This window comes from Novosphingobium sp. 9 (genome assembly GCF_025340265.1).
Lineage (GTDB): Bacteria > Pseudomonadota > Alphaproteobacteria > Sphingomonadales > Sphingomonadaceae > Novosphingobium.
This window is the reverse complement of the sequence record NZ_CP022707.1, coordinates 2780995-2895125: the sequence shown is the minus strand read 5'-3', so window position 1 is coordinate 2895125 and position 114131 is coordinate 2780995. Positions and strand designations below refer to the sequence as shown.

Annotated in this window: 102 protein-coding genes, 1 tRNA gene and 2 pseudogenes (1 of these 105 running past the window's edge); 49 read left to right on the top strand and 56 right to left on the bottom strand. The window is 67.3% G+C overall.

Features of this window, described 5'->3' with window-relative positions; translation table 11 throughout:
- Window positions 1–86 precede the first annotated feature (86 nt).
- The 5 genes from CI805_RS14130 (at window position 87) to lptG (ending at window position 4573) form a co-directional block, all read left to right on the top strand.
- Window positions 87–1043, top strand: coding sequence for a phasin family protein (locus tag CI805_RS14130; protein ID WP_260924583.1), 957 nt, complete (start codon window positions 87–89; stop codon window positions 1041–1043).
- Between the two features lie 160 nt (window positions 1044–1203).
- Entirely contained in the window at window positions 1204–1590 is a 387-nt protein-coding gene (gene clpS, locus CI805_RS14125; RefSeq protein WP_409934905.1) for an ATP-dependent Clp protease adapter ClpS, read from the top strand.
- 142 nt (window positions 1591–1732) lie between these two features.
- The gene (locus CI805_RS14120) at window positions 1733–2158 is read left to right on the top strand and encodes an MAPEG family protein (protein ID WP_260924573.1); all 426 of its coding nucleotides are present in this window, start codon (window positions 1733–1735) and stop codon (window positions 2156–2158) included.
- Window positions 2159–2243: 85 nt separating this feature from the next.
- A complete protein-coding gene (gene lptF, locus CI805_RS14115) occupies window positions 2244–3476 on the top strand; it encodes an LPS export ABC transporter permease LptF (RefSeq protein WP_260924571.1) in 1233 nt (410 codons plus the stop codon).
- Entirely contained in the window at window positions 3476–4573 is a 1098-nt protein-coding gene (gene lptG / locus CI805_RS14110) for an LPS export ABC transporter permease LptG (RefSeq protein ID WP_260924569.1), read from the top strand. The genes lptF and lptG overlap by 1 nt, the downstream gene beginning before the upstream one ends.
- A gap of 106 nt (window positions 4574–4679) precedes the next feature.
- Here the strand turns inward: lptG and CI805_RS14105 are convergent, their stop codons facing one another.
- Window positions 4680–5801, bottom strand: a complete 1122-nt coding sequence (locus tag CI805_RS14105; RefSeq protein WP_260924565.1) for a fatty acid desaturase family protein — start codon at window positions 5799–5801, stop codon at window positions 4680–4682.
- A 141-nt stretch (window positions 5802–5942) separates the two neighbouring features.
- Here CI805_RS14105 and CI805_RS14100 point away from each other — a divergent pair.
- Window positions 5943–7108: pseudogene (locus CI805_RS14100) on the top strand (N-acetyltransferase).
- Window positions 7109–7255: 147 nt separating this feature from the next.
- Window positions 7256–7597: a hypothetical protein gene (locus CI805_RS14095; RefSeq protein ID WP_260924563.1), complete on the top strand. Its 342-nt coding sequence runs from the start codon at window positions 7256–7258 to the stop codon at window positions 7595–7597.
- Between the two features lie 144 nt (window positions 7598–7741).
- Here CI805_RS14095 and CI805_RS14090 read toward each other — a convergent pair whose 3' ends face one another.
- Together CI805_RS14090 and lipB are read right to left on the bottom strand one after the other, a co-directional pair.
- Window positions 7742–8170, bottom strand: a complete 429-nt coding sequence (locus CI805_RS14090) for a hypothetical protein (RefSeq protein ID WP_260924561.1) — start codon at window positions 8168–8170, stop codon at window positions 7742–7744.
- The gene (lipB, locus tag CI805_RS14085) at window positions 8170–8910 is read right to left on the bottom strand and encodes a lipoyl(octanoyl) transferase LipB (RefSeq protein ID WP_260924559.1); all 741 of its coding nucleotides are present in this window, start codon (window positions 8908–8910) and stop codon (window positions 8170–8172) included. The genes CI805_RS14090 and lipB overlap by 1 nt, the downstream gene beginning before the upstream one ends.
- Window positions 8911–8993: 83 nt before the next feature.
- On the opposite strand from lipB, the gene CI805_RS14080 reads away from it, so the two are divergent.
- Window positions 8994–9824, top strand: a complete 831-nt coding sequence (locus CI805_RS14080; protein ID WP_260924557.1) for a lipoyltransferase — start codon at window positions 8994–8996, stop codon at window positions 9822–9824.
- A gap of 77 nt (window positions 9825–9901) precedes the next feature.
- On the opposite strand, the gene CI805_RS14075 is transcribed toward CI805_RS14080, so the two are convergent.
- The 5 genes from CI805_RS14075 to CI805_RS14055 all read right to left on the bottom strand — a co-directional run bounded on the left by CI805_RS14075 (window position 9902) and on the right by CI805_RS14055 (window position 14670).
- The gene (locus tag CI805_RS14075) at window positions 9902–10534 is read right to left on the bottom strand and encodes a class I SAM-dependent methyltransferase (protein WP_260924551.1); all 633 of its coding nucleotides are present in this window, start codon (window positions 10532–10534) and stop codon (window positions 9902–9904) included.
- Window positions 10535–10654: 120 nt separating this feature from the next.
- Window positions 10655–10999 (bottom strand): arsenate reductase family protein, encoded by a 345-nt coding sequence (locus CI805_RS14070; protein WP_260924550.1) that lies wholly within the window; start codon window positions 10997–10999, stop codon window positions 10655–10657.
- Window positions 10996–11562: a (2Fe-2S)-binding protein gene (locus CI805_RS14065; protein ID WP_260924544.1), complete on the bottom strand. Its 567-nt coding sequence runs from the start codon at window positions 11560–11562 to the stop codon at window positions 10996–10998. Before CI805_RS14065 ends, CI805_RS14070 begins: the two co-directional genes overlap by 4 nt.
- A 246-nt stretch (window positions 11563–11808) precedes the next feature.
- Window positions 11809–13944, bottom strand: coding sequence for a TonB-dependent receptor (locus tag CI805_RS14060; RefSeq protein WP_260924542.1), 2136 nt, complete (start codon window positions 13942–13944; stop codon window positions 11809–11811).
- 30 nt (window positions 13945–13974) lie between these two features.
- Window positions 13975–14670, bottom strand: a complete 696-nt coding sequence (locus tag CI805_RS14055; RefSeq protein ID WP_260924540.1) for a fumarylacetoacetate hydrolase family protein — start codon at window positions 14668–14670, stop codon at window positions 13975–13977.
- A 124-nt stretch (window positions 14671–14794) separates the two neighbouring features.
- Between CI805_RS14055 and CI805_RS14050 the strand changes: the two genes are divergently transcribed.
- Window positions 14795–15313: a YqgE/AlgH family protein gene (locus tag CI805_RS14050; protein WP_260927993.1), complete on the top strand. Its 519-nt coding sequence runs from the start codon at window positions 14795–14797 to the stop codon at window positions 15311–15313.
- Window positions 15314–15330: 17 nt separating this feature from the next.
- On the opposite strand, the gene CI805_RS14045 is transcribed toward CI805_RS14050, so the two are convergent.
- The 4 genes from CI805_RS14045 to CI805_RS14030 form a co-directional block, all read right to left on the bottom strand.
- On the bottom strand, window positions 15331–15930 hold the full coding sequence (locus tag CI805_RS14045) for an NTP transferase domain-containing protein (RefSeq protein WP_260924538.1): 600 nt from the start codon (window positions 15928–15930) through the stop codon (window positions 15331–15333).
- 2 nt (window positions 15931–15932) lie between these two features.
- Window positions 15933–16913, bottom strand: coding sequence for an XdhC family protein (locus tag CI805_RS14040; protein ID WP_260924536.1), 981 nt, complete (start codon window positions 16911–16913; stop codon window positions 15933–15935).
- Between the two features lie 152 nt (window positions 16914–17065).
- Window positions 17066–17779, bottom strand: a complete 714-nt coding sequence (locus CI805_RS14035) for a murein L,D-transpeptidase catalytic domain family protein (RefSeq protein ID WP_260924535.1) — start codon at window positions 17777–17779, stop codon at window positions 17066–17068.
- A 121-nt stretch (window positions 17780–17900) separates the two neighbouring features.
- Window positions 17901–19145, bottom strand: a complete 1245-nt coding sequence (locus tag CI805_RS14030; protein WP_260924534.1) for a polyhydroxyalkanoate depolymerase — start codon at window positions 19143–19145, stop codon at window positions 17901–17903.
- A gap of 289 nt (window positions 19146–19434) precedes the next feature.
- Between CI805_RS14030 and CI805_RS14025 the strand changes: the two genes are divergently transcribed.
- From CI805_RS14025 to ribA, 8 genes and pseudogenes are all read left to right on the top strand, one after another.
- Window positions 19435–21342 (top strand): ABC transporter transmembrane domain-containing protein, encoded by a 1908-nt coding sequence (locus CI805_RS14025; RefSeq protein WP_409934904.1) that lies wholly within the window; start codon window positions 19435–19437, stop codon window positions 21340–21342.
- Between the two features lie 111 nt (window positions 21343–21453).
- On the top strand, window positions 21454–23631 hold the full coding sequence (locus CI805_RS14020; RefSeq protein WP_260924532.1) for a M13 family metallopeptidase: 2178 nt from the start codon (window positions 21454–21456) through the stop codon (window positions 23629–23631).
- A gap of 161 nt (window positions 23632–23792) precedes the next feature.
- Window positions 23793–24605, top strand: coding sequence for an undecaprenyl-diphosphate phosphatase (locus CI805_RS14015; protein WP_260924530.1), 813 nt, complete (start codon window positions 23793–23795; stop codon window positions 24603–24605).
- 13 nt (window positions 24606–24618) lie between these two features.
- Window positions 24619–25416: a polyphosphate kinase 2 gene (ppk2, locus tag CI805_RS14010; RefSeq protein ID WP_260924528.1), complete on the top strand. Its 798-nt coding sequence runs from the start codon at window positions 24619–24621 to the stop codon at window positions 25414–25416.
- A gap of 149 nt (window positions 25417–25565) precedes the next feature.
- On the top strand, window positions 25566–25733 hold the full coding sequence (rpmG, locus tag CI805_RS14005) for a 50S ribosomal protein L33 (RefSeq protein ID WP_008831595.1): 168 nt from the start codon (window positions 25566–25568) through the stop codon (window positions 25731–25733).
- Window positions 25734–25774: 41 nt separating this feature from the next.
- Complete coding sequence (locus CI805_RS14000) at window positions 25775–26431, top strand: LolA family protein (RefSeq protein WP_260924520.1); 657 nt, start codon at window positions 25775–25777, stop codon at window positions 26429–26431.
- Window positions 26432–26774: 343 nt separating this feature from the next.
- Window positions 26775–27562, top strand: a pseudogene (locus CI805_RS13995) (exodeoxyribonuclease III).
- A gap of 20 nt (window positions 27563–27582) precedes the next feature.
- The gene (gene ribA / locus CI805_RS13990; protein WP_260924518.1) at window positions 27583–28641 is read left to right on the top strand and encodes a GTP cyclohydrolase II; all 1059 of its coding nucleotides are present in this window, start codon (window positions 27583–27585) and stop codon (window positions 28639–28641) included.
- On the opposite strand, the gene CI805_RS13985 is transcribed toward ribA, so the two are convergent.
- The 7 genes from CI805_RS13985 to CI805_RS13955 all read right to left on the bottom strand — a co-directional run bounded on the left by CI805_RS13985 (window position 28642) and on the right by CI805_RS13955 (window position 33824).
- Window positions 28642–28941, bottom strand: coding sequence for a hypothetical protein (locus CI805_RS13985; protein WP_260924516.1), 300 nt, complete (start codon window positions 28939–28941; stop codon window positions 28642–28644).
- A gap of 69 nt (window positions 28942–29010) precedes the next feature.
- Window positions 29011–29370: a hypothetical protein gene (locus CI805_RS13980; protein ID WP_260924514.1), complete on the bottom strand. Its 360-nt coding sequence runs from the start codon at window positions 29368–29370 to the stop codon at window positions 29011–29013.
- A gap of 55 nt (window positions 29371–29425) precedes the next feature.
- The gene (locus tag CI805_RS13975) at window positions 29426–30385 is read right to left on the bottom strand and encodes a right-handed parallel beta-helix repeat-containing protein (protein ID WP_260924513.1); all 960 of its coding nucleotides are present in this window, start codon (window positions 30383–30385) and stop codon (window positions 29426–29428) included.
- A gap of 104 nt (window positions 30386–30489) precedes the next feature.
- The gene (locus tag CI805_RS13970; protein ID WP_260924511.1) at window positions 30490–31017 is read right to left on the bottom strand and encodes a hypothetical protein; all 528 of its coding nucleotides are present in this window, start codon (window positions 31015–31017) and stop codon (window positions 30490–30492) included.
- Window positions 31018–31023: 6 nt separating this feature from the next.
- Window positions 31024–31224, bottom strand: a complete 201-nt coding sequence (locus tag CI805_RS13965) for a toxin-antitoxin system HicB family antitoxin (RefSeq protein WP_260924509.1) — start codon at window positions 31222–31224, stop codon at window positions 31024–31026.
- A 20-nt stretch (window positions 31225–31244) separates the two neighbouring features.
- Window positions 31245–32171 carry an SPFH domain-containing protein gene (locus tag CI805_RS13960; RefSeq protein WP_260924507.1) on the bottom strand — a complete coding sequence of 309 codons (927 nt, stop codon included), beginning with the start codon at window positions 32169–32171 and terminating at the stop codon, window positions 31245–31247.
- A gap of 327 nt (window positions 32172–32498) precedes the next feature.
- Window positions 32499–33824 (bottom strand): DUF2254 domain-containing protein, encoded by a 1326-nt coding sequence (locus CI805_RS13955; protein WP_260924505.1) that lies wholly within the window; start codon window positions 33822–33824, stop codon window positions 32499–32501.
- 103 nt (window positions 33825–33927) lie between these two features.
- Here CI805_RS13955 and CI805_RS20910 point away from each other — a divergent pair, with 103 nt between their 5' ends.
- Both CI805_RS20910 and CI805_RS20905 read left to right on the top strand, forming a co-directional pair.
- A complete protein-coding gene (locus tag CI805_RS20910) occupies window positions 33928–34326 on the top strand; it encodes a hypothetical protein (protein ID WP_313958504.1) in 399 nt (132 codons plus the stop codon).
- Window positions 34323–34850, top strand: coding sequence for a DMT family transporter (locus CI805_RS20905; protein ID WP_313958503.1), 528 nt, complete (start codon window positions 34323–34325; stop codon window positions 34848–34850). Before CI805_RS20910 ends, CI805_RS20905 begins: the two co-directional genes overlap by 4 nt.
- A 172-nt stretch (window positions 34851–35022) precedes the next feature.
- Here CI805_RS20905 and CI805_RS13945 read toward each other — a convergent pair whose 3' ends face one another.
- The 6 genes from CI805_RS13945 to CI805_RS13920 all read right to left on the bottom strand — a co-directional run bounded on the left by CI805_RS13945 (window position 35023) and on the right by CI805_RS13920 (window position 41167).
- Entirely contained in the window at window positions 35023–35595 is a 573-nt protein-coding gene (locus tag CI805_RS13945; RefSeq protein WP_260924503.1) for a carboxymuconolactone decarboxylase family protein, read from the bottom strand.
- Window positions 35596–35724: 129 nt separating this feature from the next.
- On the bottom strand, window positions 35725–37980 hold the full coding sequence (locus CI805_RS13940) for a prolyl oligopeptidase family serine peptidase (protein WP_409934903.1): 2256 nt from the start codon (window positions 37978–37980) through the stop codon (window positions 35725–35727).
- A gap of 206 nt (window positions 37981–38186) precedes the next feature.
- Entirely contained in the window at window positions 38187–39173 is a 987-nt protein-coding gene (gene nadA / locus CI805_RS13935; protein WP_260924501.1) for a quinolinate synthase NadA, read from the bottom strand.
- Window positions 39174–39270: 97 nt separating this feature from the next.
- Entirely contained in the window at window positions 39271–40161 is an 891-nt protein-coding gene (locus tag CI805_RS13930) for an MBL fold metallo-hydrolase (protein ID WP_260924499.1), read from the bottom strand.
- 176 nt (window positions 40162–40337) lie between these two features.
- A complete protein-coding gene (locus tag CI805_RS13925; RefSeq protein ID WP_260924497.1) occupies window positions 40338–40850 on the bottom strand; it encodes a DUF1465 family protein in 513 nt (170 codons plus the stop codon).
- Between the two features lie 119 nt (window positions 40851–40969).
- The gene (locus CI805_RS13920; protein ID WP_260924495.1) at window positions 40970–41167 is read right to left on the bottom strand and encodes a YdcH family protein; all 198 of its coding nucleotides are present in this window, start codon (window positions 41165–41167) and stop codon (window positions 40970–40972) included.
- Window positions 41168–41419: 252 nt separating this feature from the next.
- On the opposite strand from CI805_RS13920, the gene CI805_RS13915 reads away from it, so the two are divergent.
- The 8 genes from CI805_RS13915 (at window position 41420) to CI805_RS13880 (ending at window position 49652) form a co-directional block, all read left to right on the top strand.
- Entirely contained in the window at window positions 41420–41575 is a 156-nt protein-coding gene (locus CI805_RS13915) for a YdcH family protein (protein WP_260924493.1), read from the top strand.
- Window positions 41576–41689: 114 nt separating this feature from the next.
- Window positions 41690–43966 (top strand): phosphoenolpyruvate--protein phosphotransferase, encoded by a 2277-nt coding sequence (gene ptsP / locus CI805_RS13910; protein WP_260924492.1) that lies wholly within the window; start codon window positions 41690–41692, stop codon window positions 43964–43966.
- Window positions 43967–44121: 155 nt separating this feature from the next.
- Window positions 44122–45198: a helix-turn-helix domain-containing protein gene (locus CI805_RS13905; protein ID WP_260924490.1), complete on the top strand. Its 1077-nt coding sequence runs from the start codon at window positions 44122–44124 to the stop codon at window positions 45196–45198.
- A 174-nt stretch (window positions 45199–45372) separates the two neighbouring features.
- Window positions 45373–46374, top strand: coding sequence for a tetratricopeptide repeat protein (locus CI805_RS13900; RefSeq protein ID WP_260924489.1), 1002 nt, complete (start codon window positions 45373–45375; stop codon window positions 46372–46374).
- Window positions 46375–46378: 4 nt separating this feature from the next.
- Entirely contained in the window at window positions 46379–47242 is an 864-nt protein-coding gene (gene tilS, locus CI805_RS13895; RefSeq protein ID WP_260924487.1) for a tRNA lysidine(34) synthetase TilS, read from the top strand.
- On the top strand, window positions 47242–47379 hold the full coding sequence (locus CI805_RS13890) for a hypothetical protein (RefSeq protein WP_260924485.1): 138 nt from the start codon (window positions 47242–47244) through the stop codon (window positions 47377–47379). The genes tilS and CI805_RS13890 overlap by 1 nt, the downstream gene beginning before the upstream one ends.
- Window positions 47380–47527: 148 nt before the next feature.
- Window positions 47528–48448: a tyrosine-type recombinase/integrase gene (locus CI805_RS13885; protein ID WP_260924483.1), complete on the top strand. Its 921-nt coding sequence runs from the start codon at window positions 47528–47530 to the stop codon at window positions 48446–48448.
- 4 nt (window positions 48449–48452) lie between these two features.
- Entirely contained in the window at window positions 48453–49652 is a 1200-nt protein-coding gene (locus CI805_RS13880; protein WP_260924481.1) for an IS91 family transposase, read from the top strand.
- Between the two features lie 462 nt (window positions 49653–50114).
- Here the strand turns inward: CI805_RS13880 and CI805_RS13875 are convergent, their stop codons facing one another.
- Window positions 50115–50783, bottom strand: a complete 669-nt coding sequence (locus tag CI805_RS13875; RefSeq protein WP_260924479.1) for a L,D-transpeptidase family protein — start codon at window positions 50781–50783, stop codon at window positions 50115–50117.
- A 175-nt stretch (window positions 50784–50958) separates the two neighbouring features.
- Between CI805_RS13875 and CI805_RS13870 the strand changes: the two genes are divergently transcribed.
- The 6 genes from CI805_RS13870 to CI805_RS13845 all read left to right on the top strand — a co-directional run bounded on the left by CI805_RS13870 (window position 50959) and on the right by CI805_RS13845 (window position 56941).
- On the top strand, window positions 50959–51423 hold the full coding sequence (locus tag CI805_RS13870) for a TolC family protein (RefSeq protein ID WP_260924477.1): 465 nt from the start codon (window positions 50959–50961) through the stop codon (window positions 51421–51423).
- Window positions 51308–52534, top strand: a complete 1227-nt coding sequence (locus CI805_RS13865; RefSeq protein WP_260924475.1) for a TolC family protein — start codon at window positions 51308–51310, stop codon at window positions 52532–52534. The genes CI805_RS13870 and CI805_RS13865 overlap by 116 nt, the downstream gene beginning before the upstream one ends.
- 38 nt (window positions 52535–52572) lie before the next feature.
- Window positions 52573–53931, top strand: a complete 1359-nt coding sequence (locus CI805_RS13860; protein ID WP_260927990.1) for an efflux RND transporter periplasmic adaptor subunit — start codon at window positions 52573–52575, stop codon at window positions 53929–53931.
- A gap of 1 nt (window position 53932) precedes the next feature.
- Window positions 53933–54712: an ABC transporter ATP-binding protein gene (locus tag CI805_RS13855; RefSeq protein WP_260924473.1), complete on the top strand. Its 780-nt coding sequence runs from the start codon at window positions 53933–53935 to the stop codon at window positions 54710–54712.
- A complete protein-coding gene (locus tag CI805_RS13850; RefSeq protein WP_260924471.1) occupies window positions 54712–55920 on the top strand; it encodes an ABC transporter permease in 1209 nt (402 codons plus the stop codon). Before CI805_RS13855 ends, CI805_RS13850 begins: the two co-directional genes overlap by 1 nt.
- 316 nt (window positions 55921–56236) lie before the next feature.
- Window positions 56237–56941: a cell wall hydrolase gene (locus CI805_RS13845; protein WP_260924469.1), complete on the top strand. Its 705-nt coding sequence runs from the start codon at window positions 56237–56239 to the stop codon at window positions 56939–56941.
- A gap of 50 nt (window positions 56942–56991) precedes the next feature.
- Here CI805_RS13845 and CI805_RS13840 read toward each other — a convergent pair whose 3' ends face one another.
- Both CI805_RS13840 and CI805_RS13835 read right to left on the bottom strand, forming a co-directional pair.
- Window positions 56992–59538: an ABC transporter permease gene (locus tag CI805_RS13840; protein ID WP_260924467.1), complete on the bottom strand. Its 2547-nt coding sequence runs from the start codon at window positions 59536–59538 to the stop codon at window positions 56992–56994.
- A gap of 10 nt (window positions 59539–59548) precedes the next feature.
- Window positions 59549–60301, bottom strand: coding sequence for an ABC transporter ATP-binding protein (locus tag CI805_RS13835; RefSeq protein WP_409934957.1), 753 nt, complete (start codon window positions 60299–60301; stop codon window positions 59549–59551).
- Between the two features lie 40 nt (window positions 60302–60341).
- Here CI805_RS13835 and CI805_RS13830 point away from each other — a divergent pair, with 40 nt between their 5' ends.
- Entirely contained in the window at window positions 60342–61097 is a 756-nt protein-coding gene (locus CI805_RS13830; RefSeq protein WP_260924462.1) for an arylesterase, read from the top strand.
- Here CI805_RS13830 and recF read toward each other — a convergent pair.
- Together recF and CI805_RS13820 are read right to left on the bottom strand one after the other, a co-directional pair.
- Window positions 61066–62172: a DNA replication/repair protein RecF gene (gene recF / locus CI805_RS13825; protein WP_260924460.1), complete on the bottom strand. Its 1107-nt coding sequence runs from the start codon at window positions 62170–62172 to the stop codon at window positions 61066–61068. The genes CI805_RS13830 and recF overlap by 32 nt on opposite strands.
- Window positions 62173–62236: 64 nt before the next feature.
- Window positions 62237–63061 (bottom strand): queuosine precursor transporter, encoded by an 825-nt coding sequence (locus tag CI805_RS13820; RefSeq protein ID WP_260924458.1) that lies wholly within the window; start codon window positions 63059–63061, stop codon window positions 62237–62239.
- 101 nt (window positions 63062–63162) lie between these two features.
- Between CI805_RS13820 and CI805_RS13815 the strand changes: the two genes are divergently transcribed.
- Window positions 63163–63239 (top strand) — tRNA-Arg (locus CI805_RS13815).
- Between the two features lie 72 nt (window positions 63240–63311).
- Here the strand turns inward: CI805_RS13815 and CI805_RS13810 are convergent.
- From CI805_RS13810 to CI805_RS13780, 7 genes are all read right to left on the bottom strand, one after another.
- A complete protein-coding gene (locus CI805_RS13810) occupies window positions 63312–63824 on the bottom strand; it encodes a GlcG/HbpS family heme-binding protein (RefSeq protein WP_260924456.1) in 513 nt (170 codons plus the stop codon).
- 11 nt (window positions 63825–63835) lie between these two features.
- A complete protein-coding gene (locus CI805_RS13805; RefSeq protein WP_260924454.1) occupies window positions 63836–64660 on the bottom strand; it encodes an MBL fold metallo-hydrolase in 825 nt (274 codons plus the stop codon).
- The gene (locus CI805_RS13800) at window positions 64630–64839 is read right to left on the bottom strand and encodes a hypothetical protein (RefSeq protein ID WP_260924452.1); all 210 of its coding nucleotides are present in this window, start codon (window positions 64837–64839) and stop codon (window positions 64630–64632) included. The genes CI805_RS13805 and CI805_RS13800 overlap by 31 nt, the downstream gene beginning before the upstream one ends.
- 135 nt (window positions 64840–64974) lie before the next feature.
- Complete coding sequence (locus tag CI805_RS13795) at window positions 64975–66396, bottom strand: sodium:solute symporter family protein (protein ID WP_260924450.1); 1422 nt, start codon at window positions 66394–66396, stop codon at window positions 64975–64977.
- A gap of 77 nt (window positions 66397–66473) precedes the next feature.
- Window positions 66474–67703: an alpha-hydroxy acid oxidase gene (locus CI805_RS13790; protein WP_260924441.1), complete on the bottom strand. Its 1230-nt coding sequence runs from the start codon at window positions 67701–67703 to the stop codon at window positions 66474–66476.
- Window positions 67703–68611 (bottom strand): thiamine pyrophosphate-dependent enzyme, encoded by a 909-nt coding sequence (locus tag CI805_RS13785; protein ID WP_260924439.1) that lies wholly within the window; start codon window positions 68609–68611, stop codon window positions 67703–67705. The genes CI805_RS13790 and CI805_RS13785 overlap by 1 nt, the downstream gene beginning before the upstream one ends.
- The gene (locus CI805_RS13780) at window positions 68506–69390 is read right to left on the bottom strand and encodes a thiamine pyrophosphate-binding protein (protein WP_260924437.1); all 885 of its coding nucleotides are present in this window, start codon (window positions 69388–69390) and stop codon (window positions 68506–68508) included. The genes CI805_RS13785 and CI805_RS13780 overlap by 106 nt, the downstream gene beginning before the upstream one ends.
- 316 nt (window positions 69391–69706) lie before the next feature.
- On the opposite strand from CI805_RS13780, the gene CI805_RS13775 reads away from it, so the two are divergent.
- Window positions 69707–72496, top strand: a complete 2790-nt coding sequence (locus CI805_RS13775; protein ID WP_260924434.1) for a M1 family metallopeptidase — start codon at window positions 69707–69709, stop codon at window positions 72494–72496.
- Between the two features lie 80 nt (window positions 72497–72576).
- On the opposite strand, the gene CI805_RS13770 is transcribed toward CI805_RS13775, so the two are convergent.
- Window positions 72577–75891 carry a glycosyltransferase gene (locus CI805_RS13770; RefSeq protein ID WP_260924432.1) on the bottom strand — a complete coding sequence of 1105 codons (3315 nt, stop codon included), beginning with the start codon at window positions 75889–75891 and terminating at the stop codon, window positions 72577–72579.
- Between the two features lie 285 nt (window positions 75892–76176).
- Window positions 76177–77847: a flotillin family protein gene (locus tag CI805_RS13765; RefSeq protein WP_260924431.1), complete on the bottom strand. Its 1671-nt coding sequence runs from the start codon at window positions 77845–77847 to the stop codon at window positions 76177–76179.
- Window positions 77848–78345: 498 nt separating this feature from the next.
- Here CI805_RS13765 and CI805_RS13760 point away from each other — a divergent pair, with 498 nt between their 5' ends.
- Window positions 78346–78708: a YciI family protein gene (locus CI805_RS13760; RefSeq protein ID WP_260924430.1), complete on the top strand. Its 363-nt coding sequence runs from the start codon at window positions 78346–78348 to the stop codon at window positions 78706–78708.
- 151 nt (window positions 78709–78859) lie between these two features.
- Here the strand turns inward: CI805_RS13760 and CI805_RS13755 are convergent, their stop codons facing one another.
- The 5 genes from CI805_RS13755 to CI805_RS13735 form a co-directional block, all read right to left on the bottom strand.
- A complete protein-coding gene (locus CI805_RS13755) occupies window positions 78860–79519 on the bottom strand; it encodes a YqiJ family protein (protein ID WP_260924429.1) in 660 nt (219 codons plus the stop codon).
- Entirely contained in the window at window positions 79512–79637 is a 126-nt protein-coding gene (locus tag CI805_RS13750; RefSeq protein ID WP_260924427.1) for a hypothetical protein, read from the bottom strand. Before CI805_RS13750 ends, CI805_RS13755 begins: the two co-directional genes overlap by 8 nt.
- Entirely contained in the window at window positions 79634–80248 is a 615-nt protein-coding gene (locus tag CI805_RS13745; protein ID WP_260924425.1) for a hypothetical protein, read from the bottom strand. The genes CI805_RS13750 and CI805_RS13745 overlap by 4 nt, the downstream gene beginning before the upstream one ends.
- A 5-nt stretch (window positions 80249–80253) precedes the next feature.
- A complete protein-coding gene (locus CI805_RS13740; protein ID WP_260924423.1) occupies window positions 80254–81471 on the bottom strand; it encodes a toxic anion resistance protein in 1218 nt (405 codons plus the stop codon).
- A gap of 189 nt (window positions 81472–81660) precedes the next feature.
- Window positions 81661–82122 (bottom strand): MarR family winged helix-turn-helix transcriptional regulator, encoded by a 462-nt coding sequence (locus CI805_RS13735; RefSeq protein WP_260924421.1) that lies wholly within the window; start codon window positions 82120–82122, stop codon window positions 81661–81663.
- A gap of 277 nt (window positions 82123–82399) precedes the next feature.
- Here CI805_RS13735 and CI805_RS13730 point away from each other — a divergent pair, with 277 nt between their 5' ends.
- Both CI805_RS13730 and CI805_RS13725 read left to right on the top strand, forming a co-directional pair.
- Complete coding sequence (locus CI805_RS13730) at window positions 82400–84052, top strand: NAD(P)/FAD-dependent oxidoreductase (protein ID WP_260924419.1); 1653 nt, start codon at window positions 82400–82402, stop codon at window positions 84050–84052.
- Entirely contained in the window at window positions 84049–85224 is a 1176-nt protein-coding gene (locus tag CI805_RS13725) for an NAD(P)/FAD-dependent oxidoreductase (protein WP_260924417.1), read from the top strand. The genes CI805_RS13730 and CI805_RS13725 overlap by 4 nt, the downstream gene beginning before the upstream one ends.
- 17 nt (window positions 85225–85241) lie before the next feature.
- Here CI805_RS13725 and msrA read toward each other — a convergent pair whose 3' ends face one another.
- The 3 genes from msrA to CI805_RS13710 all read right to left on the bottom strand — a co-directional run bounded on the left by msrA (window position 85242) and on the right by CI805_RS13710 (window position 88449).
- Window positions 85242–85895: a peptide-methionine (S)-S-oxide reductase MsrA gene (gene msrA / locus CI805_RS13720; protein WP_260924415.1), complete on the bottom strand. Its 654-nt coding sequence runs from the start codon at window positions 85893–85895 to the stop codon at window positions 85242–85244.
- Between the two features lie 75 nt (window positions 85896–85970).
- Complete coding sequence (locus CI805_RS13715) at window positions 85971–87032, bottom strand: LacI family DNA-binding transcriptional regulator (protein ID WP_260924413.1); 1062 nt, start codon at window positions 87030–87032, stop codon at window positions 85971–85973.
- Window positions 87033–87108: 76 nt separating this feature from the next.
- Window positions 87109–88449 carry an MFS transporter gene (locus CI805_RS13710; protein WP_260924411.1) on the bottom strand — a complete coding sequence of 447 codons (1341 nt, stop codon included), beginning with the start codon at window positions 88447–88449 and terminating at the stop codon, window positions 87109–87111.
- 241 nt (window positions 88450–88690) lie between these two features.
- On the opposite strand from CI805_RS13710, the gene CI805_RS13705 reads away from it, so the two are divergent.
- From CI805_RS13705 to CI805_RS13695, 3 genes are all read left to right on the top strand, one after another.
- The gene (locus CI805_RS13705; RefSeq protein WP_260924409.1) at window positions 88691–89833 is read left to right on the top strand and encodes a glycoside hydrolase family 68 protein; all 1143 of its coding nucleotides are present in this window, start codon (window positions 88691–88693) and stop codon (window positions 89831–89833) included.
- Complete coding sequence (locus CI805_RS13700; protein WP_260924407.1) at window positions 89833–90717, top strand: ROK family protein; 885 nt, start codon at window positions 89833–89835, stop codon at window positions 90715–90717. The genes CI805_RS13705 and CI805_RS13700 overlap by 1 nt, the downstream gene beginning before the upstream one ends.
- A gap of 200 nt (window positions 90718–90917) precedes the next feature.
- Window positions 90918–95705 (top strand): NAD-glutamate dehydrogenase, encoded by a 4788-nt coding sequence (locus tag CI805_RS13695; RefSeq protein WP_260924405.1) that lies wholly within the window; start codon window positions 90918–90920, stop codon window positions 95703–95705.
- A gap of 362 nt (window positions 95706–96067) precedes the next feature.
- Here CI805_RS13695 and CI805_RS13690 read toward each other — a convergent pair whose 3' ends face one another.
- The 3 genes from CI805_RS13690 to CI805_RS13680 all read right to left on the bottom strand — a co-directional run bounded on the left by CI805_RS13690 (window position 96068) and on the right by CI805_RS13680 (window position 97960).
- Complete coding sequence (locus CI805_RS13690; RefSeq protein WP_260924403.1) at window positions 96068–96892, bottom strand: AbrB family transcriptional regulator; 825 nt, start codon at window positions 96890–96892, stop codon at window positions 96068–96070.
- A 46-nt stretch (window positions 96893–96938) separates the two neighbouring features.
- Window positions 96939–97139, bottom strand: coding sequence for a hypothetical protein (locus tag CI805_RS13685; RefSeq protein WP_260924401.1), 201 nt, complete (start codon window positions 97137–97139; stop codon window positions 96939–96941).
- Window positions 97140–97498: 359 nt separating this feature from the next.
- The gene (locus tag CI805_RS13680) at window positions 97499–97960 is read right to left on the bottom strand and encodes an Lrp/AsnC family transcriptional regulator (protein ID WP_260924384.1); all 462 of its coding nucleotides are present in this window, start codon (window positions 97958–97960) and stop codon (window positions 97499–97501) included.
- Window positions 97961–98073: 113 nt separating this feature from the next.
- Between CI805_RS13680 and phhA the strand changes: the two genes are divergently transcribed.
- The 7 genes from phhA (at window position 98074) to CI805_RS13645 (ending at window position 106191) form a co-directional block, all read left to right on the top strand.
- A complete protein-coding gene (phhA, locus tag CI805_RS13675) occupies window positions 98074–98946 on the top strand; it encodes a phenylalanine 4-monooxygenase (protein ID WP_260924381.1) in 873 nt (290 codons plus the stop codon).
- Entirely contained in the window at window positions 98943–100064 is a 1122-nt protein-coding gene (gene hppD / locus CI805_RS13670; RefSeq protein ID WP_260924377.1) for a 4-hydroxyphenylpyruvate dioxygenase, read from the top strand. The genes phhA and hppD overlap by 4 nt, the downstream gene beginning before the upstream one ends.
- A gap of 146 nt (window positions 100065–100210) precedes the next feature.
- Complete coding sequence (locus CI805_RS13665) at window positions 100211–101245, top strand: 2-oxoadipate dioxygenase/decarboxylase family protein (RefSeq protein ID WP_260924374.1); 1035 nt, start codon at window positions 100211–100213, stop codon at window positions 101243–101245.
- The gene (gene astD / locus CI805_RS13660) at window positions 101242–102669 is read left to right on the top strand and encodes a succinylglutamate-semialdehyde dehydrogenase (RefSeq protein ID WP_260924369.1); all 1428 of its coding nucleotides are present in this window, start codon (window positions 101242–101244) and stop codon (window positions 102667–102669) included. The genes CI805_RS13665 and astD overlap by 4 nt, the downstream gene beginning before the upstream one ends.
- Entirely contained in the window at window positions 102666–103874 is a 1209-nt protein-coding gene (locus tag CI805_RS13655) for a hydrolase (protein WP_260924367.1), read from the top strand. The genes astD and CI805_RS13655 overlap by 4 nt, the downstream gene beginning before the upstream one ends.
- Window positions 103871–104890, top strand: coding sequence for an arginine N-succinyltransferase (locus tag CI805_RS13650; RefSeq protein ID WP_260924364.1), 1020 nt, complete (start codon window positions 103871–103873; stop codon window positions 104888–104890). The genes CI805_RS13655 and CI805_RS13650 overlap by 4 nt, the downstream gene beginning before the upstream one ends.
- 23 nt (window positions 104891–104913) lie before the next feature.
- Complete coding sequence (locus tag CI805_RS13645) at window positions 104914–106191, top strand: N-succinylarginine dihydrolase (RefSeq protein WP_260924361.1); 1278 nt, start codon at window positions 104914–104916, stop codon at window positions 106189–106191.
- Window positions 106192–106409: 218 nt separating this feature from the next.
- On the opposite strand, the gene CI805_RS13640 is transcribed toward CI805_RS13645, so the two are convergent.
- The 6 genes from CI805_RS13640 to zwf all read right to left on the bottom strand — a co-directional run.
- Window positions 106410–106757 carry a hypothetical protein gene (locus tag CI805_RS13640; RefSeq protein WP_260924358.1) on the bottom strand — a complete coding sequence of 116 codons (348 nt, stop codon included), beginning with the start codon at window positions 106755–106757 and terminating at the stop codon, window positions 106410–106412.
- On the bottom strand, window positions 106750–109557 hold the full coding sequence (locus CI805_RS13635; protein WP_260924355.1) for a phosphoenolpyruvate carboxylase: 2808 nt from the start codon (window positions 109555–109557) through the stop codon (window positions 106750–106752). The genes CI805_RS13640 and CI805_RS13635 overlap by 8 nt, the downstream gene beginning before the upstream one ends.
- Complete coding sequence (eda, locus tag CI805_RS13630) at window positions 109554–110198, bottom strand: bifunctional 4-hydroxy-2-oxoglutarate aldolase/2-dehydro-3-deoxy-phosphogluconate aldolase (RefSeq protein ID WP_260924346.1); 645 nt, start codon at window positions 110196–110198, stop codon at window positions 109554–109556. Before eda ends, CI805_RS13635 begins: the two co-directional genes overlap by 4 nt.
- Complete coding sequence (gene glk / locus CI805_RS13625; protein ID WP_260924344.1) at window positions 110195–111208, bottom strand: glucokinase; 1014 nt, start codon at window positions 111206–111208, stop codon at window positions 110195–110197. Before glk ends, eda begins: the two co-directional genes overlap by 4 nt.
- Window positions 111209–111212: 4 nt before the next feature.
- Window positions 111213–113042: a phosphogluconate dehydratase gene (gene edd, locus CI805_RS13620; RefSeq protein WP_260924342.1), complete on the bottom strand. Its 1830-nt coding sequence runs from the start codon at window positions 113040–113042 to the stop codon at window positions 111213–111215.
- Between the two features lie 185 nt (window positions 113043–113227).
- Window positions 113228–114131: the 3' portion of a glucose-6-phosphate dehydrogenase gene (zwf, locus tag CI805_RS13615; protein WP_260924340.1), read on the bottom strand. Its footprint extends 539 nt past the window's final position; the window shows 904 of its 1443 coding nt (coding positions 540–1443); the start codon falls outside the window, past its right edge; its stop codon occupies window positions 113228–113230.

The following is a 114131-nucleotide window of genomic DNA, read 5'->3' as shown; positions in this document are numbered from 1 at the left end:
GTGCCGAGTCCCCGGCCAGTTTGCCGAGGTCATGAAAGCGCATCGCTCGATACGCGTCGGCACGCAGGCTTTTTGGGAAGGTGGCAATGGCCGGACAGGACGACGCGAAAAGCAAGACGACGCCGAAGAAGGCATCTGTAGCCACCATCAAGCCCCAGCCCAAACCCAAGCCGATTGCCAAACCCGCTGCGAAGAAGGCGCCCGTCAAGACGGCTCCGCTCAAGCAGGCGGTTTCCAAGCCGACAGCTGCGAAGCCGCAAGCCGCGCCGAAAGCCTCCAAGCCACCTATACCGGCAAAGTCGGTCACGCCGACTGTGGCCAAGGCGGCCGAAGTCGCAGCCCCGCCCAAACCGGCAGCTGCTCCGGTAGCGGTGGCCGAGCCGGTTCCTGCCGCCAAGGCGGGCGAACCGGTAAAGCTGGAGCCGGCAAAGCTCGAAGTGCCGAAGACGCCCGAAGCGCCCAAGCCTGCCCCGGCAGCCAAGGCCGCTCCGGCGCCCAAGCCGACGAAAACCGAACTCGCGGTCGCCAAGACACCGATTGCAGAGACGGCATCCAAGACCGTCACACCACCCGCAGCGTTCGCAGGACTTTTTACCAACTTCATTCTCGAGGACAGCACGATGGACATGAATGTCAATATCAAGGATGCCATGAGCGACGCCCAGACCAAGGCCAAGGCGGCCTTCGAAAAGGGCACCGAGGTTCTCGGCGAAGTCAGCGACTTCACCAAGGGCAACGTCGAGGCCGTGATCGAATCGGGCAAGATCTTCGCTGAAGGCATGCAGGGCATGGGGTCTTCGCTGGTCTCGGAAAGCCGCGCTTCGTTCGAAGCCATGACCGGTGACATCAAGGAGCTTGCCGCCGCCAAGTCGCCGACCGACTTCTTCAAGCTGCAGGGCGACATGATGCGCAAAAACTTCGACAGCGCCGTCGCTACCGGCTCGAAGAACAGCGAAGCCATGCTCAAGCTGATGAGCGATGTGATGGCGCCGATTTCGGGCCGTTTCAGCCTGGCCATGGAAAAGGTCCGCACGGCGGCCTGATGGCTGGTCCGGCCGGTCATGCGGGCGGTTTTCGCTCGCGTCCGGTCGTGCTCGTGAGATAATATTGGGCGGGGCATCTTGTCGTGAGGTGTCCCGCTACGATATTCTGGGCACCATGCGATCCATGACAGTTTCCCCCCGTCCGGCCGTCTTGCGGCCTGTGAGCGCCGATCCCGCAGGACTTGCGAGGATCGCCCTCGCGCCTCGTGCTGCCGATGATGGCGGCGATCGCGATGGCGGGACCGATGCGGGAGACGAACTGGGCGTCGCCACCAAGACCCGTGCCCGGCCCAAGAAGCCGAGCCAGTTCAAGGTCTTGATGCTGAATGACGATTACACGCCGATGGAATTCGTCGTGCTGGTGCTCAAGCGCTTCTTCCACATGGATCTGGAAGCCGCGACGCGGGTGATGCTGCACGTCCACCAGCGCGGGGTCGGCGTCTGCGGGATTTTCCCTTACGAGATCGCCGAAACCAAGGTGAATCAGGTGATGGACTTCGCGCGTCAGAACCAGCACCCGCTTCAGTGCACGCTGGAAAAGGCCTGACGCAGCCCCCACATGACGGTCGCGCGATTGTAGCGACATCGGGCGCCCGGTATTTGCGCTATTGACGGGTATCGGCGCTGTTTATCTGCCGATGTCGATGGGCTTCGGGAACGCGGAAGAAGGACAGGGGGTTGTTGAGGCCATGCTGACAGGATCGTCCACCGCCATTCCCACGGAACTGCTCGTTCTCGCCTGGGGCTGCGTGCTGCTGGTGTTCAACATCCTGCTCGCGGGTCAGTTGCGCACGCGCCAGTACGGCGTGGACTGGAACATGGGACCGCGTGACGAAACCTCCGGCCTGCCCGCATTGCCGCCGCGCACCGGGCGGGTGATCCGGGCACAGGCGAACCTTCAGGAAACCTTCCCGGTGGCCGTCGCCGCGCTGCTGGGCGTGGTGCTGGCGGGGCGGACCGGCACGGTCTCGCACATCGGCGCCTGGGTCTGGCTGGCTGCGCGCGTGGCCTATCTTCCGGTCTACTGGGCAGGGATCAAGGGGCTGCGCTCGCTCCTTTACATCGTCAGCATGGTGGGCCTGCTGATGGTCCTGTGGCCGCTGCTGTGGGGTTAAGCGTGCATCCCGAACCGATAAACGGCTTTCGCCCGGCGCGCCTTGCGGTTAAGGGGTCTGGTTCAGGCATACGCGAAAAGCATCCGTGAAATTCATCACCGCCATAGATCGATACATCCTGCGCCTCACGCTGATGCCCATGTTCGGCATCTTCCTGCTGGCGGCATCGCTGCTGATGCTCGACAAGATGCTCAAGCTGTTCGACTTCGTGGCGACGGAGGGCGGGCCGGTCGGCGTGGTCTTCAAGATGCTCGCCAACCTGATGCCCGAATATGCCAGCCTCGCGATTCCGCTGGGGCTGATGATCGGCATCCTGCTGGCCTTCCGCAAGCTGGCGACCTCCAGCGAGCTGGACGTGATGCGAGCGGTGGGCCTCAGCTATACCCGCCTGCTGCGCATGCCCTACATCATCACGCTGGTGCTGGTGGGCGTGAACCTCGCCAATGTCGGCTATCTGCAGCCGCTGGCGCGCTATTACTACGAAGAGCTGAACTACGAGCTGAAGTCCGGTGCGCTGGGCGCCTCGATCAAGGTGGGCGAGTTCACCACGCTGAAGGACCGCATCGCGCTGCGGATCGAACAGAGCCAGGACGATGGCCGCAAGCTGCTGGGCATCTTCGTGCGCGTGGCCGACGCCAAGGGTCAGGTGCTGTCGATCTCGGCCAGGCAGGGGCGCTTCCTCGCCTTCCGCGGCTCGCCCGATACCATCGTGCTGCGGCTCGACAACGGGCGGATGGTGCAGGACATTCCCGGCCATAACTCGCGCGTGCTGACCTTCACGCAGCACGATCTGCCGATCGACCTTCCGGCGGTGGAGAAGTTCCGCCAGCGCGGCGGCGCCGATCGCGAATATCTGCTGCCCGAGCTGATGCACCTTGGCTGGAACAAGGACCGCCCCAAGGCCGAGCGTATCGCCAGCCAGGCGAACTTCAACTATCGCATGGTCGAAGTGGTGATGATGCTGCTGCTGCCGCTCTTGGCGGTGGCGCTGGCGATCCCGCCCAAGCGATCGACGTCTGCGCTGGGCCTGTTCGTCTCGATCGTGATGATCGTGGCCTATCACAAGATCAACGAGTACGCGAGCGACGTGGCCTCGCTCGGCAAGATCAGCCCGGTCTTCGGACTGTGGGGGCCGTTCGCGCTGTTCGCCGCGCTGATCGTGTGGATGTACTGGCGCGTGGCCTATGTGCCCGGCGGTCAGGCGATCGGCTGGCTGGAGCGGATTGCCGCGATCGTCGGCAAGCGCATCCGCTCGCTGCTGCGCCGCCGCCGCAAGAGCGGGCCTCTCCTTCCCGTGCCTGCTGCGGACAAGACCTGATGCAGTTCGATTTCTTCCCTTCGCGCACGCTCACCCTCTATCTGGCCAAGCTGTTCGCCACGCGCATTCTGGCGGTGCTGATCATGCTGGTTCTGGTGCTGCAGGTGCTCGACCTTCTGGGCGAGAGTGGCGACATTCTGGCCTATCACGGCAACGGGCAGGCGCAGTTGATGTACTACGTCACCTTGCGCGTGCCGCAGCTGATCTCGCGCTTCCTGCCCTATTCGGTGCTGCTGGCGACGATCATCACGCTGATGACGCTGAACCAGAACAGCGAGGTGATCTCGATGCGCGCGGCGGGGCTGTCCGCGCATCAGGTGCTCGCGCCGCTGCTGCTGACCTCGCTGGTGATCTCGGGGCTGAGCTTCGTGTTCAACGAGCGGGTGGTGACGCGTTCGTTTGCCACGCTCGATGCCTGGCAGGCGGTGAAGTACGGCCCGGTGCCCAAGGACACGGGGCTGCGCACCAACGTCTACCTCGCCGACGGGCGCGACATCCTTTATGCCGCGCAGGCGTCCGGCCCCGGCAACACGATGACGCTGACCAATGTCACGTTCTACGTTCGCGATGCCAATGGCGCGATCCTGAGCGAGACCCGCGCGCCCACCGCGACATATGCCAATCCCGGCTGGCGTCTGGTCAAGCCGCGCCACTTCGACGTGGCGGACACCACCAGCACCAAGCCGATCTCGGACCTCGTGGCGCCGGGGATCACGCCTGACAAGGTGCGGATGACCTCGATCGATTCGGACGGGCAGAACATCTTCGAGCTGAGCCGTTCGATCGAGGCGATGCGCGCCGCCGGGCGCCGCACCAGCGAGCTTGAGGCGGCGTGGTGGCACAAGATTTCCGGCCCGCTGGCCGCGCTGCTGATGCCGCTGCTGGGCGCGGTCGCCGCGTTCGGACTGGCCCGTTCGGGGCAGTTGCTGATCCGTGCGGTGATCGGCATGGCGCTGGGCTTTGCCTATTTCGTGCTCGACAATGCGGCGCTGGCGATGGGCAACTTCGGCGGCTATCCGCCGCTGGTCGCGGCATGGGCGCCCTTCGTGCTGTTCCTGCTGGTCGGCGAGACGGTGCTGGTGCGGACCGAGGAATAATACCGCTTCCGCCAGTTACGAGCCCAAACGAAAAGGGGCCGCGATCGCCATGATCGCGGCCCCTTTTCGTTTGGGCTGGTGAGGCCGACAACCTTCAGCGGAAACCTCAGCGGCGGCCCATCGTGCTGGCGACGAGGCGGCTCATCAGCGGCATCAGGCCGGGGTAGTTGGCCTTGGTGTAGGTCGATCCCGGCGCAAGGTTCGCGGCCAGGCGGCGGTGCGCCTCGCCCAGCGAATGGTAGGGCAGGCTGGGCAGCAGGTGGTGCAGCGCGTGGTAACGCAGGCCGACCGGCGCCCACAGGCCTGCCATCACGCCCGGCGGCGGCACGTTCACCGAATCGAGGTACTGCTCGGTCACGCTCATCTGCTCGCCCTCGTTCTCCCACAGGTGCGCGACGAGCGTGCGGACCTGATTGAGCAGGGCGACGGCAGCGACGATGGCGACGGCGATTATCAGCGGACGCCAGCCCCAGGCAAGGCTCGCGGCGATCAGCGCGATCGACCAGACCGAGACGCCCACTTCCTGCCAGAACACCATGCGCGCGAACTCGCCCTCGGGCGCCTTGCGACGGAAGCCGGGGTTGATCGAAAGCGAGGAGGCGCGCTCCCACACCAGACGGCGCACCGGCGGGATCACCGCGCCCAGCGGCACGAGGATCGCCCCGCGTACGATCAGCGCGGCAGGCAGCAGCAGCGAGGTGAGTGCGAAGACCGGCAGCGACCACGGCTTCATCAGCGCCAGCGGCAGGTACTCCGGGTCTTCGGATGTGCCGTAGCGCACGCGCGAGTGGTGCAGCGAATGCACGCCCTCATACATGTACGAGGGGATCAGCATCGGCACGCCGACCAAGAGGTTCCAGGCAAAGCGGAAGCCGGGCAGGGCATCGCGGTGGTAGTGCGTCAGTTCGTGGATGAACAGCAGCGCGCGGTAGAGCGTCAGCACCGAGACCAGCGCGCAGGCCAGCGCCACCCACGGCGAACTGGCCAGGATCGCGCCTGCCAGCGTCGCATAGCCGACGGCGGCATTGGCCAGCATGTCGGGCCAGTAGATCGCGGGGCGTGCCTTGGCGATGTCGCGCGTCAGTTCGGCGGCGGCGCGCATCATCGCCTTGTCCTCGGGGCCATTCTTGCGAATCGCCGCACGGCCGGCACGCGCGGCCTCATCCGCGGCCACATCTCTTGCGGTCGCGGGCGCATTGGGCCTGTCGAGGATATCCTGTTCGATCATCGTACTACTTCCAAAGTGAACCTTTTTCGCGTCGCCGGCCGGGTATGTTGCTGTGCAGTGTTAACCGCGCTTGACAACATGAGGCGAGTCCACGCAGGTCGCATCCATTCTTCTTCCCTACATCGGAACAAAGGCAGGATCGTGGCCAACGCCGAACTAGTCATCGCACCCGTTTCCAGCAAGGCCGATCGTGCTGCCTTCGTGGACTTCGCCTATCGCCACAATGCGCCAGATCAAAACTGGGTCGCGAACCTGCGCATGGAGGAGATCGAGAAGTTCACGCCGGGCAAGAACCCGTTCTTCGACCATGCCCGCGTCCAGCTGTTCTTAGCACGTCGCGGCGGCAAGATCGTCGGGCGTATCTCTGCCCACATCGATGAACTGGCGCTGACCCAGCCGGTCGAGCAGGGCATGGGGCCGGGCACCGGCAACTGGGGCGCGATCGAGGCCGAGGACGAAGCCGTCGCCAAGGCGCTGATCGCCACGGCCGAGGACTGGCTGCGCAAGGAAGGCATGACCCGCGTGCTGGCGCCGATGAACCTCTCGGTCTGGGAAGAGCCGGGCATTCAGGTGAAGGGCTTCGATCATCCCCGATGGTGATGATGGCGCACCACCAGCCGGCCTATCAGGGCTGGATCGAGGGTTCGGGCTATGCCGTCGCCAAGACGCTCTACACCTATGAACTGGACATCACGAAGCAGTTCCCCCCGCTGATCCAGCGCATCGTCTCTTCGGGTGAGAAGAACGCCAAGATCCGCGTGCGCAACTGCGATCCCAAGCGCTTCGACGAGGAAGCGGCGATCCTGTGCGACATTCTCAACGATGCCTGGGCGGACAACTGGGGCTTCGTGCCCTTCACGCCCGAGGAAATCGCCCATACCGGCAAGAAGCTCAAGCCGCTCGTCCATCCCGAACTGATCCAGTTCGCCGAGTACGAGGGCGAGCCGGTGGCCTTCATGATGACGCTGCCCGATCTCAACCAGATCCAGATGCGCGTGAACGGCCGCACCGGCAAGCCGAGCATTCTGGGCTGGATCAAGCTGGCGCTGTGGCTGCGCAAGCCCAAGCCTGCCGACATGCGCGTGCCGCTGATGGGCGTGCGCAAGAAGCTGCAGTCCTCGCGCCTCGCCAGCCAGCTGGCCTTCATGATGATCGAGTACATCCGCCGCGCCGCCGTAGATAAGTTCGGCGGCAAGCGCGGCGAGATCGGCTGGGTTCTGGAAGACAACCAGGGCATGGTCGCCATCGCCGACGCCATCGACAGCCACGTAAACCGCGAATACGCGATCTACGAAAAGGCGCTGTAAGGCTTTCCCTGTTCGTCCGTCATTTCCGCACCTTTTCTTTCGTCATTCCCGCGCAGGCGGGAATCCAGTCAGCGCATTGCGTTCCGCGCTGGATCCCCGCCTTCGCGGGGATGACGAAGGAGAGGGGGGACACCAAGAAGAGACACCATGGCCCGCAAACATCGCAAGAACGGCGGCTGGGACGAGCCCGAGATCGACACCGAGGAAGAGGCGCCGCCGCCCGTCCCGTGCTGGCTGTGCGGGCGTCCTACCGGCGAGACCATCGTGTGGCATCACCCGATCCCCAAGAGCCGGGGCGGGCGCGATACCGTGCCGATGCACCCGATCTGCCAGCAGATGCTGATCACCACCTTCACCAACTCCGAACTCCAGCGCAACGGCATGGACGTCGACGGCCTGCTGCTGAACCCCGACGTGCGCAAGTTCGTCGACTGGGTGGCGAAGAAGGAGCCCGACTTCAACGCCCCGATCGCGAAGAAGAAACGCTGAGGCGCTGGGAAGGGTTCATAAACGCCGCTCAGCCTGAGCTTGTCAAAGGCGGCGCGTCAGGCCTGCCTCACAAAGTAACGCTAAGGCGTCAGATAGAGCTAGGGGGCGCCCTGACCAACCCTCACCGCGCGGCCTTCGACAGGCTCAGGCTGAGCGGGTATGGGGAAGGGCGGGATAGAGAAGGTCGAGCGGAACGGCCCCCTTAATGTTACTGCCCCCGGTCGTGCTCGGAGCAGGGGCGGCGGGTACGGTGGTTTCCGTTGTCGTCGCATCGTCGTCGCCCTGGTCCTGACCGGGGGCGTCGTCCTCGTCGGGAGCGTCGGCTTCGTCCTGTGCGTCCTGTTCGACCTGCGCGTGGCTGGCGGCGCTGCGCGTGGCCGCTTCGGGATCGAGCAGGTCGGGCTGCGAGGTGACGGTGTCGTAGGGCAGCATGTCGTCGCTGGCCGAGCGAGGCAGCAGTTCGCCGCCTGCTGCGGTGGCGTTCTTGTCATCCTTCTTGGCGCTGTTGCAGCCCGAAAGCGCAATACCGAGCACCAGTGCGCCCGAAGCGAGCCAGAGCGAGGCGCGGGCCATCAGGCGGTCTCCCCCGATTTGGCAGGTGGCGGGCAGGGGCTTTCCAGCTTGGCAAGGAACGCCTCGGCATGGGCGATCAGTGCGGCATCCCATGTGTGCATGTCGACCGCCTTGCCGAGCTTTTCGAGGCTGGTGACGCCGAATTCCTCGATGCCGCAGGGCACGATGCCGGTGAAGTGCGACAGGTCCGGGCGGATGTTCACCGAGAAGCCGTGCATCGTCACCCACTTGCGGATACGCACGCCGATCGCGCCGATCTTCGCCTCGCGTCCGTCGATGTCGTTGGTCCAGATGCCGATGCGGCCTTCGGAGCGGAAGGTGTCCACGCCGAAATTGGCCAGCGTGTCGATCACCCAGCCTTCCAGAGCATGGACGAAGCCGCGCGCGTCGCGGGCGCGGCGCTTGAGGTCGAGCAGGACGTAGCCGATGCGCTGGCCGGGGCCGTGATAGGTATAGCGCCCACCGCGCCCGGCCTCGACCACCTCGAAGCGCGGGTCGAGCAGTTCGTCCGCCGCCGCGCTGGTGCCGGCGGTGTAGACCGGGGGATGTTCCAGCAGCCAGATCAGTTCGCGCGCCTCTCCCGCCGCGATCGCGGCATTGCGTGCGGCCATCTCTTCCAGCGCCTCGCGATAGGGCACCGGCTGCGTGCTCACGCGCAGTTCGATATCGCCCGGCAGAGTGTCGGGAAGAAGACCAGGAGGGGCGACGGAGTCGGCTTGCGCGAAAACAGGACTTGTCATGCCGCGTTGCGTGGCGTCATTGGCAGCGCATAGCAAGAGGGTTTAAGGGGGCTGCCCCCGGAACCCGGCCGTTGGAGCCCATGATGAAATTCGACAGTAACCGCGCCTGGCAGGACAGCGTTGCGGCGGTACGCGCCAACCGCGAGGTGCTTTTTGCCGTGGCGGGGGTGTTTTTCCTGCTGCCCTCGCTGCTCGCAGGCGTGCTGCTGACCGGCCTGGAAACGCAGATCTACACCAATTTCGAGAACAAGACGCTGGTGAACCAACTGGTGATGGACAACATCGGCACGCTGTTCGGCGTCGGCCTCGGCAGTGTGGTGATGCAGCTGATCGGCTATTTCGCGCTGGCACGGCTGCTGGCCGACCGCGCGCGTCCCACCGTCGGCACGGTGATCGCCTCGGCGATCCGCGCGCTGCCCACGCTGATCGCGACGATGGTGATCGCGCTGGCGGCGACGATGGCGGTGCTGGTGCTGCCCGCCGCGCTGTTCGCGCCGCTGGGCGGGGCCGGTGCTGCTCTGGGTGCAGTGGTGTCGTTGTTCGGGATCGCGCTGCTGATCCATGCCGCGGTGCGCGTTTCGCTGCTGGTGCCGGTGGTGGTCAATGACGGACTGCTCAACCCGGTCCATGCCCTGCGCCGTTCGTGGCAGCTGACCCGGCGCCATGCGCTGCGCCTGTTCGGCTTCTTCTGCCTGCTGATGCTGGCCTATCTGATCATCGGCATGGTGGTGAACATGGCGCTGATCACGCCGGTCCTTCTGCTGGCGGGCGAGGGCAATCTGCCGACCCTGTGGGCGGCGCTGGTCTCCGGGTTGTTCAATGCCGTGGCGAGCGTCGTGACGGTGGCCGTGCTGGTGGCGATCCACCGCCAGCTGAGCAGCGACAGCGCTGCACCGGGCCGTCCTTTCGAGTGAACGAGGAATGCATCGGATACGAAAAAGGGGGCTTGAAGGCCCCCTTTTTTATGCGTCGCGTCTGAACGAAGGGAGGATCAGTCCTCGTCCTTCCAGCACCACCACATGAAGCACGGCGGCACGTTAATCGGCTCGATCGCGTCGTCGATGCGCTTGAAGTGCGGGGTCATGAAGGTCTTCGCCTTGGGGCGGAACTGGTAGACCAGGAACGCGCCGCCCTTGCGGATCACGCGGTACGTGGCTGCCGCGATGGCGGGTGCCACGCCCTTGGGCAGGGTGGAGAACGGCAGGCCCGACAGCACGTAATCCGCCTTTTCATGACCATGCGCGCGCACGATCTCCTCGACGTCGGCTGCCGAGCCGTTGACCGCGACGAAGCGGCTGTCGGTGATGGTGCGGCGCAGATAGTCGATGAACAGCGGGTTGGTGTCGATCACCAGCAGCATGCCGTCGCGCGGCAGGCGGTCGAGCACCGGCTGGCAGAACGTGCCGACGCCGGGGCCGTATTCGACGAAGAGCTTGGTGTTTTCCCAGTCGACCTTCTCCAGCATCCGGCGGATGGTGAAGCGCGAGGAGGGAACGATCGAGCCGACCATCACCGGGTTGCGGATGAAGCCTTCGACGAAGATTCCCCAAGGTCCCAGCGTCTGCTTGATCTTGCGCTTGATCCGCTGCTGCAGGGGCTCTCGGGCAAGCTCGGTACTGGTCATGGAAGCGCGCACTCGCTGTTCTTTGAAAACTCAGGGACGGATCGCTGGCAGATTAGCCACCGTATTGCAAGACGAAGGGCGTCGTGAATGCGGTAAATGCCCGCTGTCCGCCCCCTCTGTTCACAGGATCTCGTTTACCAGTTCCTGAGGGCGGCACAGGCGCACGCCCTTGTCGGTCTCGACCAGCGGGCGCTCGATCAGGATCGGTTCGGCTTCCATCGCGGCGAGCACGGTGGCGGCGTCCGCATCGGGCAGGCCGCGCTCCTGCGCATCGGTGCCGCGCAGGCGCAGGCCCCTTTGCGGGGTGATCCCGGCATCGCGATAGAGCTGGGCGAGCTTCTCCGCGCTCGGCGGGGTCTTGAGGTATTCGATCACCGTCACCTCGACACCGGGCGTCTCTTCGAGGATCGCCAGCGTCTTGCGCGAAGTGCCGCACTTGGGGTTGTGCCAGATCGTGGCTTTCATGGGATGTTTCCTGAGGTTTGCGATTTCGTAAGCGTGCGCAGCGCCGGGACGGCGCGCGCGGCATCGGCAGGGGTGATGCCGGGGGCAGGCGCGGCGCTGATGGTTTCGAGGCGTCGCGCGACGCGGCCTGCGCGCTGGATCGCGCGGACGAGGCGCGGATAGACGCCGCAGCGGCACAAGTTGGGCACCGCGTCGAGGATCTGCGCCTCGCTGGGGTCCGGGTTGGTTTTGAGCAGCGCAGCGGCGGTCATCACGATGCCGGGGGTGCAGAACCCGCACTGGATCGCCTGCTCGGCCACCATCGCCTGCTGCACCGGGTGCGAGCGGTCCGCCGAAAGCCCCTCGATAGTGGTGACGAAGCGCCCTTCGCATTCGGAAAGGGTAATCAGGCACGAGCGCAGCGCCGCGCCATCGACCATCACCGTGCAGGCGCCGCAGTCTCCGACGCCACAGCCGTACTTGGTGCCCGTCAGGTTCGCGCCGTCGCGCAGGGCGAACAGCAGCGGGGTCTGCGGGTCCATGTCGATCTGGACGGGGTGATCGTTGATCGTAAGGCGCGCCATCGCGCCGAGGAGTAGAGCATTTTCCAATCGGGTGGAATCACCTGATGACTCGGAAAATGCGGCAAACAAAAATACCGGAGAACCCGCCCGATGCCAGTGGGCAGCGGCGGGTTCGTTGTTTACATCGTCAGCGGCACCGGCTCACGCCCCCACCCTACCACCCGCAGGATACTACCGTTGAGTGGTAGGGTGGGGGCGTGGGCCGGTGCCGCGAAATTCGCGTTTCGCGAATTTCCAAACAGGCTCTTACATCGCCAGCTTCACGCCCACCCACACGGTGCGCGGTTCGGCCAGATCGATCGAGCCGTCCTGGTTGCGGGTCACGACGTTTGCGTTGCTCAGGTTCTCGCCGCGCACGGTCAGCGAGACCGGGCCTGCGACCGGCACCTGCAGATAGGCATCGAAGGTGGTCGCGGCGGGCAGGATGTAGGTGTTGAGGTCATCCTCGTACTGGCGGCCGATGTGGCGCACGGTGCCCGCAAGGCGCCAGCCCTTGCGCGGGGTCCACGACAGGGTGCCGCTGGCCATCAGCTTGGGCACCTGCGCGGGGCGAAGGCCGTCGATGGCTGCCTGCGTGCCGCTCGCCTCGACCTTCGAATCGGTCCATGACAGCGATCCGTTGAAGCCCACCTGGCCGAAGGTCAGCGCGGCTTCCGCCTCGATGCCCTTGGCGCGGATCGCATCGACGTTCTCGCGCTTGCGCGCATTGGTGGCGATGGTGACGTTGGCGATGGCGTCATCCAGCTTGTTGTAGAACGCCGTCACCGACAGGCGCGCCCAGGTGGCGGGTGTCACGTCGAACCCGGCTTCGTAGCCGCGCAGCTTCTCCACCTTGAGGTCCGCGTTCGCCTCGGTGGTGACGGGGTAGACCACGAAGGGGCGGTACAGCTCGTTCAGCGTGGGCATGCGCATGCCGGTATAGGCAGAGCCGCGCAGCGCGATCACCGGGGCCACATGCCACATCGCGCCACCCCGGAAGTTGCCGACCCAGCCCGAGCGGTTGGCATAGCGGTTGTCGATGTTGTCCTCGGTCGCGTCGAAGGCGTCCTGCGTGTAGTAGCCGTTGCGGATCGTCCAGCGATCGGCGCGGGCGCCTGCGGTCAGCACCAGCTGGCCCAGCGTCCAGTCATCCTGCGCATAGAGGCCAAGGTCCGACTCGTCGCCGCCCGCATGGCGGATCGCCGAGCGTTCGCCGGTGGTGGTGCTGATCGGGAATTCCAGCAGGTGGCCGCCGGTCAGGCGCAGGTCGGTGCCGAAGCGCAGGACGTGATCGTCGCCCACCGGCGGGCGGATCTCCAGCTTGCCGCCGCCTGCCAGCGTGGGCGTGGCGTGCTGGTCCAGCGTTTCCTTGTAACTGGTCGAGCTCTTGACGATGTTCGAGTAATCCTGCGCCTGCACATAGGCGAGCACGTCGAACTTCCAGTCGCCATGGCCGACGAGGCGAATCGAGCCCTGCTGGCCGGAAGACGTCGAATCGGCACCCTGGAAGCGGAAAGTGCGGTGATCCTGAAAGGCCATGACACCGGCCTGCACCTCGATGTCGTCGGTCAGCGGGGCAACCGCGCGGATCGAGCCGGAAAGGCTTTCATAGCGCGCGCGGGCGCTGGCATCGACGCGCTGGTCTTCGGGCGTGGTCCAGAAGCCCTTGCCGCGATCCCACTGCACACTGGCGACGACATAGCCGCCCGAATTGCCCAGTTTGGGCGAGACGGTGGCATCCATCTGCGTCTCGCCGCGATTGTCGACGAGCGCCTCGGCATTGAGCAGGCCCAGTTGGTCCGGCCCGGCGCTGTCCATTTCGATGGTGCCCGCGACAGCGCCTGCACCGAACGCCCCGGTGCCGCCGCCGCGCGTCACGCGGATCGTGCTGAGCCGGTCGGGCGAAAGCGTGCTGAGCGGGATATAGCCGAAGAACGGGTTCGCCACCGGCACCCCGTCCAGCAGCACCAGCGAGCGGCTGGAGGCATTGCCGCCCAGCGCGCGCAGGGTGACACCCTGGTTCGACGGGTTGGTCGCGCGACTGTCCGAACGGCGATACTGTTGGAATCCCGCCACCGAGGACAGCACGTCCTCGATCCGGCCCGAGGAACTGGAGGTGATCGTGTCGCGATCGAGCACCACGCTGTCGTAGGCCGGGGTTGCCGGGCCGTCCGCCAGCCCGCGCCCGGTCACGACGATGACCGGGGTCTTGTCCTTGTGCGACTTCGCGGTGGTCGAGTTCGCTTCCGACGCGGGATCGCTCGATTGCGCCTGCGCAGCGGCAAGGGGGGCAAGCACGCCCAGCGTCGCGATCGAGGCGAGCAGGGCAGGGCGGACGGCATGACGGGAGGAGATGATCGTGTCCTTCTTCTTTTTATCGAGTCGCGCGCGCCTATACGGCAATTAACCGTTCAGTACACGCTGCGTACAGATTCACTCCGCTTCGGCGATCCGCAGTTCGATCGGCTCGCAGCCATCGACTTCGCCCACCAGCACGTCGCCGGGCTGGACCGGACCGACGCCTGCCGGGGTGCCGGTGTAGATCAGGTCGCCCGCCTGCAGGTGATAGAGCTTCGAGAGGTCGGCGATCAGTTCGGGCAGGCTCCAGATCAGCAGGTCGAGCGTCGCGTCCTGCTTCACGGTGCCGTTCTGCGTCAGGCGGATGCGTTGGCAGGACACCTCGCCGAATTGCGCCGCAGGGGTGATCGGGCCGATCACCGCGCCGTTCTCGATGTTCTTGGCGACGTCCCAGGGGTACTGCTTGCTCTTCATGCGCGATTGCAGATCGCGGCGGGTCATGTCGAGCCCGCAGGCATAGCCGGTCACGAGGTCCATCGCGTCTTCGGGCGCGACGCGGAAGCCGCCTGCGCCCAGCGCCACGACCAGTTCCATCTCGTAATGGTAGTTCTCGGTGCCCGGCGCATAGGGGATGGTCGCCGGGGTGACGCAGACGGTCGAGGCGAACTTGGAGAACCACACCGGCGCCTCGCGATCGACGGCGGCGCCCATTTCCTTCGCGTGGTCCTCGTAGTTACGTCCGACAAGGAACACGCGGCCGACCGGGAAGCGGGTGTCCGACCCGGCGATGGGCACGGTGGGGGCGGGCGGCAGATCGAACAGCAGGTTCATGGGGTTACTCCTTGGGGGTAGAAGCAGAGAGGGGACGCGCGGCGTGCTTGCGGGCTCGCCTGGACCCGGTACAGTCAAAGGCGTGACACAGGAACAGTATCTTACGGGTCGGCTGCTGCTGGCCATGCCGGGCATGGGCGATCCGCGGTTCGCCCGTTCGGTCAACGTGATGTGCGTGCATGACGATACCGGCGCGCTGGGCGTCGGCATCGGCACTTTGCGCGAGGGCGTGCGCTTTCATGCGATCCTGAAGGAACTGGGCATCGATCCCGGCACGGCGCCCGATCGCGAAATCCACCATGGCGGTCCGGTCGAGCCGGGGCGCGGTTTCGTACTGCACTCCACCGACTGGATCGGCCACGACACCGTGCTGGTCGAGCCGGTCGGCGCGCTGTCCGCCTCGATGGATGTGCTGCGCGCGATCGCCAAGGGCACCGGGCCTGCGCGCTGGCTGATGGCGCTGGGCTATGCCGGATGGGGCGCAGGCCAGCTTGAGGGAGAGTTGCGCCAGCACGGCTGGCATGCCGCGCAGGGAAGCGCCGGGGTATTGTTCGACACGCGCGCCGAAAAGCGCTGGGAAGCCGCATGGCGCGCCGAAGGCATCGATCCCGCCCTGCTGGCGAGCGAAACCGGCCGCGCCTGATATTCTTGGGCCTGATCTCATCGTTCTGTTTCCACCCTGACGAGATCCTCGCGGCTGTCGATATCGGTGAGCACGCCGGGATCGTCGCAGGGCAGGCGGAGCACATCGGGGCGTGCGCGCAGCAGGCGGCCCGCACCTGCATCCCCTTCCAGAAGCAGCGCATCCGCCATCGCCCGCGCGGACAGCAGCACGGGATGGCCGGGACGCTCCCCGACGACCGGGAGCGCGGCATAGCGCTCGCCCAGCGCGGCGGCGAGCCGAGCGGCCATGTCCCGCGGCACCAGCGGCATGTCGCCCAGAAACACGAAGGCGCCATCCACGCCGGACCCGTCAAACTCGGCCAGCCCCGCACGCAGGGTTGTGGACAGCGCGTCGCTGGCGAGAGTGATGTGGGTGACGGGCGGGGCGCCGTCCCACTGGCCGATGGCCGCACCGGGGCGCGTGACGACTACGACGCGGGACACCGGTGCCGCGCGCGCCAGCCGGATCGCATGGTGCAGCAGCGGTTCGCCTCTGAAAAGCGCGTGCATCTTGCCGCCGCCAAAGCGCGTGGCGTGGCCTGCCGCCAGCACGATCGCACCGAAGTCATGGCGCGATCCGAGGCGGTTTCCTGCCACGCTCAGGCGCGCTCGCGGGCGGGGTTGAGCGCCTGCATGATCTCGGCCAGGATGCCGGTGGCGACCTCGAACGGGGCCTTGCCCAGCCCTGCGACGCCGGGAGACATGTGCAGCGCGGCGATCTCCTCGTCGCTGGCCCCGGCGCCGCGCAGCGCGGCGATACGGGCGGGCGCGCGCGACTTGGCGCCGATCATCCCGGTCCACGCCGCCCCGCCCTTCAGCGCGGCAAGGCAGCCGCCGAGATCGTGCTCGTCCTCGTGTGTGGCGCCGAGGTACGCGGTCCAGCGATCGACACCGAGTTCGGGAAGAGCCTGCGAAGGCTCGCCGCGCAGATAGCGCGAGACCGCGAAGGGCGGCGGCTGGTGCGGGCCGTCGGGGCGCACGAGGATCGTCTCGAACCCGGTCATCATCGCCAGCTGCGCGGCGGCCAGCGCGCCCGGATCGCCGCCCGAGACGATCAGGCGGCGCGGCGGGTCGTAACGCCGGGCAAAGTGCAGCGGATCGTCGTGTGCGCTGAGCAGGGGGGCGCCGCTTTCCGCCACGCGCACGGTCTGCACCGTGCCGTCGCTCTCCCACAGGCACGACCGGCGCTGGCGGGTGTGATCGAGCAGCGCCATCGCGGCAGGGCTGTCCGCCTCCACCCGTTCGACCACGACATGCAGCGCGCCGCCGCAGCGCAGCCGCAGGTCGATCCACGGACTGCCCATGCCATAGTGCAGGCGGCGCGGCTGGCCGTCCTCCAGCACCTGCGCGGCGTGGGTGGCGACATCGCCCTCGATGCAGTCGCCCGAGAAATAGCCGCTGGCGGTGCTGCCATCGAACAGCATCTGCGCGCCGGGGCCGCGCGGCGCACTGCCCTCGACCCGCAACAGCGTCGCCAGCGCCACCGGACGGCCTGCCGCCACGGCACGCGACAGCGCGGGGCGAATGTCATCGCTCCAGCCGAAAGTGGGCCAGTCGGCATTGTCGAGGGGCAGGGTCATCGAAAGGTCTGTCGCGCGAACCGGGTGGCAAGTAAACGCCACATCGCGTGATCGAACCTATAGTTCCCGCTGATAATGCGGGCGGGACGAATTAGTGCCCCATGATGCAGGGGGTGATGCAGGCCGTGATGGGGGCATGATGCGGGCGGAAATCACGCCTCGCCGATGCGGTCCGCGAACAGCAGGCGTCCGCCCGACAGGTGCCAGAGCGCCTCGTTGAAGTTCGCCTGGCTCATCGCGAAGCAGCCCTCGCTGCGGCCGAGCTTGCCCCACTTGGCGATCATCGATTCGTCCACGTACCATGCGGGGTGGACGACGATGGCGCGTTCGAGCGCGCGCGAATTGTCGGCATCGAGGCCCTGCAGGCGGATCGAGGTGCCGTACTTGCCCTGATACCATTCGCAGGTGAGATAGGCGCCGCGCGATGTCGCTTCCGAGCCGACCTGATTGGAGAAGCTCTGCAGCCAGCCGCTGTGCGCCGGGTCCGAACCGCGCCCGTGGGCCAGCAGGAACGAGCGCACGGTGCCGTCTTCCAGATTGGCGAAATGGAAGCGCGGCTTCCACGACGGCTGCGAGAAATCGGCGATGCCGACCAGATCGGCGCGCCATATGGAGGCCCGTACCCGGCTGACCTCGCGCTGGGCAGCGGCAAGGATGCGCTGCTGATAGGCGTCGGCGCTGGCCGGGCTGGCCGGAACCGCGCCGAGCGTGGAGCCGGAGAGCAGATCAGTCGGTGCCGCGCCGGTCAGATTTGAACCACTCAGGCCCTGCGGGTCGGCGGCAAAGGCGCGGGCGGGCAGCGTCAGGCCGAGGCCCGCCAGCAATCCACCCTTCACGATATCGCGGCGACCGAGTTTTCCGTTCATGGCTGACAGTTTACGCATGTCCGACAGTTTACCAAAATCAACCTTAACGGACCAGAACCATCCTGCCTTTCCGTTCCCCGTGCCAGCGCGCACAGGGAACGGCTTGTCGTGAAAACTTGGCTTATTTCTCCGTCGCTTCCGGTTTGCGGGCGTGGCTGCGTATCCAGTCTTCGAGGACCGGGGCAACGAGATTGCGCCAGCGCTTGCCGTTGAAGATGCCGTAATGGCCCGCACCTTCGACGAGATAGTACTTCTTCGAGTCGTCGGGCAGGTCGACCGCCAGCTTGAGCGCGGCTTTGGTCTGGCCGATGCCGGAGATATCGTCCTTTTCCCCCTCGACCGCGAGCAGCGCGGTGTCGCGGATCGCGGTGGGATCGATCCGCTCGCCGCGATGCACGAACTCGCCGTTGGGCAGCGAGTGGCGCTGGAACACATGCTCGATGGTCTGGAGATAGAACTCGGCGGTCATGTCGCAGACGCTGCGATATTCATCGTAGAACGCCTTGGTCGCCGCCGCGCTTTCATCGTCGCCTTCGACCAGATGACGGAACATGCCGTAGTGGCTCATCATGTGGTTGCCCAGATTCATCGCCATGAACCCGGCCAGCTGGAGAAAGCCTGGATAGACGCGGCGGCCCGAGCCCGGATAGGCGAGCGGGACGGTGGCGATCACGTTCTGCTCGAACCACGCCAGCGGCTGCTGCATGGCGACGTCGTTGACGCTGGTGGGCGCCTCGCGCGTGTCGATCGGGCCGCCCATCATGGTCAGCGTGGCAGGGCGCGCCGGGTGCTTCTGCTGGCCCATGATCGCGGCGGCGGCAAAGGCCGGGACCGAGGGCTGGCACACCGCCAGCATGTGCGTGCCGGGGCCGATGCACGAGAGGAAATCGATCAGGTAGTCGATATAGTCGTCCAGATCGAAGCGGCCTTCCGAGGCCGGAACCAGCTTCGCGTCGGCCCAGTCGGTGATGTAGACGACGCTGCTTTCGACCATGCGGGCCACGGTGCCGCGCAGCAGCGTGGCGTAGTGTCCGCTCATCGGCGCGACGATCATCAGGCGCGGGGCATCGGCGGGAAGGCCTGCGCGCTCGAAACGCAGCAGGTTGCAGAACGGGCGTCGCTCGACGATCGATTCGGTGACGGGGTGGCGCTTGCCCTCGATCGTCACCGCTTCGATCGCGAAGGTCGGTTTTCCGCGGGGCGCGGCGGCATGCGCGAAGACTTCGAGCGCCGATGCCATCACCGGCCCCAGGCCGAACTGGCTGATCGGAAACGCCGGGTTGGTCAGCATCTCTGCACCGACCGAGGCCCAGGCCGATGCGCCGCTGAGCAGATTTCGCTGCAATTCGTAGGCGTTATAGAGCAAGTCGCGTTCTCCCGGCCGCGCCCGCAGGTCTGGCGGCTCTTACCTGACATCTCACGGTTAACGGCCCATCGACCGATTTGCTGCCTAATTTGGACCCGAACGCGTCATTGTGCAATGCGGCAAATCCCGCTTTCGTCCCGTTTCGGGGCCAGATGGCCCCCGGCAGCCGCGCGGTGACGGCGCCGTGACGGCACGGTGACGGAAGGGCGCCGGGATAGGGCATTTCGTCCCGCAAAGCCCACCGCAAGGCCCTTTTCCTGCGGCGGGCGAGGGGGTAAGGCGCGAGACCATGCCATCTCCCCGCGATCCTGCCGTTCCTGAGCCTGCCGCCCGTGATCTTGCTGTGGGGCAGCAACCGTCCGTCGATCCTGCCTTCGCCAGCCCTGAGCCGGCCAGCGGCGAAGAGGCCACATCGGCGGCTGCCGGACGGTCGCCCAAGGGGCTGCGTCCGCTGACGATGGTCTGGCGCGAGATGTTCCGGTATCCGGGGCGGGTCGCGCTGGCGGGGGCGGCGCTGCTGGTGACGGCGCTGGCGACGCTCGCCATTCCTTACGGTTTTCGTCAGATCATCGATCAGGGCTTCGCGCGCGGCGCCGATCCCACGGCGATCGAGCGCTGGTTCGTCACGCTGGTCGCGACGATCGTGGTGCTGTCGCTGGGTACGGCGACGCGGTTCTATTCGGTCTCGTGGCTGGGCGAGCGCGTGGTCGCCGATATCCGCCGCCGCGTGCAGCGCCACCTGCTGACGCTTTCGCCCAGCTTCTTCGAGGTGAACTCCCCCAAGGAGATTTCCTCGCGCATGACGGCGGACACGACGATCATCGACCAGCTGGTGGGCACCAGCGTCTCGGTCGCGCTGCGCAATGTCATCATGGCGATAGGCGGCGTCGTCTATCTGTTCATCCTCGCGCCGCAGCTGACGGTGTGGCTGCTCGTGGCGATCCCGCTGGTCGTGGTGCCGATCGCGGTGTTCGGGCGGCGCCTTCGCGGCATGTCGCGCACCAGCCAGGATCACGTCGCACAGATCGGCGCGATGACCGGCGAGGTGCTCGACGCGCTGCCCATCGTGCAGGCCTTCACGCAGGAGCCGCGCGAGGCGGAGCGCTTTGCCGCCAGCGTCGAGGATACCTTCGAGATCGCCCGCCGCCGCTTCATGATGCGCAGCGTGATGACCGCGCTGATCATGTTCCTCGTGCTCGGCGCGATCACGCTGATCCTGTGGCGGGGCGCGGTGGGCGTGGCCGAAGGGACGATCACCGGCGGCACCATCGCGGCCTTCGTGTTCACCGCCGTGCTGGTGGCGGGCGCGTTCAATTCGCTGACCGAGGTCTATGGCGATCTGGTGCGCGGCGCGGGCGCCGCCAGCCGCCTTGCCGAACTGCTCGACGAGCGCCCGCAGATCGCGCCGCCCGCCCGGCCCATGGCGCTGCCGGTGCCCGCGCGCGGCAAAATCGCCTTCGAGCGCGTGACCTTCCGCTATCCCTCGCGCCCCGAACTCGCCGCGCTGCACGATTTCTCGCTGACGGTGGAGCCGGGCGAGACGGTGGCCATCGTAGGGCCTTCGGGGGCGGGCAAGTCCACGCTGTTCCAGCTGGCCGAGCGGTTCTACGATCCGCAGGGCGGCACCATCAAGATCGACGGCGTGCCGCTTGCCTCCGCCGATCCGGTGGATGCCCGCCGCCGCATCGCGCTGGTGCCGCAGGAGGGCGTGCTGTTCGCCGCCAGCGCGCGCGACAACCTGCGCTACGGCAACTGGGACGCCGGTGACGAGGCGATCTGGCGTGCGGCCTCTGCCGCCAATGCCGAAGGGTTCCTGCGCGAGCTGCCGCAGGGGCTCGACACGTTCCTGGGCGAGGGCGGCGCGCGGCTTTCGGGCGGGCAGCGCCAGCGCATGGCGATCGCCCGCGCCCTGCTGCGCGATGCCCCGATCCTGCTGCTGGACGAGGCGACCAGCGCGCTCGACGCCGAAAGCGAGCGGCTGGTGCAGGATGCGCTCGAAACGCTGATGGCGCATCGCACCACGCTGGTCATAGCGCACCGTCTCGCCACCATACGCAAGGCGGACCGCATCGTGGTGATGGACGGCGGGCGGATTGCCGAGCAGGGCACGCATGACGAACTGGTTCGGCTGGGCGGCCTCTATGCACGCCTTGCCGCGTTGCAATTCGACAATAGTTCGAGCGATTTGTCATATTGATCGCGAATAAGGACTGGCGTTACCGCTTTTCGTAATTATCGTGCGCGCCATCGGGGCCTGTCCGGGCCCTACCGCTTGGCGTGTTCAACGATCTTTCGAAAAGGGGTATCCATGCCCGAATTGCTTTCCACCGCTCGCGCGAAACGCGTGCTGGCCGCCGGTGTTGCTGCGGCGGCACTGTCGCTGGGCCTTGCCGCCGCGCCGGTCCTTGCGGACGATGCCGCCCCCGCTTCTGCCCCTGCGGCCTCCGCCGAGGTCAAGCCCGAGACCAACTGGGGCGCATTCGGCATCCAGACCCAGTACATCGACAAGAGCGTGAAGCCGGGCGACGATTTCGATGCCTTCGTCAATAACGGTTGGGTGGCCAGCCATCCGATCCCTGACGACAAGACCCGGATCGGCTCGTTCGATACGCTGGCGGACCTGTCGCAGGCGCGTCTTCGCGGTATCCTCGATGGCCTGACCTCCACACCGCAGGCGCCGGGCAGCGACGGCGCGCGCATTGCTGCCGCCTACAAGTCGTTCATGGACGTGGACGCGATCAACAAGGCAGGTCTGGCGCCGGTGCAGCCCTACCTCCAGCGCATCTATGCCGCCAAGACGCCGGATGATCTGGTCAAGCTGTTCGCGACGCCGGGCTATGCTTCGCCGCTGGGGATCGGCGTGGGCGCCGACTCCAAGCAGAGCGACATCTATGCGCTGGGCGTCGGCCTGTCGGGCCTCGGCCTGCCGGATCGCAGCTATTACCTGGGACAGGACGATCGCGCCAAGGCGATCCGCGCCAAGTACGTCGATTACCTGACGTTCCTGCTGGGCAAGGCGGGCTATGCGGACCCTGCCGCTTCGGCGAAGGCGGTGCTCTCGCTGGAAACGCGCATGGCGCAGAACGAGTGGGACCGTGCGGCCCGCCGTGACCCTGACCTGACCTACAACAAGCTGAGCACCGCCGAATTCGAGGCGCTGGGCGAGGGCGATCTGCTCAAGACCTTCCTCGACGCTTCGGGCGCGGGCAAGGCGAGCTATGTTCTCGTCGACGAGATGCCGCCGACGGCGGACGAGTTCAAGGCTGCGCACATCGATGCCGCCAAGGCCGCTGCCGAGTTCGGCGGCGGCGTTCCGGCGACCGCGAAGCTGATCAGCGACGTGCCGGTCTCGACCTGGCAGGCGTGGCTGGCGGCGCACTTCCTGCGCTCCTATGCCTCGGTGCTGCCGACCGACATCGACGATGCCAACTTCGACTTCTACGGCAAGGTGCTCAGCGGCGCGCAGGCCCAGCGTCCGCGCTGGAAGCGCGGCATCGCCATGGTCGAGGGTGAGGCGGGCGAACTGCTCGGCAAGCTCTATGCCGAAAAGTACTATCCGCCGGCCGAGAAGGAAGCGATGACGCAGCTTGTCGCCAACTTGCGCAAGGCGATGGGCGAAAAGCTGGCGAACCTGTCGTGGATGAGCGAGGCGACCCGCAAGGAAGCGATCGCCAAGCTGGATGCCTTCACGCCGAAGATCGGCGAGCCTGCCAAGTTCAAGGAATACGAAGGGCTCAACTTCTCGCCGACCGATCCGCTCGGCAACCTGATCGCGGCAGGCGCGTGGGAGAACACGTTCGAGATGAACCGGATCGGCCAGCCGGTCGACCGCTCGGAGTGGATGATGCTGCCCGAGACGATCAACGCCTACTACAACCCGACCTATAACGAGATCGTGTTCCCGGCGGCGATCCTGCAGCCCCCGTTCTTCAACCTGTCGGCGGACCCGGCAGTGAACTACGGCGGCATCGGCGCGGTGATCGGCCACGAGATGGGCCACGGCTTTGACGATCAGGGCGCCAAGTCCGATGGGCAGGGCAACCTGCGCGACTGGTGGAAGCCGGAGGACACCGCCAAGTTCCAGAAGATACAGGACAAGCTGGCGGCGCAGTACGACAGCTTCTGCCCGTTCGACGATGGCAAGACCTGCGTGAACGGTCGCCTGACCATGGGCGAGAACATCGGCGATCTGGGTGGCCTGAGCGTCGCTTACGAGGCCTACCACCTCTCGCTCGGCGGCAAGCCCGCGCCGGTGATCGACGGTTACACCGGCGACCAGCGCTTCTTCATGGCCTGGGCGCAGGTTTGGCGTTCGCGCGTGCGTGAGGCGCAGGCCCGCCAGTTCCTGAAGACCGACCCGCACTCGCCGCCGCACTACCGCATCAACGGCATCGTTCGTAACTTCGACGAGTGGTACAAGGCGTTCGACGTGAAGCCGGGCGAGAAGCTCTATCAGGCCCCCGCCGACCGCGTGCGGACCTGGTAACAGGCAGTATTTGAAGAGCCGGCCGGTCGTTTCGCGACCGGCCGGTTTTTTCTTCCCGATTCTCAAAGTGTCGTCTTTGGAAAAGTACCTACCGCACTAATTTTTCGATGCGGCTCGCGGTGGCTTGACTTGGGGCCTGCGTGCGGCATGACCTGCGGCCGATGACCCTGACCTTCACCGCAATTCTCCTCGGCATCGTCGAGGGCCTCACCGAGTTCCTGCCCGTCTCCTCGACCGGGCACCTCATCCTTGCCACCCGCCTGTTCGGCTACGACGCGGCGCAATGGGCGACCTTCAACATCGTCATCCAGCTGGGCGCGATCCTGGCGGTGATCGTCCAGTTCTGGCGCACCTTCTGGGCGGTCGGGGCAGGGCTGCTGAAGCTCAAGCCCGTCTCGGTGCGGTTCACCCGCAACGTGCTGATCGCTTTCCTGCCGTCTGCGGTGCTGGGGCTGCTGCTCAAGCACTATATCGAGGCGCTGCTGGATGCGCCGGTGGTGGTCGCCTGGGCGCTGATCATCGGCGGTATCGCCATTCTCGGCGTCGAGAAGGTCGCCAAGCAGGGACCGCTGACGGGCGTTGCCGAACTGCCGGTGGTCAAGTGCCTCGGCGTTGGCCTCGCCCAGTGCCTTGCCATGGTGCCCGGCGTCAGCCGCTCGGGCGCGACGATCATGGGCGCGCTGGCGATGGGCGTGGAGCGCCGCACCGCTGCCGAGTTCAGCTTCTTCCTCGCTGTCCCCACGATGATCGGCGCGACCACGCTGGAGCTGTGGGGCGCACGCCACGATCTGATGGCGGGCACCGGCGCGGTCGGCTGGGGGCTGATCGGCATCGGCTTCGTCGTCGCCTTCATTGTCGCGCTGGTGGTGATCAAGGCGTTCATGGCCTTCGTCAGCCGTTCGGGCTTCGGGCCGTTCGCCTGGTATCGCATCGTCGTCGGCGCGCTGGCGCTGTACCTGCTCGGCCACGCCTGATAGCCTCCCGGTCATGTCCAAGGGCCATGACCACAAGAAGCTGAAGCGCAAAGCCTATGAGGCGGCGCTCGAAAGTCTCGAACTGGAACTGGTGGCGATGGCGCGCTGGGCGAAAGCCTCGGGCGCGCGCATCGTCGTCCTGTTCGAGGGGCGCGATACCGCGGGCAAGGGCGGCGCGATCAAGGCCGTCGGCGGTCAGCTCAATCCCCGCCAGTGCCGCACCGTCGCGCTCTCTGCGCCCAGCGAGCGCGAGCAGGGGCAGTGGTATTTCCAGCGCTATGTCGAGCATCTGCCCACGGCGGGCGAGATCGTGCTGTTCGACCGCAGCTGGTACAACCGCGCCGGTGTCGAGCGCGTCATGGGCTATGCCACCGAATCGCAGGTCGAGGCGTTCCTGCATCAGGTGCCCAAATTCGAGAAGATGCTGGTCGAGGATGGCATCCTGCTGTTCAAGTACTGGCTCGGCTGCGATCAGGAAAAACAGGAAGAGCGCCTGCACGAGCGGCTGGAAGATCCGCTCAAGCGCTGGAAGCTCTCGCCGGTCGATCTTGCCGCGCGCGAGAAGTACGAGGCCTATACGCAGGCGCGCGATGCGATGCTGAAAGCCACGCATACAAAGCAGGCGCCGTGGACGCTGGTGGACTTCAACGACCAGCGCCTTGGCCGACTCACCCTGATTCGCGATCTGCTCGATCGGCTGCCGGAAACGCATGTGGAGCCGCCCGCGCTGGACATGCCGCCACTCGATGCCCCGCCTAGCCACGAGGAATATACGGTTCTGCCCCCGCTCAAGCCGTTTCCATGCGGTTGAAGCGGCGCTGCGGGTTGACTTTCCAGCCTCCATCGCGCAATGGGCCGGACCTTCAAGGGCGGCGCGTCGCGGCGCCCGATGTGTTTCATTCGGACAGGACGCCGGCCAACAGACCGGGCAGGCGGCTATAGAGAGTACAGGATAGCGCCATGGCGAAGCCCGCAACCGTCAAGATCCGTCTGGTGTCGACCGCCGACACCGGCTTTTTCTACGTCACCAAGAAGAACCCCCGGAACACCACCGAGAAGTTCAGCTTCAAGAAGTACGATCCCGTCGTGCGCAAGCACGTCGAGTTCAAGGAAGCGAAGATCAAGTAAGGTTCACGGTCGGTTCAAGGCCCTGAACCAAAAGGGATGCCATGAACCGATATCGTAAGACCTTTCGATCCTGTGTTGGCGCGGCCGTTCTGGCCGCGCTTTCCGTTCCTGCCGTCTCGATTTCGAGCCCGGCTCTGGCGGCTGATTCGTCCGCTGCGCAAATGCAGCAGGTCGTGGCCGCGCTTCGCGGCATCACCACGATGACCGCAGACTTCGCCCAGTCTGACCGCAACGGCAGTGTCGTGACCGGCAAGCTCACGCTCCAGCGACCGGGGCGCATCCGCTTCCAGTACGAGCCTTCGGTGCACATGCTGATCGTGGGCGACGGCAAGGCGCTGACGCTCATCGACTATGACGTCAATCAGGTCTCGCGCTGGCCGATCGGCAACAGCCCGCTGGGCGCGATCCTCGATCCCAAGCGCGATGTCTCGAAGCTGGGGGTGATTCGCCCGACCGGCAATCCCAACGTCATCAGCGTGGAAGTGCGCGATTCGTCGCATCCCGAATATGGCGTGATCACGCTGATCTTCACCAAGGACGCCTCGGCGCCCGGCGGACTGGAACTGAGCTACTGGGTCGCGCTCGACGCGCAGAACCAGCGCACCACGATTCGCCTGACCAACCAGCGCTATGGCGTCGCGATTCCGTCCAATGCCTTCAAGTGGAACGACCCGCGCGTGAAGGCGGGGCATCGCTGATCGCGGGCGGTTTGTCGCGCCCGGTTCGGGATAAACGACAAATCGCGACACGATTAAGCGTCTCGTTCACCCAAGAGACAGGCGGTCCATCCTAAAAGGGCTTTGTCAGAACGGTCCGAGGCGGGTTTCCCCCCTGTTGCCCGCGCCTCCTTTAAGGGCCGTTTTGATATAGCGTGACGAACGCTTGAACGAACCCTCGACCCCTGCCCCCGGGTCGAGGGTTTTTTCGTGGGCGATTTCGACGCTGCGTCCTTGGCGCGGGGGCATCAGGCATCTGGTTCGTCGCATTTTCCGAGCCATCAGGTGTTTCCACCTGATTGGAAAACGCTCTAAGGCAGCGCGCATGAAGATCGCCACCTGGAACATCAATTCCGTCCGCCTGCGCCTCGATCAGGTCGAGCGTTTCCTGACCGAACATGCGCCCGATGTGCTGTGCCTGCAGGAGATCAAGGTCGCCGAGCCGCTGTTCCCGCACGAGATGTTCGAGCGGCTGGGCTATACCCACCGCGCGATCCACGGGCAGAAGGGCTATCACGGCGTTGCCACGGTCAGCCGCATCCCGTTCCGCGATTTCAGCCGTCATGACTGGCAGGACAATGGCGAGGCGCGCCACGTCGGCGTGGAACTGCTGGGCGCGGGGCAGGGGACGATCCTCGAAAACGTCTATATCCCGCCGGCGGCGATGTGGCCGACCGCGAGGTGAATCCCAAGTTCGGCCAGAAGCTGGACTTTCTGGAGCGCATGACCCGCTGGGGCGAGAAGATCGACCGCCCGACGCTGATCGTCGGCGATTTCAACATCGCGCCGCTCGAATCGGACGTCTACGATCACAAGGCGCTGCTGAAAGTCGTCAGCCACACGCCGCTGGAGGTCGAGATGCTGGGCAGATTCCGTGATTCGCACGACTGGGTGGATCTGGGCCGCAAGTTCATCCCGGCGCCGGAGCGCAACTATTCCTGGTGGTCCTATCGCAGCTACTGGCGCCAGAAGGATCAGGGCCGCCGCCTCGATCACATGTGGGCCTCGCCCGAGCTCGCCGCGCAGGCGACCGGGCACCACTTCGTCGAGGATACCCGCCGCTGGGAGCAGCCGAGCGACCATATCCCGCTGATCACGGAGTTCGCGCTCTGAGTGTGGAAGTGTCGGTTGAGATGACCCGCCGGGTTGCGCTCGCCATCGACGCGCTGCGCCATGGCTGGGCGATCCGGGTAGGTGAAGGCCCGGTGCTGCTCCCCGCCGAGACCGGCTTTGCGCCGGGTGCCGCCGCGCCGCGCATGTTGATCTCGGCGGCGCGGGCGGTGACGCTCAAGCTCGCCAACCAGCGCGAGGCAGCCGTGCCGGAAGCGCCGGTGCTGATCCGCGGGGCTGAGGGTTTCGACCTGGCCATGGCGCAGACCTTGGCCGATCCGGCGCTCGATCTGTCCTACCCGATGCGCGGGCCATTCGTGGCCGAGCCGCTGGGCGATGTGCCGGGCGGGGCCGAAGGCGTGCGCGCCGCGATGGAACTGGCGCGGCTGGCAGGCATCCTTCCGGCCTTTCTTGTGTCGCCCGAGCCTGCCCCGATGGCGCAGACGGTGAGCGTCGAGGATCTGGCGGCGTGGAAGAACACCGCGCATCTTGCCGTCGCCTCGCGCGCGCGGCTGCCGGTGGTGGCGACGGAGAATGCCGAGATCGTGGCGTTCCGGGCGCTCGACGATCTGCGCGAACATGTCGCGCTGGTGATCGGCGAGCAGAATGCGGACCGCGCGCCGCTGGTGCGCCTGCACTCCGAATGCCTGACAGGCGACATCCTCGGCAGCCTGAAGTGCGACTGCGGACCGCAGCTCGATGCCGCGCTCCATGCGATGGCGCAGGAAGCAGAGAGGGGCGGCTGGGGCGTGCTGCTGTACCTGCGGCAAGAAGGGCGGGGAATCGGCCTCGTCAACAAGCTGCGCGCCTATCAGTTGCAGGATCAGGGCTTCGACACGGTCGATGCCAACAACCGCCTTGGCCTGCCGACCGAGGCGCGCGATTTTCCGGTGGCGGCGCGCATGCTCGATCTGTTGGGCGTCTCGCGCATCCGGCTGATGACGAACAACCCGGCCAAGGTCGAGGCGCTTCAAGGTGTGGGTGTAAACGTGGTCGAGCGGGTGCCGCACCGGCTCCCGCCCAACCCGCACAACGCCCGCTATCTCGATACCAAGCGGGACCGGACCGGGCATATCCTCTAACTAGGGCATGCGCATCACGATTACCGCCGCGACGGCGAGGGCAATCGCGACGAAGATCGCCGCCTTCACCATGTCCGCCGTACCGAAGCGGTCGAGATGTTCGGCGCGATAGCGGCGGTACTGCTCGGCAATGGTGGTATCCGACGCCAGCGTGCCGACATCGAGCGGCGTTGCGGCGCGCTTGAACCAGTGGGTTACATCGGCCAGTTCGTCGGACGTCAGCGCCGGATAGCGCGCGAGCAGGGCGGCCACGCGGCCGCGTTCGTCGGCGGCGAGCGCGCCGGAAGTCTGGGTGTTCATGTAGACTAATCCTGAAATGCGTGTGGGCACAGCCGAACCGGAAGCGGTGCGGCGTGGCAGAAAGGCAGTTCAGGGCAGCGGCGGTGCGGTGCTGTCGGGCAGGCGTGCGGGGTGAATGCGCGGTGGCGGTGCGCGCGATTGCGGGCGCAGGCGCGGGGCAGGAGTGATCGCCAGCGATGCGAGCGCGACAGGCACCAGTAGCGCTAGCAGCAGGACCGCCGGTTGCGGCAGCGGCGCGGCTTGCGGTGCTTGCGCCATGGTCCTGCGCAGCGAGACGAGTGCGACGTCGATCGTGCTGACCGAAAAGGCCGGGCCCTGAACCCGCTCCAGCGGCGCCTGCATCGGCATGGCTGCCTGCAGCCCGATCGTGGCCAGCACGATCAGCAGCCCGATCCGGGCATGGGTCAGCAGGGAAAACAGGCGGATCATGCTTTGTGAGGTAGGCGCTGCAGCGTCACCTCGCAAGCATCAGTCCTTCAGGCCGTCAGCGCTTCTCGAAGCGGACGAGGCCCGGCCCCAGCGTGTTCGCGCCGATCTTCAGCGCATCACCCGACCAGTCGGCCACGAAAGCGCTGCGGCGGTCGATGCCGGGGGCAAAGCGCGCGTTGTTGTCGACGATGGTCAGGCCATCGGCGCTGTGGGTGTGGTGCTCCGCCGCAACGGCGATGAAGGCGGAGTAGTTCTCCTTGTCGCGCCCCTGCACGAACCAGTTATCCGCAATGCGTCCGGTGGCGCCTTCGGGCAGGTCGATCATGTAATTCGTGCCCTTGCCTTGCGAATCGTCGAAGCTGCAGTTCTCGATGGTGACGCGGGCGGCGCGGCTTTTGAAATAGTGGCCGCCGGTGCCCGCCTCGAAGCGGCTGCGGGTGACGGTGAGCGAGCCGTAATTGCCGATATAGAGCCCGTGCGCGCAGCCGCCCGAACCCTCGCAGGTGCCAAGGCGCGTGAAGGTGGACTTGTCGATCGTGATCGAACCTTGCGGATCGTCGGCGCTCAGCACGCCCTGTTCGGAATCGCGGAACCAGCTTTGCGAGACGGTGAGGTTGCCGCTTTCGAGGCGCACGCCCGCGCCGTTGTGATCGGGCACGCGGATATCGGCGAAGACGAGCCCCTCAATCCGGGCACTGCGCCCGCGCAGCACCAGCGCCGCCTTGCCCTCGCACGGCACGCCGTCGAGCACCGACTGGCCGGGAACGGCGGCGCGGTAGGTGACGTCACCCTTGGTCTGCACCGCGCAGTCGGCAAAGCGCATCGAGGCGAAGCGGATCGTGCCGCGCCCATCACCGATGGCGTCCACCGCGTCCTGCAACCGCGCATAGCTGCGCCCGCTTTCGACCACGGTGTAGGCTGCCTGTGCCTGCTGCGCGACCGAGGCGGTCGAGACCAGAGCGACGGGGATCAGGACGAGTAGGCCTGAAGCACGGGGGGGCAGGGGGATACGCATGGGGACTGTATCGCATCGCGCCGGAAAGCCCGCAAATCGCAAATGGTATCAGTCTCAAACAGGGGCAGGTCGTAAAATCGCGGGGGCCTGCCCGGCGATGGCGGTCAGTCCGGCTTGCCCGAGCGCCATTTCCAGCCGCCGCGCGTCTTCTTTGCGCACACCACGATCAGCAGGCCGGTCGTCAGCAGGATCAGCACCAGCGAACCAAGGCGCGCGTTCTCGCCTCCGTATGGGCCCCAGAAACCCAGCGCGAACACCAGCGCGAAGTACAGCCCATAAGTCAGCCACCCCTGCCACGCGATCGGCAGGCCCGAGCCGTATCCGAAGCGCTTGGGTGCAAACCACGCGCCATCATGCGAGGTGGTGGGCGTTGTTCCATCATGCATCATCTTTCTCCTGTTCTCGGCAGGTATGGAGTCATGACTGTGTCGAGGCTTTCGCAAGGCGTTGAGAGCCAGGCCGAAAATGGCGTGCAGGGTCGTGAAGAGCGCCCAGAAGTGGGCGCCGACGAATGCGTTGCGCGCGCCAGCCAGTGCGCAGAGAGCGGCCACGGCGCCAAGATAGACCGCGCCGAGGACAAGGGTGCCAGAACGAAAGGGCTGACGGCTGTGCCCCGTGCGCGTTGCTGCCATGCGTCCTCACTCCTCTTCCTCGCGGGGTGGGCGTCCGCGGCGGGGCGCCTCGCTGACCGGGACCTTTATGCCGCGACGGGTCAGCGCCTCGCGCAGCAGCACTTCGAGCTGGGCATTGACCGAGCGCATGTCGCCCGCCGCGCTGCGCTCGATCGCGGCGTGCAGCGCGGGATCGAGACGCAGGGCGAAGGCTTTCTTGGTCGACATGAATACAGGGCTCGGCCGACTTACTGGTACAGCGATCCGGCGTTGACCACCGGCTGCGTCTCGCGCTCGCCGCACAGCACGACCATCAGGTTCGAGACCATTGCCGCGCGGCGCTCGTCGTCGAGTTCGACCACCTGCTTTTCGGAGAGTTGCTGGAGCGCCATCTCGACCATCGAGACCGCGCCCTCCACCAGCTTGCGCCGCGCGCCGATCACCGCTTCGGCCTGCTGGCGGCGCAGCATGGCGCCTGCGATCTCCGGCGCATAGGCGAGGTGGGTGAGGCCGCATTCGTCCACCGTGATGCCCGCCACGCGCAGGCGGTCGATCAGTTCGGCGCGCAACTCGCGGTTCACGTCCTCGTGGCTGCCGCGCAGGGTGATCTCGACCGTCTCGCCATCGTTATAGGGGCCATCGTCGTAAGGGTAGCGCGCGCCGATCGAGCGCACGGCGGCTTCCACCTGCACATCGACGAAGGCCTTGTAATCGTCCACATCATAGAGTGCCTGCGCGGTATCGGCCACGCGCCACACGACATTGGTGGCGATTTCGATCGGATTGCCGCGCAGGTCGTTCACCTTGAGCTTTTCCGAGACGATGTTGTTCGCGCGGACCGAAACCTTGGTCTTGCTCAGCCACGGCCAGGTCCAGCGCAGGCCGGTGGTGCGGTCCGTCCCCTGATAGCTGCCGAACAGCGTCAGCGATGCGGCCTGATTGGGCTGCACCATGTAGAACCCGGCCGCGAGGAATACCGTAGCCAGCCCGCAGGGGATCACCACGGCCAGAAAGCCGAGCACCGCGCCGGCCGTCGGCTGGGCTTGCGCGATATAGACGACCATCGCCGCGACGAGGACGACCAGAGCCAGCATGGCCAGCAGCGCGGCATAGCCACTGGTAGACCAGGTGCCGCGCTCTTTGCTGGCGTTCATGGGAAGATGCGAATCAGACATCACGTTTGCCCCCTAATTATGATATCATATTAATATCACTCTCGCGTGCATCGTCAATCATTTCGCGTTTGCGAAGGGTTGCGTTGCAAGGGAATCGATTGTAGGGGGCGCGCAGTCCTTCCGTCCGGAAGTGAACGCTGCTCCGTGTGATCGCTGTTTCCACGTTGAGCATCGTCCTGATTTTTCGGACAGATGTTGAGGACCAGGGCGTCGCAGGTCTCTTCCCTCCCCCCTCTGCGACCTGCACCATGGCGGCCTGGACCTTGAGCGCCGGCGTCTATCCCTCCCTCCCCCCCCTTGGGATAGCGCCGGCGCCTTCATTTCCCGTCAGCGACACAACCTTGCGCGAATCTCCTCGCGGCAGCGGCGCACGTCGGCGGCATCGAAGCCGGGCAGCGTCTCAATGGCCTGACTGGCGAGCATCTCGATCTCGGCGATCACCCGCGCCCGGCGTTCGGCGCCCGCGACCTGCTGGGCGACCCCGGCAAGGCTTTCCATGGCGACCAGCGCGGTCTGCCGGGTGCTGGCGAACGAGGTGCGTGCGGCGATGAAGCCGCGTTCGAGGAAATGCGCGAAATCGGCAGGTGGCAGCTCGACCGGGCAATTGCCGTCCTCGTTGTGCCATTCCTCGATGCGCAGGTTCCGGCGGCCGAATTCCGCCGTGGTCGCGCTGAGCCAGTGCGTGGCGGTGATCGCGGTGAAGGGATCGTTGACCGCCGGGGAAAGCGCACGCAGGGCGATCTCCACCAGTTCGTCGATCGAGAATTCCAGATCCTGTTCGGGCGTGCGGGCGCCGCCGAAGGCAAAGCACCCGCGCATCTGGAGCGCGGTCTGCTCGTCTAGATCATGGCCTTCCACTTCCAGCAGCGGAATGCCGGGATGGACGAAATCGCCCACGCGCTGGCGCACCTGCACGTGTAGGCCCTTGCGCCCGGCGATGTCGGCCAGCGCGCCCAGCTCGATCAGGCGGATGTAGCCTGCGGTCTTCGCACGCACGGCAAGGCCCCGGCGCGGCACGAGCGGCTGCGGCTCCATCGCGCCTTCGTGGGGAAACCGCGCGGCGATCTCGCGCATCAGCCGCTCGCCGATGTTCTCCAGCACGGTATTGATGCGGATGCTGGAGGGCACATGGTGGAGGAAATAGACCAGCACGCCTACCGCCACGATCATCAGGGCGAAGCCGACGAGCAGCGACAGCTGCGGCACGAAGCCGGGCAGGTGGGTGGCGGCGGCATCGGCCATGCTGGGGGCCTGTTCGTCCTCTGCCCGCACCGCGCGCAGCACGCAGATGGCATAGACGAAGGTCCCCACGAAGGTCGCCAGCGAGAGCTGGTTGCCGCGATCTTCCATGAAGTTGGTCAGCAGGCGCGGGCCATAGGTTCCGCTGACATAGGCGACGGCGGCGATGGTGATCGAGAACACCGTGGAGGCGATGCCGATCATCGCGCTGGCCAGAACGCTCAGCATGTTCGAGGCGCCATCGGGGCGCGCGGGGGTGAGCCACGGAGTGCGGCTGATCCACTCGGCGGCGCCCACGCGGTCGGCATGGACCAGCACTTGCGCCAGTACGAGTGCGGCGATCGCGAACAGGGCAGGGTAGAACCAGTAGCTCGCACGGATGGCGAACCAGTTGGAGCGCAGGCTGGCAATCATGGGAACAAGGAACCTCCGGTCGCGGCTAAAGCTCACAAGCGCACAAAGGGTTCCGGAACGATTTGTGGTGCGCGTGCGAAGGGCTGCGGCTAGCAGATGCGGCATGACCGTAACCCCGCCCAAGTCTTTCGAATCAGCCGCACCGGATCTGACCGGGCATGTCCCCGTGCGCAGCTGGACGCCGCTGCATCTGGGCGCACTGCTGGCGGCGAACGTCGCGCTGGCGTTGGGGGCGTGGTTGGTGCGGCTGGCGGATACCGGGCCGGTGGCGGCGGCGTTCTGGCGGCTGACGCTGGCGCTGCCGGTGCTGCTGATCGCGACCTTGCGCCTGCCTGCGAGTGCCCGGAGGGCGAGCCGGTCCACTTTGCTGCTGGTCGCGGCGGCGGGTGTGTTCTTCGCCGCGGATCTGGCCGCCTGGCATATCGGCATCAAGCATACCAAGGTCGGCAATGCTTCGCTGTTTGGCAATTCGGGCAGTCTGCTGGTGATGGTCTGGGGATGATCGCGGCTCGCCGCGCGCCGCGCGGGCTGGAACTGGCGGCGATCCTTGCCGCGTTGACCGGGGCCGGGCTGCTGATGGGCAGTTCGCTGGAAGTGAGCAGCGAATACCTGCTGGGCGATGTGATCTGCGTGCTCGCAGGGGTGTTCTATGCCGGATACATCATCCTGCTCGGCGCCGTGCGCTCCAGAATGGCGCCGGTGCCGCTGCTGCTGGTCTCGACCACGGCCAGCGCGCCGGTCGCGCTCGCCATCGCGCTGGCGATGGGCGAGGTCATCGTGCCGCACGACTGGACGCCGTTGATCGCGCTGGCGGTGAGCAGCCAGCTGGTCGGGCAGGGGCTGCTGATCTATTCGCTGCGGCACTTCTCGTCGTTGGTGATCGGCATGGCCCTGCTGGCCCAGCCCGCGATCGCCGCGCTGGTCGGCTGGCTGGCCTTCGGCGAGACGCTGGGCGTGGCGGACGTGGCAGGCATGGTCCTCCTCGCCGCCGCCCTGGCGATGGCCAAGGCGGGCGACGGGAAGTAGGCGTCTTTTTGTTTGCGGCACCGGCCCGCTCCCCCACCCGGCCTCCCATCAAGGATACACTGTGGGAGGCCGGCCCCCTCAGCGAATATGTCTCCCGGACATATTCTTGATCTTCAGGACGGGAGCGGGCCGGTGCCGTATCTGTCATGCTGTTGCCGGCATGACAGCAAAGTTACGCGTCGCCGTCCTGCGGCACGGGCACGTTGAAGCCGTTCAGCGTGGTCGAGACCATGCAGTAGAGCCCGACGAGGTAGATGAATTCGGCCGTGCCGTCCTGCCCGAAGGTCTCCACCATGCCGCGATAGAGGATTTCGGGTATCACCCCGCCTTCGACGAGGATCGAGGCGAAGTCGTAGGCCATCGCCTCTTCGCGCGGGAGGTCGTGCGGGCGATTGCCGCTGACGATGGTGCGGATGGTGTCTTCCGACAGCCCGCGATCCTCGGCGACGTGGATATGCGCGTAAAGCTCGTAGTCGGAATGGAAATAGGTGCCGGTGACGAGGATCGCGATCTCGCGCACGGTCTTGGGCAGTTGGGGATTGTCGGCCAGCGCCTTGACCAGATTCCACACCGGGCCGCCGAACTTGGGGAACGAGAGCCAGGGGTTCCATGGCCCGACCAGATCGGCCTTCTCGTCGATGGCGGTGAAGCCTTTGAAATTCTTCTCGATGCCGGACTTCATGTCCTCGTAGAGGGCTTTCTGGTCGCCCTGCAGAGTGGTGTGATCGAGTATGGGAAGACGCATGGGGCTGGCTCCTTGGGAGTAATCCAGCCCCGCAACGCCTGAACGGGCATCAGGGATGCCGCAGTGCAGCGCGTTTTTCACGCAAGGACGATTGAGCGCCTTGCGTGAATCGCGCGCTGCCCCCGATCATCACATCAGCGTCTTCTTCAGGTACGCATGGAGCAGCGCCGCGCGCACCGCGTCCTCGGCCGGGTCCGCGCCCACCGAGTGGCCGCCCTCGCGGTATTCGTGGAAGTAGACCGTGTTGCCATAGGCCTTGAGCTTGGCCGCCATCTTGCGGGCATGGCCGGGATGCACGCGGTCGTCCTCGGTCGAGGAATAGAAGAACGCCGGGGGATAGTGCACGCCCTTGCGCACGTTCTGATAGGGCGAATACCTGGAGATGAACGCCCAGTCCGCCGGAACATCGGGATTACCGTACTCGGCCATCCACGAGGCGCCCGCCAGCATGTGCGAATAGCGCTTCATGTCGAGCAGGGGCGAGCCGACGATCGCCGCGCCGAACAGGTCGGGCCGCTCGGTCAGCGCCACGCCTGCCATCAGACCACCGTTCGAGCGCCCGGAGACCGCGATCTTCCCCTTCGCCGAAATCCCGCGCGAGACCAGATCCTGCGCGACGGCATAGAGATCGTCATAGGCGTTCTGGCGCTTTTCGCGCAGCGCCGCGTCGTGCCAGCCGGGGCCGTACTCGCCGCCGCCGCGAATGTTGGCAAGGACATAGGCATTGCCTTCCTCGGTCCAGAACATCGCCAGCGGCCCGGCGCGATAGGGCTCGGTGGTGAGGTAGGTCGGCGTCTGCGGCAGGCGGAAGCCGCCATAGGCGTGGATCAGCGCGGGCACCGGCCCGGTCACGCCCTTTTTGATCGCGAGGAAGTACGGAACTTTCGTGCCGTCCTTCGAGGTCGCGAAGTGCTGGCTCATCGTGAACTGCGAGGCATCGAACTTGGCAGGCAGCGACTGCACCGCCGTCGGCGTACCGGTGGCATCGACGGCATAGAGCGTGGGCGGCAGCAGGAACGACTGTACGGTGACGAAGGCGGCGTCCTGCGCATCGCCGGTGGCATCAAGCGTCACGGTCGCCTTGTCGGGCAGGGCGACCGTCGTCACCGACCACACGCTCTCATCCGGCGCGCCGCGCGGCGTCAGTTCGAGCAGGCGGCCCGAAACGTTGTCGAGCAGCTTGATCCACAGCGCATGGTCGGAGGTGGCGACGCTTTCGATCGCCTGCGTCTTGCTGGGCACGAACACGCGCTTGGCGGCGCCCGGCTTGCCTGCCAGCACATCGGCGATGGACCAGCTGACCAGCGAGCCTGCGGGCACGTCGCCCAGCGGTTGGTTGAGCTGTGCGATCAGCTTGCCGTCGACCACGCCCGAAAGGTCTGCCGATTCGGGCAGCGGCAGCGCGATCAGGCTGCCGTTCGGCGCCTCGATCCACGATTGGTTGGTGTAGAAGCTCTTGTTGAGCGTCACGATCATGCGGCGCGTGTCGCCGTCCATCACCGCATGGGCGCCGATGCCCATCTGCGTGGGCGCGGCTTCCTTGATGACGGTGGCGGAGGACAGCGGCGTGCCGCGCTTCCAGCGCTTGAGGATACGCGCATAGCCGCTGGTGGTGGTCGATCCGGGGCCGAAGTCGGTGGCGACCAGCAGGGTGTCGCGATCTTCCCAGGCGACCTGGCTCTTGGCCTCGGGCAGGGTGAAGCCGCCGGACACGAACTGGCCGGTCGTGCGGTCCCATTCGCGCACGACATCGGCGTCGCTGCCGCCGGGGCTGAGCGAGATCAGGCAGCGGCTGTAATCGGGGGCGAGGCAGTTGGCGCCGTGCCAGACCCAGCTCTTGCCCTCGGCCTTGCCCAGCGCGTCGACGTCGATCAGCGTGCGCCAGACCGGCTTGCCGGTGCGGAACGAGGAGAGGGAGGCTTCGCGCCACAGGCCGCGCGGGTGCGCCTTGTCACGCCACAGGTTGGTGACGGTATCGCCCATGACCTGATCGGGTTCGGCGATCTGGCTCTCGTCCTGAAGGATCGCGAGCGCGCGCGAATGATCGCTTTCGAAGCCGGGAACGGCCCGCAGCGTCTTCTCGGTTTCGGCATTCCAGCCGGCGACTTGCGCAAGGGCGCGCGCGCCGTGGATGTCTTCGAGCCAGAGATAGGGATCGGCTGGGGTGGCCGGGGTTGCCGCTATGAGAAGCGGCGCGGCCGCGACAGCTGCTGCGAGCAGCGTCTTGCGGCCGCGAAAAGGCTTATCCGAACGCGCGGACGAGCGGGAGTGCAGCGATAAGGAGCGGGGCGAAGGCGATAGCCACTGCCACAGGAGCCTTGCGGGCGATCGAGGTGTTACGAATTGCGGACATTGTGTGACCTTGCTCGTAGAATTGGGATGCACGCCAGCTAGTCCTCTTTTTCGCGGATTTCCAGTCCCGCAGGTGCGAAGAATCATGCGAATTTCATGCATGCGATTGCAAATTCCACACGCCGGATTTTTGCCAGCGTTTGTCTCGCGTTACGGGATGCTCATGTGTTCCCGTAACGGTACAGTTCCGCGTGCAAAAGTGAATATTGCTGCGCTGCGTCAGCAAAATTCGAAAAGCGTCAGCGCGATCCCAGATCGCCCTTGCCGATGGTGCCGTTGGCCATTTCCAGCATCGCATCGAGGCTCTTCTTGGCGCCGAGGCGCAGCGTTTCCTCGATCTCGATTCGCGGGGTGAGGTCGCGCAGCGAGAGGTAGAGCTTCTCCATGGTGTTGAGCGCCATGTACGGGCAGATGTTGCAGTTGCAGTTGCCGTCGGCCCCCGGCGCGCCGATGAAGGTCTTGTTCGGCAGCGCGGCCTGCATCTGGTGGATGATGTGCGGCTCGGTGGCGACGATCAGCGTGTCGCCGGTCATCGTCTTGGCATATTGCAGGATGCCGCTGGTTGAGCCGACATAGTCCGCATGATCGACGATGTGCGGCGGGCATTCCGGGTGCGCGGCGATGGGCGCGTTGGGGTGCTGGCCGCGCAGCTTGAGCAGTTCGGTCTCGCTGAAGGCCTCGTGGACGATGCACACGCCCGGCCACAGCAGCATCTCGCGGTCGAACTTGCGGTTCAGGTAGCCGCCCAGATGGCGGTCGGGGCCGAAGATGATCTTCTGGTCGCGCGGGATCTGCGCCAGGATCGTCTCGGCGGACGAGCTGGTGACGATCACGTCCGAGAGCGCCTTCACCTCGGTCGAGCAGTTGATGTAGGTCAGCGCGATGTGATCGGGATGCGCCTCACGGAAGGCCTTGAACTTCTCGGGCGGGCACGAGTCCTCAAGGCTGCATCCGGCGGCCATGTCGGGCAGGATCACGGTCTTTTCGGGGCTGAGGATCTTGGCGACCTCGGCCATGAACTTCACGCCGCAAAAGGCGATGACCTCGGCGTCGGTCTCGGCGGCCTTGCGGCTGAGTTCCAGGCTGTCGCCCACGAAATCGGCCAGATCCTGAAGCTCGGGGCGCTGGTAATAGTGCGCGAGGATGACGGCGTTGCGCTCCTTGCGCAGGCGCTCGATCTCGGCGCGCAGGTCGAGGCCGGAGAGGTCGGCGGGCATCAGGGTCATGGTGTGTCCTCTGGTCGCTAGGGTCCGGTCATGGCGCCGGCTGAATGGCGGGCTATCTAGGCGGGAGAGGCGGCGTTCCCAAGCGGAAAAAAGCGGGTTAAACGGCGATCCAGCTTTCATCGGTGCCGTGCGCGGCACTGCGAACAACGAACCCACGGCGTTCGAGGTCGATCAGATGCGCCAGCACCGAGCGTCCGGCGGCGGGCCACAGGCGCTGGTCCACGCCCTTGTACATGTGCGGCACCATGTCGGCGATAAGGTGGCGCCCGGCCTCGATCTGGCGCAGGATCTGGCGTTCGCGCTGGCGGCGGTGGCCGATCATGCCGCGCACCAGCTGGCGCGGTTTCTCGACGGCGGGGCCGTGCGCGGGCAGGTAGATCGTGTCGCCCTCGCGCTCGTAGAGCTTCTGGAGACTTTCGAGATAGGCGGTCATGTCGCCATCGGGGGGCGAGACGACGCTGGTGGACCAGCCCATCACGTGATCGCCGGTGAACACCACGCCGCTGTCGTCCAGCGCGAAGCACAAGTGGTTGGACGTGTGTCCCGGCGTCGCCACGGCGATGAGCGTCCAGCCGGTGCCGCTGACGCTTTCGCCATCGGCCAGCACGCGGTCGGGGCGATAGTCGGCATCGAAGGCGGCATCGGCGCGCGGGCCGTCATCGTCGAGAGTCAGCGGCGCACAGCCGATGATCGGTGCGCCGGTCATGGCCGAAAGCGGCGCGGCGGCGGGCGAGTGGTCACGATGGGTGTGAGTACACAGGATCGCGACCACCTTTGCGCCCGCGATGGCCTCGACCAGCGCGGTAAGGTGGGCGGGCTCGTCCGGGCCGGGGTCGATCACCGCCACGTCCGGGCCGTCGCCGACAAGGTAGGTCTGCGTGCCGGTGAACGTGAAAGGCGAAGGATTGCGCGCCAGCACCCGGCGCACGCGCGGGGCGACGGTCTCGGCCAGTTCGTAGGGGCGCGGAATATCGGCGGGAAGCTCCATGACCGGCGATATGGGCGGCGCGGGCGCCAGTGTCGAGTGGGGCCGTTGTGGGCTGGTCGGGGCGGGCGGTGGAGTCGGAGCTGCCGAGTTGGGGGAGGGGCGAGTCGGGCAGCCGTGAACTCGGGCGCACTCCCGATGGCGGGGCGGCGGCTCCGAAGCAGACAGGAGGGGGCAGGTCAGCCCGCGTGCTGCGCCTCCAGCCGGGCGGTGAGGTGCTCCAGCAGGTCCGGGCGCGGCGCGGCGCCGCGTTGCCACTCCTGATCGAGGCGCGCGATCCGTCGATGGAAGCGGCGGGTGCGTTCGACCAGCGCGGTTATGGATACGGGGAGGTCCGGGGCGTCTTCCTCAGACCCCTCTCCAGGCAGAGTTTCGGTCTTCTCCGGCGGCAACTGTCCGCAGCGGCGCAGCTGGAACGCGCTCATCTCTCCGCTGAGGAAGGCGCGGTGGTTGAGCAGCCAGGCCACGGCATGCATCATCCGCGTGGTGGTGCGCAGGCCCTCTGTGGAGAGGGCCATGCGGCTGCGCTCGTCCCGGTTCTGGGTGTCCCGCCCGGATGCAAAGCGTTGCAGCCATGTTGGTTGCCTTTGGGCGGGGCCTGCAAAGGCGCGGCGCACGTCATCGGACAGAATCAGCGCCTCGGCATAGAGCCCTTCGATGATGCGCAGGTTGAACGTGAGCGGTGCCGTCATGCGCCACTCTATTTCCGATCGCGCGCATCGCTGCAATCGGGGGTGGCGCCGAAATCGAGGCATTCTTGCAGGCTGTCCGAAAACCGGACGACCGCAACGCACCCAAGGGACAGGCCAGCTTACGCGATGATATCGGGAATCAGGTAATCCGCGATCTGCGAAATCTGGTCTTTCAGGCGCAATTTTCGCTTCTTGAGACGCGCGATCTGCATCTGGTCGCCGCCTCCGGCACGCTCCAGCGCGTCGATCGCCGCGTCGAGATCGCGGTGGTCGGTTCGCAGGATTTCCAGGCGCTTGCGCATTTCCTCTTCGGTCACGGCGGGGTCTCCTGATGGGCCTTCACGGCGGCCCCGGACGTGGTGGAACGATCTGGCTGGCGAATCCTGTCCGACGCGGCAGCCCTTCCGCTCACCGATATGAATCATTCACCCCCTTCGCAAGATGCCGCGATTGTGGTTCCATCATCTTTGCGCCGCATCCTGTATGACGAGTCGCCAATCCGGGCCCCTCGATCGCGCCTGGCTTTCAGGCTGGTTGCGGCTGCGCCAGTAAAAAGAGGAGAACCGTCCATGGATAGTTCGCATGTCGCCGCTCTTCACACCAAGCATGCCGGTCTTGATCGGCAGATCCATGAAGAGATGATCCGACCCATGCCGGACAACGGGGTAATCCAGGCGCTGAAGAAGCGTAAGCTCAGGCTCAAGGAGGAGATCGCGCGGGCCTAAATCGCTTCGCGTGAACACCGACTTGGAAATTCAGCGATAAAATTCGAATTTCCGACGCATTAGATGGCTCCGCTGCGTTCCCAAAGCCGATCCTTTGGGGTAGTCCTTCAAGGCATGAGCAGCGGAGCCGTCGAAGCAGCACGAAATATCCTCATCAGCCTTCACGAGGTGATGGCTTCGCGCAGCAATGCGCAGGCGAAGCTGAACACGGTCGTGGAGGTGATCGGGGAGTCCCTCCATTCCGAGGTCTGTTCGATCTACCTTCTGCGCGAAGGTATGCTCGAACTCTTCGCCACGCGCGGTCTGGCGCAGGAGGCGGTCCACGTCACCCGCATGGCGGTGGGCGAGGGGCTGGTCGGCAGCATCGCCGATCATACCGAGACGCTGAACCTCGCCGAAGCGGCGGCCCATCCCGACTTTTCCTATCGCCCGGAAACCGGAGAGGACAAGTTCCACTCCTTCGCCGGGGTGCCTATCGTCCGGCGTGAGCGCGCGGTGGGCGTGCTGTGCGTCCAGCATGTCGAGCCGCGCCGTTACGAAGAGGTCGAGATCGAGGCCTTGCAGACGGTCGCCATGGTGCTGGCCGAGCTGATCACCAATGCCGACCTGATCGACGAGGTTGACGTTGCCGCGTTCAACGCCACGCAGACCGGGCCGGACCAGCTGCGCGGCCTCACGCTGGTCAAGGGGCTGGCGGCGGGGCAGGCGGTGTACCACCAGCCGCGCGTCCACATCGAGCATATTGTTGCCGAGGATACCGAGGCCGAGCGCCAGCGCGTGATCCTGGCGTTCGATCGCATGCGCGAACAGATCGACCGGATGTCCAGCCAGGCCGAGTTCGGCGTGGGCGGCGAGCATGAGGAAGTGCTCGAAACCTATCGTATGTTCGCCTACGACGAGGGCTGGACCCGCCGTATCAACGAGGCGATCGATTCCGGGCTGACGGCGGAGGCCGCGATCGAGCGCGTGCAGCAGCGCACCCGCATGCGCATGCGCCAGATCGACGATCCGCTGCTGGCTGATCGCATGCATGATCTGGAGGATCTCTCCAACCGCCTGCTGCGCATCGTCTCGGGTCAGATGCACACGGCAGCCTCGATGGGGCTGCGCCACGATGCCATCCTGATCGCGCGCAATCTGGGGCCTGCCGAACTGCTCGAATACGATCGGCGACGGCTGAAGGGCGTGATCCTTGAGGAAGGCTCGCTCACCAGCCATGTCGTGATCGTGGCGCGGGCGATGGGCATTCCGGTGCTGGGCCGCGTGCGCAGCCTGCGCGCCAAGGTGCGCGACGGCGATCCGCTGCTGCTCGATGCCGATCACGCGACGGTGATGGTGCGCCCGCAGCAGGGCGTGATCGACGCTTTCGAGGAGCGTTTCGCCAAGAGCCGTGAGCGGCAGGCGGTCTATGCCGCCATGCGCGACGTTCACCCGGTCACGCGCGATGGCCAGCGCGTCACCGTGATGATGAATGCGGGGCTTCGCGACGACATGGCGAACCTGTCGTCGACCGGGGCGGACGGCATCGGTCTGTTCCGCACCGAGTTCCAGTTCCTGGTGTCCGCCACGCTCCCCGCCCGCGAACGCCAGACGCGGCTCTATCGCGACGTGATGGAGGCGGCGGGCAGCAAGCCGGTGATGTTCCGCACCGTCGATATCGGCGGCGACAAGACGCTGCCCTATCTGCGCAACGAGGATGCCGAGCACGAGGAGAACCCGGCGATGGGCTGGCGCGCGCTGCGCGTCGCGCTCGAACGCGACGGGCTGCTCAAGGTGCAGGCGCGCGCGCTGCTCGATGCGGCGGCGGGCCGGGTGCTGCACGTCATGTTCCCGCTGGTCGCCGAGCCGTGGGAGTTCGATGCGGCCAAGGCGGTGTTCGAGGGGCAGCTGGCCTTCCTGCGTCGCCAGAAGAAGCTGCTGCCCGAAGCGATCCGCTATGGCGTGATGCTGGAAGTGCCCGCGCTGGCCGAGCAGCTCGACCTGCTGGCGCCCAAGATCAGCTTCCTGTCACTGGGCACGAATGATCTCACCCAGTTCCTGTTCGCAGCCGATCGCGCGCATCCCAAGCTGGCGGAGCGCTACGACTGGCTGAGCCCGGCGATCCTGCGCTTCATCCGCCGCGTCGTGCGCTCGCTCGACGGACACAGCGTGGATATCGGCGTGTGCGGCGAGATGGGCGGGCGCCGTCTGGAGGCGCTGGCGCTGATGGGGCTGGGTATCCGGCGTCTGTCGATCACCCCGGCCTCGGTCGGCCCGATCAAGGACCTGATCAGCCATGTCGACATGGGCGAGATCGCGGCGGCGATGGACGGCTGGCTGGCATCGCCGCCGCTAGACATGCGCGCCACGATCACCGCCTGGGCAGAGGAGCGCGGCATTCCGCTCGACTGAGCGGGGCGCACTGCGTCACGTTCCGGGCGTGGTTCGTCGCCTGCCTGTGCAGAAAAATCTTCGCCTTTGAACGGCCATGATTGACTTTGTGTGGTCATGGAGTTTGGTAAAGGCGGATCGCAAATACCCTTTACACAATCCCTTGCGGAAACTGGATGGCACACGAGGACACCCTGGGCGACAACGCACCGACCGAACGCGGCAACGAGACCGCCGGCGCCATCCTGTCGCGTGCGCGCGAGGCGGCGGGGCTGACCCGTGCCGATATCGCCGCGCAGACCAAGATCGCCGAGCGTCATCTCGCCGCCATCGAGGAAGACCGGCTGGGCGATCTCGCCGCGCCGACGTATGCCGTGGGCTTCGCGCGCGCCTATGCCCGCACGCTCAAGCTGGACGAGGGCGACATTGCCCGCCGCGTGCGCGAACAGCTGGAAATTGCCCATTCGCGTCAGGCGCCGCCTCCGCCGCCCAGCTTCGAGCCGGGCGATCCCGCGCGCGTGCCCAGCCGGGCGCTGGCGTGGATCGGCGTGCTGGCGATCGTCGTCGTCATCGGCCTGCTGCTGGCGTTCTGGGGCAATTTCCTCTCGCCCGAGGCCAGGCTGCCCGATCTGATCTCGGACCAGCCCAGCGCTGCGGCCCCTGCGCCCAGGCCTGCCCAGCAGGCTGCCGCTGCCCCGCAGGCAGCGCCGACCGGCCCGGTGGTCATCACCGCGACGCAGCCCAGCGTGTGGATCAAGGTGGTCGATGCCGATGGCAAGCAGCTGATCCAGAAGGTCATGACCACGGGTGACAGCTGGACGGTGCCTGCCGATGCGCGCGCGCCCGTGCTGCGCGTGGGCCGCGCCGATGGCCTGAAGATCACCGTGGGTGATCGCACATTGCCGCCGCTGGCGGACCAGTCGATCGTGATGGGCAATATTGCGCTCGATCCCGCCAGCCTGATCGCCCGCGCCGACGGCAAGCCCGCGCCTGCTGCCGGCACGGCACCTGCCGGCGCCGCTTCCGTGCCCGCCACACAGACAGGCGCAGCACCTGCCAACACCAGCTCCTCGGCCTCTGCCGCTACGCCGCGTGCCGCCCCGCGACCGGCGCCCCGTCGGGCGCGCAGCACCTCGCATGGCCCGGTGAACCTGTTGCCTTCGGGCGATGATACCGGTTCCGCAGGCCAGCCGCGCGCGGTCCCGACGATCTCGCAGCCGGTCGTCCAGCCGATTCCCGCCTCTTCCGACTGACCCGCTCTCGACAGGCGCGCCGGTCTGGGGCAGGCACGTCGAACGAATGCCTGACGGCGGCAGCGCCGCGTCGTGACGGGCGGCGATTCAGGTCCGGTTCCGTTTCGCCCCGGCAGGAGCGGGATAGGAGGGCGGCCTGATGAAGCCCGAAAGATTGATGGAGAAGACCAGCTCATGAGTGGAATTGTCGCGTCGCGCGCAGCCCGTATCCCCGCTACGCGTCAGCGCGGGCGCCGCATGTCCGTCTCGACAGCCATGGCCGTGGTGGCCGGTTTCGCGATGCTGGCTGGCAGCGCGCCTGCTTTCGCGCAGGACGCCAATACCCAGCGCCGCCTCGACAAGGTGGAATCCGAAGTGCGCGCGCTCCAGCGCAAGGTCTTCCCCGGCGGCGACGGCACCTTCTTCCCGCAGATCACCCCGCCGCCCGCTGCCGCGCCCCAGCCCACGCAGGCACCGTCTGCCACGCCGATGACCGACATGCTCTCGCGCGTGGACGCAGTGGAGCGTCAGCTGGCGCAGCTGACCTCGCAGGTGGAGCAGAACACCAACCGGCTGAACCAGCTGGAAGGCCGGATGAACGACATGGCCGCTGCAGCGCAGGCCGCTCCTGCGCCGGTGCAGCAGGGTCCGGTGCAACCGGGAGCGATGCCGCAGGATAACGCTGGTCGGGATAACGGGCCGCAGGACAATGGCCCCAGCCAGCCGCTTTCCGCCGGAACCGCGCCTGCGCCCAGCAGCGGTGCGCGCGCCGATGGTGTGAAGGGTGTCGAAAAGCCGCAGACCGGCAATCCGGGGCAGGACGCCTACAGCTATGGCTTCCGCCTGTGGAGCGCGAAGTACTATCCCGAGGCGCAGCAGCAGCTGAAGCAGTATCTGGCCCAGTATCCCAAGGACCCGATGGTCAGCTATGGCCGCAACCTGCTGGGCCGTGCCTATCTGGATGACGGCAACCCGACCGAGGCCGCCAAGTGGTTCCTCCAGAACTACCAGTCGGACAAGACCGGCGCGCGGGCGGCGGACAGCCTGCTGTACCTCGGCGTGTCGATGAAGGCGCTGAAGGACACCCGCCGCGCCTGCATCGCGCTCGACCAGTTCAGCCAGAGCTACACTGCCGAGGCGGCCGGGCGCCTGAAGGACATCTACGACGCCACGCGCCGTGGGCTGACCTGCAACTAATACCGTGCTGACCCCTTCCGCCGATCTCGTGGCGCGGTTCCATGCGGACCTTGCCGCGATCTGGCCGGAGGGGATCGCCCATGAACCGGCAAAGCTGGCCGTGGCGATTTCCGGCGGCCCGGATTCGACCGCGCTGCTGCTGCTCGCCCATGCCGCCCTGCCGGGGCGGGTCGAGGCGGCGACGGTCGATCATGGCCTGCGCGCCGCCAGTGCGGACGAGGCGGCGGATGTCGCGGCGCTGTGCGAGCGGCTGGGCGTGCCGCACCGCACCTTGCGCGTCACCGTGGCGCCGGGCAATGTCCAGAGCGAGGCGCGCGCCGCGCGCTATGCCGCGCTGGCAGACTGGATCGAGGACCGGCGGCTGGCCGTGCTCACCACCGCGCACCATGCCGACGATCAGGCCGAGACGCTGCTGATGCGCCTCAACCGCGCGAGCGGCGTGGCGGGGCTCGCGGGCACGCGCGCGCAAGGTGTGGTTCCGGGCACGAAGGACCTTGGCCTGTTGCGGCCTTTGCTCGGCTGGCGCCGCGCGGACCTCGCGCAGGTCGTTACGGCGGCGGGTGTCGCTGCCGCGCAGGACCCCAGCAATGCCGACCCGCGCTTCGACCGGGTGCGGATGCGGCAGGCGCTCAAGGATGCGGACTGGCTCGACATCACTGCCGTCGCCCAGAGCGCCGCGCATCTCGCCGAAGCCGATGAGGCGCTGGAGTGGATGGCCGCGCTCGAATGGCGCTCGTGTGTCACGAAAGAGCCGTTGGGCCTGCGCTACCGCCCGCGTGCGCCGCGTGCCGTTGCCTTGCGGGTGCTGGCGCTGATCGTCACCGAACTGGACGGTACGCCCCGCGCGGGCAGGCCGTGGCGCGACTGATGGAAACGCTGATCGCCGGGCGCCCCGCCTCGATCGGCGATCTGGTGGCACGCGCCAACGCAGGCGGCTGGAGCTTCTCGAAAGCCCCCGTCCGAGCCGCGAAGCGCATCATTACGAAGGCGCCGGAGGATTTCTAGGGGGCTTGCGGGTGCATTCGGCTGGTCTGCAAACGCCCCATGCACGAACCCGCTCGCGCGGGAGGGGCGCGTGGGGCGATGTAGCGTGGTACATGTAGGCCTTTAGCGGGGCGAGGCTGGCAGTTCCTTTAACGGAGAGGAACTTGCCATGACTGTCTCGATCAATACCGCCCCGATCAGCCCGCTGCGCCAGCGGATGCAGCACGACATGATGATGCGGGGGCTCGGTCCGCATACCCAGAAGGATTATGTGCGCCATGTGAAGCGCCTGGCAGCCTTCCTGGGGCGCCCTCCCGATACGGCAACGGAAGAGGACCTTCGCCGCTTTCAGCTCATGCAGCATGAGAGCGGGGTCAGGCCGAGCACCATCAACGGCACCGTGTCGGCCTTGCGCTTCCTGTATAACGTCACGCTCAGGCGACGCGATCTGGCGCGGGCCTTGGTCGTCACCCGCATCGTGCCCCGGCTGCCCGAAGTGCTGAGCGTCGAGGAGGCTGCGCGGTTGCTCCAGTCCGCCCCCGGCATGAAGTACAAGGCGGCGCTGGGGGTGGCCTATGGCGCGGGCCTGCGCGTATCCGAGGTCGCCCACCTCAAGGTCGACGATATCGACAGCACACGCATGTTGATCCGCGTTGAACAGGGCAAGGGCGGCAAGGATCGCAATGCCATGCTCTCGCCCCAGCTGCTCGAACTGCTGCGGATGTGGTGGCGAGAGGGCAGGAAGCGCGGGGTGCTGATCGCGCATGGCTGGCTGTTCCCCGGCCAGAACGTCACCGATCCAATCTCGACCCGGCAGTTGCACCGCGCGGTCCAGGAGGCGGCCGAGGTGGCTGGCATCCGCAAGCGCGTCAGCCCGCACACCCTGCGCCATTCCTTCGCCACGCATCTGCTCGAGCAGGATGTCGATATCCGCGTGATCCAGGTCCTGCTCGGCCACAGCAAACTGGAGACCACCGCCCTCTACACCAAGGTCTCCACGCGCACGATCCACGCCGTGTCGGGCCCGCTTGACCAGCTGATGGCGCTGATGGAGGGCAAAGCGCCCATAGGACCAGACGACGCCGGATGAGCCGATGCGCTCCAACCTCGAGGTCGCGGACATCTTCCGCTCGGTCGGACCAGCCTACCGGGCGGCCCATGCCGGGCACCTGAGTCTTGCCCAGCTCAAGGTGATGTCCGCGATCGAGACTTGTCGCACCGCAGCCCTGGGCGGGCACGTCGAGGCCTGTCAGGACTGCGGGCACTGGCGGGTCGCCTACAACAGCTGCCGCAACCGGCATTGCCCAAAATGCCAGGGCGCCGCCGCGCGCACCTGGCTGGCCGAACGGGAGGCCGACCTGCTTCCCGTCGGCTACTTCCACGTCGTCTTCACGCTACCCGCCGAGGTTGCCGACATCGCGTGGCAGAACAAGGCGCTGGTCTACGACCTGTTGTTCAAGGCGGCCGCGCAGACGATGCTGACCATCGCCGCCGATCCCCGCCATCTGGGCGCCCGGATCGGGATCACCGCCGTCCTCCACACCTGGGGATCGGCAATGACCCACCATCCGCATGTCCACATGATCGTGCCGGGCGGCGGTATCGCGCCCGATGCAAGTCGCTGGATCTCCTCGCGTCCGGCCTTCCTCCTGCCGGTGCGCGTGCTGGGGGCGCTGTTCCGACGGCTCTTCCTCACCCGGCTGAACGCGCTGCACGATGCCGGCAAGCTCGCCTTCTTCGGCTCCCTGACCGATCTGACAGAGCGGCGGACCTTCCAGCGGCACCTTGCCCCGGCGCGCAAGAAACGCTGGGTGGTCTATGCCAAGCCGCCCTTTGCCGGGCCGGAAGCGGTGCTCGCCTACCTCTCGCGCTATACCCACCGCGTCGCCATCTCGAACCGGCGCCTGATCGCCTTCGACGCGAACGGCGTGACCTTGCGTTATAAGGACTATCGCCGCGATGGGCCCGAACGCCAGCGGGTCATGACGTTGACCGCCAACGAGTTCATTCGCCGCTTCCTGCTCCACGTCCTGCCGCGTGGCTTCCACCGCATCCGCCATTACGGCCTGCTCGCCAGCGCCGCACGCCACGACAATCTCGCGCTCGCCCGCCGCCTGCTTCCCGTCACGCCAGAGGTGGAGGCGGAGGCGCCGGAGCCCGAAGCCGAGCCCGACACTTGCGCGCCATGTCCGTGCTGCGGCGGGCGCATGATCGTCATCGAAACCTTCCCACGCTGGAGCCAGCCCCGCGCGCCGCCCAGGCCTAGCCCGCCAATCCGGGAGCGCGCCGCATGACCCGGCATGGTCCGCCAGTCGCCATGGCCCCGCAGAGCGCGCGGTGGTCAGAGGGCCGACTTGCTCCCAACGCGCGACGCGCCCGCGTCTGCTCCTGGCATCAACCTCGACAGCGCGCCGAACACACCCTCAGCGCATCCAGGCACCCGCTACTGCGCTGCTGTCGTGCCTCCATCAAAGCGCGCACTTCACCCCGCCACACCACGCGAAAGCGCAAATCCCCATAGCCCAGCCTATCGGGCACGCGGGTTCCTGCATGGGAGGCTTTCGTACGCAAGCGCCCGAAACCCTTCACCATTGAAGACGTCGCGCCAGCCCACCCGTTCGGTTAGTTGGCTACGCTCTCAAGCCTTCCGGCCCTCCCGCAGGCGGGAGGGGAGCGAGCCTTGCAGAGCCGCAGGCGATGCTAGTCGCAGCGGGGTGGGCCAGCGTGACGGCAGTTAATTGCCTTCCGCGCCGCCTTCACCCGCCGGTCAGGTCCGAGCCCATGCCCACGTATTTGCCGCGGGTGATATAGACCTTGTCGCCCAGATGCGTGGTCTTGAACAGCTTGGCGGCGAAATCGTCGGGCATGCCCACGCAGCCGTGGCTGACGTAGCCCAGCGCCACGTTCGAGCCGTGCAGGGTGATCCCGTCGTTGGTCAGGCGCTGCATGTAGGGCATCGGCGCGCCGGTGTAGATGTTCGAGACGTGATGCTCGTCCTTCTGGGTGATCGGGAACACGCCGAGCGGGGTCGGCTTGTCGTCGCTGCCCAGCAGGACTGCGCTGGTGCCGATCTCGTAGCCGTCGCGGAACACCGAGATCACGCGGGCGTCGAGGTCGACGGTGATGACGATCGGGCCTTGCGGCACGCCCGCATCGTCCCAGTGCCAGTCGCCATAGCGGATCGGGCCGCTGATCGGCAGGATGCGCTTGATGACGAAGCCTGCGTCTCTGGCAGGCGCGGGTGAGGGGGCAGGGGCAGACACATTCGCCGCCGCTTTCGTTACATTCGCCGCGACCACCGTCTTCGCATCCGTGCCAAGGGCAGGGGAGGCCGCTTCGGGCCTTCCGGCGGCATAGAGCGCGCCGCCGATGGCGCCCAGTGCCACCACGCCCGAGCCGAGCAGGAGAAGAGCGTTGCGGTTCATGACAAAAAGATAGGGAGCGAATCTGAAAAGGCCATGATCCCTGTCATCGCGCATCAGGGTTAAAACTAATACACCGACCGGAAATTTCGATAATCACCTTGAAACTGCCGGTGAATTTGCAACACAGTGACACAATTCCCCGCTGGACGACAGACCCGCGACCTTTCAGGCTGGCATGATGAAACGAACCGGGCTCAATCTTGTCCCCACTGTAACGCTGTGCGCGGTGATGAGCGGCGCGCTGGGCGCCTGCGCCGTCGGGCCGAACTATCACGCCCGCGCGGCGGCAGACCTTGGCGTTCCCGATGCCTGGTCGGTCCCGGCCTCTACCGAGCGCGAGGACCTGACCCGCTGGTGGAGCCGGTTCGACGACCCGGTGCTGACCCAAGTGGTCGAGCTGGCGGCGGCGAACAACCTCGATCTGGCGCAGGCGGTGGCGCGGCTGCGGCAGGCGCGAGAGGCGCTGAAGGTCAGCCAGGGCTCGCTGTTCCCGACGCTCAGCGGATCGGCAGGCGCGACGCGCTATGAGCAGGTGCGCGGGCCAACGGCGCGGCGACCGCCGGTTCCTCGGGCTATGTCTATTCGGGCAGCGGGGGACGACCAACTATTCGGTCGGCCTCGATGCCAGCTATCAGCTTGATCTGTTCGGCGGGGTGCGTCGCTCGGTCGAGGCTTCGCGCGATGCCTATCAGGCCAGCGGCTACGACTATGCCACCACGCTGCTCTCGGTGGAGAGCGAGGTCGCGAAGAACTACATGCTGGCGCGCGGCTATCAGGCGCAGCTGGCCAATGCGCGCGACAGCCTGACAATCCTCGACGAGAACCTGCAGATCGCCCAGTGGCGTGTGCAGGCCGGGCTGACCACGTCGGTCGATGTCGAGACGGCGCGTGCCAGCCGGGCGCAGACCGCCGCGACGATCCCGACGCTGGAGCAGTCCTACAACACCGCCGTCGCGCGCATCGGCGTGCTGACCGGGCAGGCGCCCGGCACGTTCAAGGCGCTGCTGGCAACCCCCGCGCCAATCCCGGCGACGCACTCTGCTGCCGATGGATCGCTCGCGGGCGAGGATATCGTCGGCGTGGGCGTTCCCGCCGATACCCTGCGCCAGCGCCCGGATGTCCGCTCGGCAGAGCGCTCGCTCGCCGCTGCCGTGGCGCGGATCGGGGTTGCCAAGGCGGCGCTGCTGCCCTCGCTGTCGATCGGCGGCTCTCTGACCAGCAACGCCACGAGCCTCTCCAGCCTGCTCGACACGATCACCGGATCGCTGTTCGGCACGCTGTCGCACACGATCTTCAACGGCGGCGCGGCCTCGGCGCAAGTGCGGTCGAACCGCGCGGCGGCGGATGAGGCCTTCGCGGCCTACAAGTCCGCCGTGCTCAGCGCGCTGGAGGATACCGAGAACGCGATGGTCGCGCTCGATGCGGCCCGCGCGCGCGAAGTGCAGTATGCCATCGCGCTCGACGCGGCGACCAATTCGGCGGTGCTCGCACGCAGCCAGTATCGTTCGGGGCTGACCGACTTCACCACGCTCAACACCGCCGAATCCTCGCTGATCTCGGCGCGCGACGGGCTGGCGCAGGCGCGGTCGGACAAGGCGCAGGCGATCGTCGCGCTCTATGTGGCGCTGGGCGGCGGCTGGGATGCCAATCGCCTGCCCGATACCGGCAACACGCCGATGCCCGCAGGGCTTTCGGCCACCGGCGCTTCCAGTTCCAGCACATCCCAAACTCAGGCCGGACCCGCACAGTGAGCGGGACGGATCACCAGACCCCACCGGCAGGACAGACCATGGCGGACAGCGATCTCGAAGACTTCCTCGGCGAAAAGCCCCGCACGCGCTGGCAGCGCTGGCGCTGGTGGATCGTCGCCATCGTCGTGCTGGTGGTGCTCGTGCTGCTGCTCAGCCGCTGCATGGGCGGATCGGACGCGCCCAAGTATGCGACCGCGAAGGCCGAAACCGGGCGTTTGGTGACGACCGTCTCGGCCACCGGCAACCTTGCGCCGACCAATCAGGTGACGGTGGGCGCGCAGCTTTCCGGCCAGATCGTGCGGGTGCTGGTGGACGTGAACGATCGCGTCACCAAGGGACAGGTGCTCGCCGAGATCGACCCCGAGCAGATCGACGACCAGATCCGGCAGGGCGAGGCGACGATCAACGCCAATGTCGCCGCGATCGGCACCGCCAAGGCGACGCTGGCCGAAAACACGGCGCAGCTGGCCCGGCAGGAAGAGGTTTATCGCCTCTCGGGCGGCAAGGTGCCTTCGGGAACCGAGATGCAGACCGCGCGCGCCGATGTGCAGCGCGCCAAGGCGGCGCTCGCGCAGGCCGTCGCCACCGCAGAGGCCAGCCGCGCCTCGCTGGCGCAGACCAAGACGCAGCGTACCTATGCGGTGATCCGCTCGCCGGTGTCGGGCGTGGTCTTGGCGCGTCAGGTCGATCCCGGCCAGACCGTGGCGTCTTCGTTCAGCACGCCGACGCTGTTCGTCATCGCCGAGGATCTTTCCAAGATGAAGCTGGAAGTCTCGATCGACGAGGCGGACGTGGGCACCGTGAAGGACGGCCAGAAGGCGACGTTCACGGTCGATGCTTTCCCCAGCCAGACGTTCGATGCGCAGATCACGCGGGTGGAGATCGGCTCGAACCTGACGGTCAGCAGCTCGTCATCCTCGTCCAGCTCCAGCACGACCAGCAGCACCAGTTCGTCGTCGTCGAGCGGGCAGGTGGTGTCCTACGCGGCCGATCTTTCGGTCGCCAACAACGACCTCAAGCTGCGCCCCGGCATGACCGCGACCGCCGATATCGTCACCTCGGACAAGGCGAATGTGCTGATGATCCCCAACACCGCGCTGCGCTTCAAGCCTGCCGAAGGGGCAGGCGCCAGCGGCGGCTTCGCCAAGGCGATCCTGGGCGGTCCGCCGCGCCGGGGCGGGGCGACCGACAAGGGCGCGACGATCGGGCGCGGCAGCACCCAGACGATCTACGTGCTGGGCAAGAAGGGCGAGCCGCAGGCGGTCGAGATCGTTACCGGCAATACCGACGGCACCAATACCGAAGTCGTCTCGGGCGGGCTCAAGCCGGGCATGCAGGTCATCACCGGCACGCTGTCCGCCGCCGGTTCCGCTGCGGCCGGCGCCAAGGGTGGGTGACATGGCCGCCGCTGCCGACCCGCTCATCCGGCTGCGCGGGATCACCAAGGTCTATGGCACCGGGGCGACCGCGTTCCATGCGCTGAAAGGCGTCGATCTCGATATCGAGCGCGGCGATTTCGTGGCGGTGATGGGGCCTTCGGGCTCGGGCAAGTCGACGACGATGAACATGCTCGGCTGCCTCGACGTGCCCACGGGCGGCGCGTTCCTGTTCAAGGGCCACCACGTCGAGGCGCTCGACCGCGACCAGCGCGCGATGCTGCGGCGGCGCTATCTGGGCTTCGTGTTCCAGGGCTTCAACCTGCTCTCGCGCACCAGCGCGCTGGAGAATGTCGAGCTGCCGCTGGTCTATCGCGGCGATCCCAAGCGCGAACGGCGCCTTGCCGCGCTCGATGCGCTCGACAAGGTGGGCCTCAAGGAATGGTGGGACCACACCCCGGCGGAGCTTTCGGGCGGCCAGCAGCAGCGCGTGGCGATTGCCCGCGCCATCGTCACCAGCCCTGACGTGCTGCTGGCGGACGAGCCGACCGGCAACCTCGATTCCGAACGCTCGGTGGAGATCATGGAACTGCTCACCCGGCTGAACCGCGAGCAGGGGATCACCGTGCTGATGGTGACGCACGAGCCCGACATGGCCGCCTTCGCGCGCACCATCGTCCATTTCCGCGACGGTCTGGTGGACCGGATCGAGCGCGGCCACCGTTCGGGCGAGATGCCCGAGCCTGACCGGCCTGCGCAGGATATCAGCGAGCCGGACGGCTCGACAGAGGGGCTCGCCTGATGCTCGGCACCGTGTTCATGCTGGCGCTGCGCTCGATCCGCCGCCACCTGTTGCGCTCGTTCCTGACGATCCTGGGCATCGTCATCGGCGTCTCGGCGGTCGTCACCATGGTGACGCTGGGCAAGGCGACGACGGCCGCCGTGCAGGCGCAGATCGCGCAGCTGGGCACCAACGTGCTGATGGTACGTCCGGGGCAGGGCTTCGGACGCGGCGGCGGCGGCGCGCTGCCGCAGGATTTCAAGAGCGACGATGTCGAGGCGATCCGCCAGCAGGTGGCAGGCGTCGTTGCCGTGGCCCCGCAGGCGCAGAGCACCGCGCGGGTGATCTACGACGGCGCCAACTGGTCCACCACGATCAACGGCACCACCAATGCCTATTTCACCGTCCAGCCCTGGAAGCTGAGCGCCGGGCGCCTGTTCACTCCGCTGGAGGAGCAGGCGGGCAGCGCCGCTTGCATCATCGGCTCCACCGTGCAGACCAACCTGTTCAAGGTGGTCGATCCGATCGGCAAGCGCATGCGCGTGGGCACCGTAAGCTGTACCGTGGTGGGCACGCTGGAGACCAAGGGGCAGGCAGGCTTCGGCGGCGATCAGGACGATGTCGTGATCATGCCGATCAAGACCGTGCAGCGCCGCTTCATCGGCTCCACCGACGTGCGCATGATCCTCGTCGGCGTCGATACCAACTACCAGAGCAAGCAGGTGCAGGATTCGCTCAGCGCCCTGCTGCGTGAGCGTCGCCATCTGTCCGAAGGGGCGGAGGATGACTTCAACATCTTCGATACCAAGCAGATTTCCGATACGCTCAGCCAGACCACCGGGCTGCTGACCGGCATCGTCACCGCCGTCGCCGCGATCAGCCTTGTCGTCGGCGGCATCGGCATCATGAACATCATGCTGGTCTCGGTGACGGAGCGCACGCGCGAGATCGGCATCCGCCTCGCCATCGGTGCTCTGGCGCGCGAGGTCCTGATGCAGTTCCTGGTCGAGGCGATCGTGCTGTCGTGCCTTGGCGGCATCGTCGGGCTGCTGCTGGCGCAAGTGCTGATCGCATTGGCGACGCCGCTGATGCAGGTGCCGTGGACTTTCGACATGTCCAGCAACGTGATGGCCTTCATCGTCTCGGCAGTGATCGGCGTGGTCTTCGGCTACTTCCCGGCGCGCCGGGCGGCGGCGCTGAACCCCATCGACGCGCTGCGTCACGAGTGATCGACTCGATCTGAAGACGTGCCGATCGAGCGTTTTCGGCCCGGTCGGCACCCATGATCAAGGGCATTTCGCCGAAACGGCTGGGCGACGGGCCGAAAAGTACCGGAAATCCGCTGGTTAACGCGCCTGTCAGGATGCCCCGCATGCGCCGTTCCATGAAGCTGAAATGGCGGAAATCCGCCATTTTCAGACTTCGTTAACGGGCTCCATCCACCCCGCTGGCGATGCAACTGGTCGCAGTTTGCTTGTGCGACGAACCGAATTGCGGCCTCTCGCACGGGCAAGGGACCGGACAGGCCGGGGTTCAGGGGGCTTCATGAATACGACGAAAACGCGCCGTATCGCGCTGCTCACACTGGGCGCCGCCGCGCTGGTGCAGCTTTCCGGGCCGGTATCGGCCATTCCCGTAGTTCAACCGCTTCCCACAGCTTCGGTTCCCGCGACGGTCACATCGACCACTTCGCCGGTCGTCGAAAGCGCCGCGCTGGCACAGGTCCACGCCGATGCGCCTGCCGCCGGCGACATGGTCGATGCCGACGATACCGATGCCGAAACGCTTTGCCTTGCCAAAGTCGTGCTTCGTGAATCCGGCGGTCAGCCGGAAATCGGGCAGGTCGCCGTCGCGCAGGTGGTGATGAACCGCACCCGCTCTGGCCGCTTCCCCACCACGATCTGCGGCGTCGCCAAGCAGCGCGGCCAGTTCTTCAACGTCGATGCCTACGATTTCTCGGGCGACCGTCGCTGGGGCACTGCCCTGCGTGTCGCGCAGGAAGTGGTTGCAGGCGAGCACGATCCGGTCGTCGGCGATGCGCTCTACTTCCACGCCGCAGCTGCCCGCGGCGGCTACTGCCCCGCCGCGTCGCCAAGCTGGCCGATCAGGTGTTCTGCGCCTGAGCGTAAGGCGCTTTTGCCTGCCCATCCTTCGGCCCACCCCGTTCGGCTAGGTCACTGCGTTCCCAAGCCTTCCGGCCCTCCCGCAAGCGGGAGGGGAGCGAGACTGGGTGAGCGCAGCGAACCTTAGTCGCAGCGGGGTGGGCCACTAGCGCAACGGCTGCCCACCCTTCATCAGCCTCACAACTCCCGCAGCGCCTGCGCCGGTTTCGCGCGCAGCAGCGGCAGCGAGCCGCCCAGCGCGAAGGCCATGACCAGCACGAGGCCGGCGACAAGCACCAGCGCCACGCGCACCCAGTCCGGCTGCCAGCCGAAGCCGAATACCTGCGTCATCACCGCCCATCCGGCCAGCGAGCCGAGGCCGAGCGCCACCACGGCCAGAACCAGCGCCAGCACGCCATATTCCGCCAGTTGCAAAGCCAGCAGCTGCGCGCGGCTGGCGCCCAGCACGCGCAGGATCACGTTGTCGTAGGTGCGGCTCGCCCGTGCGGCGGCGATGGCGCCGAGCAGCACGGCAAGGCCCGCCAGCACGGCCACAGAGGCGGCGGCGAGGATCGCGCTCGCCATCTGGTCCAGCAGTCCGCGCACTTGCGTCAGCAAGGGGCCGGTCTCGATCACCGAGCTGGTGGGGAAGGCCTGCACCAGCGTTGGCAGCAGATTGGTTCGCCTGGCGCCCGGCGGGAGCGAGATCGTCGCGGCGAGCGTGTGCGGTGCGTCCTCCAGCGCGTTGGGTGAGAACACCAGCACGAAGTTGAAGCCCATCGAATCCCAGTCGATCCGGCGGAAGGCGGCGATGGTCGCACTGCGCTCGACGCCGAGCACGCCGATGGTGATCGTATCGCCGAGCTTCAGGCCGACCGCCTTCGCCAGCTTCTCGTCCACCGAGACCAGCGGGGGCCCGGCATAGTGCGGCCCCCACCAGTGTCCGGCGGTCACGACATTGCCCGGCGGCACCGTGTCCGACCACGTCAGCCCGCGCTCGCCGCGCAGTGCCCAGGCGTCTTCGGGCAATTTCGCGCTGTCATCGACGCGGGTCGGATGGTCGGCAGGACCGTAGGCGAGGATACGCCCGCGCAGGTTCGGCACGAGGCGGACCTCGGGCCCCGGTGCGGCCTTGTTCACGGCGGCGCGGAAGGCGGGCGCGGCCTCGGGCTGGAGGTCCATCACGAAGTAGTCCGGTGCGCGGTCGGGCACGGTGTTGCGGATCTCGGCATCGAGGCTGGTCTCGGCCCCGGCGATCAGCACGAAGGCGGAAAGCCCGAAGCCGAGCGCGGTGACGAGCGCGCCCACTTGCGCGCCGGGGCGGTGGAGGTTGGCAAGGCCCGCCCGCAGCATCGGGCTTTTGAGGCGCGGCAGGCGGCGGGCGAGAAGGGCGATGCCTTTGCCGACAAGCGCCAGCAGGCCGAGCATCGCGGCGGCGCCGACGAGGAACCCGGCGCTGAGCCACGGCTGCGCTGCGCTCACCATCACCAGCGCGACGATCCCGGCAAGGCCGAGGCCCACCGGCAGCACCAGCGCCCGCCATGATGTCCGCAAGGGGGAGACCCGCGCGCGCATCAGCGCCATCGCCGGGAAACTGCGCGCCCGCACCAGCGGCGGCGCGGCGAAGACCAGCGCCACCAGCAGGCCATATCCGGCCGCGCTGGCCAGCGCGACGGGCGAGATCATGAAGCCGCCCGCCACCGGCAGCAGCGTGCCCAGCGCATGGGCGAGCAGCGGCGTCACCAGCACGCCTGCCAGCAGTCCGGCAAGGCTACCCACCAGCGCGGCGGCGCCGACCTGCAAGGCATAGATCCGCGCGATGTCGCCGCTGGTCGCGCCCAGCACTTTCAGCGTGGCGATGCTGGTGCGGCGGGCTTCGAGATAGGAGGATACGCCGCCGCCGATGCCGATCCCGGCGATGGTCAGCGCGGCGAGGCCGACGAGGATCAGGAACTGGCCCATGCGCTCCACAAACCGCGTGGTCGAGGGCGCGGCGTTGTCGCGTGTCCTGATCTCGTATCCGGCATCGGGGAAGGTCGTCTTGAAGTGCCGGGCGAGCCGCTCTATCCCGCCTGTGTCGGTTTCTGTCCCGTTTGTGTCGAGCTTGGTCTCGCTGCGGAACATCGCGCCCGGCGCAGTGAGTCCGGCCTCGCGCGGCATGCCGATGGGCACGATCACCGGATCGCCCAGTGCAAAGCCGTCCCCCAGCTGCTCGGGATCGCTGGCGATCAGGCCACCGAGTTTCAGGGGAAATCCGGCGATGGTGAAGCGCTCGCCAGGCTTCAGCCCGAGGCGCGCGGCGCCGCCTTCGGAGAGGTACGCGACGCCGCTGGGCGGTGCGCCGACATGGCGCCCGTCCGCCAGCACCAGCTCGCCCGCCAATGGCCAGCGGCTGTCCACCGCCTTGACCGACAGCGAGGCCGAGCGGTTGCCGTGAACCGCCAGCGCCTGCAACCGGAACGAGGTGGAGGTGGTGCCGAAGCGCTGCATCTCCGCCAGTTCGCGCGGGGTCGGGCTGCGCTGCCAGACGCTGAACGACAGGTCTCCACCCAGGATCGTGCGCCCCCGCACCGAAAGCTCGTGCTGGATTGACCCGGTCAGCGTGCCGATCGCGGCGAGGGCACCGACGCCCAGGAACAGGCAGGCCAGAAGCAGGCGCAAGCCCTTGAACCGCGCGGAAAGATCGCGCTTCGCCAGAGTCCAGGCGCTGCGCCAGGGCAGGGCCGACATGGAGGGGGCCGACATAGAAGGCGCCTCAGGCAAGGGTGTCGCTCGCGATCACGCCGTCGGCGATCCGAACCACCCGCTCGCACCGCGCGGCCAAGGCTTCGTCATGGGTGATGACGACCAGCGTCGCCCCGGTCTCTGCCCGGCGAGCGAAAAGCAGGTCTGCCACTTGCGCGCCGGTGGCGGCATCGAGATTGCCGGTCGGCTCATCGGCGAACACCAGAACCGGGCGCGAGGCCAGCGCGCGGGCGATGGCGACGCGCTGCTGTTCGCCCCCCGAAAGCTGCGCCGGGTAGTGGTCGAGCCGGTGCGAAAGACCCACGGCAGCCAGTTCTGCCTCGGCGCGGGCGCGCACGTCGCTTTCGCCGGCCAGTTCCAGCGGCGTGCTGACATTCTCCAGCGCGGTCATCGTCGGCAGCAGGTGGAAGGCCTGCAGGACCACGCCGATGCGGCCCCGGCGTGCGCGGGCCAGCGCATCTTCGGAGGCACCGGCAAAGTCCTGCCCGGCGACCTCCAGCGTGCCGGACGTGGCGCGGTCCAGCCCGGACAGCACCGCCATCAGCGAGGACTTGCCTGAGCCCGACGGCCCCAGCAGCGCCAGCGTCTGGCCTTGCGGGACGGTGAGGTCCAGCCCCTTGAGGATTTCGACGGCGGCGCTGCCCTGTCCCAGCGTCAGGCGCAGGCCCTTCGCATGGATGGCGGGGGCAGGGTGCGAGTGGGGGTCGTAAGCGCTTGTCACGCCAACTATATGGGTGGCGACAGGCACATGCGGCAAGGGCATGCGTGCTGCGGTGCGAAGAAGAGTGCGAGAAGGAGAACGCATGCGTCCGATACTGATGACGATGGCTGCGGCCTGCGTGCTGGCGCTGGCGGGGTGCGGCGGCGGTGCGTCGGACACGCCCGCCGAGGCGCCTTCGAGCATGGCCGCCAGCGATGCGGCGCCCGATCTGCCGGTGATCGGGGCCGAGCAGTCGGTGCTCGCCTTCGGGGATTCGCTGCTGGCAGGCTACGGCCTTGCCTCGGACGAGGCCTATCCGCACCGGTTGGAACTGGCCCTGCGCGCGCGCGGGATCAATGCGCGCATCGCCAATGCCGGGGTCTCGGGCAACACTACTGCCGATGGCCTTGCCCGGCTGGACTTCACGCTCAAGAGCCAGTCGAGGAAGCCCGACCTCGTGCTGATAAGCCTTGGCGGGAACGACCTGCTGCGCGCGCTGCCGCCCGAGCAGGCGAAGGACAACCTCGGCAAGATCCTCGCGCGGCTGGAGGCCGAGCACATTCGCGTCGTCCTGCTGGGCCTGAAGGCGCCGCCGAACCTCGGGCCGGACTATGTGAAGGCCTTCGATGCGATCTTTCCGGAGCTCGCCCGGCAGTATCACGCCACGCTGGTGCCGTTCTTCCTCGCGCCGATCTACAACCATTTCGAATTGCAGCTGGCCGACCATATTCATCCCACCGCGAACGGCGTCGATGCCATGGTGGCGATGACGGTGGACACAGTGGTCAAGGCATTGCCCAAGAGCGCTCAACCGGATAGCGCGGGCGCTACAGTTCCCGCACCACCGAACCCCCACTGACGCGCCACACCGCTGCCTCGCCGGTGATTGCATCGAACGGCGCCAGTTCGGTGCCGGTCAGCCAGACCTGCGCCGAGCCTTCGCGCAGCCGCTCGAACAGTGCGGCGCGACGGAAGGGATCGAGGTGGGCGGCCACTTCATCGAGCAGCAGCAGGCGCGGGCGCTGTTCGCCCTGTCCGCCTTTCGCCAGTTCCTCCACCAGTTGCGAATGGGCCAGGACGAGCGCGATCAGCATCGCCTTCTGCTCGCCGGTGGAGCAGTCGGCGGCGGGCTGGTCTTTTCCCGCCATCATGACGCGCAACTCGTCGCGGTGCGGGCCGGTGAGCGTGCGCTGGGCGGCGCGCTCGCGCGGGCGGCTTTCGCGCAGGGCCTGTGCCAGCGCTTCGGGTTCAGTCGGACCGCCGGGTTCGTAGGCGAGCGAAGGCCGGGCGAACGGCGCCTCGGGCAGGTCCAGCAGGCGCGCTTCCAGCCGGGCGATCATGTCGGCGCGGGCCTGCGCGACCATCGCGCCGGCCTCGGCGATCTGCTGTTCGATGGCATCGAGCCAGCGCGGATCGGGCGCGCGGTCGTCGGACAGCAGCTTGTTGCGTTCGCGAAGGGCGCTCTCGAGGCGGCTGGCGTGGGCGGCATGATCGGGCCGCAGCGCGAGCACCAGCCGGTCGAGAAAGCGACGGCGTGCGCCTGCGCTGTCGACGAACAGGCGGTCCATCGCCGGGGTCAGCCAGCCGATCGAGAGCCATTCGGCCAGCCGCAGCGCCGGGCTTTCGGCGCCGTTGACCTGCACCAGCCGCCGTCCGGGCCGCTCGGGCGAGATACCGGTGCCAAGGCGCACCGGATCGCCGCCGGGCGTGATCAGTGCGGCGCTGACCCCGAAGCCGCCGTCGCCCTGCTGCGAAGGCACGTCCGCCAGTGCCGCGCGGCGCAGGCCCCGGCCCGGTGAGAGCAGCGAGATCGCCTCCAGCACGTTGGTTTTCCCGGCGCCGTTCTCGCCCACCAGCAGGTTGAACTGCGCCGTGCCTTCCAGCGCGGTCTCGCGATGGTTGCGGAAACGGGACAGGAGCAGGCGTTCGAGCATTGCGCGGGGAACTAGCGGCTTAGCGGTGTGCCGACAACGCTCCGTTCCAGTTCCAGAGCCAGATTTACGCGGTTTTCGCAAAGGGCGAGAAGTTGGTGTGCTCGTCATAGACGTCCACGCCCTCGCGCCGCTTGAGGAAGCCGACGATCAGGTACGTCACCGGCGTCAGCACCACTTCCCACAGCGTCTTGACGATCCACTGCGTGAAGGCGAGCACGAAGACCATGTGGGTGGGAAAGCCCGCCACGCCCAGGAACGCCAGCGGATAGAACAGCGCGCTGTCCACGCCTTCGCCGAACACCGTCGAGCCGATGGTGCGGCTCCACAGGTGCTTGCCCCTGGTCATCACCTTCATGCGTGCAAGGACGAAGGAATTGACGAACTCGCCCGCCCAGAATGCGACCACGGATGCGAAGACGATGCGCGGGGTCTGCCCGAAGATCGCATAGTAGGCCGCCTGGTTGGGCGCCGTCACCTGATGGCCCGCGATGGTATAGGTGGCCGACGCCAGTGCCCATTCGGGGTTGGCGGGGATCTGCACCACCACCACGCTCATCAGCACCATGAACAGGAGGCCGAAGAACCCCGCCCAGATGCAGCGGCGCGCGTTGGCATAGCCGTAGACCTCGGTCAGCACGTCGCCGATGATGTAGCTGACCGGGAAGAACAGCACGCCCGCGCCGAAATTGACGGTGCCCAGCAGCGGCAGCTCGATCTGCGCCTGCTTGGCGGCGCCGATCAGGTTCGAGAGCAGCAGGATCACCACGAAGGCAACCATCACGAAGTCGAAATAGCGGAAGTGCCGCTTTTCGGTCAGCCGCCCGTCGATCCGGGCGAGACCGGAAGGGGAGAGCGTTTCTGTCGGGTGATCGGAGGCGGAAGCGGTCATGTCCCTGTGGGTAACGCAGCCTTTCGCAAACGCAAAGCGCTGCTTGCGCGCGTAGTCGAGGTTTGCGCTAGGACAGAACCACGCTATGGGCGATGCAGCGCGCGCCCGTAGCTCAGCTGGATAGAGCACGAGCCTTCTAAGCTTGGGGTCAGTGGTTCGAACCCACTCGGGCGCGCCAACTTCCGGGGATTGACGGGCCCTGGGGTTCAAGTGTCGTTCGAACTGTGTTCGAACAGGCGCGCCAACTTCCTTATTGCGCCGCGTTGTCCTGCGCGGCGGTGTCGGCGGCGAGATCGCGTTCGGTCTCGACATTCCCGCCGCTCACGCCCACGGCGCCGATCACCACGCTGCCCTGCTTCAGCGGGGCGCCACCGGCAGCGGGAACGATGCCGGGCACGAAGCCGATCGGCAGGTTCGCATCGCGGGCGCGGGTGAAGAACGTGTCCGTGGGCACGCCGAACTTCGCCGAGGAGGCCGCCTTGGCGATGGCGGAATCGCCGCAGCCGGTAATCGCCCCGTCCATCCGCTCGAACGCGACGAGGGTGCCGCTGGCATCGACGACGGCAATGCACATGTGCAACCCGCGCTGGCGTGCGAGCGTGCGGGCGCGGTCCAGCACCGCCTGCGCGCCCGGCGCGGAAATCTCCGCGCGGGTGACGGTGCGGGCAGGGCCTGTCCCCGTCCCCGCCGTAGCGCTCGGCGCCGCCCCCGCGCTCACCGGGATGGCGGTGAGCGCGAGCGCGGCGATCAGTGCGGATTTCATCCCGCAGGCGCTCACTTCGCGGCGTCGTAGGCGCGGGCGACGCCATCGTCGGCGAGCGGGCCGATGTTCCAGCCGGGGCGCTCGGCACGGATCGTCTTCATCACCGAGGCGATGGCCTGTTCGCGCGTCTGACCGGCCTTCTTTGCGGCGGCGGTGCGCGTGACCATTTCGCTCAGGATCGCTTCCTCGTCGGCGATGATCCGGGCGCCGGGGCCGGGCTGGGTATGGTCGGGGATGATCAGTTTCGGCTTGAGCACGGCGAGGCGCTTGACGGTCGCCAGCCACGGCGCGGGACCGATACCGCCGCCCAGGAACGTCGGGCCGAAACGGTTCTGGATGGTGTCGCCGGTGACGAGCACGCTGTCTTCGGGGATGAATACCGAGGTATCGCCCGCGGTGTGTGCGGGGCCTGCATAGATCGCGCGGGCGTGGACGCCGCCAAGGTCGATATCGCGCTCGTGGTCGAACAGTTCGGGCGTGCCGAACACCGGGTTCTTGAGGACTTCGGGATTGTCGATGGCGAAGCGGGCGACCATTCGTTCGTGGTCAAGCACCAGTTCGCGCTGCTGCACGCGAGGGCGGATCAGCACAGTATCGCCGGGGAAGCCGCCGAAGCCTGCTGCGTGCTCGGGATGGAAGTGGGTGGTTACGAGGTAGAGCTTGCGGCCCGGTGCCAAGCGCTTCGCCTCGGCGGCGACGATCCGGCCATTGGGCGTGCCAAGACCGGTGTCGACGGCCAGAACGCCGGTCTTGCCGACGACGATCACCGCATTGGGATAGCCGGGCATCATCCAGACATGCGGCGTTAGCTGGCGGGTCTGCGCGGGGTTGTACATCGGCTCGCGGCCTGCCGGGGGACGCCGGGAATGGTCGGCGGCTGGACATCGGCAGGGGTGAAGCGGCTGGTCGCGACGGTCTGGGCGATCGCGGGAGCCGTCAGCGATGCCGTGAGCGACAGGGTGAGCGCGCTCGCGGCAAGGATGCGGCGGATGGGGGAGGGCGTCTGGCATGTCATGTACCGGATGGTACGTTTATGCCGGGCAAGGCCAATGCCGGGGAACGCGTTTCCGTGCAATCGTGTGCAAATGCAATGACCTGCGGGGAAGGAGGGGGGAAGCGCGGTACGGACCCGCTCCCCCCGTTTCCGCCACTATCGCTGCAACACCGGCGCGTCCGGCGATACCTCAACGTCCTGCGACGGCGGGCGAAGGAAGTGGCTGATCGTCATCACCACGATCGGCGTGCCCACCGCGATGAAGGCGTTGTCGATGCCGAAGGGATTGCCAGCCAGATACCAGGCGATGGTCCCCAGCAGCGACAGGATGATGCTGACGAACGCGCCCTGCTTGCTGCCGTAGCGCGGGGCATAGAACATCAGCAGCACCAGCACGGCCAGCGCGGCGCGCAGCGACTTGGCCAGGAACGTCACCGCGACGACTTGCGTGGACATGATCGCCAGCGGGATCGGCAGCAGGCCGACGACGATGGTGAGCACGCGCACGAACATCAGCGAGCTGCGATCATCGCCGGTCTTGCCGGTGATCGGCAGGTAGAAGTCCTTGTAGATCAGCGTGGCAGTACCGATGCTGAGCGCCGAGATCGTCCCGAACAGCGATCCGGCAAGCCCCGCAACGACGATCGCGGCGGGCAGGTCGCCCATGTGGTCGATCACTTCTGGAAAAGCCTGGAGCGGCTTGATGCCGGGGAAGGCGACCGAGGCGGCAACGCCGATCAGCGCGGCGGCGATGCCGAAGGGCACCAGCAGCACGGCGGCATAGAAGCTGGCGCGGGTCGCCTTGGCGCCATCGGGCACGGTGCTGATCGCCTGCACCACGTACTGGGTGGAGAACACCGCGCCCACGCCCGCGACCAGCCAGGCGAAGACCTGATCCCAGCCGACGCCCGAGATCGAGAACATCTTGGCGGGGGCCACCTCGACGATATGCGTCGTGCCGCCCGCCATCCATATCGCGAAGCCGAGCGCCAGCAGCACGCCCACGTACTTCAGGATCGCGTGGATCACATTGGTGTAGATCACCGAACTCATGCCGCCCAGACTGACGTAGAGCACCGCGACCACGCCGGTGATGATGATCGCGGTCGAGCGGTCGACCGAGAGCAGCGGGGCCAGCACCGCGCCGCCCGAGCCGTAGGTGGAGATGGCGACGATCTGCAGGGCGCAGATCATGATGATCGAGGTCGCCAGCTTCACCTTGTTGCCATAGAACTTGGCCATCGCGGCGGAGATCGTGTTCTCGCCGCTTTCGTTGAACTTGCGCGCCAGCAGCCAGGCGTAGAGCAGGAAGCCGATGCCGAGCACGGCGACGTTCCACGCGGCGGAGACACCGGCGGTATAGGCCTGCTGCGCGGTGCCGACGCTGGCGGTGGTGCCGATGAACTCGCTCATCAGCATGAAGCCGATGAAGATCGCCGGGTAGGTCGTCCCGCCCGAGGTAAAGCCCTTGGCGGTGCGGGCATTGCGGCGCACCGCATAGCTGACGAAGGCGAGGCCGACCATGTAGGCGACGCTGACGCCGATGACGAACCAGTCGGCTCCGGTTTCAACGCCCATGATGGCCTCCTGTCTTTGCGGGACTGGCCTCGCTATGATCCTGTGACATGTCCTGTCCTCTCCGTCGGGCTGTTCTATTATGGTTTTGCGTAATGGGCCGCGTCGGCGCCCGACTGGGCCAGCGCGAGCCGGATTTCCTCTTCGAGAATGCGGATGACGTGGGCCGGGCCTTCGCGGCCGAGCGCGGCATGGCCCATGGCAAAGGCGCGCCCGGCGAAACCGGCGCGCGCGCCCCGCGCCATCGCCCGGCGCACGTCGAGCCCGGACTGGATGCCGCTGTCCATCAGCACGGTCATCCGATCGCCCACCGCTGCGGCAATGGCGGGCAGGGCATCGATGGCGGCAGGCGCAGCGTCGAACTGGCGCCCGCCGTGGTTGGAGACGAGCAGGCCCTCGCAGCCCAACCGCACCGCCTCCTCGGCATCGCGGGGGTGGAGCACGCCCTTGACCACCAGCGCGCGCGGCCACAGATCACGGATCATCGCGACCGTCTCCCAGGTCATCGGCCCGGCCATCTCGCGATAGACATAGCCCGCGATGTCCGCCGTGGCGGCGCGTTCGCCCAGATAGGCGTCGAAATTGTGGAAGCGCGGCTGGCCGTGGCGCAGCATCGACAGTGCCCAGCGCGGCGCCAGCGCGACATCGCGCACGGTGCGCGCCCGCAGGCGGAAGGGGACCGACAGGCCGTTGCGCACGTCGCGATAGCGCTTGGAGCGGACCGGCACGTCCAGCGTCAGGACCAGCGCTTTCGCGCCTGCGCCCTCGGCCCGCGCGATCAGGTCGCGCAGCACGCGGTGGTCGTCACCCGGTACGTTGTAGAGCTGATACCAGAACACGTCGGGCGCGATCCGGGCGATCCGCTCGATGGTGGTGTTCGCCACGGTCGAGAGCACATAGGGAATGCGCGCGGCCTGTGCGGCGGCGGCGATGCTTTCGTCGATGCCCGGCCACAGCAGCCCGGCAAGACCCATCGGCGAAACCCCGGTGGGCAGGGCATAGCGCTGGCCGAACAGGTCGGTGGACAGATCGACCTTGCCCACGTCGCGGCCATAGCGCGGGGTGATCGTGACGGCATCGAGCGCAGCCCGGTTGCGGGCGAGGCACAGGTCGTCGTTCACGCCGCCTGCAACGAAATCGTAAGCGAAGCGCGGCACCCGGCGGCGGGCGAGCGGGTAGAGGTCGGTAATCGCCGGATAGCGACGGCGCAGCGCCGCGGCCCGCCCGGACAGTCCGCCCGTGCCCCAGCCAGCGGGGCCAGCCCGCCTGCTTTCTGGACTCGTGCTGGCAGGAAGCGGCGCGCGGCTCATCAGTAGGGGCAGATCACGTTGACCAGCGCCTGCTGTCCGGCGCGCACGGTGGCGATGGCCTGGGCGAGCACGGCGGGCAGGTCGGCGGCGTCTTCCACGCGGAAGCCCTTGCCGCCGCTCGCCTCGACCAGCGTCTCGAACGCGGGTGAGGGGTCGAGTTCGGCGAGCATGCGCCAGGCGTCCTCGGCGGCGCCGCCCTTGGGGTACATCGCCTTGGTGGAATTGCGCACCGCGCCATAGAGGCTGTTGTTGAAGATCACCGTCAGCACCGGCAGGCCATGCGCCTCGGCGGCCCAGTGGCAGGCGGTGGGATTGGCGAAGATATAGGCGCCATCGCCCAGCGTCGCGACGACGAGACGCTCCGGGTTCGCCAGCTTGGCGCCCAGCGCGGCGGGCAGACCCCAGCCGAGGCCCCCGGCGGCGCTCAGGCCGAAGTAGGTGCCTGCCCTGGTGCGCGGGCAGTGCTCCAGTCGCAGCGGATATTCGTTGATGAGGATGGTATCGGCATCGATCGCCTCGCCGATGCAGCGGCTGAGGTATTCGGGCGAGATCGTCGCGCCGGGCGCTGCGGGCGAGGCAGGAAGCCCGCCCGGTACTTGCCGGGGCGCGCCGCTGTCGAAGCCGAGGATCGCTTCGAGCGCGGGCAGGACCACGCCGGTCTCGCCCGCGATGTTCAGGTCCGCGCGGTGGGTGCGCATCGGATAGCGGACATGCGCCGGGTCGGTGCCGATCTGGACCACCCGCGCATTGGCGGGGGGTGACTGTACCGCGTCGATCCACGGCACGTCGCAGTCGAGCGCGATCAGGAGGTCGCACTCGGCGATGAGCGGCGCTGGATCGAAGCCTGCGAACCACGGATTGTCCGTCGCGCAGTTGAGGAAGCGCGGGTGGAAGGCGGTGACGGGCACTTGCGCCCGGCGCGCGAAACTGTCGAGCGCGGCGAAGCCTTCGGGGTGCGTCCGGCAGCGGCGGTGACGATCAGCGGGCGCTTTGCCTCACCCAGCCAGCGCGCCAGCGTGGCGAGGCTTTGCGGATCGGGGCGCGGCGCCGGGTTGGGCGCCAGCGGCGCGACCGGCTGGTGGCCGCGCGCATCCTCGGCAATCACGTCGCGGGGCAGGGTGAGGTAGACCGGCCCGCGCGGCACGCTCAGCGCCACCTGTGCGGCGCGCGCCACGGCATCGGCGCCCTGTTCGGGCAGGTGAAGTTCGTAATCCCACTTCACCGCCTCGCGCAGCATGCCCGCCTGATCGAACATCTCCTGCGCCCAGTGGATGTAGCGCGTGCGGGTGCCGTTGCGGCCGCGCTCGGAATAGGGCGAGCGGCCCGCCATCAGCAGCACCGGCGTCTCGTCGCGCGAGGCATCGAGCAGCGCGTTGATCGCATTGGCCGAGCCGACGTTGACGTGCAGCATCACCGCCTGCATCCGCCCGGTGGTCATGTAGACGCCGTGGGCCATGGCGACGGCGAGGTTCTCGTGCGGGATCACCATCGGGCGCGGCACATCGATGCCTTCGTTGCGGGCGAGGGCATAGGCTTCGGCGATCGGCGGGAAGTCGGTGCCGCCATTGGCGAAGAAGTAGTCGATCCCCTCGGCCTGCAACTGGCGCAGCACCAGCATCGCCGAAGACTGGGATTCCGACGAAGACGTATCGGAAAGGGGGGAATCCGAAAGGGAGCCTTGGGGCATGACGATCCTTCTCCGCGCGATGCGACCTTGTGTCCCGGCAGGTGTCCGGCCTCTGGTGTCAGGGGCGCGCCGGTCTGGTGTTCGAAGGGGAGGCTAGACCCGGATGCGGCATAGCATCCAATAATTATGCCTTATCCGCATCATCACGCAGGAAGATGACGGGACAGATGGTGGGGCAGAGGATGGGACGGGCAGAAGGTCTCTCGACGAGCGTCTTCTCCGCTCGGCGAACGGTGCTGGACATCGCACGAGCCGCGATCATAGTGCGCGCCATGGCTGGCCTGCGCGCCAGTACACCAATCAGGGAGTCCCCCCAATGCGTTCCCCATTCTCCCGGCACTCGTCGCTGCGCCCGAAGCTGGCCGCGCTGCTGCTGGCCACCGCGCCTGCCGCGCTGGCCTTCGGCCAGCCCGCCATGGCCCAGAATGCACCTGCACCCAATACGCCTGCACCTGCCGCAGACCCGGCGCCTGCGATCGTGCCCGACGCCAATGCGCCCAAGGGCAAGCTGTCCGACGTCGCGGTGCCCGTGGCCTACCGGCTCGACCTGACGATCCAGCCCGAGCGCACGCACTTTTCCGGGCATACCGAGATCGACGTCGATTTCAAAAAGCCGCTCTCTTCGCTCTATATGCATGGGCGCGACCTGGCGATGGCGGGCGTGATGGCGCGCGTCGGCGGCGCGGTGGTGCCGGTGAAGTACACGCAGGTCGATGAACTGGGCGTTGTGCGGCTGGACTTTGCGAAGCAGATCCCCGCAGGCCGGGTGACGCTGGTGTTCGATTACGACGCGCCGTTCAGCAACGGCGGCGCCAGCCTGTTCCACGTCAAGGTGGCGGACAAGTGGTATGCCTGGACGCAGTTCGAATCGATCGACGCGCGCGGCGCCTTCCCCGGCTTCGACCAGCCCGGCTTCAAGACGCCGTTCACCGTCACGCTGACGACGGCGGCGGGCCAGCAGGTCTATTCCAACGCGCCGGAAGCGAGCGAGACGCCGCTCAAGGTCGATGCCAATTCGCCCGCCGCGCAGTATGACAAGGCCCATGGCCTGACCACGCCTGCCGAAATGGTGGTGCATCGCTTCGCGCCGACCAAGCCGCTGCCGACCTATCTCGTCGCCTTCGGCACCGGTCCGTTCGCGGTCGCCAAGGGCGAGGCCGCGCCGACGCCCGAGCGCGCCACGCCGCTGGCCGTGCGCGTGCTCGGCACCCAGCCCAACAAGGACAAGCTGGACTTCGCCTTGCAGAACACCGGGCCGATCGTCGGCCTGCTGGAGAAGTATTTCGGCGAGCCGTTCCCGTTCCCCAAGCTCGACCAGATCGGCTCGCCGATCATGGGCGGCGCGATGGAGAACGCGGGCGCCGATACCTATGCGGATGACCTCCTGTTCCTCGATCACGGCGCGTCCACGTCGCAGAAGCAGGAATTCGGCATGGTCGTCGCGCATGAACTGTCGCACCAGTGGTTCGGCGATCTGGTGACGCCCGCCTGGTGGGACGACATCTGGCTGAACGAAAGCTTCGCCAACTGGATGGGCTATCGCATCGGCAACGAATGGCAGCCCGATCTGAAGATCGGCGCAGGCGCCATCGACGAGGCGTTCCAGGCGATGAACATCGACGCGCTGAAGGCCGGGCGTCCGATCCATCAGCCGATCGCCACCAGCGGCGAGATCGACAGCGCCTTCGATCAGGTGACATATGGCAAGGGCGGCCAGGTGGTGGCGATGATTGCCGCCTATCTGGGCGATGCCAAGTTCCAGCAGGGCGTGCGTCTGCACCTTCAGCGCCATGCCTACGGCAATGCCACGACCGACGAATTCTTCGCCTCGCTGGCCGATGTCGCCAAGGATCCGCGCGTGGTCGATGCGATGAAGAGCTTCGTCGATCAGCAGGGCGTGCCGGTGGTCCATCTGGAGCGCAAGGGCGGCACCCTGCAGGTCAGCCAGAAGCGCTATGCGCTGTTGGGCTCGCAGGTTCCGGCGCAGAGCTGGACGATTCCGTTGTGCGTGCGCGTGGGCGATGCGCGCCAGTGCCAGCTGCTCGACAAGGCGAGCGGCACGATGACGATCAAGGGCAGCGGCGCGATCATGCCCAACGCGGGCGGCACCGGGTACTATCGCTTTGCGATGCCCGATGCCGAATGGGCGAAGCTGATCGCCACCGCGCCCACGCTGGTGCCGGGTGAGGCACTGGCGCTGACCGACAGCCTGTGGGCCAGCTATCAGGCGGGCGAAGTCAGCCCCTCGCTGCTGGTCTCGGCGATGAAGGCCATGGCGGCCAACCCCTATTCGGGCGCGGCAGTCGATGGCGGCGAGCGGCTTTCCGGGCTGCATGCCCGCGGGCTGATCGCCGAGGCAGATCTTCCGGCTTACCGCGCGGTGCTCGATGCGACCTATGCGCCCCGGCTGAAGGCGCTGGGCTTCGATCCGAAGGCCGGGGCCTATGCCTCGGACGATCCGGATCGCCAGAAGCTGCGCACGGACCTGATCGGCCTGCTGGCGGGCGAGGCCGAGGACAAGCCGGTGCAGGCGGCGCTGGCGAAAGCGGCGGGGGCGTACCTTGGCGGCGATGCCTCGGCGCTCGACCAGTCGCTCTACGGCGCGGGCTTCGGGGCCTATGTCGCCGATGGTGGTGCGCAGGCGGCGCAGGCGCTCTACGAAAAGGGCGTGGCGAGCGAGGATTCGCTGGTGCGCAGGGCGGCGCTGCGTTCGGTGGGCGCGAGCGGCAAGGCGGACATCGGCCAGTGGGTGCTGGACAAGTTCGGCTCCGACGATCGCCTGCGCGGTGCCGACAAGCTGACGATGCTGGCGGGCCTGATCTCCGATCCGGCGACCCGCGACATGGGCGTCAGCTGGCTGATCGCGCACTACGACATGGTGGTGAAGGACAACGGCATCTTCGTCGCCGCACGCCTGCCTTCCTATGCGGGCGGCTACTGCTCGGTCGAGAAGGCGGACGAGATCGAGAAGGCGCTGCGCCCCAAGGTCGAGCAGTACCAGCGCGGCGGGCTGGATCTCGACCGCGTGGTGGAGCGCATCCACGACTGCGGCGTGCTCATGGGCAAGCGCGGGGCGGAGTGGCCAGCGGCGCTGCGGGCCAAATAAGCCTCCGGGCATATGCAAAGGAAAGGGGCGCCGGTTCCGACCGGCGCCCCCTTTTTTGTTTCAGGATAAGCTTCCTGCGCTTACTTCGGCGCGTCGGCCACCTTGACCGAGCCGGTGCGCTCCAGCTTGCCCCAGCCCACCACGCGTCCGCGAAGGGCCGCGCTGATCGAGCGGATCACCACCGAATACATCAGCTGGCGATAGGCGAAGCGCTGGGCGATCAGCATCAGGCCGGGGAAGCGCTGGCGCTGCGGCTCCATGCGATAGGCGATCCAGCCCGCGATCAGGTCCACCGCGACGAACACCACCCAGTAGACGCCCATGCGCAGCACGTCGGTCTGGGTCTGTGCCCAGCCGTGCTGCTGGACGCGAACCCAGGTGCCGATGATCGAGATCAGCAGCGCCAGATCGATCACCGGAGAGATCGCGGCGAACAGGATCTGGAACACCCAGGCCTGCGGCATGCCGAACCAGGCAAGGCCGCGCGGCTCGCCCTTGCGCAGCACCGCGCGGTGCTTCCACAGGCATTGCAGCGTGCCGAACGACCAGCGATAGCGCTGCTTGGACAGCGCGGTGAAGCTTTCCGGCGCCTCGGTCAGCGCGATGGCTTCCACGTCGTAGGCGACGCGCCAGCCTTCGCGCTGGATGGCGATGGTCAGGTCCTGATCCTCGGCCAGCGTATCCTCGGGATAGCCGCCCACGGCATCCAGCGCGCTGCGCCGCCAGGCGCCGACCGCGCCGGGAACCACGGTGATCGCCCCCAGCGCATCGAGCGCGCGACGCTCGACGTTCTGCGCGGTGACGTATTCGATCGCCTGCCAGCGGGTGATCAGGTTGATGCGGTTGCCCACGCGCGCATTGCCCGCCACGGCGCCGATACGCGGGTTGACGAACCAGCGCACCAGCCGCCCGATGGTCTCGGGCAGGAACTGCGTATCGGCATCGAGCGCGACGACGATCTCGCCCGACGCGGCCTTGAGCGCGCGGTTGAGCGCGCTGGCCTTGCCGCCGTTTTCCAGCGTCATCAGCCGCACGCGCGGATCGTCGCCATAGTGGCGGGCGACCAGTTCGCTGGTGGCATCCTTCGATCCGTCGTCGGCGACGATCAGCTCGATCCGCGCATAGTCGCTGGCGAGCACGCGGGCGATCGAGGGAACGATCACCTTCTCCTCGTTGTAGGCCGGAATGATGACCGAGACGAGCGGGCGGGCGTCGGGATCGGCGGGTAGTTCGGGCGCGCGATCCTTCGAGCGGCGGTCGATCAGCGCCAGTGCGGTCAGGAACACCGCGCGCGCGATGCCCAGCGAAATGGCGAAGAAGAACATCCACTTGAGGATATAGAAGATGCCAGCCAGCGCCGCGAAGAAGCCCACGTCGGCGCGCACGGCGGCCAGGTCTGCCCCCGTCACCGGCGGCATCACCGCATCGCGCGACACGCCTGCCAGCTGCGAGACGGTGACGAAGCGATAGCCCTCGGCCTTCAGGCGGTCGATGATGATCGGCAGGGCGATGATCGTCTGCGAACGGTCGCCGCCACCATCGTGCAGCAGGATCACGTTCTCGCTGCGGTCGGGCGTGACGTTCTTCACCTGCGTCATCACCTCGTTGATGATGTGATCGACGCCGGGGCGCATCCAGTCGTCCGGATCGACGTGCAGGCCGACGATGGTGTAGCCCAGCGTCTGCGCCAGCGCTGCCGGTTCCAGTTCGTCTGCGGTGGTCGGCTCGGCGTCTCCGAAATAGGGCGCGCGGAACAGGCGGGTCGAGCGGCCGGTGTAGGCCTCGATCAGGCGCTGGGTGGTGTTCAGCTCCAGCTTGGTGCCAAGGTTCGATTCCTCGGCCATGTTCGGGTGGGTGTAGCTGTGGTTGCCGATCTCGAAGCCGTCGGCGTTCTCGCGCTGGAGCAGGCCGGGGTGTTCCAGCGCGTTCTCGCCGATCACGAAGAACGTGCCGGGGACGTGCTTGGCCTCCAGGATCGAGAGGATCTTCGGCGTCCAGTCCGGGTCCGGGCCATCGTCGAAGGTCAGCGCCAGCACCTTGGGATCGGCGCCGCCGGTGCGGTTGACGACGTAGGGCGTCGGCAGCACCTGATAGCTTTCGCCGGTGACGGTGCCATCCGGTGAGAAGGTCATCGTGCGCTGGCCGCCGGTGGGGCTGGCGCCGATGCGCAGCACTTCGCCGCTGCCCTCGACATCGGCCCCGCGCGAGGGCGCGATGGTCGACAGGTCGGGGCGGGTATTGTGGCGCAGGGCATTCAGCGCCTGCCAGTAGCCGGGATCTTCGCTGCCCAGACGCCACAGCGCGATGCCGCCGACATCGCCCAGCACCTGCATCTGGTTCCACGTCGCTGCGGCATCGAGCATCCAGATCGTGTGCTTGTGGCCGGAATCCTCGTAGGAAAAGCCGCTGTTGCCGCTGGCCGGATCGAACTGCGGGGTGGCGCCGCTGTCGTGCGCGGCGAGCCAGGCATCCTCGATCGCCAGCGCATCGGCGGTGCCGTCGTGCCAGTCATAGCCATAGGAGCCGAGCGCGACGACCAGCTTGTTCGCCGGGATCACGCCGCGCGCGGTTTCGAGGTTTTCCTCGAACCAGTCCTGCGCGGCGATCGGGCCGGGGGTGCCGCCCTGCCAGTGCTGGTCGTAGTCCATCAGCATGACGTGATCGACCGACTTGCCCAGCTGTTTCAGATACCAGACGGGCGCATCGGCAGGCACCGTGACCGAGAGGCCGAGGTTCGCCGCCTGCAGCTTCGCATGGGCCTTAGCCAGGAAGGCGGCATAGCGGGGCAGGGCATTGTCGGGCAGGTTCTCGATATCGAGCGTCACGCCCTGCCAGTTGTTCTTCTGCCCGGCGGAGACCAGATCGGCGATCAGCGCATCGCTGGCCTTGGCATTGTTCAGCAGGCGGACCATCGGCGCCCCGGCCCAGGCCTTGCCGTCGAAGTTCTGGACCATCATGTGCAGCTGCGGGCGGTGCAGGCGGGAGCGCATGATGGCGGCCAGATGCGGGTCGGGCTGGACCGTCAGGCGACCGGTCTTCGCATCGATCAGCGCATCGGCGGCGACGATCCAGTCGATGGAATCGTAATGCGCCTTCAGCGAGCTGGCGCTGTCCTCGTCCCACGGCACGTAATAGGCGATCGAGAGCGGCTGGCCCTTGATGCCGTTGTGGCCGCCCGGCAGCAGGTGGTGGCGCAGACGGGCGATGCGGGTGCGGAACGGCAGCGGCTGCTGGCGCTCGCCGCCGATCTTGAGCGCGGAGGCGTCCGGCACCTGCACGATGGTGCTGGCGAAGATCACTGACCAGCCCAGTGCGACGATCAGCAGCAGGCCGACAACGAAGCCGACCACCTTGCGGCGGCGTCCGGTGCTGTCGAAGAAGACGGGGGAGGTCATGCGCGCGAACCTTTCACGACGAGACGCGAAGACAGATCGCGGGCCGGTGTCATGGCGGGCGCATGGTCAGAGGCGAGAGCCGCTGTCAAGGCAAGAGGCTTGGTCAAGGAAGGATGCTTTCCAACCGCCCCTTGCACGATGCCTGGAAGGCGGACGGCGCGCGCTTGCGCCCGCGCGGCTTTCGGCTCCCTGAACGATCCGTCGCACTGCGCTGTGCGTCGATCGTGAAAGAGCCCGACCGCGCTCGCAAGCGCGCGCGGTCGGGCGGGTTTTGGTCGAGGCGTCTTATTCCGCCGCGTCGGCCAGCGGCATGACGGACGGTTCCGCTGCCGCGACGGCGCCCTTGGCGAGCGCGTCGAGCGAGGAGCCATCGAGCCCCAGCTCCTTCATCAGCCCGTCGATCAGCGGGGCTTGCGCGCGGTAGGCAAGCGCGGCGTTCACCGCATTGCCCGCCAGATTGCCCGAGCCGCCGCCGATGTCGTTCGCGGCCACGCCCGACGCGGCCCCGCCGGTCTTGAGGCCATCGACCTGCACGATCTTGATCGAATCGATCGCTTCCATCGGGCGCACCGATTCGCGCACGATCTCGGGCAGGACTTTCAGCAGCGCCATCTTCATCTGCAGCGAGACCTGATCGGACGAGAGCAGGTTCGCCGCCTCGTTGATCGCCCGCTGGCCCGCGGCTTCCACCTCGAAGCGGATCGCGGCCGCTTCGGCGCGCAGCTTCTCGGCCTCGGCCTCACCGTTCGCTTCCAGACGCGCGGCTTCGGCGCGGTTGGCGGCGGCGGTCTTCTCGGCCTCGGCCTGCACCGTCACCGCGATGGCCTGACGCTCGGCCTCCTTGGCCGCCTCGATCAGCTCGATGCGCTTGGCGCGCTCGGCCACTTCGGTTTCGCGGCTGGTCGAGACTTGTTCTTCGGCGGCGACCGCCTTTGCGCGGGCCTCGTCGGCCTGGGCCTTGGCCTGGCTTTCCTCGCGGCTCTTGTTCTGCACCGCGATCTGCTGTTCCTGCCGGGCCAGCTCGATCGCCTGGGCCTGCGCGATGCGGGCTTCCTGCACGGCGCGGTCGGCCTCGATCTGCTTGGCATCGACGATCTGCTTGGCCATGATCCGCGCCTCGTCCGCCTCGCGGCTGCGCAGGGCCTGCTCGCGCGCCACTTCCGAAGCCTGCTCGGCCCGGCGCATCTCGACCTCGCGCTCCTGCTCCAGCTTGGCGAACTGGTTGTCGCGCTCGATCTGGAGCGACTGGCGCTGGGCTTCGAGGTTCTTGGTCTCGATCTGGACGCGGGTTTCCTGCTCGATGTCGTTGCGGGCCTTGCGGCGCAACTCGATCTGCTCGGTCAGCTTGGTCAGACCCTCGGCATCGAACGCATTGTTGGCGTTGAAGTGCTCGATCGAGGTCTGGTCGAGGCCGGTCAGCGACACCGATTCCAGCTCAAGACCGTTCATCGCAAGGTCGGAAGACGACACCTGCTGCACCTTCTGCACGAAATCCGCGCGCTGTTCGTGCAGCTGGTTCATCGTCATTCCCGCCGCGACCGAGCGCAGCGCATCGACGAACTTGCCCTCGACCAGTTCCTTCAGCGCTTCGGGGTGCATGGTTCGCTGGCCCAGCGTCTGCGCGGCCATGGCAATGGCGCCCGCATCGGGGCGAACGCGCACGTAGAACTCGGCCTTCACGTCGATGCGCAGGCGGTCCAGCGTGATCAGTGCATCGCCGTTCTTGCGCTCCACGGCCAGACGCACGGTGTTCATGTTCACCGGCATCGTCTCGTGGAACACCGGCAGCACCAGCGCGCCGCCGTTCATCACCACCTTCTCGCCGCCCACGCCCGTGCGCACGAAGGCGATCTCCTTGCTGGCACGGCGATAGAGCCGGGCGACCAGCAGGGCGATGCCCAGGAACAGGACAAGGGCGATGCCGGCGACAATCGCCGGACCGACAAGAGCGTTCATGGATCAATCTCCTTCAAGGGACGCCGGCGGGGCAGGGTGCCCCGCACGAAAGGTCATCCCGGCTCAGCCGTGCAAGGCCCGTTGAACGGGCGCACGGCTAAGCGGGGGCGACAGGTTTCGCGTCGCGATGATGGTGGGGATCGACCGCAGGCGAGTGCGTCCCATCACGACGACAGGCGAAAGCTGTCGCAGCGATGATGGCCGCAAATGCGGGTGGCGTGAAGATGTGCCGGAATTAAAAAAACCTTCAGTCGAAAGTTTTTCAAAAGATCCGGTACAAGTGTGACGTTCAGCGCCGCGTGCTTTTCAGCGACATGCGCACATCGTCGGGTTACTCCTGATCAAGACGCGGCGGTCGGCACGATGCCCCGCTCTCGACTTCATCTTGTCTGTACCTGTTCATAGACGAATCGAAAGCACCTTCCCAGCGAAACCGGATATCTGCGAGTCGATTGCATGTGATAGGGTGCGGGGGAAGGCAGGAGAGGAGAACGCGCGATGCAGGTCATGGTCGTGGTCAAGGCCACCGAATTCAGCGAGGGCGATCCGCCGCTCGATCCCGCGATGATGGCGGCGATGGGCGCGTTCAACGACGAACTGGAGAAGGCGGGCGTGCTGGTGATGGCGCGCGGCCTGCGCTCCAGTTCGTATGGCCGCCGCGTCGCCTTCGATGGCGAGACGCGCGAGGTGATCGACGGGCCGTTTACGCCCGCCGGGGAACTCGTCGCTGGCTTCTGGATCTGGAACGTCGCCGATCTCGACGAGGCGACGGCGTGGGTGAAGCGCTGCCCCAATCCGATGCCGGTGCCCAGCGTGATCGAAATCCGTCCGTTCTACGAAATCGGGCGCCCGGTGGGTTGAGGTTTGAGAATGCCTGATCGGCATTCTCGGAAGCGGCACCGGCCCTCGCCCCCACCCTGCCACCCGCAGAATACTATCGTTGGGTGGCAGGGTGGGGGCGAGGGCCGGTGCCGCACACATTCGCGTCTCGCGAATGTGCAAACACGGACTCTTACCCGTCCAGTCGCGGCAGGTAGTGGTCGCCGCGGGCGATGGCCTTGAACAGTTCGCCCTCGCGGCGGACCAGCAGGACTTTCTCGCCGGTGACGAAGCGTTGGTCTGCGCTGTCGGGCTCCAGCATGACATGGTGCGCCTGTCCGTAGGTGTCGATCACGCGGGCGCGCGCCGGGTTGCCGGGGCTGGCGGTGCCGACGACGATCTCGCCCTCGCGCCCCACGAGGCTGCCGACATGGATCGCGCTGGTCTCGTCGCTGGGTAACAGGTGCGCGAGCGGGCGCGAGGCAAGGCCGGTGGCGGGAAGCGCGGCGATCCCGGTCAGCGGGCCGACGATCCACGCGGTCAACGGCTGGCCGGTCAGCGAGAGCAGCAGCCCCTGCGCGCCAAGGCCGATCAGTCCGAACAGCGTGAGCAGCAGCATCAGCCAGACGAGGAACGGCACGCGGCCCAGCCCGATCAGCGAGAGCAGCCCGGCGTCCACCGGCATGCCGTGATCGCTGCCGGCATGCGCGTCGAGATGGCTGTCGATATGCGCGTCGATGTGGCTCCCCAGAAGGTCCGCCGCACCGGCGACCTGCAACAGCGCCAGCATCAGCATCAGCCCGATCGCGGCGGTGAAGGGCAGGCTCTGGGCGAGCCCGAGCAGTTCAAGCATCGCCGATTCCCGGTGTCGAAGCCGGGCCGGTCAGGCGCGCCTCGACATACTTCGTCTCAAGGAACCGTCCGCGCGTGGCCAGCGCATCGAGATCGCCCTGCGACAGGTCCAGGCTCATCGCCTCGATCTCGTCGGCGATGGTGCCGAGGCCCTCGACCAGCTGCGCATCGGGGGTGCTTCCCGCATGCGCCTTGCCGCGCAGCGAGGCGGGAATGCGGGTATAGCTGTCGACCAGCGCGGGCAGATGCTCGGATAGCAGCTTGCGCACCTCGCGCGCGGCGGGCCGTTTGCATCGAGCGTCTGCAACTGCGGTTGCAGCTGTTCCAGCCGCACGCCGATCATGTCCACCGCGTCGAGCGCAGGGGCGGGCAGGGCGCGGCGACGGCTCTCCAGCCACAGCTCGGTGCTGGCGGCGAGTTCGGCAAGTTCGGCAGAACCCAGCTGGTCGGCACGCGGGCGAGGGCTGGGCGGATAGAAGGCAAGCACCGCGAAGGCGACCATTGCCAGCAGGATCGCCAGCAGCGTGGTGGTGAATGGCAGCCCGCCCATCACCAGCGCGGCGACGAACGTCGCCATCACGATGGCGGCGGCGGCGAGGAACGCCCGGCGCAGCCGCCGCATGCGGTGCGCCCAGCGCGCGCGGCGCGCCTGCTCCAGCCGCATCGCCCGCTGGCGACGGGCGGCGCGCACGATCTCCTTCTTCACGGTGATATCGCGTCCCGCTGCCATCGCGCTCAGTCCAGCGCCTCCAGCATGGCGCGCGCGGCCTTGCTGTCCCCGCTGGCGGCAGCGTCGGAGGCGCCCTGCGCGCGGGCGATATAGGCGCGCGACTTGCCGACTTCGCCTTCCAGCGCCGTCACCGTCTGCTTCATCGAATCGAGCGCCTGCAGCTTGAAGGTGTCGATCGAATCCATCGTGTCGTAGATGTTCTGGAACGCGCGGCTCAGCGTTTCGAGCGGGATCGTCGCGGCGGCGGCCTGCTCGTGGATGCGCGCGGTGTTGTCCTTGAGCATCTGGCCGGTCGCATCGATGATCTTGGCGGTGGTGGTGTTCAGCGCGGTGATCTGGTCGAGCACGAGCCGCTGGTTGGTCAGCGCCTGTGCCACGGTCACGGCAGTGCGCAGCGCGCCGACCGTGGTGGTGGAGGCGCGGTCGACACCCTTGATCAGCTCGACGTTGTTCTTCTTCACCAGATCGAGCGCGAGATAGCCCTGCACCGTCACCGCCATTTGCGTCAGCAGGTCCTGCGTGCGCTGGCGGACATAGAACAGCGCGCTCTCGCGCACCGCCTTGGCCTTGGCCGGGTCGGTGTGATCGAGGTCGTTGGCCTTGCTCTCCAGCGTCTCGTCCAGTGTCTTGGACATGTAGATCATCTGCTCGAGCTTGCCCATGGCGGCCCACAGGTTCTGCCGCTCGACGTCGATGGCGGCATTGTCCATCAGCAGTTCGTCCTTGCCGCCCTGAAGACGAGCGAGGATCGCGCTGATATGGCTTTGCGAGCTCTTGTAGCTGTCGAAGTAGTTGCGCAGCTTGTTGCCCATCGGGATCACGCCGAAGAGCTTGCGCGGCGCGGTGAGGTTGCCCTTGGTCGAGGGATCGAGGTCCTCCACCGTGCGGCGCAGTTCGGCAAGGTCGGCGCCGACGCCGTTGTCCTTGTCCATCGCGCGCACCGGGCGGTCGAGGAAGCGGTTCGACTGGCCTGCCGCCTCGGCGATTTCCTTGCGGCCCATGTTGGTGATCTGGTCCACCCGGCGGCCGAATTCGGGCGAGGTGGCGTCCTGCGCGATCAGATCATCGACAAAATCATCGACGCGTGTTTGCAGCTTGGACTTCTGATCGTCGGAGACGGGGACGAGGCCTGCCGCCTTTTCCGCGCGGATCACCGGCACCGGATCGGGCGGGGTCAGCGTCAGTTCGGCTTCCGGTGCCTGTGTAGCGGAAGTGTCGGCCATATCGTGTCGTCCCAAGTCCCAGCGCCCATACCCAAAGTGGCATGTGCAATTGCGAGAGCGAATCTAGGATCGCCCCGGCGGCTGCACAAGCAAAACAGGAAGGAACGGCGAGCCTATTTCGACGGAAGGCCGGTAAAGGCCGACGTGCGACGTGCGCGGCGTCGGCCTTTCGCGAGCGGCGAGCGGCGATTACTCGCCCAGATTGCCGTGCATGCGCCCGATCAGCGACAGGAAACGGTCGAAGTCGGTCTTGGTGAAGCCGCGGATCGCCTGGTTGTAGACCGGCGAGGACAGCTCGCGCGCCTTGACCAGACGGGCGGCGCCGTCTTCGGTGATGGTCACTTCGGTGACGCGGGCGTCATAGCTGGCGGCGGCCAGCGAGACGAGACCCGCCATCTCCATGCGCTGGACGATTCGCGTCATCGTCGAGAGCGGAATGACGGCCTTCTGCGCGATCTCGCGCACGCCCCGAGGCGATTTCTCGCCCAGGATCATCAGCACGCGCCAGCTTGGGATGTCGAGGTCGATCGTGCGAAGTCGTTGCTCGATCAGGCTGTTGTACCGGCTGGCCAACCTGATGAGACGATAGAACGGGTAATTCGCAAGCTCGAACTCCGGCGTGACCGGATCCCCCAGTACTCGATTATCCAAGTGTTTCCCTCCTGTTGGCCTTGGTTCCAGTGCCCCCACCGAACCAAGCGCCAAGGCCCTAAGATGGTTCCTTCTGCAACGAAATACCGGCCTTCGCCAAGGAAAAAATGTGTCAGGGTGTCGAGTCGTACTATCTGGTACAGTTATCGCAGTGGAAACCAACCTGAACTGCGCATGACTGAGAAACATGACAGCAACAATCGCGAAGCTCAGGCTTATTTCCGGCAATCCGGGCGATGGATGGCATAAAGGCGCAATCCTGTATAAGGGCGCGGCCATGCTGCGACTTTCCGATCTCATGCTGCCGCTCGATCATTCGGGCGAAGACCTCGACCGCGCCATCTGCGAGCGCCTCGGCATTGCGCCTGAGGAACTGTTGCGCGTGATCGTCGCCCGGCGCGGCAACGATGCGCGCCGCAAGAGCGCGATCAAGCTGGTCTACACGCTCGACCTGCATCTGGCGGACGAGGCGGCGGTGCTCGCACGCCACGAGGGCGACCAGCATGTGCGCCCGACGCCGGATACCTCCTACAGGTTCCCCGTCCGCGCGCCCGAGGGCTGGGACGGCCCGCGTCCGGTGGTGATCGGCGCGGGGCCGTGCGGGCTGCTGGCCGCGCTGATTCTGGCGCAGATGGGCTTGCGTCCGATCATCGTCGAGCGCGGCAAGGCGGTGCGCGAGCGGACCAAGGACACCTGGGGGCTGTGGCGCCGCTCGGTGCTCGATCCCGAAAGCAACGTGCAATATGGCGAGGGCGGCGCGGGCACGTTCTCGGACGGCAAGCTCTATTCGCGCATCAAGGATTCGCGCCATCTCGGGCGCAAGGTGCTGACCGAGTTCGTCAAGGCGGGCGCGCCGGATGATATCCTCTACGAAGCGCATCCGCATATCGGCACCTTCCGCCTCGTTACCATGGTGATGTCGATGCGCGAAACGATCGAGCAACTGGGTGGCGAATACCGTTTCGGCACCCGTGTCGACGATTTCGAGATCGAGACGGATGAGGTGGGCGAGCGTCGTCTCGCCGCGCTGCACCTCTCGAACGGCGAGCGGCTGGAAGCGCGCCACGTCATCATGGCGATCGGCCACTCGGCGCGCGATACCTTCGAAATTCTCCACGAGCGCGGCGTCTATGCCGAGGCCAAGCCGTTCGCCATCGGCGTGCGGATCGAGCATCCGCAGAGCTGGATCGACAAGGCGCGCTACGGTGAGTGCGCGGGCAACCCGATCCTGGGCGCGGCGGCCTATGCGATCTCGCATCAGGCGAAGAACGGCCGTACCGTCTATTCGTTCTGCATGTGCCCCGGCGGGCGCGTGGTCGCCGCGACCAGCGAGGAAGGCCGTGTCGTCACCAACGGCATGAGCCAGTATTCGCGCGCCGAGTTCAACGCCAACTCCGGCCTCGTCGTCGACGTCACGCCCGAGCGCGATTTTCCGGGCGGCCCGCTCGAAGGGCTCAAGCTGCAACGCCAGCTGGAAGAAGTGGCCTATGCGGCAGGCGGATCGAACTACGACGCGCCGGGACAGACGCTGGGCGATTTCCTCAAGGACCGGCCCTCGACGCAGTTCGGCGTGGTCGAGCCGAGCTACAAGCCCGGCGTGAAGCCCACCGATCTGGCTCAGGTGCTGCCGCCCTTCGTGGTCGAGGCGCTGCGCGAGGCGATCCCGGTGTTCGGCCGCAAGGTGCCCGGCTACGATCATCCCGACGTGGTGATGACCGGCGTCGAGACGCGCACGTCCTCGCCGGTGCGCTTCACGCGCGGCAAGGACCTGCAGAGCCTCAATACGCGCGGGCTCTACCCTGCGGGCGAGGGCGCGGGCTATGCGGGCGGCATTCTCTCCGCCGCCGTGGACGGCATCCGCGTCGCCGAGGCGCTGGCGCTTGATCTGTTGGGCGACCTGCTGGGCGAGACGGCGGACGCAGAGGCATGAGCCAGCCCTACGATGCGATAGTGCTGGGCGCCGGCGCCGCCGGGCTGTTCTGCGCGGCAACGGCGGGGCAGTGCGGCAAGCGCGTGCTGCTGCTCGACCATGCCGAGCGGGTGGGCAAGAAGATCCTGATCTCGGGCGGCGGGCGCTGCAACTTCACCAATATCCACACCGCGCCCGATCGCTACCTTTCGGCTAATCCGCACTTCGCCAAGTCGGCGCTGGGGCGCTTTTCTCCGCGCGATTTCCTGGTGCTGGTGGAGGCTTACGGGATCGCCTGGCATGAAAAGACGCTGGGCCAGCTGTTCTGCGACGGCTCGGCCCGCCAAATCGTCGACATGCTGCTGGAGGAGTGCGCGAAAGGCCATGTCGACGTGCGCTGCGGCGAGGCGCTGGGCGGCGTCGAGCACGGGGATGGCCTTTATCGCGTGACTTTCGGCGCAGAGGTGTTTGCGGCGCCCGCGCTGGTGATCGCCACCGGCGGGCCGTCGATCCCGAAGATGGGTGCGAGCGGCGTGGCCTATGACCTCGCGCGGCAGTTCGGCCTGAAAGTGGTGCAGCCGCGCCCGGCGCTGGTGCCGCTGACGCTGCCCGGCGACGAGGCGCTGTTCCGCGACCTTTCGGGTGTCGCCACCGAGGTCGAGATCGTCTGCAACAAGGCGAGGTTCCGCGAGGCGGCGCTGTTCACGCATCGCGGCCTGTCCGGTCCGGCGATCCTCCAGATCTCCAGCTACTGGCAGCGCGGCGACACGCTGCACACCCGTTTCCTGCCCGACCGCGCGCCCGGCTGGCTGATCGAGGCCAAGCGCGAACGCCCGCGCGCAGGGTTCCGCAAGGTGCTGGGCGAGGGCCTGCCTGACCGTCTGGCCGAAGCGCTGTGCGGGCGGCTGGGGATCGAGGGCGAGATGGCGGCCCTCACCGACAAGGCCCTGCGCGCCGCCGAGGAGAAGCTGGCGCGCTGGCCCTTCGTGCCCGATGGTTCGGAAGGCTATGCCAAGGCCGAAGTCACCGCAGGCGGGATCGACACCGCAGGCCTCTCGTCCAAGACGATGGAGGCGCGCAAGGTACAGGGGCTCTACGCCATCGGCGAGGCGGTGGACGTCACCGGCTGGCTGGGCGGCTACAACTTCCAGTGGGCATGGGCCAGCGGTCGAGCCGCAGGCGAGGCGATCTAAGGCGCGCCCTTCCGTCGTTATCGATAGAGCTGGGGCAGCGTCTGCCGCAGGCGCGCGATCTTGGGCAGGTCGTAGCGGCGGATGTAGCTGTCGGTCGGGTGGCGCTGGAGATAGTCCTGATGCCATGTCTCCGCCGGGTAGAACGCGGCGGTCTCGATCGTCGTGGTCAGCGGCTGCGGGAAGACATGCGCGGCGTCGATCCGGGCGATATAGGCCTTGGCCAGCGCGGCCTGCTGCGGGCTCTGCGGGAACACGGCGGAGCGGTAGGACGGCCCTCGGTCGGGGAACTGGCCGCCGCGCTCGGTCGGATCGTGCGCCACCTGGAAGAACACGCGCAGCAAGGTGCCGTAGCTGACTTTCGAGGGATCGTAGACGACGCGCACCGCCTCTGCATGGCCGGTGCGTTCGGTGGAGACGGCGCTGTAGTTCGCGGTCTGGCGGGTGCCGCCTGCATAGCCTGCCGTCACGTCGCGCACGCCGCGAACGTGCTGGAACACGCCCTCGATCCCCCAGAAGCAGCCGCCTGCGAACACCGCGACCTGCTTGCCCGAAGCAGCGGGTTCGGGAGGTGGCGCGGGGAAATTGCCGCCGGGAGTCGCCGCGCCGGCGACAGTGCCCAGGGCGGTGCCGATGGTCAGGACAATGGCGGCAATCGCAGTCTTGGCAGGCATGGACGGTACTCCGGTCAGCCCCCGGAACCTGTCATGTCGGAAGCGCGGGGCCGTTCGACAAGCCCCGGGCGCCTTTCATAGCGTTCGCGTCGTCGCGCGTTCGATCAGCACCGGCGTGGTGATCTCGCTTTGCGCACTGCCGCCGCCGATCAGCGCCGTCAGCTTGTCGACCATCAGCTTTGCCCCCAGCGCGATCTCCTGCCGGATCGTGGAGAGCGGGGGCGAGGTATGCGCGGCGAGCGGCAGGTCGTCGAAGCCGACGATCTGGATCTCGCGCGGGACCGCGCGGTTGAGCCCGTGCAGACAGCGCAGCGCCGACATCGCGATGAGGTCGGACGCGGCGACGATGCCGTCGATTTCGTAGAGCGGTTCGGACAGGGCGGCCTGGATCAGTGGGTCCATTTCCTCACCGGCAAGGCGCGCGGGGATATGGACCAGCGGCACGCCTGCCGCCTCTGCCGCTGCGCGCGCGCCGCGATGGCGCATCTCGATCTCGATGCCTTGCGTCACGCCCATGAACGCCAGCTTCTTCGCGCCCGAGGCGATCAGGCGTTCGGCGGCGAGGCGTCCACCCAGCTCGTTGTCGGTGCCCACCGTCACATGGTGTTGCCCCGCGCGGTGATGGCCCCAGACCACCATCGGGCGATAGCTGCGCGAGACCTGCTCGATTACCTCCCACTGGTCCGACTGGCCGATCACCAGCACGCCATCGACCATGCCCGAACCGGTGATCCGCTCCAGCCAGTCCGACGTGCCATCGGGAATCGTGCGGCTGAGCATGAGGTCATAGCCGCTCTCGGTCATCGCATCGGCCAGATGGCCCAGCAGCGTGAGGAAGAACGGGTCGGAAATCTGCTGGCGCTTCTCGTGGCCCAGTGGGATGACCACGCCGATCACCCCGGTTCGGCGAGTGCGCAGCTTGCTGGCCATCTGGTTGGGGCGGAAGCCATGTTCGCGCGCCATCGCCTGGATGCGCTCGCGGGTTTCGGTGTTGACGAGTTCCTTGCCGGCCAGCGCCCGCGATACGGTGCCTGCCGATACGCCCGCCAGCCTGGCAAGATCCGCCAGCGTGCGCACATGTACGGGGTCTTCCTGTCCGTCTTCGCCGGACGCACCCCTGTTGTCTTTTTCGATCATGTGTTTTCAGCCTCTCCTGCAAGGACCCTTAGCACTGCCTTGGGCGCGGGGGGAAGGGTGTGTCGAACGGGATATGTCATGGCGTTTCGACTGCTCGTTGCGTGCCCTGTACGAAGCGCGTGGCGAGCGCGCCGGCCAGCATCAGCAGCCCGGCCAGCAGCAGGACATGGCGCGGGTCGTCGGTCAACACCGGGTGGAACAGCAGCGGCAGCGTCAGTGTCTCGATCAGCATCGGCACGACGATGAACAGGTTGAACAGGCCCATGTAGACGCCGTTGCGCTCCGGCGGGATGCAGCTTGCCAGCATGACGTAAGGGTTGCCCATCATGCCTGCCCAGCACAGCCCGATGCCCAGCGCCGCCAATGCCAGCACCGGCAGCGAGCCGCTCTGCGACAGCGCGATCATCGCACCGCCGCCTGCGCACAGGCACACGACGTGCATCGCGCGCGGGCCATGGCGGCGCACCAGCGGGATCAGCAGCAGCGCCGCCAGAATCGCCACGAGGTTGTAGGCCGCGCCCAGCTGTTGTGCGGTCAGCGTCGCGGCGCGGAAAGCGGGCGAATGCGCGGGAACCGACCCATAGAACCCGCGTGCCAGCGCATGGGCGACGTACTGCCAGTAGGCGAAGATCGCATACCACTGGCACAGCATCGGCAGCATCATCTGGCGCATCGGGCGCGGCATCTGCACGCAGGCGTCGAGCAGGTCGCGAAAGGGCGCCGCAAGGCTGCGGGGCAGCGTGTCGAGCCGGGCGCGCTCGGCGTCGTCCGGTGGCAGTTCGGGCACGCGCAGCACCGACCACACGATCGTCGCCAGCGAGATCACTGCGCCCAGCACGAAGGCCACCCGCACCACCGCCGGAATGCCGTTCGCATCCAGCAGGTTGCGGTCGATCACCGCAGTCAGCAGCGAGGGGGCGAGATAGGCGAGCGTCTGGGCAAGCCCGGTGAACGCGCTCTGGGTCAGGAACCCGGCAGGGCGCTGCTCGGGCGAGAGCCGGTCGGCGACATAGGCGCGGTAGGGCTCCATCGTCACGTTGTTGGCGGCATCGAGCAGCCACAGCAGGCTCGCCGCGATCCACAGCGCGGGCGAGAGCGGCATCGCGAACAGCCCCGCCGAACACAGCACCGCGCCGATCAGGAAATAGGGCACGCGCCGCCCGAAGCGGCTGCGGGTGCGGTCGCTCAGTGCGCCGATCAGCGGCTGGACGATCAGGCCGGTGACAGGCCCGGCGATCCACAGCAGCGGCATCGTCGCCTCGTGCGCGCCCAGCGCCGCATAGATCGGCGCCATGTTCGCCTGTTGCAGCCCGAAGCTGAACTGCAGGCCGAAGAACCCGAGGTTCATCTCGACGATCCGGGCCAGCGGCAGCTTTGGGCGTATCAGTTTTGCCTGTGTCGTTCTGGGCTTTTTCATGGTTTCGAGGCCCCCGCCCGGTGGTCCAGCAGGGCGATGGTACACCGGTTCTCCTGCTTCCCGCCAGCATCCTTTGCGGACCATTTTGAGCGCGATTTGTCTGTAAAACGATTGCATCATCGGTTAGTCGTGCCCGCAAAACGGGAGAGTGAAGAATGGACGAGCCGGCATCATGGCGCGCAGCCCTTAGTGGTATGGATGACCCCTTTGATATTGATGACCGGCCTATAGGTATTCGCGCGTGACGGCGCCGCTACGGTGGACGGCGGAACACCTGTCGGGGCTGGCGGCGGGCGACGTCGACCGCGCGCCGGTGATCGCGGCCTCGGATGTCTCTCGGGTCGATGCCGCGCTAGACGTGTGGGACGCCTGGCCGCTGGCGGATGGGCGGGGCGCGCCGGTGCCGTGGCGCGGGGGCGAGCTGTGGTTCGCGCTGACCGCGCCAGTGCTGGACGATCCCGAAGCGCGCCACGGCGTCGCGCGCATACACCACTATCATCGCCAGAACGGGGCATTCCTGCCGCTGGGGCCGACTTTCGCGGACGGCTTCACGCCCGGCAGTCGCGAATGGTCCGGCTCGGCCCGGTGCGACGAGGCGGGGCGCGTGACCTTGCTGTTCACGGCGGCGGGCGAGCGGGGGGAGCGGGCGCTCTCGTTCCGCCAGCGCCTGTTCGCCGCCGATACGATGCTGCGCGAGGCCAGCGATGGCGCGGCGTTCGGGGCATGGACGAACCTGCGCGAACTGGTCGCGCCACAGGGCGAGTTCTATCTCAGCGGCCATGACGCCAGCGGGCGCGCGGGCGAGATCAAGGCGTTCCGCGATCCGGCTCTGCATCGTACCGCGCAGGGCGAGGAGTACCTGCTGTTCACTGCGTCCTCGGCGCGCAGCGACAGTGCGTTCAACGGCGTGATCGGTCTGGCGCGCCGGGAAGCGGATGGCCGTTTTCGACGCCTGCCGCCGCTGGTCGATGCCAGCGGGACGAACAACGAACTGGAACGTCCGCACATCGTGGCGCACGGCGGACTGCTCTACCTGTTCTGGTCAACCCAGCGCCACGTTTTCGCGCCCGACATCTTTGCGCCGGGTATCGCGGCGCCGACCGGTCTCTACGGCGCCGTGGCAAGCGGTATCGAGGGGCCATGGACCTTGCTCAACGGCCATGGGCTGGTCCTCGCCAACCCGGTCTGCGAGCCGTTCCAGGCCTATAGCTGGTGGGTCCTGCCCGATCTTTCGGTCGCCAGCTTCGTCGATTACCGGGGGCTGGATGATAGCGCTGCCATCGCCAAGCCCGCAGGGCGCGCGCATTTCGGCGGCGGGTTTGCACCCTTCCTGCATTTGGCGCTTGATGGACCCCGTGCGGGTCTGGCACAGGCGCGCTCGTGATGCATGAACTGGCCGGTATCGAAATGGGCGGCACCAAGACCATCGTGGTCCTGGGACGGCCCGGACACATCCTCGAACGCGAGGAGTTTCCGACGACGACACCTGACGAGACGCTCGGCCGCGCGGCCGACCTGATCGCCGGATGGCAGAGCCGCGTGCCTGTCGATGCCGTGGGTATCGGCGCGTTCGGCCCGATCCGGGTCGCTACCACGGCGGCGGATTACGGCGTGATGCTCGATACGCCCAAGCCGGGCTGGCAGGGCGCGCCGGTCGTCGCGATGATTGCAGATGCGCTGGGCGTGCCGGTGGGTCTCGATACCGACGTCAACGCGGCGGCGCTGGCCGAGCACCGCATCGGCGCCGGGCAGGGCTGCGGCTCGCTGGTTTACCTGACGATCGGCACCGGCGTTGGCGGCGGCATCCTGATCGAGGGCGAGCCGATCCACGGCATGCTGCATCCTGAAGTTGGCCACATGCGCCTGCGCCGCGCGCCGGGCGACACGTTCGCCGGGGCCTGCCGCTTCCATGGCGATTGCGTGGAAGGACTCGTCAGCGGCCCGGCGCTCGCCGCGCGCTTCGGCTGCCACCCGGCCGAGATCCCCGTCGATCACCCCGGCTGGGACGCGGTGGCACACGATCTGGCGGAACTGTTTGCAGCGCTCATCATGTCGCTGTCGCCGCAGCGCATCGTTGTGGGCGGCGGCGTCAGCCAGCGTCAGCCGCACCTGCTGCCCGCCGCGATCACGCGCGTGCCCGCGCTGCTGGGCGATTATCTGCGCGATTGTGACCCGGCAACGCTGGAGGCGCTCGTCGTCCCGCCGCTGCTGGGCAACGATGCCGGGCCGACCGGGGCGCTGGTCGTCGCCGAGCGCGCGCTGGGCTAAGGCTTTGGCCTGAGGCCTTCGTCCCTCTCCCGATTGCATTTCACGCAGTTGTAATTTTGTTGCTTTTCGAGCGCGGGTCGCTGGGTTAGGACTTGGCGGTCCGGACACGCCCTGCGACCCGCCAGCTTCCCACAGGCGGTCTTCGCTGCCGTGTCCGCCCGCTCCCTTCGCGGGGAGCGGCCGAAGCTGCGGAGAGAAGCATGAGTGCCGGCGAGAAGACTGCAACTGCCCCCAAGACCTCCTCGAAAGCCAAGGGTGCCGAAGGGCCTGAGCCCGCGCTGACGGCTGCGCTGGCCGCCGCGATCCGCGATTCGCTGATGCCCGGCGATGCGCCGGTGTCGCCCGGCTGGGCGGACGAGGCCGCGCGCTTCCTGCTGACCGTCGCGACCACGCGCAAGGCCGCGACGCCCGCCATCGAACTGGCGAGCGCCGGTGCCGAGGACGAGCGCCGCATCCTGCGCCTTGCCATCGTCAACGACGATATGCCGTTCCTGGTCGACTCGGTCGCCGCCGCGCTCGCCGAAGCGGGGCTGGTGGTCGATCACCTCGCGCACCCGGTCGTCACCGTGACGCGCGACAAGAAGGGCGCGCTCGAAACCCTGTGCGCCGCCGCCGATCAGGGCACGCGCGAATCGATGATCTACATCGAGTGCGAGCGTGTCGATGCCCGCCACCGGCAGGATCTGCTCAAATCGCTCGAAGAGACGCTCGCCGATGTGCGCGCGGCGGTGAGCGACTGGCCGCAGATGGTCGCGGCGATGAAGGCCGATGCCGAAACGGTTGCCGATCCCGAAGGCGCGGACCTGCTGCGCTGGTTTGCAGGCGGCATGCTCACGCAAGTCGGCCATGTCACCCGCCGGCGGGACGAAAGCCATGCCGATGCGCTGGGCATCTGCCGTCGCGAGGATCGCTCGCTGCTATCCGACGCCAGCTATGCCCGCGCCTTCGAGGTGTTCGACGCACGACTGGCGGCGGGCGAGGTCGCCGCGCCGCTGGTGGTCAAGGCCAACCGCATCTCGCGCGTGCATCGCCGTGTGCCGCTGGACCTGTTCCTCGTCCCCGTCGTCGAGAAGGGCAAGCTGGTCGCGCTGTCGGTCCATGCCGGGATCTGGACGAGCGCCGCGCTCAGCGCCACGCCCGACCGGGTGCCGCGCCTGCGCGCGCAACTGGCGGCCATCGGCGCCCGGCTGGGGCTGGACCCGCACGGCCACAGCGGCAAGGCGCTGGCCCACGCGCTCACCAGCCTGCCGCACGATCTGGTGCTCGGCCTGCCGGGCGACGATGTGGAGCGACTGGCGACGACGATGAGCGCGCTGGTCGATCGCCCGCGCCCGCGCCTGCTGGTGACGCAGAGCCCGCTCTCGCGCCACCTCTTCGCCTTCGTGTGGCTGCCGCGCGACCTGCTCTCCACGCAGATGCGCCAGCGCATTCAGGCGATGGTCGAACAGGCCGCCGATGCGCCGACGCTCGACTGGAGCCTGCAGGTCGATGGCGGTACGCTGGCGATGCTGCGCTACACGCTTGATATCCGCGAGGGTTCGCGCGATCTGGATGAGGACGCGCTCGACCATCAGTTGCAGGTCATGCTGCGCGGCTGGCCCGAGGCGGTTGAGGCGGCGCTGGTGCAGCAGGGCGAGACCTTGCGGGCCGCCGCCATCGCCGCGCGTTATGCCGATGCCTTCCCGATCGGCTATCGCAGCGATTACGGCGCCGCCGAGGCGGCGACCGACATGATCCAGCTGCGCCGCCTGCTCGCCACGGAAGGGGCGGGCGAGCTGGACGTCGATCCCGATGCCCCGGCGCTCCAGCGCGGCGTGCGGCTCTATCGCCATGCCGACGATGCCGCAGGACGCCTGCGCCTGAAAGTCTACCAGATCGGCGGCGGTTTGCCGCTGTCCGACGCCGTGCCCGCACTGGAGAACTTCGGTTTCCGGGTGCTGGCCGAAGTGCCGACCCGGCTTGAGGCGGGCCGCACCGCGACGATCCACGATTTCGTGCTCGAAGGGATGGGTGGTCAGTCCCTCGACGGTGCGCTGGATCGCGCGACCCTGATCGAGACGGCGCTGGCGGGTGTGCTCAACGGCGAGGGCGAGAACGACGCCTTCAACCGCCTCGTCCCCGGCCTTGGCCTGACGGGGCGCGAAATTCACTGGCTGCGCGCCTGGTATCGCTACTTGCGGCAGGCGGGCACGCATTACGGCATTCCCACCGTGGTCGACGCGCTTCTCGGCGCGCCTGCGGTCACGCAAGGGGTGCTCCAGCTGTTCGTCGCCGCGCATGACCCGGAGTTTGCAGGCGACCGCGAGGCCGCCCATGCCGAGGCCGACGAGGCGATCCGCACCGGCCTTGCCGCCGTCAGCTCGATCAATGCCGACCGTCTGCTGCGCGCCTACCGCGCGGTGGTGGAGGCGATGCTGCGCACCAATGCCTTTGCGCCTGCGGGCCAGATCGCGCTCGCGTTCAAGTTCGACAGCGCGAAAGTTCCGGGCCTGCCCAAGCCGCTGCCCTGGCGCGAGATCTTCGTCTATTCGCAGCGGGTCGAAGGCATTCACCTGCGCGCCGGGCCGGTCGCGCGCGGGGGCCTGCGCTGGTCAGACCGTCGCGACGATTTCCGCACCGAGATTCTTGGCCTGATGAAGGCCCAGCGCGTCAAGAACGCGGTGATCGTGCCGACCGGCGCCAAGGGCGGCTTCTATCCCAAGCAGTTGCCCGATCCTGCGGTGGACCGCGCGGGCTGGGCCGCAGAAGGGCAGGGCAGCTACGAGGTGTTCATCGACACGCTGCTCTCGATCACCGACAATATCGTCGGCGACAAGGTGGTCCACCCGGCAGGCGTGACCGTGACCGACGGCGAGGACCCGTACTTCGTGGTGGCGGCGGACAAGGGCACGGCCAAGTTCTCCGACGTCGCCAATGCCATTGCGGCAGAGCGTTCGTTCTGGCTCGACGATGCCTTCGCCAGCGGCGGCTCGAACGGCTATGACCACAAGGCGATGGGCATCACCGCCAAGGGCGCATGGCTCTCGGTGCAGCGTCACTTCCTCGAAATGGGCGTGGACGTGCAGTCCGAGCCGGTGCGCGTGGCGGGTTGCGGCGACATGTCGGGCGACGTGTTCGGCAACGGCATGCTGCTCTCGAAGTCGATCAAGCTGGTCGCCGCCTTCGATCACCGCCACATCTTCCTCGATCCCGACCCCGACGCGGCGAAGAGCTGGGCCGAGCGCGCGCGCATGTTCGCGCTGCCGCATTCGAGCTGGGACGATTATGACAAGGGGCTGATCTCGCCCGGCGGCGGGGTGTTCCCGCGCTCGATGAAGTCGATCCCGCTCAGCCCCGAAATGCGCAAGGTGCTGGGCTTCGATGTGGCCGAAGTGGACCCGGAATCGCTGATCTCGGCGATCCTGTGGGCGCCGGTGGACCTGCTGTGGTTCGGCGGCATCGGGACGTATGTGAAGGCCTCCACCGAAAACAACGCGACCGTGGGCGATCCCGCCAACGACGGCCTTCGCGTCAGCGCCAACGAAGTGCGTGCCAAAGTGATCGGCGAGGGCGCGAACCTTGGCATCACGCAGGCCGCGCGCATCGAATTTGCGCTGAAGGGTGGCCGCATCAACGCCGACTTCATCGACAATTCGGCAGGCGTCGACTGCTCGGACAACGAGGTGAACATCAAGATCGCGCTCGCCGCGGCGGGCCGCGCGGGCAAGCTGCCGCTGGCCAAGCGCAACGTGCTGCTGGCCGAGATGACCGACGAGGTCGCGCACATCGTGCTGGAGGACAACCGCCTTCAGGCCATGGCGCTGTCCATCGCCGAGCGCGGCGGGGCGGCGGCCACCGCCTCGCTGCTGCGCCTGATCGAGACGCTGGAGGAAGGCGGGCATCTGGATCGCCGCACCGAAGGCCTTGCCGAGAACGAGGTACTCACCCGCCGTGCGCTCGACGGGCAGGGGCTGACCCGGCCCGAGCTGGCGGTGCTGCTCTCCAGCGGCAAGCTGGTGCTGCAGGATGCCATCGAGCACAGCGCGCTCGCCACCGATCCGGCGCTGTCGGACCTGCTGTTCGGCGCCTTCCCGCAGCCGATGCAGGACAAGTTCGCCCGCTTCATCAAGGGGCATCGCCTTGCCGGGGAGATCGTCGCGACCAAACTGGCGAACCGCATCGTCAACCGCCTCGGCATCGTCCATCCCTTCGAACTGGCCGAGGAAGAAGGCGCCAGCCTTGCGCAAGTCGCCGCCGCCTTCGCCGTGGCGGACCGGCTCTATGGCCTGTCTGCCATCTGGCGCATGCTGGAGACGGCGGACATGCGCGAGCCGACGCGCATCGCCCTGTTCGACAAGCTGGCGGTCGCCGTGCGCGGGCAGATGGCGGACCTCCTGCGCGCAGGTGCCGGACGCACCGCGCCGGGCGATCTGATCGAGCGTCTGACCAAGGGCGTCTCGGCACTGGCGAAGAACACGCACGACCTGCTGGGCGAGGCCGCCGCCGCGCACTCGCGCCGCCTCCACGCCGATCTCGTCGCGCTGGGCGCGCCCGAGGACGTGGCGGGTATGGTCACGCATGTCTACGACCTCGACGGCGCGGTGGGCATCGCCGATCTCTCCGCGCAGACCGGGCACGAGCCGCGCAGTCTGGCCGATGGCTTCACCCGCATCGGCGCCGCGCTCGGCCTCGACTGGGCGCAGTCGACCGCGGCGATCATGGCCCCGTCCGATCCGTGGGAGCGCCTGCTCGTCGCCGGTCTCGCACGCGATTTCCAGCAGATGCGCTTCGACTTCCTGCGCGGGCTGGCCGCCGCCGCACCCTCCGGCAAGCTGCTCAAGCGCCACCACTTCGAGCCGGTGGCGGCAGTGGATGCATGGTGTACCGAGCACACGATCGCGCTGCGGGCGTTCCGCGCGATGGTCGCCCGCGCCGAAACCGCGCTGCCGATCACGCCCGCAATGCTGGCCCAGATCGCCAGCCAGGCGCGCAACGTGCTGGCGCGGTGAAGGTCGGGGTCGGGGGTTCAGGGGGTTAAGGGATATCGGCAGGGGGCCTTGCCCCCTGCACCCCCGGAACGTCTTCCGGCGCTGCCTTTGGTTTGTGGGGCAGGCTTTGTGTCCTGCCGCCCATGCCCCCTTTGACGCCACCGCTCCTTCATTTCGTCATCCCCGCGAAGGCGGGGATCCAGCTTCCTTACGCAGCGTCGGACTGGATCCCCGCCTGCGCGGGGATGACGAAAGTAAAAGCTTAGCGATAAAGCGCGAAGCGCTCGCCACGCATCAAGCCTTGCGTCGGGAGACGTAACGGGGGTGCAGGGGGGCTCTGCTCCCCTGCGTTATCCTTCCCCTTCTTCCCTACCTCAAAACCCTCACGCGAACCGCTTCGCCACCGCGCGCGCGATCGCCGGGCCGAACAGCAGGATCGCGGCCATCCGCACGGTCTGGAGCGTCAGCACGAAGGCGACGTTTACCGGCGAGCTGGCGGCGATCACGGCGATGGCGGCCATGCCGCCGGGGCTGGTGGCGAGGTAGGCGGTGGGGATGTCCACCCCGGTCGCCCAGTGGAGCGCAAGGCCAAGGCAGAAGCAGCCCGAGATCATCGCCAGTACCGAGATCGCGACGGGCAGCAGCGCCGCGCGGGCCTGCTGGATGGTCTGCGGGGTGAAGCGGGCGCCGATGCCCCAGCCAACGATCATGTAGGCCGCCGCCAGCACGATTTGCGGCAGCGCGAGGTGCGGGATCAGCCCGGCGATATTGAGCACGGTGCCCAGGATCAGCGGGCCGAGCAGGTCTCCGGCGGGCAGGCGTACCAGCCGTCCGAGGAACGCGCCGACAACGCACACGCCGACCGAGGCGAGCGCGCCGTGGAGGTCGATCGGCCAGAACCACGGGTCGTGCACGGGGGCGGGCGCAGGCGCGGTGCCGCCGCCATGCGCGCCCAGCACCAGCGAGAGCACGGTCGCGCCGATGGCGACCATCAGCATGCGCAGGTACGTCATGAAGGCGACGAGGCGGTAGTCCGCGCCGCTGTCGCGCGCCATCAGCACCATCGCGGTGGCAAGTCCCGGCGCCGAGCCCCAGACGGCGACCGCTCCCGGCAGCACGCGCATTCGGGCGAGCACCACGCCGGTTCCGAACGCGACTGCCAGCGTCGCCAGCGCCGCGCCGACGAACAGCGCGCCGTTCCTAGCCATCTGCGGCACGATCTCTGCCCCAGCGAGGAGGCGATCAGGCAGCCGATCACCGCCTGCGAGGCGACGAAGGGGCTTTGGGCACCTTGATCTCGACCCCGTTCACCGCGAACAGGATCGAGGCGACCATCGGCCCCATCATCAGCCCGGCGGGAATGCCGATCAGGTCCATTCCGCCTGCGAGCAGCGCAGAGAGCGCGATCAGCACGCACCAGCGCAGCGGGGCGGATCGGGTGAGCAGGGCGATCATCGGGTCTGGCAGCAGCCTTGTTGCGGCGAGAGGGAGGCAGGACGACGCTCCTGCCTGCAAGGGGATGCAGGTGCAAGCATCGCGGCAAAGCTTTGTTCCGCCTGTTCGCGGTTCGGATGGCCTGATGGTCTCCGGTGCCTTGCCCTTCTGAAGGGCAAGGGATGGTTAGCGATCATAACCCTCTCCCTTTCAAGGGAGAGGGTTATGAGAGGGGAGCGCGCGGTATAAACCCCTCTCAACTACGGCTAGGCAGCAAGCAGCCAAGCCTGCGTACCTCTCCCCTCAAGAGGAGAGGGGATATGTCCACAATGGGGCGTTTACGGACCAGCCGTTTATGCCTGTCGCGGCGGCAGGCGCTCTTACTCCAGCGGCAAGGCTCGCGCGCGTTTCACCGTTTCCAGCACAATCAGCGACTGGACATCGCGTACGCCGGGGATGCGCACGAGTGTCTTGAGAGTGATCTGCGAGAGATGTTCGACATCGCGAGCGACGACGTGGACAAGGTAGTCCATCTCGCCCGTCACCGCGTGACAGGCGATGACGTAGGGATGCGCGTCGATTGCGCTTTCGAAACGGCGGATGCTTTCGTCCGAATGGGCTTCCAGGTTGATCAGCACATAGGCGTCGAGTTCCAGCCCGATCCGGCGCGGGTCGATCACCGGGATGTAGCCTTGGATCGTGCCGTCCTCTTCCAGATGGTGGATGCGGCGGCTGACCGGGGTGGCCGATAGGGACACCCGTTCGGCAATCTGCGCCACCGGCATGCGAGCATCTTCCTGAAGCGCGTCGATGATTGCACGGTCGAACGCATCGAGCGGCATGGTTCCTCTCCCTTTGCGGGGGTTCTTGGTGGAATCCACTCTAGCGGATCGGTGCGGGGTCAGCAATTCACACGGATTCGCTGCGGCCGTGGTGCTATCGTCGAGCTATGAAGATGCCGCAGCCGTCAACGAGCGCCAGCGGCCTTCGGGGAGAGTACGAAGGCGCGCGCGAGGATTACACCCTCGCGCAGGACTGGCACACTTACACTCCGGCGATGCACGATCGCTGGCGCCACCTTTATGCGCGCCAGTCCGCACTCGCCGCCACCCACGCCGCGCGATCGTTCCGCGAGGGTCTGGCGCGGCTTGACTGTGCCAACGGCATCCCCCGCTTCGACGAGGCCAACCGCGTGATTGCGACGGCGACTGGCTGGCAGCTGGTCGCGGTGCCGGGTTTCATCCCCGATGCAGTGTTCTTCGAGCATCTTGCGCACCGTCGCTTTCCAGTGACGCGCTGGCTGCGCGAGGAACATGAGCTGGACTATCTGGTCGAGCCGGACGTGTTCCACGATTTCTTCGGTCATGTGCCGATGCTGCTGGATCCCGCCGTTGCCGACTTCCTCGAACTTTATGGCCGCGCGGGCGCAAAGGCGATGGCGATGGGCGCGCTCGACATGCTGGCGCGGCTTTACTGGTACACCATCGAGTTCGGGCTGATCTGCGAGGAAGGTGCAAACGGGCGCGCCCTCAAGGCGTTCGGGGCGGGCATCCTGTCCTCGGCGGGCGAGACGCGCTTCTCGGTGGAGGACAGCGCGGTGCTGCGCCTGCCGTTCGATCCGGCGCGCGTGCAGCGCACCGGCTATCGCATCGATACGTTCCAGCAGACCTACTTCGTGCTCGACAGTTTGGAGCAGCTGATCGCCCAACTGTCCGCGCTGGATCTATCGCCGCTCTATGCCGAGGGGCGACACGCGCCCCCGGTCGAGCCGGGGGCCTTGCTGCCCGGCGAAACACCTTTCACCCTTGCCGGAGAGCCAAACCCATGACTGACCTTTTCGCCAATCCCATCGGCCTCGACGGATTCGAATTCGTCGAGTTTTCCGCGCCCGAGAAAGGCGTGCTCGAGCCAGTGTTCGCGGCAATGGGCTTTACGCTCGTCGCGCGCCATCGCTCCAAGCAGGTCGAGCTGTGGCGGCAGGGCGGGATCAATTTCGTCACCAATTACGAGCCGCGTTCGCCCGCCTGGTTCTTCGCGCGCGAGCATGGCCCTTCGGCCTGCGGCATGGGGTTCCGGGTGAAGGATGCCGCCGCTGCCTATGCCGAACTGCTCGCCCGCGATGCCGAGCCGGTGGAGGTCGCCACCGGGCCGATGGAACTGCGCCTGCCCGGCATTCGCGGCGTTGGCAATGCGATCCTCTATCTGGTTGATCGCTATGAACGGGATGGAGACGGAGCGCTGTCGATCTACGACATCGATTTCGAGTACCTCCCCGGCGTCGACCGTCATCCCGTCGGCGCGGGGCTTAAGCTGATCGATCACCTGACCCACAACGCCCATCGCGGGCGCATGGCCTATTGGGCGGACTACTACGAACGGCTCTTCAACTTCCGTGAGATCCGCTATTTCGACATAAAGGGCGAATATACCGGCCTCACCAGCAAGGCGTTGACCGCGCCCGACGGCAAGATCCGCATCCCGCTCAACGAAGAGGGTGAAGCTGGAAAAGGCCAGATCGACGAGTTTCTGCGCGCCTTCAACGGCGAGGGCATCCAGCATATCGCGCTGATCTCTGACGATCTTGTCGCCACATGGGATGCGCTGAAAGCACTGGGCGTGCCGTTCATGACCGCGCCGCCCGCAACCTACTACGAGATGCTGGCCGAACGCCTGCCGGGGCACGGCCAGCCGGTGGACGAACTTCGCGCGCGCGGCATCCTGCTCGACGGGACGACGACCGGCGAGGCGCCATGCCTGCTGCTCCAGATCTTCGCCGAGGCGCAGGTCGGCCCGGTGTTCTTCGAGTTCATCGAGCGGCAGGGTGACGATGGCTTTGGCGAGGGCAATTTCAAGGCGCTGTTCGAAAGCATGGAGCGCGATCAGGTGCGACGCGGCGTATTGAAGCTAGACGATGAGGGCGCCGACCGGTTGATCGAGGCGCGCTGAGGGGTATTCGGTCCGTCTCTACCCCCTCTCTGTCTTTCTCTGTCAGGTCAGGCGGGCACAGATGGTAGGGCTACAGGCATGGACTTGCCCGAGATCGGGGCTTATGTTTCCCGGTAACGCAATAAAGATATAGCGAGGATTATCCCATGGCCGCCCTGATCGCAGCGCTGCTGGAGCCGGTAATCGGCGAAAAATCGACGCAATTTGTGCTCGAAACGCTGGAACTCGATCCGGCGCTGGCAAGGAATAGCGAGGGCAAACCGTCGCGCGCGCAGTTGGCATGGGCGCTGAATGCCGCGCTGTTCATGGACCTGCTGGAGCGCGTGCCCTCTGCTGCCCGCTATGTCGACGGTGTGCGCCAAAAGGGCGAGCGGATCGTGTCCGACCACGGGGCGCTGCGCACCATCGACGGGCCGAGCGGGGCGCTGCCCTCAGGCTGCGAAGGCATGGCGCGGTTGCTGGCGCCGCTGGGCTATCAGGTCTCCGGGCTCTATCCGTTGCCTGCGCTGAAGATGACCGGGCGCGCCTATGCGCAGGTCGATTTTCCCGAGGCGATCCCGCAGTTCTTCGTGTCCGAACTGCACATCGACCAGTTGGCCCCCGAGGCACAGGGTGCCGCCGAGGCGATCTTCGGCACCTCGCGCGACCCGATTGACGCGGCCGCCTGGGCTGCGCTTGACCGCCTGGCGGCGGACGGCGCCTGCTCGCTGGAGGACGGCGTGACGATCCTTCGCGCGGTGCTCTCGGCCTTCGATCGCCAACACCCCGCGCCCGCGCTTGCCGATTACGAGACGCTGCTGGCGCACAGTCGCGAGGGTGGCTGGATCGCCACGGAGGGCAATGCCTTCAACCATGCGACCACCCGCGTTCCCCATGTCGAGGCACTGGCGGAATCCTTGCGCGAACAGGGCTTTGCGATGAAGCCTTCGGTCGAGGTCTCGGCCTCGGGCCGGGTCCGCCAGACCGCGTTCCTCGCCGACCGCGTGACCCGCCCGTTCCGTGATGCGACGGGCGCGGAGATCGCCCGCGAGGTGCCGGGCTCGTTCTACGAATTCATCAGCCGCGATCCTGACCCGGAAACCGGCGGGCTGGACCTGCGCTTCGACAGCGGCAACGCCACCGGCATTTTCGCGATGACGCGCGACAATATGGGCAGCGCCCATCAGGAGAAGAGTGCATGATCCGTTCGTTCGACCCGGCCAGCGGCGATCTCGTCTGGGAGGGGCCGGAAGCCTCGGCGGATGAAGTTCACGCAGCCCTTGCCCGTGCGCGCGAAGGCTTTCCCCGCTGGGCGGCCATGCCGCTTGGCGAACGCGTGGCGCTGGTGCAGCGCTATGCGCAAGTGCTGGAGGCTCACCGTGAAAGGCTGGCCGAGACGATCTCGAAAGAGACCGGCAAGCCCTTGTGGGAAGGCCGCGCCGAAGTCGGCGCGATGATCGGCAAGGTGGCGATCTCGATCGCCGCGCAGGCCGAGCGGGCCGGAGAAAAGCACGTCGCCCAGCCCTTCGGCGAGGCGGTGCTGCGCCATCGCCCGCATGGCGTGATGGCGGTGCTGGGGCCGTTCAACTTCCCCGGACACCTGCCCAACGGCCACATCGTGCCCGCGCTGCTGGCAGGCAATACGGTGGTGTTCAAGCCTTCGGAAATGACGCCTGCCACCGGCGCGCTGATGGCCGAATGCTGGGCCGAGGCGGGGCTTCCCGAAGGCGTCTTCACGATCCTGCAGGGTGGGCGGACGACCGGTGAGGCACTGGTCGGCGGTGCGATCGACGGGTTGCTGTTCACCGGATCGGCGGGCGCGGGCGCGTTTTTCCGCCGCCTCTTCGCGGATCGCCCGCATGTCGTCCTCGCGCTGGAACTGGGCGGCAACAACCCGCTGGTGGTCTGGGATGCCGACGATCTGGAAGAGGCTGCTTCGGTGGTCGTCCAGTCGGCCTTCGTCACCACCGGCCAGCGCTGTTCGTGCGCGCGGCGCCTGATCGTGCCCGACAACGCCTTTGCCGATGACCTGATCGCGACGGTCGATGCCATGGCGGGACGCCTGCGCATCGGCGCGTGGAACGAGACGCCCGAGCCCTATATCGGCCCGCTGATTTCCGAGGCCGCCGCCGATGGTGCCCGCGCGCAAGTGACGGCGCTGGTCGATCTGGGTGCGAAAGTCCTGCGCCCGTTCGAGCGGATCGCCGGGCGCAGCGGCGCTTTCGTGACGCCCGCCATCCTCGACGTGACCGGCGTGGATGTGCCCGACGAGGAAATCTTCGCGCCGGTGCTGCAAGTGCGCCGCGTCGCCGATTTCGATGCCGCCATCGCCGCCGCCAACGATACGCGCTTCGGCCTGTCAGCCGGGCTGGTCAGCGCCGACGATGCACTGTGGCAGCGCTTCACGATCGAATGCCGCGCAGGCGTGGTCAACCGCAACCGCCCGACCACCGGCGCGGCAGGATCGATGCCGTTCGGCGGCCTTGGCGACAGCGGCAACCACCGCCCCAGCGCCTTCTACGCCGCCGACTACTGCGCCTGGCCGATGGCGAGCTTCGAGGCGGCGGGTGTCTCCGGTAACGCGGCTGCATTGGCGGGCAAGCTGACCGACGTCGTTCCGGCATGAGCGGACTGTCGGGCGCCGAACAGGCGCTGATCGCCCCGATCGCGCGCGCGCCGATCCTGCGGCACACGCTCGACTGGGCGGCGGTGAACTCGGGCACGGCGAACCTTGCCGGTCTGGCGCGCATGGCGGACCTGCTGAGCGAGGCCTTCGCGCAGCTTCCCGGCGAGGTGCGGCTGGTCGAACCCGCGCCGGTCGAGAAGGTCGATGCGCAAGGGATTGCGCGCAGCGTCATGCATGGCCGCCATCTGGTGCTCTCGGTGCGCCCCGAAGCGGCGCGGCGCGTGATCCTGACCGGGCACATGGACACCGTCTACCCCGAGGCGCACCCGTTCCAGACCTGCGACTGGCTGGACGAGGATACGCTCCACGGCCCCGGCACCGCCGACATGAAAGGCGGCCTTGCCGTGATGCTGGCAGGGCTGCTGGCCTACGAGCAGGCAGGGGAGACGACACTCGGCTACGACGTGCTGATCAACAGCGACGAGGAGACCGGATCGCTGTCCTCCGCCGCACTGATCGCGCAGCTGGCGCAAGGCAAGCTGGCGGCGCTGACTTATGAACCGGCGCTGCCCGATGGCTCGATGGCGCGGGCCAGGCCGGGTTCGGGCAACTATGCGCTCGTCATCCACGGTCGCTCCGCCCATGCCGGGCGCAACCCGCAGGAGGGGCGCAATGCGGTGCTCGCCGCGTCCGACCTCGCGCTGCGGCTGGCCGCGCTGGTGCGCGAGGGGCTGACGGTGAATCCGGCGCGGATCGAGGGCGGCGGGCCGAACAACACCGTGCCCGACCTTGCGATCCTGCACTTCAACATGCGCCCCCGCACGCCTGAGCTTGCCGAGACGGCGCAGGCCGAAGTCGCCGCGCTGATCGCGGCGGTCTCGGCGCAGCACGATGTGCATATCCATGTCCACGGCGGCGTCTCGCGCCCGCCCAAGCCGGTTGGCGCGAAGACCGAGGCGCTCTATGGCCTCGTCAGTCAGGCGGCGGCGGACCTTGGCCAGCCGATGCGCTGGCAGGATACCGGCGGGGTGTGCGACGGCAACAACATCGCGGCCTGCGGGGTGCCGGTGCTCGACACGATGGGCGCCTTGGGCGGCGCGATCCATTCGCCCGACGAATTCCTGATCGCCTCCTTGCTGGAAGCGCGCGCGGCGCTGACGGCGCTTGTGATGTACCGGCTCGACCGCCATGGTGTGGCCCCATGACATTTCTTCTGCGCACCGCCCGCGAGACCGATCTCGATGCCCTCTACCGCATGGCCAAGGGCACCGGCGGCGGTTTCACCAACCTGCCGCCCGACCGTCCGACGCTGGAAGCCAAGCTGAAGCGCACCGCGAAGTGCTTCGCGCGCGACAGCGAGGAGATCGCCAACGACCTGTTCGTGTTCATTCTGGAGGATACCGCCACCGGCAAGGTGCGCGGCACCTGTCAGGCCTTTTCGCAGGTCGGCACCGAGTTCCCGTTCTACTCCTATCGCATCGGCCGGATTACCCAGCACTCGCGCGAGCTGGACCGCACCTTCCGCGCCGAGATGCTGACACTGTGCACCGATCTTGACGGCGCGAGCGAGGTGGGCGGGCTCTATCTCGACGCCACCGAACGCTCGGCGGGCGTGGGCAAGCTGCTGGCGCGCAGCCGCTACCTGTTCATTCGCGAGCATCGATCGCGCTTTGGCGAGACGACGCTGGCCGAACTGCGCGGGGCGATCGACGATGCCGGTAACTCGCCGTTCTGGGATGGGCTCGCCGGGCGCTTCTTCGACATGTCGTTCCGCGATGCCGACGAGTTCAACGCCAAGCACGGCAACCAGTTCATCGCCGACCTGATGCCCAAGCACCCGATCTACACCGCGCTGCTCTCCGAAGGGGCGCGGCAGGTGATGGGCCAGCCGCACTACTCCGGGCGCCCGGCGATGCGCATGCTGGAGGCGGAGAACTTCGCCTTCCAGAACTACGTCGATATCTTCGATGGCGGCCCGACGATGATCGCCAAGACCGACCAGATCCGCACGCTGGCGGGCGCGCGCAGCGATACCGTGGTGTCGATCGCGGGCCTGCCCGAGGAAAGCCCCTCGCATATCGTCGCCACCGGGCGGTTGATCGATTTCCGCGCCTCGCTGGGCGAAGTGGGGCTTATCGGCGAGGGCGTGACGCTTGACGAGCAGTCTGCGGCGCTGCTGGGCGTCTCGATCGGCGATACCATCACTTATGCTTCTGCCTGAACCGGCAGCCTGAAAGGGCGGACATGCTTACCGAGATCAATTTCGACGGGCTGGTCGGCCCCAGCCACAACTATGCCGGGCTGAGCCTTGGCAACCTTGCCTCGGCGCGCAATTTCGGCAAGCCCTCGGCCCCGCGCGCGGCGGCCTTGCAGGGCCTCGCCAAGATGCGCGCCAATTGGGAGCGGGGGCTGGTGCAGGGCCTGTTCCTGCCGCACTGCCGCCCGGACGAGGCGTGGCTGCGCCAGCTCGGCACCACCATGCATGAGGCCAGCCCGGCCTTGCGCGCCAATGCCATGTCTGCTTCCGCGATGTGGGCCGCCAATGCCGCCACCGTGTCGCCGGGGCCGGACACGGTGGACGGGCGCTGCCACCTGACCGTCGCCAATCTGGTGACGATGCCGCACCGCAGCCATGAATGGCGCGAGACGCTGGCGCAGGTGCAGCTGGCCTTTGCGGATAGCGCGCATTTTGCCGTCCATGCCCCGATCCCGGCCCCGTTCGGAGACGAGGGCGCGGCCAACCACATGCGCCTTGCCGCCGCGCACTGGGCGCCGGGTGTCGAGGTGTTCGTTTATGGCGAGGCTGCCAAGGGGGAGACAGCCAGCCCGTTCCCCGCGCGCCAGCACCGCGAGGCGAGCGAGGCGGTGGCGCGGCTCCACGGCCTCGACCCGGCGCGCACGGTCTTCGCCCAGCAGTCGCCCGAGGCGATTGCCGCAGGCGCGTTCCATAACGATGTGGTCGCCGTCGCCAACGAGCGGGTGCTGTTCACGCACGAACTGGCCTTCGCCGACCGCGAGGGGCTCTATGCCGAACTGCGCGCCAAGCTGCCCGAGATCGAGATCGTCGAGGTTCCCGCCAGCGCGGTGAGCCTGGCCGATGCGGTCTCGTCGTACCTGTTCAACGCGCAGCTCGTCACCTTGCCTTCGGGCGAGGCGGCACTGGTGCTGCCGGGCGAGGCGAAAGGCACGCCGTCCGTCTGGAACTGGCTGGAGGCGCATGTCGCCGGAAATGGGCCGATCCGGCACCTGTTCGTCCACGACCTGCGCGAATCGATGGCCAATGGCGGCGGTCCTGCCTGCCTGCGCCTGCGGGTCGTCGCCGATCCCGAGCACGTCGATCCGCGCTTTCTGCTAGGCAGTGCGAAGATCGACGCCATCGAAGCACTGGTGCGCGAATGCTGGCCCGAGACGATCGCCGTGGACGACCTCTCCAGCCCCGCGCTCTGGCGCGACTGCGTGATCGCCCGCGCGCGCCTGTGCGAACTGCTGGACCTGCGCGAACTGGACCAGCAGGGGTTCTGAAGCGGGGCGGGCCATCCGCCAGGTATTGCCCACCCCGCTGCGACTAGCTTCGCCTACGGCTCTGCAAGTCTCGCTCCCCTCCCGCAAGCGGGAGGGGAAACCAGCATTGCCCTCCCGCTTGCGGGAGGGCCGGAAGGCTTGGGAACGCAGTGACCTAGCCGGACGGGGTGGGGCCGGACGGGGTGGGTCAGGCCAGGGTGGGCTGGGCCGGGGTGCGCTCAGCCGTCCATCGGGCGAATGCGGTTGCGGGAAGAGGTCAACCGGCGTCGGAGCAGGATGATGGCGAGGCTCAGCGCAAACACCGCAGGCAGGAACCAGATCAGCGCGAACAGGCCGATCTCGTAGCCGGTGTGGTGCGCCAGCAGGCGAGGGCTGTAATACATGTCCTCGAACATGCATTTGCGATGGCAGGAAAAACCATAGGCTTCGCGCCAGCCGGTCTTGCCGGACAGCCACCCGTCAAGCGCGACGAGGGGCGCGATGAACAGGATGCAACCGGCAAGCAGCGCCGCCGTCCGCCAGAACCCGTATTGCCGGTATAGATCGACTAAGCCCATCTCACCCATGCGCGCCGAATTCGTTCGCGATCGCGGTGGTGATCCGCAGCGAGAGGTCGTGGCAGCGGGCGATGGGGTGGATGAAGTCGCGGTGGATCTGGACGTATCCGCCCGCGCTCGAATCCGGGTAGTCGCTCGGCTCGTCGACGTTGAAGTCGCGGATCGAGGGGAAGTGGACCGGGAAGGCGCGGCGCATCTGGGCGAGGGCATCGTCGATGCGCAGGGTGAACACCATCTCCAGCACGTCGTCGCGGCTGATGTCGTTGGCGCGGCTGAACTGCGGCACGCTGACGGTGCGCAGGAACATGTGCTGGAACAGCGCGAGGCGGATGGCCTGCAGGGCGCCGATGTTGCGCCGGGTGCGCTCGCGGTCGGGCAGCGGGGCCTCGTCGGGGATCAGCTCGAACAGCTTGTGCAGCTTCATCGCATCGACGCGCAGGCGCGAGCCGAGGCGACGGAACACGCCCATCCGGTCATCCTTGATGAGGTATTCCGCCAGCCGCATGCAGCCATCCGAAATCTGCTGCTCGTCGCCGCGATAGGGGCGGCTGGCCCAGTAGGCGGAGTTGTACAGCTCGCCGAAGGCCGCCACCGTCTTGATCGAGGCCAGCGCATTCGCGGCGCGGACCAGACGCATCACCGTGCGCCCGCGCTCGCTGGAGCGCAGCAGGTCGGCGATCTCCTCCAGATTGCCCTCGGTCGCGGTGCCGATCCCGGCGATCACGTTCACCGGGAAGCCCAGCTGCTGAAGGATCGCGTTGTGCGGGATCGCGCGGATCTGGCGCAGGTTCATCGAACGGTCGGCGGAAAGGTCCGACTGGCGGCGCGACTTGCGGCTGCCGGTGTCGTTCAGCAGGCCCAGCCCGAACGCGGTGATCGCGCGGCTGTAGGTACTGCTGGCAAGGTGGGCATGCTGCACAGAACGGATCGCGCGATAGAAGTCGAGGCTGATGTCGGTGCGGCGATAGAACGGGTCGGTCGGCGCATCCACATCGGCGGACCACAGCGGCATCTCGACCATGCGCGTCAGCGTGGCGAGCGCGAGTTCGGGCGAGCCGAACCACAGGTAGCCGTCACCGCCCTGGAACGAGACTTCGGGCTCCAGCCTGATCGCGGCACGGGCGAAGCGGCGGCGCGCCCAGGGCGACATCGGCCATTCGAAACGGTCGGAGAGGCTGGCGGGATGCGCGCCGCGACCCATCGATTCGCCATGGGTGTTGAAGATCAGCGCGGCGACGTCGGTCAGGCCATTGGCGGCCATGGCCTCGGCAAGGCGGCCCTGAAGACGCTCGATGGCGAGCGAGGCGGGGACTTGCCCGACGAAGCGCCCGGCGTCGGAGAAACCGGTCTGGATCGCCACGCGGCCGCGCTTGCGGGCGTAGTCGCGATAGGCAGGCTCGGCCAGCACGGCATCGAGGAAGCGACCGCCGTGCTCCAGCGCGGTCTCGGTCTCGAACAGGGGAGAGACGTCCACCTTGTCATCGATGCCGAACATCCGCGCGAAATAGAGCGCGGCGAGCACCGTCGTCGGCTGCTCGCACTCGGCCACCAGCATGCGGATCGGCGCGTCGGCGTCGATATGGGCAAGGATCTGCGCCATCGCCAGGAATTGGCGCACGGCGGTGCTGTTCTCGATCGCCAGCGCGGCGAAGTTGGAGCGCAGCGGCTTCACTTCGGCCAAGAGCTCGCGCATGCGGACCAGCGCGGCCTGGCTGGCAAGGTCGAGCGTGCCGTCCGGGTCGATGCGGGCACGGATCGCGTTCTGCAGCTGCGAGGCGTTCACGCGGAAGTGAATCCAGCCCATGCCAAGGCCATCGGCGCGCATGGCCGCGGCGGCGACCAGCAGCGCGCGGGCGCTTTCGCCATCGGCGGCGCGGGCTTCGGCTTCCAGATCGGCGATCACGTCGCTCAGGCTGATCAGCTTGTCCGGGTGCTCGGCGGTCAGCGTGTTCGCGGCGCTGGACAGGGCATCGGGCGAGCCGAGATCGGCGGCGAAGCGCCTGGCCATCTCGTCGGCACGGGCGGCGGCGCGGCTCAGACGCGCGCCGATCTCGGCGGCGTGCGGCGTGACCATCGCGGCATAGCGGGCGAGGCGCTGGGCTTTCTCTTCCAGACGATAGCGGATCGAGGTGGACCAGCGGATATCGGTGCGCCCGTCCATGTCGTAGCCGACCCAGCTGGCAAAGCGCACCGGCATCGGCTGGAGCGCCTTCCAGCGCTTGGGCCAGCGCGCGGCGGCAATGTCGAACAGGCGGGCGGTGATCGCATCGCGCGCGTCCTGCCCGCGCGCCATCGCGTCCATCGCGCGGGCGTGTTCGTAATCGAGGGTGATCTGGTCGCGCGCGGGCGAGGCGGCGCAGACGGACGCTTCGGAAAGATCCCCGGTGGAGGCGGCGTGGGTGACGGCATCGCCCTGCGCCTGCGTCAGCAGGAAGGTCGGGTGGCCGGTGAACACGACATGCGCGGCGGGGCGCTGCCAGTGGGCGGCGAAGGCGGTGAAGTCATCGCCGGTGGCCGCCGCGTCGATCCGCGCGAGGTTCTCGTCCGGGGCGACGGGGGCGAGCAGGCGGTCGAGCCGCGCGGCGCGGGCCCGCAGGCCCTCGCAATCCATCTCGGCGACGAGGCGCTCGAAATCGTCGAGCGTCATGGTGCCCGCTTCCAGCTCGCGTGAGAGTTCGAGGCCGAGCTGGAAGACCGGGTTGTAGGTGGGCGTCTGCGCCGTCAGCCGGTGCAGTTCGCGAAGGCGGGCGTCGAGCGCTTCGACGCTGCCTAGGGTGGCGCCGGAAGCGGCTTCGACGCCCCCGCTCATCGGGCGAGACCTGCTGCGAGACGGGCGTCCGCCTCGATCTTCGCAACATCCGGCTTGCCCTTGGGGACCATCCAGCTGCCGCCGACGCAGAGCACCGCGTCGAGCGCCAGCCATTCGGGCGCGTTCTGCGGGGTGACGCCGCCGGTCGGGCAGAACTTGGCGGCCATCAGCGGCGCCGAGATCGCCTTGAGCGCGGGCGGGCCGCCGGCAGCCATGGCGGGGAAGAACTTCAGGCGGTCGAACCCGCATTCCAGCGCGAACATCACGTCGCTGGCATTGGCGGTGCCGGGCAGGAACGGGATCTTGGTCTTGTAGGCGGCTTCGGCCAGCATCGGGGTGAGGCCCGGCGAGACGATGAACTCGGCGCCCGCATCGATCGAACGCTTGAGATCATCGGGGCTCAGCACGGTGCCCGCACCGACCACGGCGCCGGGGACCTGCTTCATGATTTTGATCGCCTCGATCGCGCATTCGGTGCGCAGGGTGACTTCCAGAGCGGGCAGGCCGCCTGCGACCAGCGCCTCGGCGATGGGCAGGGCATGCTCGATATCCTCGATCACCAGCACCGGGATCACCGGGGCAAGCCGCATCACCTTCTCGACGGCGGCGGACGGGCTCAGAGTGTCGGTGGTGGCGGTCATGACGAAAGATGCTCCCTGGCGAAGGCGGCAGCCGCGCCGAACAGGCCGGGCTGCGGATGAGTGATGAGTTTGACGGGCAGCCGGGCCATCATGCTGCCAAATCGGCCCTTGGCCGTAAAGCGTTCGCGGAAACCGGAACGGACCAGCGTTTCGCGCATGCGATAGCCGAGCCCCCCGGCGATCACCACGCCGCTGGCGCCCTGCGACAGTGCGCAGTCCCCGGCAACGGCACCCAGCGCAAGGCAGAAGCGATCGACGGCGGCAGCGGCGAGCGGGTCGGTTCCGGCAAGGCCGTTGGTCCAGATCTGGACGTCGGTCTGTTCGCGGATCGGCTTGTTCTCCATCGCGGCGAGCGTGGCGTAGATATCGACGATGGCCGGGCCGGAGACCACGCGCTCGGCCGAGACGCGGGTGTGGCGGCTGCGCAGGCGGGCGAGGATCGAATCCTCGATCAGGTCGAGCGGGGCATAGTCGACATGGCCGCCCTCGGTCGCGTGGACGCGGTAGCTGCCGTTGTCGCGCCACAGGTGCGCCACGCCAAGGCCGGTGCCGGGGCCGATCACGGTGATCGTGCCGGTGGCGGGCAGCGGCGTGTCGGCAGGGCCGGTCAGGTGGATGAACTGGTCCTCACCGGCGCAGGCTACCGCATAGGCGACGGCGGCGAAGTCGTTGACGATGGTCTGGCGCGTCGGACCCAGCATCTCCTGAATGCGCGCGGGGCGCAAAATCCAGGGGTTGTTGGTGAAGCGGATCACCTCGTCGTCGACCGGACCCGCCACCGACATGGCGACGGCATCGGGCAGGGTGCCGCCCTGCATCTTGCGGAACGCCTGCCAGGCCAGCTGGAAGCTGCCGTGGTCCTTGGTGTGGAGCGTGGCGGGTTCGCCCAGCGTGATGCTGCCGTCCGCGCCGATCGTGGCGATGGCGAAGCGCGCATGCGTGCCGCCGATATCGACGGCGACGATCTCGGTCGCGCCCTTTGCGGCGGGGGTGCCTTCAGCTTTCGCCATGGGGTCAGAGCCCCGCCAGCGCGAGCATCGAGGAGCCGCCCTGTTCGGCGCCGCTGGCATGGCTGCGGAACATCGCGAAGAGCTCGCGGCCCATGCCTTCGCCCGAAGCGGGGGCCGGAGCAGGCTCGCGGCCCGAAAGGTCCGCCGTGGTCGACAGCGTGCCGTCCTCGGCAGAAAGGCGCACGATGTCGCCGTCGCGCAGGAAGGCGAGCGGACCCCACACGCCGTCGGCGCTGGGCAGCGCTTCCGGAGTGACGTGGATCGCGGCGGGCACCTTGCCCGAAGCGCCGGACATGCGTCCGTCGGTGACGAGCGCGACCTTGTGGCCACGGTCCTGCAGCACGCCGAGCGGCGGTGTCAGCTTGTGCAGTTCGGGCATGCCGTTGGCGCGCGGCCCCTGGAAGCGCACGACGACGACCACGTCCTTGTCGAGTTCACCGGCCTTGAACGCGGCGGAGACGGCTTCCTGCGTGTCGAACACGCGGCAGGGTGCCTCGATCGTCCAGCGCTCCTTGTCGACCGCGCTGGTCTTGAAAGTGGCGCGGCCCAGATTGCCGCCGACCAGCTGCATGCCGCCTTCGGGCAGGAACGGGTCGGATGCGGGGCGCAGCATCGTGTCGTCGCCACTGGTGGTGGGGGCATCGATCCACGCGAGCTTTTCGTCCGCGTAGGTCGGCTCCTTGGCGTAGGCGTCCATGCCGCCCTCGGCGATGGTCAGCGTGTCGCGGTGGGCAAGGCCTGCATCGAGCAGTTCGCGCACCACCCAGCCCATGCCGCCCGCGGCGTGGAAGTGGTTCACATCGCCCGAGCCGTTGGGGTAGACGCGCGCCAGCAGCGGCACGGCGGCGGACAGTTCGGCGAAGTCGTCCCAGTCGATGATGATGCCTGCCGCACGCGCCATGGCGGGCAGGTGGATCGCGTGGTTGGTCGAACCGCCGGTGGCGAGCAGCCCGGCGATGGCGTTGACGATGGCCTTCTCGTCGACCACCTGCGCCATCGGGCGGTAGTCGTTGCTCTTCTTGGTGATGGCGTTCAGGCGGTGCACCGCCTCGCGCGTCAGCGCCTGACGCAGCGGCGTGTTGGGGGGAATGAACGCCGAGCCGGGAACGTGCAGGCCCATCATCTCCATCATCATCTGGTTGGAGTTGGCGGTGCCGTAGAAGGTGCAGGTGCCTGCCGCGTGATAGCTGGCGCTCTCGCTGGCGAGCAGCGCGTCACGGCCCACCTTGCCTTCGGCGTAGAGCTGGCGGGTCTTCTGCTTTTCCTTGTTGGAAATGCCGGTGGGCATCGGGCCGGAGGGCACGAAGACGGCGGGCAGGTGGCCGAAGCGCAGCGCGCCGATGACGAGGCCGGGGACGATCTTGTCGCAGATGCCCAGCAGCGCCATGCCGTCGAACATCGCGTGGCTCATGGCGACGGCGGTGGAAAGCGCGATGGTGTCACGGCTGAACAGCGACAGTTCCATGCCGTCGAACCCCTGCGTCACGCCGTCGCACATCGCCGGAACGCCGCCTGCGACCTGTGCCGTGGCGCCCACTTCGCGGGCGAACAGCTTCATCTGCTCAGGGTAGCGGCCATAGGGCTGATGGGCGCTGAGCATGTCGTTGTAGGCGGTGACGATGCCCAGGTTCGGCGCGCGTCCGGCGGCGAGCGAAGGCTTGTCCTCGCCCGAGGCGGCAAAACCGTGCGCCAGGTTCGAGCATGAGAGGAAGTTGCGGTCTGCATGGCGATCGCTTTCCCGCGCCATCAGCTCAAGATAGCGGGTGCGGCTGGGCTTGGAACGCTCGATGATGCGATCGGTCACGCGCGAAAGGGCAGGGGCGAGATTGGTCATGCCTGGGTACTCCAGTATCCTGTGTCATCCCCCTGTCCCCGGGGGCTGTCGTTCCGGCGGGGCCGGTCTGCAATCGAGCCGATGCGCCTTGCGCCGCATCGGTGGTGCCGCGCTGCCGGAGGGGCAACGCGGCGGGAAGGCGGGATCACGCCCGTTCGGTATCCCGTCCGGTCACTCCTGCCCCATCATTCCTGCCACGTCACGCCGTCGCGCTCGGCGAGGGCGATGGCGGCAGACGGGCCCCAGCTTCCGGCGGTATAAGGCTTGGGCTCCTGCGACTGTTCCTCCCAGACGGCGCGGATCGCGTCGATCCAGTCCCACTGGGCTTCCACTTCGTCGCGGCGCACGAACAGCGTCTGGTTGCCTTCGATCAGGTCCAGCAGCAGGCGTTCGTAGGCGATGCGGCGCTGCGGACCGGCGAAGGCATCGGGCATGGTGATCGCCAGCGGCACCGAGCGCAGGCCCACGCCGTCGCGGTCGAGACCCGGCACCTTGGCCATCAGCGAGAGCGTCACGTTCTCTTCGGGCTGGATGCCGATGACGAGGCGGTTGGGCACCGTGCGGGCGCCGCGCCCGGTGAAGATCGAGTGCGGCACGTCGCGGAACTGGATGGTGATCTCGGTCGTGCGGCGCGGCAGGCGCTTGCCGGTGCGCAAGTAGAACGGCACCCCGTGCCAGCGCCAGTTGTCGACATGCGCCTTGATCGCGACGAACGTCTCGGTGTTGGAATCCTTGCCCAGCTCGTCGTCGTAGCCGGGCACCGCCTTGCCGCCGATCGCGCCAGAGCGGTACTGCCCGGTCACGGTCTCGGACGCCTGGACCTTGCGCAGCGAGTGCAGGACTTTCACCTTCTCGTTGCGCACGGCGGTGGCATCGTAGGATACCGGCGGCTCCATCGCGACGAGCGCCAGCAGCTGGAGCATATGGTTCTGCACCATGTCGCGCAGGGCGCCGCTGTCGTCGTAATAGGCGACACGCGATTCGAGGCCCACCGTCTCGGCGATGGTGATCTGGACGTGTTCGATGTGCGCGGCATTCCACAGCGGCTCGAACATGATGTTGGCAAAGCGCAGCGCCAGCAGGTTCTGG

Coding starts and splice junctions, on each gene's coding strand:
- CI805_RS13830 (WP_260924462.1), top strand. CDS start 60,342: ATGCGTCCGATACTGATGACGATGGCTGCGGCCTGCGTGCTGGCGCTG.
- CI805_RS13845 (WP_260924469.1), top strand. CDS start 56,237: ATGAATACGACGAAAACGCGCCGTATCGCGCTGCTCACACTGGGCGCC.
- CI805_RS13685 (WP_260924401.1), bottom strand. CDS start 97,139: ATGATCGCCCTGCTCACCCGATCCGCCCCGCTGCGCTGGTGCGTGCTG.
- CI805_RS13725 (WP_260924417.1), top strand. CDS start 84,049: ATGAGCCAGCCCTACGATGCGATAGTGCTGGGCGCCGGCGCCGCCGGG.
- CI805_RS14075 (WP_260924551.1), bottom strand. CDS start 10,534: ATGACCAGTACCGAGCTTGCCCGAGAGCCCCTGCAGCAGCGGATCAAG.
- CI805_RS14040 (WP_260924536.1), bottom strand. CDS start 16,913: ATGACCCTGCCCCTCGACAATGCCGACTGGCCCACTTTCGGCTGGAGC.
- CI805_RS13915 (WP_260924493.1), top strand. CDS start 41,420: ATGGATAGTTCGCATGTCGCCGCTCTTCACACCAAGCATGCCGGTCTT.
- CI805_RS13925 (WP_260924497.1), bottom strand. CDS start 40,850: ATGACGGCACCGCTCACGTTCAACCTGCGCATCATCGAAGGGCTCTAT.
- ribA (WP_260924518.1), top strand. CDS start 27,583: ATGACCCGCCGGGTTGCGCTCGCCATCGACGCGCTGCGCCATGGCTGG.
- CI805_RS13730 (WP_260924419.1), top strand. CDS start 82,400: ATGCTGCGACTTTCCGATCTCATGCTGCCGCTCGATCATTCGGGCGAA.
- CI805_RS14025 (WP_409934904.1), top strand. CDS start 19,435: ATGCCATCTCCCCGCGATCCTGCCGTTCCTGAGCCTGCCGCCCGTGAT.
- CI805_RS13955 (WP_260924505.1), bottom strand. CDS start 33,824: ATGATTGCCAGCCTGCGCTCCAACTGGTTCGCCATCCGTGCGAGCTAC.
- CI805_RS13650 (WP_260924364.1), top strand. CDS start 103,871: ATGACATTTCTTCTGCGCACCGCCCGCGAGACCGATCTCGATGCCCTC.
- msrA (WP_260924415.1), bottom strand. CDS start 85,895: ATGCCTGCCAAGACTGCGATTGCCGCCATTGTCCTGACCATCGGCACC.
- ptsP (WP_260924492.1), top strand. CDS start 41,690: ATGAGCAGCGGAGCCGTCGAAGCAGCACGAAATATCCTCATCAGCCTT.
- CI805_RS13835 (WP_409934957.1), bottom strand. CDS start 60,301: ATGCCCTTGCCGCATGTGCCTGTCGCCACCCATATAGTTGGCGTGACA.
- CI805_RS13975 (WP_260924513.1), bottom strand. CDS start 30,385: ATGCGTATCCCCCTGCCCCCCCGTGCTTCAGGCCTACTCGTCCTGATC.
- CI805_RS13665 (WP_260924374.1), top strand. CDS start 100,211: ATGGCCGCCCTGATCGCAGCGCTGCTGGAGCCGGTAATCGGCGAAAAA.
- CI805_RS13860 (WP_260927990.1), top strand. CDS start 52,573: ATGGCGGACAGCGATCTCGAAGACTTCCTCGGCGAAAAGCCCCGCACG.
- CI805_RS13850 (WP_260924471.1), top strand. CDS start 54,712: ATGCTCGGCACCGTGTTCATGCTGGCGCTGCGCTCGATCCGCCGCCAC.
- phhA (WP_260924381.1), top strand. CDS start 98,074: ATGCCGCAGCCGTCAACGAGCGCCAGCGGCCTTCGGGGAGAGTACGAA.
- CI805_RS14000 (WP_260924520.1), top strand. CDS start 25,775: ATGAACCGATATCGTAAGACCTTTCGATCCTGTGTTGGCGCGGCCGTT.
- rpmG (WP_008831595.1), top strand. CDS start 25,566: ATGGCGAAGCCCGCAACCGTCAAGATCCGTCTGGTGTCGACCGCCGAC.
- CI805_RS13970 (WP_260924511.1), bottom strand. CDS start 31,017: ATGGCAGCAACGCGCACGGGGCACAGCCGTCAGCCCTTTCGTTCTGGC.
- CI805_RS13875 (WP_260924479.1), bottom strand. CDS start 50,783: ATGAACCGCAACGCTCTTCTCCTGCTCGGCTCGGGCGTGGTGGCACTG.
- astD (WP_260924369.1), top strand. CDS start 101,242: ATGATCCGTTCGTTCGACCCGGCCAGCGGCGATCTCGTCTGGGAGGGG.
- CI805_RS13865 (WP_260924475.1), top strand. CDS start 51,308: ATGAGCAGGTGCGCGGGCCAACGGCGCGGCGACCGCCGGTTCCTCGGG.
- CI805_RS13795 (WP_260924450.1), bottom strand. CDS start 66,396: ATGGGCGTTGAAACCGGAGCCGACTGGTTCGTCATCGGCGTCAGCGTC.
- CI805_RS14065 (WP_260924544.1), bottom strand. CDS start 11,562: ATGGCGCGCCTTACGATCAACGATCACCCCGTCCAGATCGACATGGAC.
- CI805_RS13890 (WP_260924485.1), top strand. CDS start 47,242: ATGGAAACGCTGATCGCCGGGCGCCCCGCCTCGATCGGCGATCTGGTG.
- CI805_RS13960 (WP_260924507.1), bottom strand. CDS start 32,171: ATGTCTGATTCGCATCTTCCCATGAACGCCAGCAAAGAGCGCGGCACC.
- CI805_RS14095 (WP_260924563.1), top strand. CDS start 7,256: ATGGCCCGCAAACATCGCAAGAACGGCGGCTGGGACGAGCCCGAGATC.
- CI805_RS13755 (WP_260924429.1), bottom strand. CDS start 79,519: ATGCTTGAACTGCTCGGGCTCGCCCAGAGCCTGCCCTTCACCGCCGCG.
- CI805_RS13655 (WP_260924367.1), top strand. CDS start 102,666: ATGAGCGGACTGTCGGGCGCCGAACAGGCGCTGATCGCCCCGATCGCG.
- CI805_RS13700 (WP_260924407.1), top strand. CDS start 89,833: ATGCATGAACTGGCCGGTATCGAAATGGGCGGCACCAAGACCATCGTG.
- CI805_RS14090 (WP_260924561.1), bottom strand. CDS start 8,170: ATGGCCCGCGCCTCGCTCTGGCTCGCTTCGGGCGCACTGGTGCTCGGT.
- CI805_RS13780 (WP_260924437.1), bottom strand. CDS start 69,390: ATGCCCCAAGGCTCCCTTTCGGATTCCCCCCTTTCCGATACGTCTTCG.
- CI805_RS14105 (WP_260924565.1), bottom strand. CDS start 5,801: ATGATCGAACAGGATATCCTCGACAGGCCCAATGCGCCCGCGACCGCA.
- CI805_RS13985 (WP_260924516.1), bottom strand. CDS start 28,941: ATGAACACCCAGACTTCCGGCGCGCTCGCCGCCGACGAACGCGGCCGC.
- CI805_RS13680 (WP_260924384.1), bottom strand. CDS start 97,960: ATGCCGCTCGATGCGTTCGACCGTGCAATCATCGACGCGCTTCAGGAA.
- CI805_RS14020 (WP_260924532.1), top strand. CDS start 21,454: ATGCCCGAATTGCTTTCCACCGCTCGCGCGAAACGCGTGCTGGCCGCC.
- CI805_RS13885 (WP_260924483.1), top strand. CDS start 47,528: ATGACTGTCTCGATCAATACCGCCCCGATCAGCCCGCTGCGCCAGCGG.
- CI805_RS14070 (WP_260924550.1), bottom strand. CDS start 10,999: ATGAAAGCCACGATCTGGCACAACCCCAAGTGCGGCACTTCGCGCAAG.
- CI805_RS13710 (WP_260924411.1), bottom strand. CDS start 88,449: ATGAAAAAGCCCAGAACGACACAGGCAAAACTGATACGCCCAAAGCTG.
- CI805_RS14130 (WP_260924583.1), top strand. CDS start 87: ATGGCCGGACAGGACGACGCGAAAAGCAAGACGACGCCGAAGAAGGCA.
- CI805_RS13945 (WP_260924503.1), bottom strand. CDS start 35,595: ATGCGTCTTCCCATACTCGATCACACCACTCTGCAGGGCGACCAGAAA.
- CI805_RS13930 (WP_260924499.1), bottom strand. CDS start 40,161: ATGGAGCTTCCCGCCGATATTCCGCGCCCCTACGAACTGGCCGAGACC.
- CI805_RS13740 (WP_260924423.1), bottom strand. CDS start 81,471: ATGGCCGACACTTCCGCTACACAGGCACCGGAAGCCGAACTGACGCTG.
- CI805_RS14055 (WP_260924540.1), bottom strand. CDS start 14,670: ATGAACCTGCTGTTCGATCTGCCGCCCGCCCCCACCGTGCCCATCGCC.
- CI805_RS13870 (WP_260924477.1), top strand. CDS start 50,959: ATGATGAAACGAACCGGGCTCAATCTTGTCCCCACTGTAACGCTGTGC.
- CI805_RS13905 (WP_260924490.1), top strand. CDS start 44,122: ATGGCACACGAGGACACCCTGGGCGACAACGCACCGACCGAACGCGGC.
- eda (WP_260924346.1), bottom strand. CDS start 110,198: ATGACCGCCACCACCGACACTCTGAGCCCGTCCGCCGCCGTCGAGAAG.
- CI805_RS13770 (WP_260924432.1), bottom strand. CDS start 75,891: ATGACCTCCCCCGTCTTCTTCGACAGCACCGGACGCCGCCGCAAGGTG.
- CI805_RS13800 (WP_260924452.1), bottom strand. CDS start 64,839: ATGACATGCCAGACGCCCTCCCCCATCCGCCGCATCCTTGCCGCGAGC.
- CI805_RS13820 (WP_260924458.1), bottom strand. CDS start 63,061: ATGACCGCTTCCGCCTCCGATCACCCGACAGAAACGCTCTCCCCTTCC.
- CI805_RS14120 (WP_260924573.1), top strand. CDS start 1,733: ATGCTGACAGGATCGTCCACCGCCATTCCCACGGAACTGCTCGTTCTC.
- CI805_RS13640 (WP_260924358.1), bottom strand. CDS start 106,757: ATGGGTGAGATGGGCTTAGTCGATCTATACCGGCAATACGGGTTCTGG.
- recF (WP_260924460.1), bottom strand. CDS start 62,172: ATGCTCGAACGCCTGCTCCTGTCCCGTTTCCGCAACCATCGCGAGACC.
- lipB (WP_260924559.1), bottom strand. CDS start 8,910: ATGACAAGTCCTGTTTTCGCGCAAGCCGACTCCGTCGCCCCTCCTGGT.
- ppk2 (WP_260924528.1), top strand. CDS start 24,619: ATGTCCAAGGGCCATGACCACAAGAAGCTGAAGCGCAAAGCCTATGAG.
- CI805_RS13690 (WP_260924403.1), bottom strand. CDS start 96,892: ATGGCTAGGAACGGCGCGCTGTTCGTCGGCGCGGCGCTGGCGACGCTG.
- CI805_RS13965 (WP_260924509.1), bottom strand. CDS start 31,224: ATGTCGACCAAGAAAGCCTTCGCCCTGCGTCTCGATCCCGCGCTGCAC.
- CI805_RS13840 (WP_260924467.1), bottom strand. CDS start 59,538: ATGTCGGCCCCCTCCATGTCGGCCCTGCCCTGGCGCAGCGCCTGGACT.
- glk (WP_260924344.1), bottom strand. CDS start 111,208: ATGGCGAAAGCTGAAGGCACCCCCGCCGCAAAGGGCGCGACCGAGATC.
- CI805_RS13810 (WP_260924456.1), bottom strand. CDS start 63,824: ATGAAATCCGCACTGATCGCCGCGCTCGCGCTCACCGCCATCCCGGTG.
- edd (WP_260924342.1), bottom strand. CDS start 113,042: ATGACCAATCTCGCCCCTGCCCTTTCGCGCGTGACCGATCGCATCATC.
- CI805_RS13805 (WP_260924454.1), bottom strand. CDS start 64,660: ATGTACAACCCCGCGCAGACCCGCCAGCTAACGCCGCATGTCTGGATG.
- CI805_RS14035 (WP_260924535.1), bottom strand. CDS start 17,779: ATGAACGGAAAACTCGGTCGCCGCGATATCGTGAAGGGTGGATTGCTG.
- CI805_RS13775 (WP_260924434.1), top strand. CDS start 69,707: ATGCGTTCCCCATTCTCCCGGCACTCGTCGCTGCGCCCGAAGCTGGCC.
- nadA (WP_260924501.1), bottom strand. CDS start 39,173: ATGACCCTGATGCCCGCCGACCTCTCCGGCCTCGACCTGCGCGCCGAG.
- CI805_RS13715 (WP_260924413.1), bottom strand. CDS start 87,032: ATGATCGAAAAAGACAACAGGGGTGCGTCCGGCGAAGACGGACAGGAA.
- CI805_RS20905 (WP_313958503.1), top strand. CDS start 34,323: ATGATCGCGGCTCGCCGCGCGCCGCGCGGGCTGGAACTGGCGGCGATC.
- CI805_RS14015 (WP_260924530.1), top strand. CDS start 23,793: ATGACCCTGACCTTCACCGCAATTCTCCTCGGCATCGTCGAGGGCCTC.
- CI805_RS13695 (WP_260924405.1), top strand. CDS start 90,918: ATGAGTGCCGGCGAGAAGACTGCAACTGCCCCCAAGACCTCCTCGAAA.
- CI805_RS14080 (WP_260924557.1), top strand. CDS start 8,994: ATGAAATTCGACAGTAACCGCGCCTGGCAGGACAGCGTTGCGGCGGTA.
- CI805_RS13745 (WP_260924425.1), bottom strand. CDS start 80,248: ATGGCAGCGGGACGCGATATCACCGTGAAGAAGGAGATCGTGCGCGCC.
- CI805_RS13645 (WP_260924361.1), top strand. CDS start 104,914: ATGCTTACCGAGATCAATTTCGACGGGCTGGTCGGCCCCAGCCACAAC.
- CI805_RS13790 (WP_260924441.1), bottom strand. CDS start 67,703: ATGAGCCGCGCGCCGCTTCCTGCCAGCACGAGTCCAGAAAGCAGGCGG.
- hppD (WP_260924377.1), top strand. CDS start 98,943: ATGACTGACCTTTTCGCCAATCCCATCGGCCTCGACGGATTCGAATTC.
- CI805_RS13760 (WP_260924430.1), top strand. CDS start 78,346: ATGCAGGTCATGGTCGTGGTCAAGGCCACCGAATTCAGCGAGGGCGAT.
- CI805_RS13855 (WP_260924473.1), top strand. CDS start 53,933: ATGGCCGCCGCTGCCGACCCGCTCATCCGGCTGCGCGGGATCACCAAG.
- CI805_RS13635 (WP_260924355.1), bottom strand. CDS start 109,557: ATGAGCGGGGGCGTCGAAGCCGCTTCCGGCGCCACCCTAGGCAGCGTC.
- CI805_RS13750 (WP_260924427.1), bottom strand. CDS start 79,637: ATGAGCCTGGACCTGTCGCAGGGCGATCTCGATGCGCTGGCCACGCGC.
- lptG (WP_260924569.1), top strand. CDS start 3,476: ATGCAGTTCGATTTCTTCCCTTCGCGCACGCTCACCCTCTATCTGGCC.
- CI805_RS13765 (WP_260924431.1), bottom strand. CDS start 77,847: ATGAACGCTCTTGTCGGTCCGGCGATTGTCGCCGGCATCGCCCTTGTC.
- CI805_RS20910 (WP_313958504.1), top strand. CDS start 33,928: ATGACCGTAACCCCGCCCAAGTCTTTCGAATCAGCCGCACCGGATCTG.
- CI805_RS13900 (WP_260924489.1), top strand. CDS start 45,373: ATGAGTGGAATTGTCGCGTCGCGCGCAGCCCGTATCCCCGCTACGCGT.
- CI805_RS13980 (WP_260924514.1), bottom strand. CDS start 29,370: ATGATCCGCCTGTTTTCCCTGCTGACCCATGCCCGGATCGGGCTGCTG.
- CI805_RS14050 (WP_260927993.1), top strand. CDS start 14,795: ATGCCGGGCATGGGCGATCCGCGGTTCGCCCGTTCGGTCAACGTGATG.
- CI805_RS13880 (WP_260924481.1), top strand. CDS start 48,453: ATGCGCTCCAACCTCGAGGTCGCGGACATCTTCCGCTCGGTCGGACCA.